107 protein-coding genes and 1 tRNA gene (1 of these 108 running past the window's edge) are annotated in these 115,343 nt (G+C 46.1%); 39 read left to right on the forward strand and 69 right to left on the reverse strand.

Annotated features, from left to right (window positions below; translation table 11 throughout):
* Positions 1-177: 177 nt before the first annotated feature.
* Both bamE and yejK read right to left on the reverse strand, forming a co-directional pair.
* Positions 178-597: an outer membrane protein assembly factor BamE gene (bamE, locus tag EDC16_RS09375; protein WP_132967601.1), complete on the reverse strand. Its 420-nt coding sequence runs from the start codon at positions 595-597 to the stop codon at positions 178-180.
* Between the two features lie 76 nt (positions 598-673).
* Entirely contained in the window at positions 674-1,726 is a 1,053-nt protein-coding gene (yejK, locus tag EDC16_RS09380; protein WP_132967602.1) for a nucleoid-associated protein YejK, read from the reverse strand.
* Positions 1,727-1,873: 147 nt separating this feature from the next.
* On the opposite strand from yejK, the gene EDC16_RS09385 reads away from it, so the two are divergent.
* Positions 1,874-2,095: a DUF1414 domain-containing protein gene (locus EDC16_RS09385; protein ID WP_132967603.1), complete on the forward strand. Its 222-nt coding sequence runs from the start codon at positions 1,874-1,876 to the stop codon at positions 2,093-2,095.
* 34 nt (positions 2,096-2,129) lie between these two features.
* Positions 2,130-3,908: a DUF3413 domain-containing protein gene (locus EDC16_RS09390; RefSeq protein ID WP_132967604.1), complete on the forward strand. Its 1,779-nt coding sequence runs from the start codon at positions 2,130-2,132 to the stop codon at positions 3,906-3,908.
* Positions 3,909-3,983: 75 nt separating this feature from the next.
* Here EDC16_RS09390 and EDC16_RS09395 read toward each other — a convergent pair whose 3' ends face one another.
* The 18 genes from EDC16_RS09395 to rhlB all read right to left on the reverse strand — a co-directional run bounded on the left by EDC16_RS09395 (position 3,984) and on the right by rhlB (position 22,454).
* Positions 3,984-5,195, reverse strand: coding sequence for a BaiN/RdsA family NAD(P)/FAD-dependent oxidoreductase (locus EDC16_RS09395; protein ID WP_132967605.1), 1,212 nt, complete (start codon positions 5,193-5,195; stop codon positions 3,984-3,986).
* A gap of 44 nt (positions 5,196-5,239) precedes the next feature.
* The gene (gene nrfF, locus EDC16_RS09400; RefSeq protein ID WP_132967606.1) at positions 5,240-6,295 is read right to left on the reverse strand and encodes a heme lyase NrfEFG subunit NrfF; all 1,056 of its coding nucleotides are present in this window, start codon (positions 6,293-6,295) and stop codon (positions 5,240-5,242) included.
* Between the two features lies 1 nt (position 6,296).
* Positions 6,297-6,866 carry a DsbE family thiol:disulfide interchange protein gene (locus EDC16_RS09405; RefSeq protein WP_132967697.1) on the reverse strand — a complete coding sequence of 190 codons (570 nt, stop codon included), beginning with the start codon at positions 6,864-6,866 and terminating at the stop codon, positions 6,297-6,299.
* A complete protein-coding gene (locus tag EDC16_RS09410; RefSeq protein ID WP_132967607.1) occupies positions 6,866-8,752 on the reverse strand; it encodes a heme lyase CcmF/NrfE family subunit in 1,887 nt (628 codons plus the stop codon). The genes EDC16_RS09405 and EDC16_RS09410 overlap by 1 nt, the downstream gene beginning before the upstream one ends.
* A gap of 64 nt (positions 8,753-8,816) precedes the next feature.
* Positions 8,817-9,779 (reverse strand): cytochrome c nitrite reductase subunit NrfD, encoded by a 963-nt coding sequence (nrfD, locus tag EDC16_RS09415; RefSeq protein ID WP_132967608.1) that lies wholly within the window; start codon positions 9,777-9,779, stop codon positions 8,817-8,819.
* Positions 9,776-10,453: a cytochrome c nitrite reductase Fe-S protein gene (gene nrfC, locus EDC16_RS09420; protein ID WP_132967609.1), complete on the reverse strand. Its 678-nt coding sequence runs from the start codon at positions 10,451-10,453 to the stop codon at positions 9,776-9,778. Before nrfC ends, nrfD begins: the two co-directional genes overlap by 4 nt.
* On the reverse strand, positions 10,450-11,070 hold the full coding sequence (gene nrfB / locus EDC16_RS09425; RefSeq protein ID WP_132967610.1) for a cytochrome c nitrite reductase pentaheme subunit: 621 nt from the start codon (positions 11,068-11,070) through the stop codon (positions 10,450-10,452). The genes nrfC and nrfB overlap by 4 nt, the downstream gene beginning before the upstream one ends.
* A gap of 91 nt (positions 11,071-11,161) precedes the next feature.
* The gene (gene nrfA / locus EDC16_RS09430) at positions 11,162-12,613 is read right to left on the reverse strand and encodes an ammonia-forming nitrite reductase cytochrome c552 subunit (RefSeq protein WP_416069098.1); all 1,452 of its coding nucleotides are present in this window, start codon (positions 12,611-12,613) and stop codon (positions 11,162-11,164) included.
* Between the two features lie 309 nt (positions 12,614-12,922).
* Positions 12,923-13,885 (reverse strand): lipoyl synthase, encoded by a 963-nt coding sequence (gene lipA, locus EDC16_RS09435; RefSeq protein WP_132967612.1) that lies wholly within the window; start codon positions 13,883-13,885, stop codon positions 12,923-12,925.
* Positions 13,886-13,924: 39 nt separating this feature from the next.
* Entirely contained in the window at positions 13,925-14,650 is a 726-nt protein-coding gene (gene lipB, locus EDC16_RS09440) for a lipoyl(octanoyl) transferase LipB (protein ID WP_132967613.1), read from the reverse strand.
* 45 nt (positions 14,651-14,695) lie between these two features.
* Positions 14,696-14,962: a DUF493 family protein YbeD gene (gene ybeD, locus EDC16_RS09445; protein WP_132967614.1), complete on the reverse strand. Its 267-nt coding sequence runs from the start codon at positions 14,960-14,962 to the stop codon at positions 14,696-14,698.
* Positions 14,963-15,062: 100 nt separating this feature from the next.
* Entirely contained in the window at positions 15,063-16,247 is a 1,185-nt protein-coding gene (locus EDC16_RS09450; protein WP_132967615.1) for a D-alanyl-D-alanine carboxypeptidase family protein, read from the reverse strand.
* A gap of 41 nt (positions 16,248-16,288) precedes the next feature.
* Positions 16,289-17,227 (reverse strand): septal ring lytic transglycosylase RlpA family protein, encoded by a 939-nt coding sequence (locus EDC16_RS09455; RefSeq protein ID WP_132967616.1) that lies wholly within the window; start codon positions 17,225-17,227, stop codon positions 16,289-16,291.
* 32 nt (positions 17,228-17,259) lie between these two features.
* A complete protein-coding gene (gene rodA, locus EDC16_RS09460) occupies positions 17,260-18,375 on the reverse strand; it encodes a rod shape-determining protein RodA (RefSeq protein ID WP_132967617.1) in 1,116 nt (371 codons plus the stop codon).
* Positions 18,368-20,266 (reverse strand): penicillin-binding protein 2, encoded by a 1,899-nt coding sequence (gene mrdA, locus EDC16_RS09465; protein WP_132967618.1) that lies wholly within the window; start codon positions 20,264-20,266, stop codon positions 18,368-18,370. The genes rodA and mrdA overlap by 8 nt, the downstream gene beginning before the upstream one ends.
* A gap of 29 nt (positions 20,267-20,295) precedes the next feature.
* Positions 20,296-20,766 (reverse strand): 23S rRNA (pseudouridine(1915)-N(3))-methyltransferase RlmH, encoded by a 471-nt coding sequence (gene rlmH / locus EDC16_RS09470; protein ID WP_132967619.1) that lies wholly within the window; start codon positions 20,764-20,766, stop codon positions 20,296-20,298.
* Positions 20,767-20,775: 9 nt separating this feature from the next.
* Positions 20,776-21,090 (reverse strand): ribosome silencing factor, encoded by a 315-nt coding sequence (gene rsfS / locus EDC16_RS09475; RefSeq protein WP_232517309.1) that lies wholly within the window; start codon positions 21,088-21,090, stop codon positions 20,776-20,778.
* A gap of 95 nt (positions 21,091-21,185) precedes the next feature.
* Positions 21,186-22,454: an ATP-dependent RNA helicase RhlB gene (gene rhlB, locus EDC16_RS09480; RefSeq protein WP_132967621.1), complete on the reverse strand. Its 1,269-nt coding sequence runs from the start codon at positions 22,452-22,454 to the stop codon at positions 21,186-21,188.
* Between the two features lie 352 nt (positions 22,455-22,806).
* On the opposite strand from rhlB, the gene rho reads away from it, so the two are divergent.
* On the forward strand, positions 22,807-24,069 hold the full coding sequence (rho, locus tag EDC16_RS09485) for a transcription termination factor Rho (protein WP_132967622.1): 1,263 nt from the start codon (positions 22,807-22,809) through the stop codon (positions 24,067-24,069).
* A gap of 73 nt (positions 24,070-24,142) precedes the next feature.
* Here rho and EDC16_RS09490 read toward each other — a convergent pair whose 3' ends face one another.
* Entirely contained in the window at positions 24,143-25,495 is a 1,353-nt protein-coding gene (locus tag EDC16_RS09490; protein ID WP_157330553.1) for a TolC family outer membrane protein, read from the reverse strand.
* A 130-nt stretch (positions 25,496-25,625) separates the two neighbouring features.
* On the opposite strand from EDC16_RS09490, the gene nudF reads away from it, so the two are divergent.
* Together nudF and cpdA are read left to right on the forward strand one after the other, a co-directional pair.
* A complete protein-coding gene (gene nudF, locus EDC16_RS09495; protein ID WP_132967624.1) occupies positions 25,626-26,246 on the forward strand; it encodes an ADP-ribose diphosphatase in 621 nt (206 codons plus the stop codon).
* A gap of 157 nt (positions 26,247-26,403) precedes the next feature.
* Positions 26,404-27,234, forward strand: a complete 831-nt coding sequence (gene cpdA, locus EDC16_RS09500) for a 3',5'-cyclic-AMP phosphodiesterase (protein WP_132967625.1) — start codon at positions 26,404-26,406, stop codon at positions 27,232-27,234.
* A 37-nt stretch (positions 27,235-27,271) separates the two neighbouring features.
* On the opposite strand, the gene dsbB is transcribed toward cpdA, so the two are convergent.
* The 3 genes from dsbB to msrB all read right to left on the reverse strand — a co-directional run bounded on the left by dsbB (position 27,272) and on the right by msrB (position 29,887).
* Positions 27,272-27,805 (reverse strand): disulfide bond formation protein DsbB, encoded by a 534-nt coding sequence (gene dsbB / locus EDC16_RS09505; RefSeq protein WP_132967626.1) that lies wholly within the window; start codon positions 27,803-27,805, stop codon positions 27,272-27,274.
* Between the two features lie 20 nt (positions 27,806-27,825).
* Positions 27,826-29,361: a sodium/proton antiporter NhaB gene (gene nhaB, locus EDC16_RS09510; protein WP_132967627.1), complete on the reverse strand. Its 1,536-nt coding sequence runs from the start codon at positions 29,359-29,361 to the stop codon at positions 27,826-27,828.
* Positions 29,362-29,494: 133 nt separating this feature from the next.
* Positions 29,495-29,887, reverse strand: coding sequence for a peptide-methionine (R)-S-oxide reductase MsrB (msrB, locus tag EDC16_RS09515; RefSeq protein WP_132967628.1), 393 nt, complete (start codon positions 29,885-29,887; stop codon positions 29,495-29,497).
* A gap of 283 nt (positions 29,888-30,170) precedes the next feature.
* On the opposite strand from msrB, the gene gap reads away from it, so the two are divergent.
* Entirely contained in the window at positions 30,171-31,166 is a 996-nt protein-coding gene (gene gap / locus EDC16_RS09520; protein WP_132967629.1) for a type I glyceraldehyde-3-phosphate dehydrogenase, read from the forward strand.
* Positions 31,167-31,313: 147 nt separating this feature from the next.
* On the opposite strand, the gene EDC16_RS09525 is transcribed toward gap, so the two are convergent.
* From EDC16_RS09525 to serB, 4 genes are all read right to left on the reverse strand, one after another.
* Positions 31,314-32,831, reverse strand: a complete 1,518-nt coding sequence (locus EDC16_RS09525) for a carbon starvation CstA family protein (protein ID WP_132967630.1) — start codon at positions 32,829-32,831, stop codon at positions 31,314-31,316.
* A gap of 231 nt (positions 32,832-33,062) precedes the next feature.
* On the reverse strand, positions 33,063-33,236 hold the full coding sequence (locus tag EDC16_RS12705; RefSeq protein WP_165894233.1) for a DUF5363 domain-containing protein: 174 nt from the start codon (positions 33,234-33,236) through the stop codon (positions 33,063-33,065).
* 33 nt (positions 33,237-33,269) lie between these two features.
* Complete coding sequence (locus EDC16_RS09530; RefSeq protein ID WP_132967631.1) at positions 33,270-33,761, reverse strand: YajQ family cyclic di-GMP-binding protein; 492 nt, start codon at positions 33,759-33,761, stop codon at positions 33,270-33,272.
* A gap of 3 nt (positions 33,762-33,764) precedes the next feature.
* Positions 33,765-34,772, reverse strand: coding sequence for a phosphoserine phosphatase (gene serB, locus EDC16_RS09535; protein WP_132967632.1), 1,008 nt, complete (start codon positions 34,770-34,772; stop codon positions 33,765-33,767).
* Positions 34,773-34,858: 86 nt separating this feature from the next.
* Between serB and EDC16_RS09540 the strand changes: the two genes are divergently transcribed.
* Positions 34,859-35,542 (forward strand): YtjB family periplasmic protein, encoded by a 684-nt coding sequence (locus EDC16_RS09540; RefSeq protein WP_232517308.1) that lies wholly within the window; start codon positions 34,859-34,861, stop codon positions 35,540-35,542.
* An 88-nt stretch (positions 35,543-35,630) separates the two neighbouring features.
* On the opposite strand, the gene rpsT is transcribed toward EDC16_RS09540, so the two are convergent.
* The gene (gene rpsT, locus EDC16_RS09545; protein ID WP_132967633.1) at positions 35,631-35,897 is read right to left on the reverse strand and encodes a 30S ribosomal protein S20; all 267 of its coding nucleotides are present in this window, start codon (positions 35,895-35,897) and stop codon (positions 35,631-35,633) included.
* 347 nt (positions 35,898-36,244) lie between these two features.
* Between rpsT and murJ the strand changes: the two genes are divergently transcribed.
* The 10 genes from murJ (at position 36,245) to EDC16_RS09595 (ending at position 46,616) form a co-directional block, all read left to right on the forward strand.
* On the forward strand, positions 36,245-37,810 hold the full coding sequence (murJ, locus tag EDC16_RS09550; RefSeq protein WP_132967634.1) for a murein biosynthesis integral membrane protein MurJ: 1,566 nt from the start codon (positions 36,245-36,247) through the stop codon (positions 37,808-37,810).
* Between the two features lie 34 nt (positions 37,811-37,844).
* On the forward strand, positions 37,845-38,780 hold the full coding sequence (ribF, locus tag EDC16_RS09555) for a bifunctional riboflavin kinase/FAD synthetase (protein WP_132967635.1): 936 nt from the start codon (positions 37,845-37,847) through the stop codon (positions 38,778-38,780).
* Positions 38,781-38,797: 17 nt separating this feature from the next.
* Positions 38,798-39,499: a tetratricopeptide repeat protein gene (locus EDC16_RS09560; RefSeq protein ID WP_132967636.1), complete on the forward strand. Its 702-nt coding sequence runs from the start codon at positions 38,798-38,800 to the stop codon at positions 39,497-39,499.
* Between the two features lie 103 nt (positions 39,500-39,602).
* Positions 39,603-40,295 (forward strand): tetratricopeptide repeat protein, encoded by a 693-nt coding sequence (locus EDC16_RS09565; RefSeq protein WP_132967637.1) that lies wholly within the window; start codon positions 39,603-39,605, stop codon positions 40,293-40,295.
* A gap of 103 nt (positions 40,296-40,398) precedes the next feature.
* Positions 40,399-40,821 carry a tetratricopeptide repeat protein gene (locus tag EDC16_RS09570; protein WP_132967638.1) on the forward strand — a complete coding sequence of 141 codons (423 nt, stop codon included), beginning with the start codon at positions 40,399-40,401 and terminating at the stop codon, positions 40,819-40,821.
* Positions 40,791-41,522 carry a tetratricopeptide repeat protein gene (locus tag EDC16_RS09575; RefSeq protein ID WP_132967639.1) on the forward strand — a complete coding sequence of 244 codons (732 nt, stop codon included), beginning with the start codon at positions 40,791-40,793 and terminating at the stop codon, positions 41,520-41,522. Before EDC16_RS09570 ends, EDC16_RS09575 begins: the two co-directional genes overlap by 31 nt.
* A 139-nt stretch (positions 41,523-41,661) precedes the next feature.
* A complete protein-coding gene (gene ileS / locus EDC16_RS09580; protein ID WP_132967699.1) occupies positions 41,662-44,484 on the forward strand; it encodes an isoleucine--tRNA ligase in 2,823 nt (940 codons plus the stop codon).
* A 113-nt stretch (positions 44,485-44,597) separates the two neighbouring features.
* A complete protein-coding gene (lspA, locus tag EDC16_RS09585) occupies positions 44,598-45,089 on the forward strand; it encodes a signal peptidase II (RefSeq protein WP_132967640.1) in 492 nt (163 codons plus the stop codon).
* Positions 45,090-45,094: 5 nt separating this feature from the next.
* Complete coding sequence (ispH, locus tag EDC16_RS09590) at positions 45,095-46,039, forward strand: 4-hydroxy-3-methylbut-2-enyl diphosphate reductase (RefSeq protein ID WP_132967641.1); 945 nt, start codon at positions 45,095-45,097, stop codon at positions 46,037-46,039.
* A gap of 217 nt (positions 46,040-46,256) precedes the next feature.
* Positions 46,257-46,616: a ComEA family DNA-binding protein gene (locus tag EDC16_RS09595; RefSeq protein ID WP_132967642.1), complete on the forward strand. Its 360-nt coding sequence runs from the start codon at positions 46,257-46,259 to the stop codon at positions 46,614-46,616.
* A 73-nt stretch (positions 46,617-46,689) separates the two neighbouring features.
* Here the strand turns inward: EDC16_RS09595 and EDC16_RS12710 are convergent, their stop codons facing one another.
* A complete protein-coding gene (locus EDC16_RS12710; RefSeq protein WP_157330551.1) occupies positions 46,690-46,839 on the reverse strand; it encodes a hypothetical protein in 150 nt (49 codons plus the stop codon).
* A 54-nt stretch (positions 46,840-46,893) separates the two neighbouring features.
* Entirely contained in the window at positions 46,894-48,348 is a 1,455-nt protein-coding gene (gene mltF / locus EDC16_RS09600) for a membrane-bound lytic murein transglycosylase MltF (protein ID WP_132967700.1), read from the reverse strand.
* Positions 48,349-48,554: 206 nt separating this feature from the next.
* On the opposite strand from mltF, the gene purL reads away from it, so the two are divergent.
* The 3 genes from purL to EDC16_RS09615 all read left to right on the forward strand — a co-directional run bounded on the left by purL (position 48,555) and on the right by EDC16_RS09615 (position 54,147).
* Positions 48,555-52,508, forward strand: a complete 3,954-nt coding sequence (gene purL, locus EDC16_RS09605) for a phosphoribosylformylglycinamidine synthase (protein WP_132967701.1) — start codon at positions 48,555-48,557, stop codon at positions 52,506-52,508.
* Positions 52,509-52,580: 72 nt separating this feature from the next.
* Entirely contained in the window at positions 52,581-53,333 is a 753-nt protein-coding gene (locus tag EDC16_RS09610) for a hypothetical protein (RefSeq protein WP_132967643.1), read from the forward strand.
* A gap of 241 nt (positions 53,334-53,574) precedes the next feature.
* On the forward strand, positions 53,575-54,147 hold the full coding sequence (locus tag EDC16_RS09615; RefSeq protein ID WP_132967644.1) for a UPF0149 family protein: 573 nt from the start codon (positions 53,575-53,577) through the stop codon (positions 54,145-54,147).
* 529 nt (positions 54,148-54,676) lie between these two features.
* On the opposite strand, the gene EDC16_RS09625 is transcribed toward EDC16_RS09615, so the two are convergent.
* Complete coding sequence (locus EDC16_RS09625) at positions 54,677-57,241, reverse strand: penicillin-binding protein 1A (RefSeq protein WP_132967645.1); 2,565 nt, start codon at positions 57,239-57,241, stop codon at positions 54,677-54,679.
* A 164-nt stretch (positions 57,242-57,405) separates the two neighbouring features.
* Between EDC16_RS09625 and EDC16_RS09630 the strand changes: the two genes are divergently transcribed.
* The 8 genes from EDC16_RS09630 to EDC16_RS09665 all read left to right on the forward strand — a co-directional run bounded on the left by EDC16_RS09630 (position 57,406) and on the right by EDC16_RS09665 (position 64,027).
* Positions 57,406-58,293, forward strand: coding sequence for a type IV pilus biogenesis protein PilM (locus EDC16_RS09630; protein ID WP_132967646.1), 888 nt, complete (start codon positions 57,406-57,408; stop codon positions 58,291-58,293).
* Positions 58,277-58,885 (forward strand): hypothetical protein, encoded by a 609-nt coding sequence (locus EDC16_RS09635; protein WP_132967647.1) that lies wholly within the window; start codon positions 58,277-58,279, stop codon positions 58,883-58,885. The genes EDC16_RS09630 and EDC16_RS09635 overlap by 17 nt, the downstream gene beginning before the upstream one ends.
* On the forward strand, positions 58,872-59,429 hold the full coding sequence (locus EDC16_RS09640) for a hypothetical protein (RefSeq protein WP_132967648.1): 558 nt from the start codon (positions 58,872-58,874) through the stop codon (positions 59,427-59,429). Before EDC16_RS09635 ends, EDC16_RS09640 begins: the two co-directional genes overlap by 14 nt.
* Positions 59,422-59,823 carry a hypothetical protein gene (locus tag EDC16_RS09645; RefSeq protein ID WP_132967649.1) on the forward strand — a complete coding sequence of 134 codons (402 nt, stop codon included), beginning with the start codon at positions 59,422-59,424 and terminating at the stop codon, positions 59,821-59,823. The genes EDC16_RS09640 and EDC16_RS09645 overlap by 8 nt, the downstream gene beginning before the upstream one ends.
* A gap of 23 nt (positions 59,824-59,846) precedes the next feature.
* A complete protein-coding gene (locus EDC16_RS09650; RefSeq protein ID WP_132967650.1) occupies positions 59,847-61,199 on the forward strand; it encodes a type IV pilus secretin PilQ in 1,353 nt (450 codons plus the stop codon).
* Positions 61,200-61,484: 285 nt separating this feature from the next.
* Complete coding sequence (gene aroK / locus EDC16_RS09655) at positions 61,485-62,018, forward strand: shikimate kinase AroK (protein WP_132967651.1); 534 nt, start codon at positions 61,485-61,487, stop codon at positions 62,016-62,018.
* 34 nt (positions 62,019-62,052) lie between these two features.
* Complete coding sequence (gene aroB, locus EDC16_RS09660; RefSeq protein WP_132967652.1) at positions 62,053-63,144, forward strand: 3-dehydroquinate synthase; 1,092 nt, start codon at positions 62,053-62,055, stop codon at positions 63,142-63,144.
* Positions 63,145-63,148: 4 nt separating this feature from the next.
* Positions 63,149-64,027 (forward strand): Dam family site-specific DNA-(adenine-N6)-methyltransferase, encoded by an 879-nt coding sequence (locus tag EDC16_RS09665; protein ID WP_132967653.1) that lies wholly within the window; start codon positions 63,149-63,151, stop codon positions 64,025-64,027.
* On the opposite strand, the gene EDC16_RS09670 is transcribed toward EDC16_RS09665, so the two are convergent.
* A complete protein-coding gene (locus EDC16_RS09670) occupies positions 64,002-64,310 on the reverse strand; it encodes a DciA family protein (protein WP_132967654.1) in 309 nt (102 codons plus the stop codon). The genes EDC16_RS09665 and EDC16_RS09670 overlap by 26 nt on opposite strands.
* 142 nt (positions 64,311-64,452) lie before the next feature.
* Here EDC16_RS09670 and secM point away from each other — a divergent pair, with 142 nt between their 5' ends.
* The 3 genes from secM (at position 64,453) to mutT (ending at position 68,069) form a co-directional block, all read left to right on the forward strand.
* Positions 64,453-64,779, forward strand: a complete 327-nt coding sequence (gene secM / locus EDC16_RS09675) for a secA translation cis-regulator SecM (RefSeq protein ID WP_132967655.1) — start codon at positions 64,453-64,455, stop codon at positions 64,777-64,779.
* 100 nt (positions 64,780-64,879) lie between these two features.
* On the forward strand, positions 64,880-67,579 hold the full coding sequence (gene secA, locus EDC16_RS09680) for a preprotein translocase subunit SecA (RefSeq protein WP_132967656.1): 2,700 nt from the start codon (positions 64,880-64,882) through the stop codon (positions 67,577-67,579).
* A gap of 58 nt (positions 67,580-67,637) precedes the next feature.
* Positions 67,638-68,069, forward strand: a complete 432-nt coding sequence (gene mutT / locus EDC16_RS09685) for an 8-oxo-dGTP diphosphatase MutT (RefSeq protein WP_132967657.1) — start codon at positions 67,638-67,640, stop codon at positions 68,067-68,069.
* Between the two features lie 87 nt (positions 68,070-68,156).
* Here the strand turns inward: mutT and EDC16_RS09690 are convergent, their stop codons facing one another.
* The 10 genes from EDC16_RS09690 to EDC16_RS09740 form a co-directional block, all read right to left on the reverse strand.
* The gene (locus tag EDC16_RS09690; RefSeq protein WP_132967658.1) at positions 68,157-69,359 is read right to left on the reverse strand and encodes an aspartate aminotransferase family protein; all 1,203 of its coding nucleotides are present in this window, start codon (positions 69,357-69,359) and stop codon (positions 68,157-68,159) included.
* A gap of 314 nt (positions 69,360-69,673) precedes the next feature.
* On the reverse strand, positions 69,674-71,119 hold the full coding sequence (tldD, locus tag EDC16_RS09700) for a metalloprotease TldD (protein ID WP_132967659.1): 1,446 nt from the start codon (positions 71,117-71,119) through the stop codon (positions 69,674-69,676).
* Between the two features lie 39 nt (positions 71,120-71,158).
* The gene (rng, locus tag EDC16_RS09705) at positions 71,159-72,637 is read right to left on the reverse strand and encodes a ribonuclease G (RefSeq protein WP_132967660.1); all 1,479 of its coding nucleotides are present in this window, start codon (positions 72,635-72,637) and stop codon (positions 71,159-71,161) included.
* A 190-nt stretch (positions 72,638-72,827) separates the two neighbouring features.
* Positions 72,828-74,105 carry a UDP-N-acetylglucosamine 1-carboxyvinyltransferase gene (gene murA, locus EDC16_RS09710; RefSeq protein ID WP_132967661.1) on the reverse strand — a complete coding sequence of 426 codons (1,278 nt, stop codon included), beginning with the start codon at positions 74,103-74,105 and terminating at the stop codon, positions 72,828-72,830.
* A 65-nt stretch (positions 74,106-74,170) separates the two neighbouring features.
* Positions 74,171-74,425, reverse strand: a complete 255-nt coding sequence (locus tag EDC16_RS09715; protein ID WP_132967662.1) for a BolA family protein — start codon at positions 74,423-74,425, stop codon at positions 74,171-74,173.
* 28 nt (positions 74,426-74,453) lie between these two features.
* Positions 74,454-74,768 (reverse strand): STAS domain-containing protein, encoded by a 315-nt coding sequence (locus tag EDC16_RS09720; protein ID WP_132967663.1) that lies wholly within the window; start codon positions 74,766-74,768, stop codon positions 74,454-74,456.
* A gap of 10 nt (positions 74,769-74,778) precedes the next feature.
* On the reverse strand, positions 74,779-75,420 hold the full coding sequence (gene mlaC, locus EDC16_RS09725; RefSeq protein WP_132967664.1) for a phospholipid-binding protein MlaC: 642 nt from the start codon (positions 75,418-75,420) through the stop codon (positions 74,779-74,781).
* A gap of 29 nt (positions 75,421-75,449) precedes the next feature.
* The gene (mlaD, locus tag EDC16_RS09730) at positions 75,450-75,953 is read right to left on the reverse strand and encodes an outer membrane lipid asymmetry maintenance protein MlaD (RefSeq protein WP_132967665.1); all 504 of its coding nucleotides are present in this window, start codon (positions 75,951-75,953) and stop codon (positions 75,450-75,452) included.
* A 48-nt stretch (positions 75,954-76,001) separates the two neighbouring features.
* Complete coding sequence (gene mlaE / locus EDC16_RS09735) at positions 76,002-76,787, reverse strand: lipid asymmetry maintenance ABC transporter permease subunit MlaE (protein ID WP_132967666.1); 786 nt, start codon at positions 76,785-76,787, stop codon at positions 76,002-76,004.
* Positions 76,784-77,578 carry an ATP-binding cassette domain-containing protein gene (locus EDC16_RS09740; RefSeq protein ID WP_132967667.1) on the reverse strand — a complete coding sequence of 265 codons (795 nt, stop codon included), beginning with the start codon at positions 77,576-77,578 and terminating at the stop codon, positions 76,784-76,786. The genes mlaE and EDC16_RS09740 overlap by 4 nt, the downstream gene beginning before the upstream one ends.
* Before the next feature lie 204 nt (positions 77,579-77,782).
* On the opposite strand from EDC16_RS09740, the gene lptC reads away from it, so the two are divergent.
* From lptC to EDC16_RS09770, 6 genes are all read left to right on the forward strand, one after another.
* Positions 77,783-78,379: an LPS export ABC transporter periplasmic protein LptC gene (gene lptC, locus EDC16_RS09745; protein ID WP_132967668.1), complete on the forward strand. Its 597-nt coding sequence runs from the start codon at positions 77,783-77,785 to the stop codon at positions 78,377-78,379.
* A complete protein-coding gene (gene lptA, locus EDC16_RS09750; protein WP_132967669.1) occupies positions 78,360-78,869 on the forward strand; it encodes a lipopolysaccharide transport periplasmic protein LptA in 510 nt (169 codons plus the stop codon). Before lptC ends, lptA begins: the two co-directional genes overlap by 20 nt.
* Before the next feature lie 14 nt (positions 78,870-78,883).
* The gene (gene lptB, locus EDC16_RS09755; RefSeq protein WP_132967670.1) at positions 78,884-79,609 is read left to right on the forward strand and encodes an LPS export ABC transporter ATP-binding protein; all 726 of its coding nucleotides are present in this window, start codon (positions 78,884-78,886) and stop codon (positions 79,607-79,609) included.
* Positions 79,610-79,642: 33 nt separating this feature from the next.
* Entirely contained in the window at positions 79,643-80,131 is a 489-nt protein-coding gene (ptsN, locus tag EDC16_RS09760; RefSeq protein WP_132967671.1) for a PTS IIA-like nitrogen regulatory protein PtsN, read from the forward strand.
* 43 nt (positions 80,132-80,174) lie between these two features.
* Positions 80,175-81,032 (forward strand): RNase adapter RapZ, encoded by an 858-nt coding sequence (gene rapZ, locus EDC16_RS09765; protein WP_132967672.1) that lies wholly within the window; start codon positions 80,175-80,177, stop codon positions 81,030-81,032.
* A gap of 9 nt (positions 81,033-81,041) precedes the next feature.
* Positions 81,042-81,118, forward strand: a tRNA-Arg gene (locus tag EDC16_RS09770).
* 10 nt (positions 81,119-81,128) lie between these two features.
* Here EDC16_RS09770 and EDC16_RS09775 read toward each other — a convergent pair.
* Positions 81,129-81,563 (reverse strand): DUF29 domain-containing protein, encoded by a 435-nt coding sequence (locus tag EDC16_RS09775; RefSeq protein WP_132967673.1) that lies wholly within the window; start codon positions 81,561-81,563, stop codon positions 81,129-81,131.
* Positions 81,564-81,874: 311 nt separating this feature from the next.
* Between EDC16_RS09775 and EDC16_RS09780 the strand changes: the two genes are divergently transcribed.
* Complete coding sequence (locus EDC16_RS09780; RefSeq protein ID WP_132967674.1) at positions 81,875-83,191, forward strand: anaerobic C4-dicarboxylate transporter; 1,317 nt, start codon at positions 81,875-81,877, stop codon at positions 83,189-83,191.
* Between the two features lie 94 nt (positions 83,192-83,285).
* On the opposite strand, the gene arcB is transcribed toward EDC16_RS09780, so the two are convergent.
* The 23 genes from arcB to miaB form a co-directional block, all read right to left on the reverse strand.
* The gene (gene arcB, locus EDC16_RS09785) at positions 83,286-85,661 is read right to left on the reverse strand and encodes an aerobic respiration two-component sensor histidine kinase ArcB (protein WP_132967675.1); all 2,376 of its coding nucleotides are present in this window, start codon (positions 85,659-85,661) and stop codon (positions 83,286-83,288) included.
* A gap of 127 nt (positions 85,662-85,788) precedes the next feature.
* Entirely contained in the window at positions 85,789-86,649 is an 861-nt protein-coding gene (locus EDC16_RS09790; RefSeq protein ID WP_132967676.1) for a phosphoribosylaminoimidazolesuccinocarboxamide synthase, read from the reverse strand.
* A gap of 145 nt (positions 86,650-86,794) precedes the next feature.
* Complete coding sequence (gene lpxC / locus EDC16_RS09795) at positions 86,795-87,712, reverse strand: UDP-3-O-acyl-N-acetylglucosamine deacetylase (RefSeq protein WP_132967677.1); 918 nt, start codon at positions 87,710-87,712, stop codon at positions 86,795-86,797.
* Between the two features lie 60 nt (positions 87,713-87,772).
* Positions 87,773-88,993, reverse strand: coding sequence for a cell division protein FtsZ (gene ftsZ / locus EDC16_RS09800; protein ID WP_132967678.1), 1,221 nt, complete (start codon positions 88,991-88,993; stop codon positions 87,773-87,775).
* 77 nt (positions 88,994-89,070) lie between these two features.
* Positions 89,071-90,348, reverse strand: coding sequence for a cell division protein FtsA (gene ftsA, locus EDC16_RS09805; protein ID WP_132967679.1), 1,278 nt, complete (start codon positions 90,346-90,348; stop codon positions 89,071-89,073).
* A 25-nt stretch (positions 90,349-90,373) separates the two neighbouring features.
* Entirely contained in the window at positions 90,374-91,162 is a 789-nt protein-coding gene (locus tag EDC16_RS09810) for a cell division protein FtsQ/DivIB (protein ID WP_132967680.1), read from the reverse strand.
* Between the two features lie 2 nt (positions 91,163-91,164).
* Positions 91,165-92,088 carry a D-alanine--D-alanine ligase gene (locus EDC16_RS09815; protein ID WP_132967681.1) on the reverse strand — a complete coding sequence of 308 codons (924 nt, stop codon included), beginning with the start codon at positions 92,086-92,088 and terminating at the stop codon, positions 91,165-91,167.
* An 18-nt stretch (positions 92,089-92,106) separates the two neighbouring features.
* Positions 92,107-93,549 (reverse strand): UDP-N-acetylmuramate--L-alanine ligase, encoded by a 1,443-nt coding sequence (gene murC, locus EDC16_RS09820; protein ID WP_132967682.1) that lies wholly within the window; start codon positions 93,547-93,549, stop codon positions 92,107-92,109.
* A gap of 61 nt (positions 93,550-93,610) precedes the next feature.
* The gene (gene murG, locus EDC16_RS09825) at positions 93,611-94,666 is read right to left on the reverse strand and encodes an undecaprenyldiphospho-muramoylpentapeptide beta-N-acetylglucosaminyltransferase (RefSeq protein WP_132967683.1); all 1,056 of its coding nucleotides are present in this window, start codon (positions 94,664-94,666) and stop codon (positions 93,611-93,613) included.
* Complete coding sequence (gene ftsW, locus EDC16_RS09830; RefSeq protein ID WP_132967684.1) at positions 94,667-95,854, reverse strand: putative lipid II flippase FtsW; 1,188 nt, start codon at positions 95,852-95,854, stop codon at positions 94,667-94,669.
* Between the two features lies 1 nt (position 95,855).
* Positions 95,856-97,163 carry a UDP-N-acetylmuramoyl-L-alanine--D-glutamate ligase gene (gene murD / locus EDC16_RS09835; RefSeq protein WP_132967685.1) on the reverse strand — a complete coding sequence of 436 codons (1,308 nt, stop codon included), beginning with the start codon at positions 97,161-97,163 and terminating at the stop codon, positions 95,856-95,858.
* A 33-nt stretch (positions 97,164-97,196) separates the two neighbouring features.
* Positions 97,197-98,279, reverse strand: a complete 1,083-nt coding sequence (gene mraY, locus EDC16_RS09840; protein ID WP_132967686.1) for a phospho-N-acetylmuramoyl-pentapeptide-transferase — start codon at positions 98,277-98,279, stop codon at positions 97,197-97,199.
* The gene (gene murF, locus EDC16_RS09845) at positions 98,273-99,646 is read right to left on the reverse strand and encodes a UDP-N-acetylmuramoyl-tripeptide--D-alanyl-D-alanine ligase (RefSeq protein ID WP_132967687.1); all 1,374 of its coding nucleotides are present in this window, start codon (positions 99,644-99,646) and stop codon (positions 98,273-98,275) included. Before murF ends, mraY begins: the two co-directional genes overlap by 7 nt.
* A gap of 17 nt (positions 99,647-99,663) precedes the next feature.
* Entirely contained in the window at positions 99,664-101,130 is a 1,467-nt protein-coding gene (gene murE / locus EDC16_RS09850) for a UDP-N-acetylmuramoyl-L-alanyl-D-glutamate--2,6-diaminopimelate ligase (protein WP_132967688.1), read from the reverse strand.
* 9 nt (positions 101,131-101,139) lie between these two features.
* Complete coding sequence (gene ftsI, locus EDC16_RS09855; RefSeq protein ID WP_132967689.1) at positions 101,140-102,981, reverse strand: peptidoglycan glycosyltransferase FtsI; 1,842 nt, start codon at positions 102,979-102,981, stop codon at positions 101,140-101,142.
* 10 nt (positions 102,982-102,991) lie between these two features.
* Entirely contained in the window at positions 102,992-103,312 is a 321-nt protein-coding gene (gene ftsL, locus EDC16_RS09860) for a cell division protein FtsL (protein ID WP_416069097.1), read from the reverse strand.
* Positions 103,309-104,280, reverse strand: a complete 972-nt coding sequence (gene rsmH / locus EDC16_RS09865) for a 16S rRNA (cytosine(1402)-N(4))-methyltransferase RsmH (RefSeq protein ID WP_132967703.1) — start codon at positions 104,278-104,280, stop codon at positions 103,309-103,311. Before rsmH ends, ftsL begins: the two co-directional genes overlap by 4 nt.
* A 131-nt stretch (positions 104,281-104,411) precedes the next feature.
* Positions 104,412-104,870 (reverse strand): division/cell wall cluster transcriptional repressor MraZ, encoded by a 459-nt coding sequence (gene mraZ, locus EDC16_RS09870; protein WP_132967690.1) that lies wholly within the window; start codon positions 104,868-104,870, stop codon positions 104,412-104,414.
* Between the two features lie 341 nt (positions 104,871-105,211).
* On the reverse strand, positions 105,212-107,164 hold the full coding sequence (locus tag EDC16_RS09875; RefSeq protein WP_132967691.1) for a tRNA(Met) cytidine acetyltransferase TmcA: 1,953 nt from the start codon (positions 107,162-107,164) through the stop codon (positions 105,212-105,214).
* A gap of 12 nt (positions 107,165-107,176) precedes the next feature.
* The gene (gene ybeY, locus EDC16_RS09880) at positions 107,177-107,644 is read right to left on the reverse strand and encodes an rRNA maturation RNase YbeY (protein ID WP_132967692.1); all 468 of its coding nucleotides are present in this window, start codon (positions 107,642-107,644) and stop codon (positions 107,177-107,179) included.
* 2 nt (positions 107,645-107,646) lie between these two features.
* A complete protein-coding gene (locus tag EDC16_RS09885; RefSeq protein ID WP_176551959.1) occupies positions 107,647-108,717 on the reverse strand; it encodes a PhoH family protein in 1,071 nt (356 codons plus the stop codon).
* 112 nt (positions 108,718-108,829) lie between these two features.
* Positions 108,830-110,596 carry a gamma-glutamyltransferase gene (gene ggt / locus EDC16_RS09890; RefSeq protein WP_132967693.1) on the reverse strand — a complete coding sequence of 589 codons (1,767 nt, stop codon included), beginning with the start codon at positions 110,594-110,596 and terminating at the stop codon, positions 108,830-108,832.
* A gap of 207 nt (positions 110,597-110,803) precedes the next feature.
* The gene (gene miaB / locus EDC16_RS09895; protein ID WP_132967694.1) at positions 110,804-112,231 is read right to left on the reverse strand and encodes a tRNA (N6-isopentenyl adenosine(37)-C2)-methylthiotransferase MiaB; all 1,428 of its coding nucleotides are present in this window, start codon (positions 112,229-112,231) and stop codon (positions 110,804-110,806) included.
* Between the two features lie 210 nt (positions 112,232-112,441).
* On the opposite strand from miaB, the gene EDC16_RS09900 reads away from it, so the two are divergent.
* Entirely contained in the window at positions 112,442-113,614 is a 1,173-nt protein-coding gene (locus EDC16_RS09900) for an FAD-dependent oxidoreductase (RefSeq protein ID WP_132967695.1), read from the forward strand.
* 19 nt (positions 113,615-113,633) lie between these two features.
* On the opposite strand, the gene EDC16_RS09905 is transcribed toward EDC16_RS09900, so the two are convergent.
* Both EDC16_RS09905 and EDC16_RS09910 read right to left on the reverse strand, forming a co-directional pair.
* Positions 113,634-115,040 (reverse strand): multicopper oxidase domain-containing protein, encoded by a 1,407-nt coding sequence (locus tag EDC16_RS09905; protein WP_416069096.1) that lies wholly within the window; start codon positions 115,038-115,040, stop codon positions 113,634-113,636.
* A 3-nt stretch (positions 115,041-115,043) separates the two neighbouring features.
* Positions 115,044-115,343, reverse strand: the 3' end of a protein-coding gene (locus EDC16_RS09910; protein ID WP_132967696.1) for a 1-acylglycerol-3-phosphate O-acyltransferase. It continues 429 nt past the right edge of the window; 300 of the gene's 729 nt are visible here — the last part of the coding sequence; its start codon lies off the right edge, out of view — the gene reads right to left on this strand; its stop codon occupies positions 115,044-115,046.

A 115,343-nucleotide genomic window follows, 5' to 3' on the forward strand; every position in this document is an offset into this window, starting at 1 on the left:
AAACGTAATGAGAAATGGGACGCTACACGCCATTTATCCACAGTATCTGTGGGTTAAAAATGTGTTTCCAAAAAAACAGGAAACACAGTTGCTACTTTGCCTAATTAAAGATCTTTATCGATAAACTAAGGGCGGATATAAAATCCGCCCTGAATATAATATTAATAAAAAATTTTATTATGAAAAACTAAAAAAATCTTTCATCGATTGCCACCAGCTTTTATTATTTTCCAACTCAAGCGGTTTGATGTCTGCGTCTTGTTGCTGTGGCAGTGGTCTGTCGAGGTTGAAGTCGCTGACAGTGCCTTTTTGGTTAAAGTTAACCGTTAAGGTGTATTGCTCCGGATCTTCGTAGCCTTTTTGTTGCAGGTAAACATAGTACCATGTGTAGCTGCTGTACGGGTCGGTCAACATCGGCGTACCCAGCAGATATTGTACCTGTTCCGGAGTCATGCCGTTTTGTAACTGCGCCACTTGCTCGGCCTGCAGATAGTTGCCTTGCGGTACGTCAATGCGATAAACCAGTTTGTTGTATAACGAACAGGAGGTTGCACTGATACTGATTAAAAGAATCGCTAAAACTGATTTCAATCTCATCTTTTTTCTACCTTATTATTCTCGATTTTGTTACGGATAATACCTAAACTTGGCAAAAATGCCAACTGATTTAACATCAAGCGTCCGATTTGGCAAAGCGCTGCAATTGATCGCGCAGATTCGCCGGCAAACCTTTAATCGTTAAGCTGTCGCTTTGTTCGTCCCATACGATTCGCTCGTTTAATAATGCAGCATCAAAACTCAAGGTCACGCCTTTGCCGGAGCCAGAATATTTGGTCAGCGATTTTAACGCGCCGGAAAGCGGCGGAAAGCTGTCCGCCAGCTCATACTGCTGTTGTTGGCTGAATTGGCTGAAATTCTGCTGGTTTAGACTCGGTAAAGTATCAGAAAGTTCCTCTAACACAACCTCCTCGCCGACTTTTAATTGCCCTTTGCAATAATCAAACGCCTGTTTTTTCACTTCCTGAATTTGTTTGCTGCTCAATTCACCTTGTTGACAAAAATCGTCTACCGCTTGCAACAAGGTTAAATTCTGCTGTTTTGGATCAAAACCGCCGTCTGCCCCCAGAAAGTCCATAAAGAAATCGGAGATTTTGCGCCCAACCCGCCCTTTGATAAAACTTAAATAGCGGTTGGATGCCGCTAACAGTTTCAATTCGGTCAAATTCAAACGGGCGGCAATGTCATATTGCTGAATATTCAAATACGATGTGTGCCGAATATCCAGCTCTTCGTCCACCAACATGCTGTGACGGCTATCGAGCAGTGCAAGGAACAGGTAATCGATCGCCAAAAAAGTATATTGGCACAGGATAAAAGTGCCGCTGTCGGCAAACACATATTTTGCCAATTCCGCCGCCAGACTCTGCGCACTTTGTTGACTGAATGTAATAAAGTCCAGCTCATTTTCCATCAATCGATTTAATTGACGGGCAAATTGCGATTCACCTTTAAACACGCCGTACGCCAAGGCTTTGCTTTGGTAATTCTGATGCAGTTGCAACATCATCTGCTCGATCTCATCATTCACCGGCAGCAATTGCGAACGCAAGCGGGTGGTTAATGTGGGGTTTTCCGCCTGATTTTCCGTTTTTTCAGCCGCTTTTTCTGCTATATTTCCGCTTAAATAAAGCTGATGGAGAATGATCTGTTTAACTTCTATACTCATTTATTGATCCATTTAATTTTCTTTTGCAAAACAAACGCCATTATACCCAATCGGCAACGGCTTTTTTAGCGGTAACGTAAAAAATATGCTAACATTCTGCCAGATCACCGAATAATCAGCGCATGCTATCTTAAGAGGACTCAATTTATGGCAACCCAATCAAAATACAGCGATCACCAAATGCAAGTCCTGCTTAGCGATTTGGCAGCGGTGCTGGAAAAACATCAGGCGTCGGTCGATCTGTCATTGATGGCATTGGGCAACACCGTAACCAATCTATTGCAATCCAGCGTCGGGCGCAATCAGCAGCAGGCGTTGGCAGCGGCATTCTGTGATGCCTTAAAAAATTCCTTAAAACCACGCGAATAACCGCACTTTCAGTTCGCAAAACAGGCAAAAGAATATGCTGAAGATTCCAAGACAATATTGGGAAGCCACCTCGCAAAAAATTGCGTGGGGACACTGGTTTGCTTTCTTCAATATTGTCTGTGCGATTTTGATCGGCTCGCGCTATGCGTTTATTGCCGACTGGCCGAATACACTGATCGGCAAAATCTACTTTTTTCTGAATATCCTCGGTCATTTCAGCTTTATCGTGTTTGCGCTGTATTTGCTGATTCTATTTCCGCTCAGTTTTTTGATCAAAAACCCTTATAGCTTGCGTGCGGTCGGCGTGGTGCTGTCCACCCTCGGTTTAACCCTGCTGTTGCTGGACACCGAAATCTTTAACCGCTTCCACCTACATTTATCTTTTCTGGTATGGGATATTCTGATCAATCCCGATAACGGCGATCTTGCCCGTAATTGGGAGCGTTTTTTTGTGCCGATGCCGCTGATTTTCTTGATTGTGATGCTGTTTTCACGCTGGTCATGGGATAAATTACGCAGTCTGGAACGGAAAAAATGGATTCGCAAAGTGGCTTACGGACTGATGTTCTGCTTTATCGCCTCGCACTTGCTGTACGCTTGGGCGGACGCCTATTTCTATCGTCCGATTACGGTGCAAAAAGCCAACCTACCGCTTTCGTATCCGATGACCGCCCGAACCTTTTTGGAAAAAAACCAACTGCTGAACCGCGATACCTATCTTGACCGAATCGCCAACAGTGGTCGGGCGGATGCTCCTTATCTGGATTATCCGAAACAGCCGCTGCGCTATGCGGATAGAGCAGATAGAGCAGATAAAGCAGCAATGCAGAATATTTTGTTAATCAATATTTCCGGTTTGCGTCATGATGCAATCACGCCAGCCGATATGCCGTCACTGACAGCCTTTGCCGCAAATTCACTTGATTTCAAAAATAATTACAGTGGCGGCAACAATCCGAATATGGCATTGGTCAGTCTGTTTTACGGCTTGAATGCCAACTATTTCGACAGCTTGCTGAATCAACGTGAACAGTCGGTCTGGATTGAACGCATGCAACAGTTGGATTACCAATTCGGGCTGTTTGTTACCGCACCGTTCAAATCGCCACTGTATAACCGCGCTTTATTCCAACAACAAGCGCTGAATTTCAATGGGTTAAATCAACAAAGCACCCAACAATGGCTGGCTTGGCACCGGCAGCAAAACCAACAAACTTGGTTCAGTTATCTGCAATATGATCTGCTCGGTGCAATGGCGGCTTTTGCCAAACAAGATCCCGAAGCGCAACAGCAGTATTACCGCTTGCAGCTGCAAGAGATTGATCGCCAGCTGCGCCAGATTTTGGCAGAACTCTCGCCAGACGAATTGGCCAAAACGGTGGTGGTGATCACCGCTGATCAGGGCTATTCCTATCAGCCGCAGAATAATCGCGATAACAACTATTTCGGGCGAGATCGGATTCAAGTGCCACTGCTAATTGCCTTACCGAACCAAGCGCCACGGCAGATCGAGCAAATTTCGTCACAAATGGATATTGTGCCGACCCTGATGCAGCAGCTGTTCCAAGTGCAAAATCCACAACGGGATTATAGCCAAGGACATGATCTACTGAATTCAACGAGTGATGATTGGGTATTCGTTGCCAACCAGCGTTGGAACGTGGTGGTTGCCGATGACGGCACGCAATACCAGATTGATTCTCAAGGGGAATACCGAGAATATAATGCCCAATATCAACAGGTGAATTCTGAAAAACCACCACTGGCGCTGTTCTTGCAGATGTTTAACCGCGATCGCAATTTCTTGGATTAAGACATTATAACAATGCCTGCCACTGAAAAAGTGCGGTCAACCGCACTTTAGGCTCTCCTTATACTACCGCCATGATTACGCCGCAATCGCTTCGGCGCACACATAGGCTGAACTCCACGCCCATTGGAAGTTGTAGCCGCCGAGCCAACCGGTGACATCCAGCACTTCACCGATAAAATATAAGCCCGGAATGTCATGCGCCTGCATGGTTTTAGAGGAAATCACCGCAGTGTCGACACCGCCCATGGTCACTTCGGCAGTGCGGTAGCCTTCGGTGCCGTTGGGGTCGAATTGCCAGTGGTGAATAAGCTGTTCCAATTGCTGCAACCGCACTTTGGAGAGTTGTGCAATGGCTTGATCGTCGAACAGTTTCAGTTCAAGCCATAATTCCACCAAACGTTTCGGCAAAATGCGCCCAAGTGCGGTTTTTAGCTGCATTTTTGGCGAAGTTTGGCGCAGTTCGTGTAGATAATCGCTGATATTTTGCTGTGGCAATAAATCAATTGCTAGGGTTTGGTTCGGCTGCCAATAGTTGGAAATCTGTAGCATTGCCGGGCCGGAAAGTCCGCGATGAGTGAACAGCATTTGGTTGTAAAACTGTTTGCCAGATTTCGCTTCGACATTGACCGCCAGCGAAACACCGGCTAACTGCGCATAAACTTTATCCTGTTCGCGCCAGGTGAACGGTACTAACGAGGCTCGAGGCGCAACCACGTTCAAACCAAACTGCTCTGCCAGCTTATAACCGAATGCGCTTGCGCCCAACGCCGGCATTGAAAGCCCGCCAGTCGCAATCACCAGATGATGACACAACAATTTGTTGCCGTTGCTTTGCAGCCGAAACCGCACTTTGCCGCCATCGGCATTTTCCAAGCGTTCAACTGTATCGACTTGTTGGCGTAATTGAATTTCAACCTGCCCCTTTTGACACTCTTTTAGCAATAAATCGACAATCTGCTGCGAGCTGTGGTCACAGAACAGCTGCCCCAACTCTTTTTCATGGTAGCCAATACCATGTTCGCTAACCAACGAGATGAAATCCCATTGCGTATAGCGGGCAAGTGCGGATTTGACAAAATGCGGATTTTGGCTAAGGTAGTGCTGCGGAGTCACGTCTAGATTAGTAAAATTGCAGAAACCGCCGCCCGCCATTAAAATTTTGCGTCCGATTTTTTTACCGTTATCCAGCACTAACACCGACTTACCAGCCTGCCCCAAACGGGCAGCACAGAATAAACCTGCCGCACCAGCGCCGATAATCACCACGTCATACTTTGTTTGTTGCATTGTTTTGCCCGCTACCTGAATTGAAAAGGCGATTATAGCGCAATTTAACGCTGTATTCCGCCTAACATTTCCGCCGCTTGCAGATTTTGGATCAGGTTACGCCGATCCAGATCAGGGTGATTGCTGTCTAAAATCTGCTTCCAGTAGCGGCTAGCTTGGGCATAATCGCCACGCCCGAACGCATCAGCCGCCAGTAATGACAATGCTCGCAGTTGTTTGGGATCTTGTTGCAGTGATAAATCAAGCAACGACTTCGCTTTATCGCTTAATTTTTTGTCGGCTTGATAGTAAAGTGCGGTTGCGGCGGCGGCGAGCAGTTCGCTGTTTGTGCCGAGCAGATATTCAGCGCGGTTAAAAGACTCCAGCGCATTGGCGTACTCTTCTGCTTGCAGGTAATTCAACCCCAACTGAAACCAATTTTCGCCGTTGTTATAATCGGCACGCAACGCATTTTGCAGCTCCTGCCGATACTGTTGCCGCTGTTCGCTGCCGCTTTGCACCACTTCCGCTTTAAGCTTGCTGCCTTGCTGCCAAGCGGGATAGCGACCGCTCAAGCCGTAGAGTAACATCGCACTGAGCCCGATGACGACAATCAATCCGCCACCGAAGGCAACATTAAAGCCGGTTGGCTTAACTGTCGCCGCCGCAAATTCTGTGCTAACCGCACTTTGTTGTTCAGCTAACCGATCGGACTCAGATTGCGTTTTGCCTTTGCTTTTACGCCATAATAATACACCGGACAACAGCAACAGCACGAAAGGGGCACTCCACAGCAGCCAGGTGGTGGTTTTAAACGGTGGGTCATAACGCACAAAATCGCCAAAACGTGCCGTCATCTGTTCGACAATCTGTTGATCGCTTACGCCGGCGTCTGCCAATTGATATACTTCAAGCCGTAAATCGTAGGCAATCGGCGAATTAGATTCGACCAAATTTTGGTTTTGGCATTGTGGACAACGTAACGATTTTGCCAGATTAACCGCTCTGATGCGGGTTTCCGGCGATTGGAATTGATAGGTATCGACAATTTCGGCATAACTAATGCCACTGATCGTCAACACAAACAGCAATAAACTGCATAATTTCCATTTATGCCACATCTTATTGCTCCTTTATTGTAGAAACTGAAGGTGTGGCAACTGACGTTGAAAAGTCTTTCAGCAACGGCATAAACTGCTGTTGCCACACGGCTTGCTCCAACTCACCGACATAGCGAAAACGGATAATCCCGTCACCGTCAATCAGATAGGTTTCCGGCGCACCGTAAACCCCTAAAGCCAATGCCAGCTTGCCGTCATGATCGTTCAGCACCTGCACAAACGGATTGCCTTTGGTGACTAACATTTGCCGTGCCGACTGTGGATTATCACGATAATTCAAGCCGTAAATCAGGTAGCCCTGCTGTTTCAGCTGCATCAAAAACGGGTGCTCAACAATGCAGCTCGGGCACCAACTGCCCCACACATTCAACAAAAACGGCTGTTTTGGTAAAGTGCGGTTGTCGATCCGTTGTGTCGGTTGCAGCAGATCCGTCAGCTGAAACTCCGGCAGGGGTTTGCCTTGTTGCGCCAATGCCAGCTGCGACGGATCGCGTTGTAAACCAAGCAGCAGCACCAAGCCCAACGCCAGCAGGGCGAGCAAGGGTAAAAACAGCGCAAGGCGTTTTTTCATCACAATGCCCTCCACTTTGGCAACATAATCGACAAAAATGCGCCCAATGCCATCAGTAAGCCGCCAAGCCAAAGCCACTGAATCAGCGGCTTATAGTGGAAACCAAAGGAATAACGCTGTTGCGCCGATTTATCACCCAGCACCACATACAGATCACCGAATACACCGTTTTGAATCGCCACTTCGCTCATCATGCTGTTGCGAATATCGTAAAAACGCTTTTCCGGATAGAGGGCAAACTGCGTACCGTTATGCGTGACGTTCAAGTGGGCGGTATCGGTGGTGTAATTCGAGGCGAGACGATATTCATTGCCTTTAAAATCAAATTGATAACCGTGCAACTGTGCTTGCTCCCCGGCTGCCAGTTTGACACCGAGATCGGAGGCGTAGTAACCGCTCATCATCGCCGCAATCACCACCAATCCCAAGCCGGCATGACCGAACAACATCGGCAGTGCGGTTTTTAGTCGTTGTTGCCGATAAGTCAACCAAGCCGAATGCAACAGGCTGAATAGCAACCAAAACCCGAGCAGTACAAACGTGAACGCCAAGCCTTGCCAGCCTTTGAGCGGATCGAGCCGGATATTCCAGTCGATCACAAGGTAAGTACAAACTAACGCCGGCAGCATATTCAGCAGATAGCGTTGCCAATGTCGCGCACGCCCATTTAGCCACAGCAGCATCATCAACAAACAGCACAGCACTAATGGGGTAAAAATAGTATTAAAATAGGGTGCACCAACCGAAATTGAGCCAAAACCGAAGGTGCTGAACAGCAACGGATAGAAAGTGCCGAGCAGGACGCTAAATGCAGCAATGGCGGTGAGAATATTGAGTAGTAATAGTGCGGTCGGCTGTGAAAACCAGCCCGTCGCAGACCGCACTTCGCTGATTTTAGCTTTCAGCGCAAAAATGGCTAAACCCATGCCGCTAAACAGAAAAAACATCGCCAGCAGCGCATAACCGCGCGACGGATCGATAGAAAAAGCATGCACCGAGGTGATTACGCCCGAGCGCACAATAAACGTGCCGAGCAATGAAGCGGAAAACGCCAGCAGCGACAACAATAAGCTCCAGTAGGGATATAAACCGTGTCGTTGCGTGCCGATTAAGCTGTGGATTAGCCCCAAACCGAGCAACCACGGCATCAGCGAGGCATTTTCGACCGGATCCCAGAACCACCAACCGCCCCAGCCCAGTTCGTAGTACGCCCACCATGCACCGAGTAAAATACCACAAGTCAACCAGCCCCAACTCAGCAGCGCCCAACTGCGGCTGTAAGCGGCAAACGTTTGTTGATCGGTTTTACACAGTAAGGTCACAATCGACAGGGCAAAATTCAGCGCAAAGCCGACATAGCCCAGATACAGCAACGGCGGGTGAAACACCAACGCAATATCCTGCAACATCGGGTTGAGATCGCGTCCCTGAAACGGTGCAGGGAACAAACGCTCAAACGGATCGGATAAAATCAAGGTATAGAGGCAAAGTGCGGTATAAATCAAGGCAAGCACAGCCACCACCCGCGCCGTGAACAGGCGATCACTCGAGCGGTTGAACAGCGCAAACAGCATTGTCCACAATGATAGCGTCACCAACCAGAACAACATCGAGCCTTCGTGTCCGCCCCAAGTCGCTGCAATTTTAAACAGTAGCGGTAACTCAGTATTGGAATGCGAAGCCACATACAACACCGAAAAATCGTCTTGGACGAAACAATAAGCCAAAATCGTAATCGCCGCCAGCGCAGATAAAAACAGCCATACGCAAAGCAGTGGCGTAGCCGACACCCAGCCCAATCGCTGCGGCAAAAACGGGATCAGCAACAACACAAGTGCGGTCATGAAACTGCAAATTAATGCGAAATAGCCGAATTCTGGTAGCATTTTTGTTTCACTCAAATAAAAATGACGAGATTACTCAAAATAATCCCGTCATTCTAACAACTTATCACGCTAACGTCATTTGTCCGGTGTAAAGGATAAAGAAACGTAGGCAGAATACACCGAACAGGGTACAAAGTGCGGTGAAGATAATAAAGCCTTTGCGGTGTTTCAGATCTGCGCTGCTGATGGCATTCAACACCAGCGGTAGCAACAGCCCAATCAACACCACACCGATCCAGAAAACCCAAGACCAGAAACCACCACCGATTGCCGTCACCATCGACACGGTTTTTTGTCCGCCACCGAAATACAAGCCGACGAAGAAGGCGAACAATAAAAACAGTTCGATCAATACCACCGGGGTTTCAAACTTATGCAAGAACGAAACCGAAGCGGAATGGGTCGGTTCACGGCAGCACCAGACGATAGCCAGTAACAATGCCGCAATCCCTGATGAGGTGCCTGAAGCCAAAAATAGAATTGGCAATACCGGGTTATTCAACATCGGATAACTGACCAGCGCTGATAATAGGAAGCCGGTGTAAGCGCCGAGTAAGACCGATAATAGAATCAGAATCAACTCAATCGGGTTAGTGACTTTTTCGGCAAGGGTAATGATTTTCTTCACAAAGCCCAATGCCGGAATATAGCGGTCAATCCATTCGGCAAGCAGCTGTTTAAACACAATCGCCAGCCACAGGAATAAGAACAGCATATAGACTTGGAACAGCATAACCCCCATTGACATCACGGATTGCGGTTGATAATTAAACATCAACATCCAGAATGTCCATGGTTTGGTAAGGTGGAAAATCAAAATGGTCAAACCGACAATCAAACTAACCGGCGCAATGATTGCCGCACTGCGAATCACGTTATTACGACTAGCATCGCTGCTCGCCAAAATTGAACTGCGTTTTAACAACACCGCCAACAAGGTTGCCCCGGCAGAAATCCCCAACAGGAAGAGATAAATCGCAATGATTTCGTCCCATACTAATGATGGGAAGTGGAATGGACTACTCATCGTCTGATCTCCCCTGCTTTAGCCGGAACATGGTACAAGTTCGGTTTGGTACCCAACTCAACTTTAGTTTGATACACCTGTTTTTCACGGATTTGGCGTGAAATTTCGCTATTCGGATCATCCAAATCACCAAAGGTCAATGCTTTGGTCGGGCAAGCCTCAACACAGGCAGGCAAGCGACCTTTTGCCAAATTGGTATCACGGCAGAAATTACACTTATCCGCTGCTTTGGTTTTCGGATGGATAAAACGCACCCGATACGGACAAACCGCAATGCAGTATTGACAGCCGACACACAGATCCGGATGCACATCGACAATCCCGGTTGCCTCATCAATAAATGAGGCGCCGGTCGGGCAAACGTGCACACAAGGCGCATTGCTGCAATGTTGACAAGAATGGCGATAAAACTCATAGGTTACGTCAGGAAATTCCCCTTGCGGTTCTCCCCGAATGATTTCCAGACGTGATACCCCTTCCGGTACGTTATTCACTTCACGACAGGCATCCATGCAGGCAGTACAGCCGATACAAAGCTTTTCGTCGTGCAGCATGCCATACCGCACTTCATTAATCGTCAAAGTCTGAGCCAGACTTTGTGCGGGTTTTCCGGTCATCAGGATAAGAGCCCCAGCCCCCATGCCGGAAACAAAGTTTCGGCGTGAGCAACTCATTTTTTATCCTTATCCTGAATCACAGGTTGCGGGTTGGTTTTGGCTTCCAACAACTCTTGTTGTTTACCATGACAATCGACGCACAATTTCACTTGATCTTTATGTGCAATGCCCTGCATTGCATCCGCTTTCGGGTGCAAAGTATGGCAGCTGGCACACGGCAGTTTCATCGCATGCACATCATGCGCCCATAAGCTTTCGCGCAATTTTTCCGGTTGATGACAAGAGAAACAAACTTGATTTTGTTCCTGTACACTGTACATCGGCGTCTTGCCATCAAAAATATCACCATGAAAACGCATCACATCTTTCACACCACGACGGTGATCTTCCGAAATATTGCCGTGGCAACTGACACAGTTGATCGGCTTGTCGGTTGCCGGATTCTTTTTGGTCAAATGAATGCCATGAAATTGCTCGTCATTAAATTTATGGCATTGTGCGCAATATTTATTCGGATCGCGCTGATTTTCCAACTCTGGTTGGTACGTCAGTTCATTGCCCACTTTGGCGCCTTGGGTATTGGCGTTTGCAGACGAAACGGTGGTCGTCAGCAAACCTGCGCCTAATACAGCTATCAATTTGACAGCCTTTAACAGAAGATTTCCCCTCATCATCTTTTCCCTCAATATTCGCTAGTTAGTCTGTTTGATACCGCACTTTTGCCTTTTTGATCTCAGCAATACTCAAGTGCGGTTTAATCAGCTATTATTCACCCAGTAAGCCTTTTTCTTTGGCCTCTTTATCCCATTGAGGTACAAGGGTTTTCAAGAATTCATCTTTTGCTTTTTTCTCTTTTTCATAATCGATGCCCATCACCGCCTGTGCTTTTTCTTTGGTGGAGATATCAGGAATCGCAATTGGCTGGCTGACATTATGCGCGCTCAACACCCGTGCCAGTTTGACCCGTGAATCACCGGCTTTATCCAGACCTGTACCCAACACCCGCAGCATGACATCCGGCGCATGCATATAACCGCCGTGGCTGGCTGCCGCATAGTCCCAGCGCCATTGTGCATGACGAATATCTTGCAATGCCGCTTTCATTTCATCTTCGGTTGCACCGGCATCCCAAGCGGCTTTGGCTTCAAAGTGCGCTTTCACCAGTTGATCTTCCAAACGAATCATCACACCTTTCACTTCGTGTTTACGCGAAGCGACGATGTCTTGCAACTTCTCTTTGCTTTGATCATGGCAGTTGGCACAGGTATTTTCAAACGCATCAAACGGATTGCCGATTTTGTGGTCGGTAAAAACTTTGCCGTCAGCGGTTTGTGTTTTCGGCATATGGCAGTCGATACAGGTTACCCCGTTTTTACCGTGCATCCCCGCAGACCAGATTTCAAAGTCCGGGTGTTGCGCTTTCAACATCGGCGCTTTAGACAGAGAGTGAGTCCAATCTTTAAAGTCGATTTCATCATAATATGCTTCGATTTGATCAACACTGGTACCTTTATCCCATGGGAAAGTGACCGCTTTGGTATCACCGGCAAAATAGTACTCTACGTGACAGTTAGCACAAACCGCGGCTCTTTGATCAGTTTTATCCGAGGAAGCGAAGTTTTTATCAATTTTATCCAAAGCACGCAACACGTGTGGACGCGCGATACGCAACGCCGGTTTGCCTTCGGCAAAATCAGCAGAGGTGGTGTCGTGGCAGTCGGCACAACCGATGGCATTCACCACTTCCGGCCCGCCTTTTGCCCATTTCCCGCTGAAATAACCGTCCTCACCCCATTCTGCAATTAAACGTGGTACATCAGGGCCTTTACAGGTCCAGCACGCCATCGGTTGTGGACCGTCATTAGGCCCGGTCGGTGCACCGGTACGCAAAATTTCACGCACATCTTTAATAGCATAAAAGTGCCCGCGTGGTTTGTTATAATCGTGTGAAAACAAATAGCCGCCCCATAATACAATCATGCGCGGATCTTCACCGATTGCCGAGGCTAACTCATCAGATTCAGACGTTGCCGACCAAGTATTAAATTGCAACGGGTATTTTTCTGCAAATTTTTGGTTATTCGATTGGATAACAACTTTTGCATCGGCTTCTGTTTTTTGTTCCTCTGCCAGTGCATTTTGCGCTGACAGCCAACCAGCGCCGATTAGAGCGACCAGACTGAATAACGAGGTCAGTTTTTGTTTTGCGATATTCACGATAATTTCCTCCGTAGAGACATTCCCACAAGGTAGATTTAAAAAGCAATGCACATTTATACTAAAAGCCATGTTATTGATAAAGAATAGCATTGCACAATCAGGTTCAGCTTTTTCAAGGCTAAATTAGCAAATGCCCTTAGTTTTTGCATAGATATATCTTGAATAGTTGTTTTTGATCAAATTTCTCACTCAAAATACCTCTAAAGTAGTATTCTCAAAGTATAAAAAAACCGCACTTTTGCTTTAAAAAACAACAAGTGCGGTCTATTATTATGAATATGATCAATCAGCTATCGCCGACACAATTTATTTGACCTCCATGCCCTGCGCCTGTAAATCGGCATGGTAGGAAGAACGTACAAATGGTCCACAAGCAGCGTGTTCAAAACCCATCGCATCGGCTTTTTCACGCATCATCTCAAACTCACTTGGCGGTACATAACGTGCCACCGGCAAATGATGACGGCTTGGTTGTAGATATTGCCCTAAGGTCAGCATGGTGACACCGTTGCGGCGTAAATCTTGCATCACTTCCAAAATTTCCTCATTGGTTTCGCCCAAGCCGACCATTAAGCCGGATTTGGTCGGAATGTGTGGGAACATCTGTTTGAAATCATGCAGCAGTTTTAGTGACCATTGATAATCAGCGCCGGGACGAATCTCACGGTATAGACGTGGCACATTCTCCAAATTGTGGTTAAACACATCCGGCGGGTTATCTTTTAATTTATCCAACGCTTGTTCGATTCTGCCGCGAAAATCCGGCACTAAAATTTCAATTTTGATATTCGGATTGAGTTTGCGAATTTCGCGTACACAATCGGCAAAATGCCCTGCGCCACGATCCGGCAAATCATCACGATCGACAGACGTGATCACCACATAGCGCAATTTCATGTCTTGAATGGTTTCCGCCAGTTTTTTCGGCTCATCCGGATCGGGCGGTAACGGTTTGCCGTGTGCCACATCGCAGAATGGGCAACGGCGGGTACAAATTGCCCCCAGAATCATAAAGGTTGCCGTACCGTGATTGAAACATTCATGCAAATTCGGGCAGCTGGCTTCTTCACACACCGAGTGCAAACCATGGCGGCGCATACCGTTTTTAATACTGTCGATTTTTGCGGAACTTGCCGGCAGTTTAATCTTCATCCACGCCGGTTTCGGCAACAGCTCCTGATCAGGATTAATATTGGTGACCGGAATAATTGAGGTTTTGGCGGCGTCGCGATATTTCACGCCACGTTCCATTTTGAAAGGTTTACCCATTATAGCTCTCGATTTGTTTTGATTCGGATTAAGGCTCGATTAATTTTCAACGTATTGGATCTGTTGATAACCCATTAGGTTAATAAAATGTTGCAGTAATTGTGGGGCAACCTGCTCACAAAGTAAAGTCTGATCACCGATTAATTCACTCAACTGACACATTTCCAGACCGGCATAACCGCACGGATTAATATAATTAAACGGCGTTAAATCCATATTGATATTCAATGCTAAACCGTGAAACGAGCAACCACGGCGAATGCGTAAACCAAGCGAACAAATTTTACGCCCATCAACGTAAACACCCGGTGCGTCTGCTTTTGGATACGCCTGAATGCCATAATCCGCTAACGTCGCCACCACACAATCTTCCAACGCAGAGACTAAATGGCGTACATTGAAGTCGCTGCTATGGGCTAAGTTATTGCCTTGTGTTTTTTTACGCTTGATATCCAATAGCACATACATCACCAACTGTCCGGGCGCATGATAAGTAATTTGTCCGCCGCGATCGGATTGTACCACCGGAATCGAAGATTGCTGCAACAGATGCTCCGCTTTACCTGCCTGCCCTTGAGTAAACACCGCCGCATGTTGCACCAGCCAGATTTCATCTAAAGTGCGGTCATCACGGTTATCGGTAAACTGCTGCATCTGCTGCCACACCGTTTCATAAGGCTGAACGCCCAATTGGCGTACAATGAGACGATTTGCTATCGGTTGTTCTGTTGATTGCGCTATTATTTGTTGTTGTGAAAATGGCATAGATGGCTTCTTCATTGGATTCAAACCGCACTTTGAGTTTTGCTGTTACAACACCATTCTGACAATGTCGATCTCTGCCAATTCTTTATATAGGGTTTCAATCTGTTCGATATTGTCGGCTCTCACGGTAATCGATACCGAATGATAGTTGCCTTTGCTGCTGGGTTTGATGGTCGGAGCGTAATCACCCGGGATGTGTTTCTGCACCACTTGCAACACTTTATCCTGTAAATCCGGCTGCGCTAAGCCCATCACCTTATAGGGGAAATCACATGGGAATTCAAGTAGTTCATGTAATTTGGTTTTTTCCATTTTATGTCCTTAATCTGTTTCTTTGTTAATTAAAAATCCCTGACTGGCAGGGATTTTATGATCGCTAATAAATAGGACTTGCCATGCCAATTTTCAAGCCTTAACTAAACAGGCTTTTGACTGTCAGAATAATCCAGTCGATAATTTTGCCGAAGAATCCCGCTTCTTCCACCGGTTCCAACACTTGCAAATTAATGGTTGCCACATCTTTGCCGTCTAATTGATAAATCACTTGTCCGACCACATCGCCTTTTTGCAGCGGTGCTTCCAAATATTTTTTACTCAGTTCATAACGGGCTTTCAACTCTGCCTGTTTGCCTTTTGGAATAGTAATATAGCCATTTTCAATAGTACCCAATTTGACTTTATTCTCTTTACCGTAGTAGATCGTCTGTTCGGAAACCACCGTACCGGCGTTCAGCGGTTTTAAGGTTTCAAAGTTATTAAAGCCCCATTGCAACAGTTTTTTGGTCTCGACTTCACGCCCTTTGATTGTCGGCACGCCCATTACCACCGTGATAAAACGGGTGTCACCGTCCACCGCAGAAGCAACCAAGTTATAACCGGCTTGATCAGTATGCCCGGTTTTAACACCGTCCACGGTCAACGTTTTATCCCACAATAAACCATTGCGGTTCTGCTGTTTAATTTTGTTAAAAGTAAACTCTTTTTGGGAATGGATAGCATACTCTTCCGGTAAATCGCGGATCATATGCGATGCCATAATGGCCATATCGCGCGAAGAAGAGTACTGATTTTCTGCATCCAAACCGTGCACCGTGGCAAAGTGGGTATTTTTTAGCCCAAATTTCTGCACATATTGGTTCATAATATCAATAAAATTCTTTTCCGTGCCGGCAATATGCTCGGCAATCGCAACACAGGCATCATTACCGGAAGCAATGATAATGCCGTGATTTAAATCACTGACACTAACCTGCTGATTCACATTCAAGAACATTTTCGAGGAACCGGGGAAATTGCGCCCCCAAGCATTCTCACTTACGGTAACCATGTCGTCATTGCGGATTTTACCTTGCTTGATCGCATCACCGACCACATAACTGGTCATAATCTTGGTCAGACTTGCTGGCGCTTGGCGTTGATCCGGCTCTTTTGCAGCCAACACCGCACCGGTATGATAATCCATTAAGATAAACGTTTGAGCGTTTAATTGTGGCGGTGCGATATTAAACTGAACAGCCTCATCGGCAGCAAAACCTGAAGTGGCAAACAGCAGCCCCGTTGCTAACAACGTCGTTTTTACTTTACTTCTATAAAACATAGCAAACAAAATCCTTTCTTGACAAACAGTGGTTAAAATCATTATTTAGCGTTATAAGAGTACAAAATATTATCGTGCTGCCCGTTCTGCACCAACTCGGTTTTTAACTGATTAACACTTTCGCGTGAAGCGATGGGTCCAAATTTAACCTTAAAACGGCTACCATCTTGAATAATTTCACTGTTGACATTTTTCATCGACAGCTGAGCGATCAAGGCTTTGGCTTCTGCATTACTATCAAGATTCACGCTTTGTAGTTCATACTCTAATTTCGTTTCATTACTCAACCGCACTTTATTGCCATTGCTGGCGACTACCGCAGCGCTTGAAGTGCGGTCTTGGGATTGAGATGTCGCATTGACTGGCTTATTGTCTGCCAACTGTATCGACATTGGTTGATTTGTTTGCGGCAATGGCAAATTTTTATTTTTTGCCAGCTCAGTCAGTTTTTCTCCGCCCGGCCCGCTGATTTTGCCGTTTTTATCCACATGCACCACTTCCATTTTCACCTGTGCCGTGCCTTTAGCTAACATGCCTAACTCTCGAGCTGCTGCTTTGGATAAGTCGATTTTACGGTCACCGACAAAGGGGCCGCGATCATTGATGCGTACCACGACTTGACGACCGTTTTTAACGTTGGTCACCAACACATAAGAAGGAATCGGCAAACGTTTATGTGCTGCCGTCATCAAATTTTCGTTATAAATTTCCCCGTTAGAGGTTTTACGTCCATGAAATTTACTGGCATAAAAACTTGCTGTGCCAGTCATTGAATACTCTTTTGACGTATCACGGTTCAGGGTTTGATAGGTTTTTCCTTTAACCTTATAAGTTTGGCTCTGCGCAGTTTGCGCAGTCGCCGTTAATTTTTTGGGCCCGCTTACACCAAACAAGTTCTGTGTCGATGTCGCAGCTTGTACATTGATGGCGATTGCAAACATCATTAAACAGCCATAGATGGTTGATTTTAAAAATGTCATAAAAATTTCCTATTTTGACGTTAAGATTGTATTTATCTAAAATGCGTCAGGCTACGTTTGTGACTATAAATCGACATCATCAGACCAAAACCTGCCATCAAGGTCACAAACGAAGTTCCGCCATAACTCACTAGCGGTAAAGGAACACCGACCACCGGTAAAATTCCACTTACCATTCCGATATTAACGAAAATATATACAAAAAAGATTAAGGTGATTGCACCTGCTAAAATTCTGCCCGACGCCGTTTGCGCTTTGGCAGCGATGATCAATCCCCGAATAATAATAAACATATAAATGGCCAGCAAGACTAAGACGCCGACCATACCGTGTTCCTCGCTTAACACCGCAAAAATAAAATCCGTATGCGGTTCCGGTAAAAATTCCAATTGAGACTGTGTCCCTTGCATCCAGCCTTTGCCAAACAACCCGCCGGAGCCGATGGCAATCTTAGACTGAATAATATGATAGCCCGCCCCTAGTGGATCTGATTCAGGGTCCAACAACGTCATTACCCGTGTCCGTTGGTAGTCATACATCAGGAAATACCACATCACTGGTATAAATCCTGCCAATCCGACAACAGCGGCTGCGATCAAGCGCCAGCTCATACCGGCTAAGAATACAACAAATATGCCGGAGGCGCTAACTAAAATCGATGTTCCCAAATCGGGTTGAATCGCAACCAATATGGTCGGCACAAACACCAACACCAGCGCAATCAAAGTATCCATGAAGGTCGGCGGTAGTTTTTTCCGCCCTAAATACACTGCCACCATCAACGGCACTGACAGTTTCACGATCTCTGAAGGCTGGAACCGAAATAATCCTAAATCCAACCAACGCTGTGCGCCTTTGCTGGTAATACCAATCAGATCAACCAACAACAACATCACCACTGCCACCACATACAGATAAGGGGCAATTTTTTCGTAAAAACGCAACGGCAACTGCGCCATCACCAACATCACACCAAATCCTAATGCAATTTGGATAATCCGGCTACGGAACATCACTTCGCTGCCGCCAGAAGCGCTATACAGTACCATCAAACCATAACCGCTGATCGCCAATAGCCCGACAAACAGCAAAAAATCCAAATGAAAGCGCTGCCAAAGCGCACTAAAAAAATTCTTTTCGTCACTCATTGCTTTGCCCGCTCTCGGTTACCACCGCACTTTGCTTCAAATATCCCATATCCAATAAATAATGGTCCATAATCGCACGCGCCAATGGCGCCGCCTGACTGGAACCACCGCCGGCATTTTCCAAAAAGATCGACAACGCAATCGTCGGGTTGTTATAAGGTGCATAAGCGATAAACCACGCGTGGTCATGCAGATGCGAAGCCAGACTGGAAGCGTCATATTTTTGATTCTCTTTCAACCCAAACACCTGTGCGGTTCCCGATTTGCCTGCTGCCAGATAAGGCATATTCGTAAACACTTTTCTGGCTGTGCCGCTGCTGCCGTATAACACACTGTACATACCGGTTTTCGCCGCATTCCAATAGGCTTGGGGAACCCCGTCGATATCTTCATACAACTTCGGATCGCGGTACGGTTCAATCTCGTTGCCGATCACTTCCTGCATAAAGTGCGGTGTCATCACTTTGCCGTTGTTAATCAAAACGCTTAGCGCTTTGGTCAACTGCAACGGTGTTGAAGTCCAATAACCTTGGCCGATACCGACCGGAATCGTATCACCGATTACCCACGGTTTTTTATACCGTTGCTGCTTCCACTCACGGGTCGGCATCACGCCACTGGTCTCTTCACGAATATCAATCCCGGTGGGCATACCAAAACCAAACCGCTTCATCCACTCAGAAAAACGGTTGATCCCCATATCGTAAATCAATTGATAAAAATAGGTATCGGCCGATTCCATAATCGCTTTATTCAAATTCAGACGCCCGTGACCGCTCTTTAGCCAATCGCGATAACGTCGTTCTGTTCCCGGTAAAATCCAATAACCCGGATCAAAAATCGTACTATTGGTGGTGATGATACCGTCTTGTAGCGCCGCCACTGCGATAAATGGCTTAACCGTGGAAGCCGGCGGAAATGCACCTTGTGTGGTGCGACTGTACAACGGACGATCAGGATCGTTTAGTAAGCCGTTATAATCGGCAGAAGAGATGCCGCCGACAAACAAATTATTGTCATAACTCGGGCTCGACACCATCGCCAGAACACTGTTGTCACGCGGATCCAACACCACCACCGCACCACGCCGTCCTTCCAATTGTTGACGAATGTAGCGTTGCAGATCCAAATCAATCGTCAATTTGATACTTTTACCGGATACGGCCGGTTGCTGGCGCAATGTGCGGATCACTTTGCCGCGGTTATTGACTTCCACCTCTTCAAAACCGACCTCGCCGTGCAGCTGGGGTTCGTAGTAACGCTCAATTCCCAGCTTCCCGATATCATTGGTTCCGGCATAATTTGCCAGCGCATCTTCGTCTCTCAAACGCTCAATATCTTTATCGTTAATTTTTGCTACATAGCCCAAAATATGGGTCAAATCTTCACCATAAGGATAGTGTCGTTTAAAATAGGGTCGAATTTCCAAACTAGGAAAATTGTGCTGATCAACTGAAAAACGCGCAATTTGCTCTTCGGTCAGATCGGATTTTAATAAAATCGGTGTATAGCGCGAATTTCTGCGCCGTTCTTTGGCAAAGGCTTCAATATCTTCATCGGTCAAACCGACCACTTGCCGCAGTGCATCGTAGGTCTGTTGTAAATTCTCGGTTTTTTCCGGCACGATATATAACCCGAAAAAGGTCAAATTCTCTGCCAACACTTTATTATTACGATCGTAAATCAAGCCTCTGGTTGGCGCCACCGGCAATAATTTGATCCGATTACCGTTGGAACGGGTTTGGTAATTTTCATAGTCTCTGATTTGCAGATGATAAACATTCAGCAATAACAATGAAAGTAGTCCTAAAACGCCGATAAACGCCACCAGCACCCGGCGTAAAAACAGGTTTTGTTCTGCTTTATTATCTCGAATAATTTCTCTTGCCATGCTACTACTGTCAGCTCTGCTGTTTAATACTATTCACGATGATACGGATGGTTAGTGGTCAAGCTCCAAGCGCGGTACAAGCTTTCCGCCACCACGACCCGAACCAACGGATGCGGTAAAGTTAAGGGCGAAAGCGACCAACTGCGCTCCGCAGCCTGTTTACATTGCGGCGACAGCCCTTCTGGTCCACCAATCAATAAACACACATCTCTACCGTCATTTTTCCAACTTTCCAACTGCTCTGCCAATTGCTCGGTGGTCCACGGTTTTCCGGGAATATCTAAGCTGACAATCATGCTATTTTTGCCACAAACTGCCAGCATTTGCTCGCCTTCTTTCTCTAAAATTCGTTTGATATCGGCATTCTTACCACGCTTTCCGGCGGCAATTTCCACCAGTTCAAACGGCATGTCTTTTGGAAAACGGCGCTGATACTCTTCAAAACCGTTGGTTACCCAAGCCGGCATTTTGGTGCCGACCGCAATAAGCTGAATTTTCATCTGCTGTGGCTAGCCCCAGAGTTTTTCCAACTGATACAGATCACGGCTTTCTTGCTGCATCACATGCACAATCACCTGCCCAAAGTCCACCACAATCCAATCAGCAGTTGCAACACCTTCGCTACCAAAAGACTCTATTCCCTGCTGTTTGCAGCTCTCGGTCAGATTTTGGGCAATCGAGCCGACATGACGGCTGGATGTACCGGTGCAAATCACCATATTATCCGTGATACCATTGTTGGCTCGTACATCGAAAATACTAATATCGCTTGCTTTTAAGTCATCTAAAATATCAATGACTGCTTTGACTAATGAATTTTGCAAAAGTTTCCTCATTCAACTAACTTGTTCAAATCCGCTTGAGCCATATCAGTTATACCGACTCAAGCTTAAAAAATGCTTAATTTAATAATAGTGAATTAACGCATACCGGGCTTTTTGTGTCCCCGTTTTTGATTCACTCGATTGACTGAGCTGCTGCGTCGCAGACGAAACGGCTTTGGCAGATCCTGCAATAACGAGTCAGCGTCATATTGGCTGACCGGAATAGTATGATCAATATAGGTTTCGATTGCCGGTAAATTCATAGCGTAGGCTTCACAGGCAAAACTGATCGATTTACCACTTTCACCGGCCCGTCCGGTACGCCCGATACGGTGCACATAGTCTTCACAGTCATCCGGCAAATCATAGTTGAACACATGGGTCACCGCCGGAATATGTAAACCGCGTGCCGCCACATCGGTTGCCACCAGAATATCCAACTCACCGCGCGTAAACTTATCCAACAGCGCCAAGCGTTTCTTCTGCGCCACATCGCCGGTCAACAACCCGACCCGATGCCCGTCTGCCGCCAAATAACCCCAAATTGCTTCACACTGGTGTTTGGTGTTGGCAAAAATAATACAACGTTCCGGCCACTCCTCTTCCAACAAGGTTTGCAGCAATGGCATTTTATCCTGGTTAGACGGATAAAATAGCTCTTCGGTGATGCGGTGTCCGGTTTTTTGCAACGGTTCAACTTCAATGTACTCCGCTTGATTCATGTCTTCAAATGCCAATTCTCGCACTCGGAAAGAGAGCGTGGCGGAGAACAGTAGCGTCAACCGCTGTTGCACCGATGGACATTTTCGCATCAGATAACGGATGTCACGAATAAAGCCCAAATCGAACATCCGATCGGCTTCGTCCAACACCACCACCTGCACTTTATCCAAATTGATAATACCCTGTTTAACGTAGTCAATAACCCGTCCGGTAGTGCCGATTAAAATATCCACCCCGTTTTCAATCGCTTTCAACTGTTTGTCATAACCGTCCCCGCCATAGGCAAGTGCGGTTTTCAGCCCGGTTCGCCCCACCAGTTTTGCGGCATCACTGTCAATTTGCACCGCCAACTCTCTCGTTGGTGCTAAAATCAATGCTCTGGGTTGATTATGCTGATACTGTGCTCCGTCAGCTTGCCGGCTCAGCAAATGATGAAACGTTGCGATCAAAAACGCAATGGTTTTGCCGGTTCCGGTTTGCGCCTGTCCGGCAACGTCTTTGCCCGCCAAGGTTAACGGCAATGTCAATGCCTGAATCGGGGTGCAATATTCAAAACCACTGTCCTCCAAGGCGGCAAGCACCTGAGGGTTGATCGGGAAATCGCTGAAACGTGTCCGGCTTAAATGTTTATTTGTTTGCATATTCTCTATCGATATGTTTTCCGGCTGCATAGGGCTTGCCCTAATAATCCGAGATTAAGGTTCAGATTGATGACGATGTCGAAATTTCACATCGCTAAAATTTGCTAAGGATAGCATGAAGCAGCGCTGAGGTATAAAATAAATCATCGTTTAACCCAGAATTTCGACCTTTTTATCGCCATTTTTATTTTTTGTCGGCGGAAATACGGGATTAATTCGAATTCAGTCTGGACAGACCGCACTTTTAGTGGTAATTTTATCGCCACTCAAAAAGTCTGAGTCACACTTTTCAGTGACAACACTCACATATTCATTTATCTAATCTTAATCTAACGTTAATTTTCTCCATATTATGAATCTTACAGAACTCAAAAATACTCCGGTTTCCGAGCTTGTCCGCATTGGCGAAGAACAAATGGGCTTGGAAAACCTGGCGCGTTTACGCAAACAAGATATTATTTTCTCAATTTTAAAACAGCATTCAAAGAGCGGTGAAGACATCTTCGGTAACGGCGTTTTGGAAATTCTGCAAGACGGCTTCGGCTTCTTGCGTTCTGCCGACAGCTCCTATCTAGCAGGGCCGGATGATATTTACGTTTCACCAAGCCAAATTCGCCGCTTTAACTTACGCACCGGTGATATGATCGAAGGCAAAATCAGACCGCCAAAAGAGGGCGAACGCTATTTTGCCTTGTTGAAAATCAAAGAAGTCAACGCCGATCGTCCTGAAATTTCCCGCAATAAAATCCTGTTTGAGAATCTGACCCCACTGCATGCTAATTCTCGTATGCGCATGGAACGGGGCAATGGCTCAACCGAAGATTTAACCGCACGCGTATTGGATTTAGCCGCGCCAATCGGCAAAGGACAACGTGGCTTAATCGTAGCACCACCGAAAGCCGGTAAAACCATGTTGCTGCAAAATATTGCACAAAGCATCACCTACAACTACCCTGAATGTATTTTAATGGTGTTGCTGATCGACGAACGCCCGGAAGAAGTGACCGAGATGCAACGCTTGGTCAAAGGTGAAGTAGTGGCTTCAACTTTCGATGAACCGGCGGCACGCCATGTGCAAGTGGCTGAAATGGTGATTGAAAAAGCCAAACGTTTGGTTGAGCATAAAAAAGACGTAGTGATTTTATTGGACTCGATCACTCGCTTAGCACGCGCTTACAACACCGTCACCCCGGCATCAGGCAAAATCCTGTCCGGTGGGGTCGATGCCAACGCCCTACACCGTCCGAAGCGCTTTTTTGGTGCCGCGCGTAACGTAGAAGAAGGCGGCAGCCTGACTATTATTGCGACCGCACTTGTCGATACCGGCTCTAAAATGGACGAAGTGATCTACGAAGAGTTTAAAGGAACCGGTAATATGGAGCTGCACTTATCGCGTAAAATTGCCGAAAAACGCGTCTTCCCTGCGATCGACTTCAACCGTTCCGGCACGCGTAAAGAAGAGCTGCTCACCACCCCTGATGAACTACAAAAAATGTGGATTCTGCGTAAAATCGTTCACCCGATGGGCGAAACTGAAGCGATGGAATTCCTGATTGATAAATTGTCAATGGCAAAAACCAACGAAGAGTTTTTTGAAATTATGAAGCGTTCATAATCAACGCTTGATTGATAAAACGGTATTTGCAACCAGCGCTAGTCTAGACTAGCGCTTTTTAGTTTTTACGTTATTAAAGCTTACTCTTAATCGTCAACAAACTGTTAAGACGAGTTAAATCGCTTTCATTTAAAGTGCCTGACAGCTGGCGCAATTGTAATTCCAGTAACAAGTAATTATAACGAGCCGAAGCTAACTGGCGTTGTGCTTCATGGCGAGCTCGAGTTGCCGTCAAGACATCCAAAATCGTTCTGGTGCCGGTTTGATAGCCGGATAAAGTGGCGTTATAAGCGCTTTCCGAGGATTTAACATACTGTTGGTAGGCTTTAATCGAACTAGCAGAAGCATTTAAACTATTGACTGTGGAGCGAATATTACGCACTAAATCACGATAGGTCGATTCCAAATTTTCCGAATTGCTGACAAAAGCATGCTGCTGTTGCCGAACTTTAGAACTGGTTTGCCCCCCGGTATACAATGGCATCGACACTTCCAAACCGATTGAGGCACGATCCAGATTGCGATCCGTAATACCGTAGGTGCTGGCACTTGGTATCTGCGAATTGGTATGAGCCAAACCTGCGACCAGATTTACTGTCGGTAGATAAGCACTTTGCGCCACTTTAATCCCCTCTTTTGCCAACTCTTTCCCCATTTTATAGTAGGTCAGGGTTAAATTTTGCTCTTCCCCTTGAGCAATATACTGATTCGGGTTGGCATAATTTTGGGTTTTGAATTTTTTGGTGTCCAGCTTACGAATATCTGACGGATACTGCCCGGTAATTTCGTACAACGCTTCAATACTGTTATCAACATCGTTTTTGGCGCCGATTTCATTGGCAACCACACTGTCGTATTGTGCTTGCGCTTCATCAACATCGGTCACCGCAACCAAACCCACTTGATATTGTTGGTTAGTGTTAGTTAACTGCTTGTAAACCGCACTTTTTTCCGCTTGTACTGAAGTTAACGTATCAATACTGTTTAATACGTTAATATAGGCTGCCGCCACCCGATACAATAAATTCTGTTGCGTCGCTTGATAAGACACTTCTGCCTGCTGCGCCGTTTTTTCCTGCAGTGACAAATTACGCCACAGGCTCATATTAAACAGTGACTGGCTGAGGGTAAGCCCGGCGCTGAAAACACGATTTTGCCCAAAGCTGTTGTTCAAACTGCTATTATGGTTGCTTCCATGATCAATATAACGGCTACTGCTATAACCGGCATTGGCGCTTAATTGAGGCAGTAACGCTCCTTTTGCCTGATTTTTGCCTTCCATAATTTGCTGGCTGTCAGCATAGGCTTTCTTGACGATTGGGTCACTGATTTTCGCCTGTTCATAAGCGTCAAGCAGGGATGTCGCCATCACTTGTTGCGCGAAGCCTAAGCTTAAAACCGACAGCAACAATGCTGCTTTTTTCATATTTACTCTCTCCACTAAATGATCGTTCATTCGCACATTTTACCGAAAAGTATTTATAAATGTAAGTGAAAAAAATGCTTAATTTGATACACTAACAACCATACTTCATAAGTAATCAAGGAAATAATGTATGTCAATTGAACAATTTTCCAGCACTGATTTAACGGTTGAACAGCAAGATCTGGTCTATGATGGTTTTTTTAAATTGTACAAAATCCAATTCCGCCACAAACTATTTGCCGGTGGTTACAGCGGCACAGTCACCCGCGAATTACTCTACAAAGGTGCGGCTTCTGCGGTTATCGCCTATGATCCAAAGCGCGATCAAGTGGTTTTAGTCGAACAAGTGCGGATCGGTGCTTATGTTGCCGGCAGCCCACAATCTCCTTGGCTGCTGGAATTGATCGCCGGCATGGTAGAACAAGGCGAACAGGCACAACAAGTGGCACTGCGTGAGGCACAAGAAGAAGCCGGGGTCACAATTGAGCAGATTATTCCGGCACTGAGCGTTTGGGACAGCCCCGGCGGCGTGTTTGAACGCATTCACCTGTTTGCCGGCAAAGTTGATGCGGCTAAAGCCGATGGTTTACATGGTTTGGCAGAAGAACATGAAGACATCAAAGTGCACGTCGTCAGCCGCGAACAGGCTTATCAGTGGGTTGAAAGCGGTAAAATCGACAACAGTATTGCAGTGATCGGCTTACAGTGGCTACAGTTAAATTATCCACGTTTGAAAAAATTATGGGTATAGCCTAAAAAAGTGATGTAACTCTAATTTTTCAAGATTATTTAACACAAAATGTGCGCCTACTAGCATTTTTAATATAAAACTACTGACATTTTTATAAAAAACAGTATCTTATCAGTTATAACTTATTTTTATTTTTTATCAATTTTGTTGGTATATTTTGAGAACGACTTTTCTACACCATTCTGACAAGCTGCCGGTTCGGTTTATTCAAGTAACCGACCCGCATCTGTTTGCCGATAAAAAAGCGGAGTTGTTGGGAATTAACACTTTCGACAGCTTCAAGGCAGTTCTATCCGAGATTCAACAAACGCCGTTCACTTTTGAATTTGTATTAGCGACCGGAGATTTGACCCAAGACAATAATCCGGAAGGATATCGCTATTTCAGTGAAGAAATTTCACAGTTGCAAAAACCGGTTTTTTGGATTCCTGGCAACCATGATTATCAGCCACACATGGTTGAAACCTTAAACCGTTATCCTGAATTTATCTCTCCGCTAAAACACATTATCGTCAACAATAACTGGCAGATTTTGATGTTGGACAGCCAAGTGCTGAATGTGCCGCACGGCTATCTGAATCAATATCAATTAGACTGGTTGATCGCAAAAATAGAACAATATCCTGATTTATATACGCTGGTGGTACTGCACCACCATATTGCGCCAACCCGCTCCGCTTGGCTGGATCAACATAATCTACGTAATACCTCAGAATTTTTAAGCTGTCTGCAACAACATTGTCATATTAAAGCGATTATTAGCGGACACATCCATCAGGAAATGGATACCCTGTGGAATAACTATCGAATCCTGACTACCCCATCAACCTGCATTCAGTTTAAATCCGACAGTTACCACTTCAACTTGGATATTTTGCCACCGGGTTGGCGCGAGTTTGAATTGTATCCGGACGGCAGCTTGATAACACAGGTGAAGCGGCTCAAACATAATCTGTTTGTTCCGGATTTTAATATTTCAGGTTATTAGGGGCTGTCGGGTAAAATAGGTTGTTATCTAACACCTGTTACTTAAATAGCGTTCGCTGGCGGCGACTCGGCTTAATTTGGCTGATCAATACCAAACCCAACACCAAAATATAGCCGATAAAAATCGCTATTAACCACTGCGGCATTGCAAAACCCAGTAATGACCACTGAATTTCGCTGCAAGAACCGTAAGCCTCAAACATTTGTGGCAACCACTTATTTAGCGGTAAAGTAGAGGGAAATTCCACCATCAGCGGGCACTGATTCCACGGCACCGGATTCAGTTGGTAATCAGTATGTTGCAGTGCTAATAACAGCCCTTTCACCGCACTTGCCAAGCCAACCGCTAACGCTAATAAACGGATCAGCAACAATCGCGGTGCAACCATTCCAATCAATGCTGCCAATGCCACGCCGGCAATGGCAACACGTTCATAAATACACATCACACAGGGTTCTAATTTCATGACGTGTTGAAAATACAGCCCAGTGGCTTCAAACGCCAAACAGGACAGCAGCAGCAGCAGCCAACTGCCACGACTAAGGGAAACTTGCTTTAAGTAATATAACATTCGCTTTCCTTATTATGTTGTCAAAATACACCGATACTTTGGAACCAGAGGGTGAATTTAGGTAAAAACAGTTCTACCGATACTAACCCAACTAGCGCTAAAACGATAGTATAAGGTAAAGCCATATAAACCATTCGTCCATAAGATAAGCGAATTAATGGTGCAAATGATGATGTTAATAAAAACAGAAAAGCCGCCTGTCCATTTGGTGTCGCCACCGACGGCAGGTTGGTTCCGGTATTGATTGCCACCGCAATCAGTTCAAACTGTTGCTGTGTAATCGTTCCAGCTGTCAATGCCGCTTTGGCTTCATTAATATATACTGTGCCGACAAACACATTATCGGAAATGGCAGACAGTAAACCATTAAAAATATAGAACAGCGCTAATTGTGTCTCATCTGAGGCGTGTAGCACAAAATTAATAATCGGCTGGAACAGTCCTTGATCGATGATCACCGACACCACCGCAAAAAATACCACTAAAAGTGCAGTAAACGGCAGCGCGTCTTGAAAGGCTTTGCCTAAGGCATGTTCTTCAGTGATACCACAAAGTGCGGTCGCCAAAATAATCACACTCAGACCAACCAGCCCTACTGCCGCCAAATGAAACGCTAAACCACAGATCAACCAAATACCAACCAACGCTTGCACATAAAGGCGCATGCGATCCTGATCTGTCATTTTACGGCTCTGCTCGCGCTCATAACGCGCCAACACCACCCAGACTTTTTGTGGCAAACGCTGCCCGTAGCCGAATACTTTAAAACGCTCTAGTGCCAAACAGGTTAACGTTCCGCAAATCAACACCGGCAAAGTCACCGGCAACATGCGTAAGAAAAATTCGCTAAATCCCCAACCCGCCTGTGCTGCAATAATTAAATTTTGCGGCTCACCAACCATTGTCATCACCCCACCAAGTGCGGTACCGACCCCGGCGTGCATCATTAAACTGCGCAGGAAACTGCGAAATTGCTCTAACGTATTGCGTGACATATCAATTTTTTGATCATTAAAAATATCGTCAGAGTTATCGTCAAAGGTGTAACCGGAAGCGACTTTATGATATACCGCATAAAAGCCGGTTCCGACACTGATAATCACCGCAACAACAGTCAAGGCATCTAAAAAAGCAGACAAAAAAGCCGCACTGAGACAAAACGCCAATGACAGACGCAATTTTGAGCGGATCCCCAACAGTAATTTGGTAAAAATAAACAGTAGCAGCTGCTTCATAAAGAAAATCCCTGCTACCATAAACACCAGTAGCAGGAGAACTTCGATATTCGCCATAATTTCATGCATCACGTGATCCGGTGAAGTCATGCCGATGAAAACCGCTTCAATCACCAACAAACCACCAGCTTGCAACGGATAGCATTTCAGTGCCATTGCCAAGGTAAAAATAAATTCTGCAACCAGCAGCCAACCCGCCCAGAACGGGCTGATGGTAAAATAAATAATCGGATTAACAATTAAAAACCCTAAAATACAAGCCTTGTACCAATCCGGTGTTTTACCCAAAAAATTACGTAAAATCGCACTGCTGTAATTCATTTTTCTACCCTGAATCTCGTTTTTCTAACGTATGATTTGTCAATAATGAAGTATTGTAATCAAGTTCTATAAAAAGAATAACCATTTATGATCTTATATAAAAAAATGCTAACCAAATCACATTTTTAAACCATTAACCTTCTATTATTTCGCCACTTTCCTGATTTTCAAAAATAAGTGAAACCGAGTTAACACAAAACCGTAAGCCGGTCGGCGGCGGACCATCATCGAAAACATGCCCTAAATGAGAATCACAGTGGCCGCAACGAATTTCAGTACGGTGGCGTGACAAGCTGTAATCGTCCAAATAGCGTATCGCCTGCTCGGATACCGGTTGATAAAAACTCGGCCAACCGCAACCGGCATCAAATTTAGTGTCCGAGACAAATAACCGCGAATTGCACAATAAACAGCGGTATAACCCAAGCCCCTGCTGTTGCAATAATTTTCCGCTGAACGGCAATTCGGTGCCTTGCTCAAGACAAATTCGCTGCTGTTCTGGTGTAAGTTGTTCTTTTGTTTTCATTGTTCCTCCCAAGATTCTACATTGGCCTTATTCTAAAACAAAACGCACCACGCTATCGATTTTTTCTGCTATAAAGCCACCTTATTATCTGCTATATTTTTGGAGCTATCTTGACTTGACGCAATAATTTGTTGTTTCGAACGAATACAAATCTGTGATATACTTCACACAGTTACATGGCGCTGCGACAACACGTTAAAATAGCATCAAATCAGTTATTTTTATGTGAAAATAACGGCAAAATGTAGTAATTTTGTTAAACATTAATGAAGGGTAAAATCTCATGGCAATTAAAATTGGTATTAATGGTTTTGGCCGTATCGGTCGTTTCGTATTTCGTGCTTCTATCAACCGTTCTGATATCGAAGTTGTCGGTATCAACGACTTGATCGATGCTGATTACATGGCATACATGTTAAAATACGATTCAACTCACGGCCGCTTCGACGGTACAGTTGAAGTGAAAGACGGCAACCTGGTTGTTAACGGCAAAACCATTCGTGTTACAGCAGAACGTGATCCTGCAAACTTAAAATGGGATGAAATCGGGGTTGACGTTGCTGTTGAAGCAACAGGTTTGTTCTTAACCGACGAAACTGCACGCAAACACATTACCGCCGGTGCGAAAAAAGTGGTATTAACAGGTCCTTCTAAAGACAAAACACCAATGTTCGTTAACGGTGTTAACTTTGATACTTATGCAGGTCAAGACATCGTTTCTAACGCCTCTTGCACCACAAACTGCTTAGCGCCAATCGCGAAAGTATTGAACGACAAATGGGGCATCAAAGACGGTTTAATGACCACTGTTCATGCTACCACCGCTACTCAGAAAACCGTTGACGGTCCATCTGCCAAAGACTGGCGTGGTGGTCGCGGTGCGGCACAAAACATCATTCCTTCATCAACAGGCGCTGCAAAAGCAGTTGGTGTGGTCATTCCTGAATTGAACGGCAAATTGACCGGTATGGCGTTCCGTGTTCCTACCACTAACGTTTCTGTGGTTGACCTGACCGTTAATCTGGCAAAACCAGCAACTTATGCAGAAATCTGTGCTGAAATGAAACGTGCTTCTGAAAACGAATTGAAAGGCGTGTTAGGTTACACCGAAGATGAAGTGGTTTCTACCGACTTCAACGGCTGCCCATTAACATCGACTTTCGATGCTAAAGCCGGTATCGCATTAACTGACACCTTCGTTAAAGTCGTTTCTTGGTACGATAACGAAATCGGTTATTCAAACAAAGTATTAGACTTAGTTGCTCACATTTCTAAATAATGAAATCTTAAGCAAAAATAATATTGAATACCGCACTTTAGTGCGGTATTTTTTTGCATTGAAAATAGGGGCCATTAATCGTTTTTTAATTTAGACATAAAAAAAAGGGCAGATTAGCCTGCCCGCTTTTTATCATTAGGTTGAATACTAACTTTGTGTTTCTGAGTCCGGATCGCCGATGGCAATCGGCTTGATTAAGCCAAAGAAAGCGACAACAGCAATTGCAGATGATGCCAAACCTAAATAGACCGATAATTCATAATCCAAGCCAAAGCCAATTTGCGCATTAAACAAGAACGTAGCACAAACCGCTGTCATAAAGACTGCGGGGATTGTGGCAACCCAGTGGAATTTGGCATAGCGGTACAGATAAGCCGCTGCGACCCACAACATCACCGTTGCCGTCGTTTGGTTTGCCCAACCGAAATAACGCCACAAAATTTGGAAATCAATTTTAGAGACCACAAAACCAATTGCAAACAACGGAATCGCAATCAACAACCGTTTTGGCAAGCTACGTTGTTCTAACTTGAAGAAATCAGCAATCAGCAAACGTGCTGCACGGAATGCAGTGTCGCCAGAAGTGATTGGCAACACGACTACACCCAATACTGCCAAAATCCCACCAAATACGCCCAACATACCAATAGCCGAGTCATACACCACTTTCGATGGCGTACCCGCAGCAATTGCCGCATTCATTGCTTCGGAAGATTCATAGAAACTCAAACCGACCATACACCAAATTAAGGCAATGACCCCTTCACCGATCATCGCACCATAGAAAATAAAGCGTCCTTCGCTCTCATTTTGGGTACAACGTGCCATCAATGGCGTTTGAGTTGCATGGAAACCGGAAATCGCACCACAGGCAATAGTGATGAACAACAACGGCCAAATCGGCAGATCTTTCGGATGTAAATTCTGTAAGAAAGTGCCAAAATCAACGTCCATCCCCACACTGCGGAACAACGGAATGCCTTCGAAGAATAAACCGAACAACATGCCAACGGTCATAAACAACAGCAACGCCCCGAATAGCGGATAAATCCGTCCGATGATTTTGTCAATCGGTACTAGGGTTGCCAGTAAATAGTAGATAAAGATAACACTAGTCCAGATGACTAAAATAGTGCCGCTGCTGACACCTGATTCCTCATTTACCGCACCTGCCCCCACAGAACCGGAGCTCATTACTTCGGTTGTAATATTGGTCAGCAATGATGCCGGGCTGGCAACAAAGACCACACCGACCAGTAATAGCAGCAAAATCGCCAATATATTCATAAAATGCTTGGCTGGTGCACCTAAATATTTGCCCGCCAAAAACGGAATATTGGCACCTTTATTACGAATACTCAGCATACCACAAAAATAATCGTGCACCGCTCCGGCAAAAATACAACCGAACACAATCCACAACATCGCCACAGGACCATACAATGCCCCTAAAATCGGACCAAAAATCGGGCCGGTTCCGGCAATATTCAATAGCTGAATCAACCAGATTTTTTTCTTCGACATCGGCACATAGTCAACGCCATCAGCCATATGGTGGGCTGGTGTGGCTCGTGCCGGGTTAATTTTGAAAATCTTTTCAATAATCTTGCCATACACGAAATAACCGGCCAGCAATAAGCCTACGCAAATGAGAAACCATAACATAATTAATACTCCAAAAAAGGAAGACATAAAGACGCTGGCATTCTAACAGAATTCGCAATAGGTGAAAGAATTGTAAATAGATAGTACGTTTTTTTGCACAAAAATGTGACAAATCGCACATTTTTAATACATAAAATAAGATAGGCAAAGTGCGGTTGTGCTATCTGCTTATTCAATAAAACCGCACTTTGATAATTTGGAGGTTAACGCTAAATAAAAAACGGCTCCGGATCAATCCTCTTTTTTTGTTGGTTTTTCCGGTTCCGGATCTTGTTTGATAATCGGCACACAGCGCCGGCAACCACCGCCTTGATCAACCCCCATCTCTTTGCACAGTTGGTTGTATTTCTCCAATACGGTTTTGAACAGTCCTTTTTTAGCGGGTGTTTGCTTATTACTTACCATTTTCCTTCCCTCCGACTTCAGTATTAACGCTGGTTAATCCCTGAAATTATTGAACTGGAACGGCTGTCCCAACTCTGCACCTTTCACCAGTTGAATCACCGCTTGCAAATCATCACGCGATTTGCCGGTCACCCGCACTTGATCGCCTTGAATCTGGGTTTGCACTTTGATTTTGGCGTCTTTCACCAACTTGGTGATTTTCTTCGCCATCTCGCTTTCAATCCCTTGTTTGATCTTCACTTCTTTACTGTAAATCTTGCCGCTATGCTCAAACTGCTCGTCAATGTCCAGTGAATTATGCTCAATGCCACGCTTAATCATCGCACTACGCAAAATATCCAGCAATTGTTCCACCTGAAAATCCGATTCGCTGCTGACTTTGATTTTGACATCTTTTTCATTCAGCTCAATTGCGGCTTGTACGTTTTTGAAATCCCAGCGGTTAGTCAAATCACGATTGGCATTTTCTACTGCATTGCGTACTTCGTGCACGGTTACTTCGGATACAATATCAAAAGAAGGCATAATTTATTTCTCCTCAATCTCAAATTTATGTTCAAATTTATGTTTTTTACTAGAATCTGTTGATGTTTGCAAACGTTGATTGGCTTCCAATAATAACAAAAGTGCGGTCAAATCGCTGTGATTAATCACAATCTGCGCCTGTTGTTGCACTTTCGGTTTGGCATGAAAGGCAATACCCAAGCCCGCTTGTGCCAACATCGGCAAGTCATTCGCGCCGTCGCCAATCGCAATCGTCTGTTGTTTGTTTAAGCCGAATTGTTCACGCAAATCGTTGAGGGTTTGCGCTTTAAAGTTAGCATCAACCACCTGCCCAATCACTTGTCCGGTCAGCACGCCGTCGATAATTTCCAGTTGATTCGACACAGCAGCATCGAGTTTTAACGTTTGCTTTAAATAATCGGCAAAATAAGTGAAGCCACCGGAAGCAATCGCAGTGCGCCAACCCTGCTGCTGCAATACTTGCAACAACCGCTCTAAACCGGGCATTAACGGTAACTTTGACCGCACTTGCTGCAAAATCGCCTCTGGCGCACCTTGCAGCGTACCCACGCGACGGCGTAGGCTTTGTTCAAAATCTAATTCACCGCGCATCGCCTGCTCAGTGATTTCAGACACCAATTCACCACAGCCTGCCAATTTAGCAATTTCGTCAATACATTCAATTTGAATCGCAGTGGAATCCATGTCCATCACCAGCAATCCCGCCGTCTGCAACCGCACTTCGCTGTTTAACGGCGCAAGATCCAAGCCGAATTGCTTGGCAACATTCAACCATTCGCGTTGATAATGCCCGCGCAAAATCACTGCCACCATTTGTTCGCTTGACCAAGCATCACACAGCCACAACGGCTGCCGGATTTGCTCCGCAAAAGCGAGCAACGTGGTTTTATCTAAACGTTTACCGTACAAAACAAACGGTTGCACTGCACTTGATGTGGTTGGTTTTCCATTCAATTCAGCCGGTAACGTTGTCCAAAAATCAGTGATCGTATTCAGATTGTGTTGTGACATACTCGTTCCAAGTTATTTTACTGTGCTATAATCCGTCGCTATTAATAGCACAATTTCACGCATTTGAACATTTATAAGAGGCAACGTTGGTCTATTTGAATAAAGAAAAAGTCATCAAATCAGTACTGTTACTGACGATCATTTTAGCCTGCGGCGCCATTCTCAGTGTGATTTTGTATGGCGTAAACCAGTTTAAGGTCGGCTCGCAGCTCGCCAGTGTCAATCAGGTCTCCTATCTGTCGCACACTTTGGTTCGACAACAGGCAAATCTGATGTCGGTGCTGTTGGCAAATAATGCCAAACCGGAAAGTTTAAGTGACAGCTTAGATCAATTCCAATTGCAGGAATTTGTGCTGGACGCTACCGTGTATTCGCCGCAAGGCGCTATTTTGGCACAAAGCAGCAATCCGTTTAATTTTCGCGCCCGCATTGGCTTGGATGCCATCAACGATAGTGAAATCAGTAGCACCCAACAAATTGTCGAGCCGATTTATTCCGCCCGCGGCTTGCTCGGCTATCTGCGCGTGACCTTTGACACCCAATACGGGCAAACTACCCAAGAAAAAATCAACTCACTGTTTCACCATCTCTACGGCGAACTGATTATCGTATTTCTCTGTGGCATATTGTTTGCCAGCAGCGTTCACTATTTTTTGCGCAAACGACGCAAAACCGTCGTCACACATAAAGTCGAGCCAAGTGCTGTCACTAAAGCCAGCAGCCATGCTGCACAAGCGTTCCATTCCAAACGGCGGCGCTTTCGGGTGTAATCGTCCATAAATACGCTTTTTGGGCAGCAAAAAACCGCACTTGAAAAGTGCGGTTTCCAATTTAAACCGTTTTAAACGACAAATAGAATTAGGCTGCTAATTTTTTGATATGAGCAGATAATTTAGATTTGTGGTTAGCCGCTTTATTTGCGTGGATCAGGCCTTTAGAAGCCATTCTGTCCACCACTTTTTGCATTTCGACAAATGCGGTTTCGGCTGCGGATTTGTCACCGGTTGCTACGGCTGCGTAGGCTTTTTTGATGTAAGTACGCATCATAGAACGTTGACTTGCATTGTGCTGACGGCGTTTTTCAGATTGAATCGCACGTTTTTTCGCTGACTTGATATTAGCCAAGGTCAAACTCCCAAGAATTTCTGTAAAAAATGGACATAAAAATAAAGGCGTAAAATATGCCTGCTTTCTATGCGTTTGTCAAATAGTAATATGCACTTTGTTCGTTATCGCCGTGTATTGCCGCAACAAGACACGATTTAGGGTTGTAGCCACAGCGAAAACAGGGTTCGGACAAAAGAGCCACTTTCGCCATTTCTTCCCCACTTCACATGCTCTACCTTACACATAGGGGCGCAATTTTAGCAGTTTTTTTATGTGGAATATAGCTAAAAAACAAATTTTCTATACAATTAGCCCAATCATTCAACTTAAGTCGTTCAACTTATTCTGCCATCAGAGATCCTGTTTTGAGTAAACCGTTATTGAAATCCGGCATTATCGTCAGCAGCATGACCTTGCTGTCACGCGTGCTTGGGCTAATCCGCGACGTGGTGATCGCCAATCTGCTCGGTGCCGGTGCCGCAGCCGATATTTTCTTATTTGCCAACCGTATTCCAAATTTTTTGCGCCGTTTGTTCGCCGAAGGCGCTTTTTCGCAAGCGTTTATTCCGGTGTTGGCAGAATATCGCAAAGAAGGCGATCTCAGCCAAACCCAGGAATTTGTCGCCAAAGTGAACGGCACGCTCGGCGGCTTGGTGGCGATTGTCACCGTCGTCGCCATGGTCGGCTCGCCGGTGATCGCGGCGATTTTCGGCACCGGTTGGTTTATGGATTGGCTCAATGACGGGGCGAACGGCTATAAATATGAGCAAGCCTCACTGTTGCTGAAAATCACGTTTCCTTATTTATGGTTTATCACCTTAGTTGCGCTGTCGGGCGCGATTCTTAACACGCTCGGCAAATTCGGCGTGATGGCGTTTTCGCCGGTGTTGCTGAATATTGCGATGATCGCCACCGCACTTTTCCTTGCGCCTCGGATGGAAAGCCCGGATCTGGCGCTAGCAATCGGGATTTTCCTCGGCGGCTTACTCCAATTTCTATTCCAAATTCCGTTTTTAAAACAAGCCAAAATGCTGGTGAAGCCGAAATGGGCGTGGCACGATCCGGGTGTGAAAAAGATCCGCACCTTGATGATTCCGGCACTATTCGGGGTCTCAGTCAGCCAAATCAACCTGCTGCTGGACACCTTTATCGCCAGTTTCTTGATGACCGGCTCAATCAGTTGGCTGTATTATTCTGACCGCCTGCTCGAATTTCCGCTCGGGCTGTTCGGCATTGCGATTTCCACTGTGATTTTGCCGACCCTCGCGCGCCACCACGTTCACAAGCAAGGAAATGAGGTGGTTAGTCAAGAATTTCGCAACACCATGGATTGGGGCGTGCGCATGATTTTACTGCTCGGCATTCCGGCCGCGATCGGGATCGCAATTTTGGCACAGCCGATGTTGATGGCACTGTTTATGCGCGGTAGCTTTTTACTCAGCGATGTGATCGCCGCGTCCTATTCTTTGTGGGCGTTCACCAGTGCCCTGCTCAGTTATATGTTGATTAAAATTCTCGCCAACGGTTACTACGCACGGCAAAACACCAAAACACCGGTGCGCTACGGCATTATCGCCATGGTGAGTAATATGGGCTTTAACCTGTTGGCAATTCCGTTCGGCTACGTCGGTTTGGCGATTGCCTCTGCCATGTCCTCCACCTTGAACGCCTATCTGTTGTATCACGGGCTTGCCAAAGCCGGCGTCTATCGCTTAAGCAAAACAACACTGATTTTTGCCCTGCGCCTGCTCGCCTCAGCGCTCGGCATGGGCGCGTTTCTGTTCTACTATTCTCCAACGCTCAACACTTGGGCAGCAATGGGATTATTCAGCCGTATTCATTGGTTGATCTGGTTGATTTGTGGCGCCGGTTTGGTCTATTTTATCTTGCTGGCACTGTTCGGCGTGCGCAAACAGCATTTTCGCCATTAATTTTAATTGGGCTATCTTTTGATTGGAACACCGTATGCAATTCATTCGTGGGATTTATAATTTACCTTTGCTGCCACAAGGCTGCGCGCTGACAATTGGCAATTTCGACGGCTGCCATTTGGGGCATCAACAAATTCTGGCGCACCTGAAACAAAAGGCACAGCAACTGGGTTTGCCGACGGTGGTGATGTTATTTGAACCGCAGCCAAACGAATTTTTTTCCGCCGCAAATGCCCCAGCGCGCCTGATGCGTCTGCGTGATAAATTAATGTTTTTACAGCAAGCCGGGATTGATTATGTGCTGTGCGTTCGCTTCAACCGCACTTTTGCTAATTTGAGTGCCGATCAGTTTATCCAACGGTATTTGGTCGAAAAACTACAGGTGAAATTCCTCAGTATCGGCGACGATTTCCAATTCGGCGCACAACGGCAGGGCAATTTTCAGACGCTATTAAATGCCGGCGCAAAGTGCGGTTTTGAAGTGGAAAACAACGACAGTTTTGCGCTGAATAACCAGCGTATCAGCAGCACGTTAATCCGCAAAGCCCTTGCCGAAGATGATTTGGCGCTCGCCAAAGCGATGTTAGGCAAGCCATATAGCATTCGCGGACGGGTGGCACACGGCAATAAATTAGGACGCACCATCGGCTTCCCCACCGCCAATATCCAACTGCACCGCCAAGTCAACCCGATTCAAGGCGTGTATGCGGTCGAAATTCTCTACAAGTGCGCTCAACGCTATCAAGGGGTTGCCAATATCGGCAACCGTCCCACCGTCGATGGCGGCACGCACCCATTACTGGAAGTGCATATCTTTGATTTTAAACAAAATTTATACGGACAACCGTTGGAAATTATTCTCCGCAAAAAAATCCGCAACGAAATCAAATTCGCCGATTTTGCCCAGTTGAAACAACAGATCGCCAGTGATGTACAAACTGCGAAAGATTTTTTCAAATTAAACGTTTAACCTAGGATGAGGAATTTATGCTGAAATACTTTTATACCGCACTTTTGACTTTAGTATTAAGTTTACCGTTAAACGCGCAAGTAGAATCATTTGAACAACAGGCTCAAAGACTAGCAGAGCAAAGTGATCCGGAAACTCAAATGAATTTGGGATATATGTATTATCTAGGCGAGGAGGGATTAAAACAAGACTATCAAAAAGCTAGGCAATGGTTTCAAAAAGCCGCAAATAGTGGTTATGCCCGTGCGCAATTTAATTTAGGTGTACTGTATGCTAATGGACATGGGGTTAAACAGGATTATCACCAAGCCGCACAATGGTATCAAAAAGCCGCAAATATTGGTTATGCCCGTGCACAATTTAATTTAGCTTTACTGTATGCTGATGGACAAGGAGTTAAGCAGGACTATCACCAAGCTGTACAATGGTATCAAAAAGCAGCAGGGCAAGGTCATTCTTCAGCCCAATATAATTTGGGTATGATGTATGAGGATGGGCAGGGAGTAAAACAAGATTACCAACAAGCCATGCAGTGGTATCAAAAAGCAGCGGAACAAGGCAATCCTCAGGCACAAAATAATCTGGGTGTTCTCTATAGTAATGGGCGAGGCGCAAGACAAGATTTTATTAAAGCAAAACAATGGTTTAGTAAAGCTTGCGACAACGGTGTGCAGAGCGGTTGTGATAATTACCGTACACTCCATGAACACGGTTATTAAAGATCAAAGTGCGGTCAATGCCATCAAGTTGCCAACATCCGCAACCGTTCCACGCTAGACCGCGCATCTTCAAATTAAACGTTTAACCTAGGATGAGAAATTTATGCTGAAATACTTTTATGCCACACTTTTGACTTTATGCTTCAGTTTACCGTTAAGCGCGCAAACGGAATCGTTTGAACAATTGCAAGTCCGAGCAGAACAAGGCGATGTCGATGCACAATATAATTTAGGCGTGATATATAATACCGGTGAAGGCGTTGAACAAAATTACCAACAAGCCGCAATATGGTATCAAAAAGCAGCTGAACAAGGTCATGCTTATGCACAAAATAATTTAGGTTTTATGTATGACCACGGACAAGGGGTAGCACGAGATGAGTTACAAGCCATTGAATTGTATCAAAAAGCGGCGGAACAAGGCGATATTGTAGCACAATATAATTTAGGCGTTATCTATGAGCAATCGGAAATAATACAGGATTATCAGAAAGCCACTAAATGGTATCAAGAAGCAGCAGGACAAGGTCATTCTTCAGCCCAATATAATTTGGGTATGATGTATGATGATGGACGAGGAGTAAAACAAGATTACCAACAAGCCATGCAGTGGTATCAAAAAGCAGCAGAACAAGGCAATCCTCAGGCACAAAATAATCTGGGCGTTCTCTATAGTAATGGGCAAGGGGTAACACAAGATTTTCTTAAAGCAAAACAATGGTATGCTAAAGCTTGTGATAACGGCGAGCAACTTGGTTGTGATAATTATCGTAAACTCAATAAGCAAGGTTATTAAAGGTCAAAGTGCGGTCGGCGCCATCAAGTTGCCAACATCCGCAACCGTCCCACGCTAGACCGCGCATCTTCAAATTAAACGCTTAATCTAGGATGAGGAATTTATGCTGAAATACTTTTATACCGCACTTTTGACTTTAGTATTAAGTTTACCGTTAAACACACAAGCGGAATCATTGGCACAGCTGCAAACCCGCGCAGCGCAAGGCGATGCGCAAGCCCAATTTGAGCTGGGCGATCACTATTTTCTGTCTGACGGTGGCAAAGAGAGTGATCAGCAAGCGGTCATGTGGTTTAAAAAAGCTGCCGAGCAAAACTTCGCCGAGGCGCAATATGCGCTTGGGCAGCTATCACGTGACGGTATTGGTGTTCCACAAGATTATTCTCAGGCGCTGTATTGGTTGCAACAAGCAGCTGAGCAAAACCATGCCAAAGCACAATTTGACCTTGCCTACCTGTATCTGAAAGTTAAACAAGATTATGCACTCGCCGCACAGTGGCTGCAAAAGCCGCCGAACAAAATCTAGCTGAAGCGCAATATGCGCTCGCCGTGTTATACCGCGAAGGCGAAGGCGTCAAACAGGACTACCCACTTGCGCTGCACTGGCTGCAAAAAGCGGCAAAACAAGGCGATGCCAAATCACAGTATAATCTCGCATCGCTGTACAGCGATGCACAAGCAATGACCCCGAATTATCCGCAAGCGTTGTACTGGTATCACAAAGCCGCTGCGCAAGATTTCACCCTGGCACAATATAACCTCGGCGTGTTGTACCGTGACGGGAAAGCAGGGAATCCGGATTATCAGCAAGCGCAGCAATGGTTTCAAAAAGCCGCAGATAAGGAATTTACCTTGGCGCAATTTAATCTTGGTTTGCTGTACTATGACGGGCAAGGGGTCACACAAGATTATGCGCAAGCGCTACGTTGGTTTCAAAAAGCGGCGGATCAAGGCTACCCGGCGGCACAATATAATCTCGGGCTGATGTACCGTGCCGGACAAGGCGTGAAAGCCGACTATGCACAAGCCGTACACTGGTTTCGAAAAGCCGCCGAGCAAAATAATTCGCCGGCACAAAACAGCCTGGGTGTGATGTACAGCGAAGGACTCGGTGTGGCACAGAATTTCAAACAAGCTGAAATTTGGTACTGCAAAGCCTGCGATAACCAAAACCAACCCGGCTGCAATAATTACCGTAAGCTCATGCAAATGATGGATAAAGAGTGAGTTCAAGTGCGGTTGCAAAACCGCACTTTTGCTTTCCAGTCCTGCTTTTTTCTATAACGACTTATCCAAAAACTATCGAAAATTAACCGCACTTTGCGTATAATGTGGCGATTATTTGCTTAAAAACATGGAATGAATGATGTCTAACGAAAATACTGACTACAAAAACACGCTGAATCTGCCGGAGACCGGCTTTCCAATGCGTGGCGATCTGGCGAAGCGCGAGCCGAAAATGCTGGAAAACTGGTATCAGAAATCGCTGTACCAAAAAATTCGCCAAGCGGCAAAAGGCAAAAAAAGTTTTATCCTGCATGACGGTCCTCCCTACGCCAATGGCACATTGCATATCGGACACGCGGTCAACAAAATTTTAAAAGATGTGATCATCAAATCTAAAACCGCACTTGGCTACGATTCGCCGTATGTTCCGGGTTGGGACTGCCACGGCTTGCCGATTGAACTGAAAGTGGAAGGCTTGGTCGGCAAACCGAACCAAAAAATCAGCGCCGCCGAATTCCGTGAAGAGTGCCGCAAATACGCTGCCAGCCAAGTGGAAGGACAGAAAGCTGATTTTATCCGTTTCGGGGTTTTAGGCGATTGGGATAATCCATATCTGACCATGAATTTTGATACTGAAGCCAATATTATCCGCACGTTGGGCAAGGTGATCAAAAACGGGCATTTGTACAAAGGCTACAAACCGGTGCACTGGTGCCTGGACTGCGCTTCCTCCTTGGCGGAAGCAGAAGTGGAATACGAAGAACACAAATCACCGTCGATTTATGTGCGTTTTGCCGCTGACGATCAAAGTGCGGTCGCGGCTAAATTTAATGCCGCTGGTCATGGTGCAATTTCAGCGGTGATCTGGACCACGACACCGTGGACTTTGCCGTCAAATAAAGCCATCTCAATCAATCCTGAACTTAATTATCAACTGGTTCAACTCAACGGTGAACAACCGGAGCGGTTGATTTTGGTGAAAGAGCTGGTTGCCGCCACAATGCAGGCGTTGGCGATCAGCGACTATACCGTGTTGGGCGAAGCCAAAGGCAGCGATTTAGAGCTACTGAGCTTTAAGCACCCGTTCTATGACTACAGCGTGCCGTTTATCTTAGGCGACCACGTCACCACCGAAGCCGGTACCGGCTTGGTGCACACGGCGCCGGATCATGGCTTGGACGACTATAACATCGCAAAAAAATACGACATTGCGATGGTCAATTTGGTCAATGACGACGGTACCTTTAACCAACGCACGCCATTTTTCGCCGGATTAAATGTGTTCAAAGCCAATCCGTTGGTGATCGAGAAATTAAAAGAAACCAACAGCCTGCTGAAAGTACAAACCATCGCTCACAGCTACCCGCACTGCTGGCGCCACAAAACCCCGATTATTTTCCGAGCCACGCCACAATGGTTTATCGGCATGGAAACCCAAGGGTTGCGCCAACAAGCATTAAAAGAGATTCAAGGGGTGCAATGGATCCCGGATTGGGGACAAGCGCGGATCGAAACCATGGTGGCAAACCGCCCCGACTGGTGTATTTCGCGTCAGCGTACTTGGGGCGTGCCGATGACCCTGTTTATCCACAAGCAGACCGAAGAACTGCACCCACGCAGTTTGGAACTGCTGGAACAAGTGGCACAACGCGTAGAAAAGCGCGGTATTCAAGCTTGGTGGGATCTGGATCCGAAAGAGTTGTTGGGTGATGATGCCGAACAGTACAGCAAAGTGCCTGATACACTGGATGTCTGGTTCGATTCCGGTTCCACCTATTCAACCGTGGTCGCCACCCGTCCGGAATTTGCCGGCAAAGCCGCTGATATGTATCTGGAAGGTTCCGATCAACATCGTGGCTGGTTTATGTCGTCATTGATGTTGTCTACCGCCACCGATAACAAAGCGCCATACCGTCAAGTCTTAACCCATGGTTTTACCGTAGATGCGCAAGGGCGCAAAATGTCGAAATCGATCGGCAATATCGTTGAGCCACAAAAAGTGATGAACAGCTATGGCGCCGATATTCTGCGTTTATGGGTCGCATCCACCGATTATACCGGCGAAATTGCGGTGTCCGATGACAACTTTAAACGCACCGCCGATATGTATCGCCGGATCCGTAACACCATGCGTTTCCTGTTGGCAAACCTGAACGGCTTCGACCCGAAAACCGATATGGTGAAACGTGAAGAGATGATCACGCTCGATCGTTGGGCGGTGGATTGTGCCTTGCAAGCGCAACAAGATATTGCCAACAACTACGACAATTATCAATTCCACTTGGTGGTGCAGCGCTTGATGCGTTTCTTCTCAATTGAGATGGGTTCGTTCTATCTGGATATTATCAAAGACCGCCAATACACGACCAAAGCCGACAGCGTGGCACGCCGCAGCTGCCAAACTGCACTTTACCATATCGCGGAAGCGGCAGTACGTTGGATTGCACCAATTTTATCGTTCACCGCCGACGAAGTTTGGTCCTACCTGCCCGGCGAACACAGTGAATTCGTGTTTACTGAAGAGTTGTATGACGGCCTGTTCGCATTGGACAGCCATGAAAGCATGAACGACAACTATTGGCAGCAGATCCTCAAAGTGCGGTCAGAAGTCAACCGAGTATTGGAACAAGCCCGTGCCGACAAAGTGATCGGCTCCGGATTGGAAGCGGAAGTTACGCTATACGCCGATGAACAGCTTTTACCGCAGTTGCAACAGCTCGGTGCAGAGTTGCGTTTTGTGTTAATCACTTCAAAAGCTGAAGTCAAACCGTTAAGCACAGCGGATGTCGCAGTAGGCGAGCTCAACGGCTTAGCGGTCAAAGTGATCCGCTCGCCGCACGAAAAATGCCCACGCTGCTGGCACTATTCCGACACCATCGGTTTAAACCCGGCTCATCCGCACTTATGCAGCCGCTGCGTGGAAAATGTGGATGGTGAAGGCGAAGTGCGTGAGTTTGCGTAATGTACATTTTTGTTAAATTGTAGGGGCGGATTGCATCCGCCCTTTACTCGTACTCAAGACGCTCGTTCGCTTTATGCCGTAAAAGCGTCTTTGCTATTTTAGAGACATCATCAATGAAAAAAAATGGTCTATCTTTTCTTTGGCTAAGTGCGATCGCCTTTATTCTCGATCTACTGAGCAAATGGATTGTGGTAAACAACTTTCAACTGTATGAAAGCATTAATATTCTGCCGGTTTTTAATTTTACTTATGTGCGTAACTATGGTGCGGCATTCAGTTTTTTGGCGGATCATGGCGGTTGGCAGAAATACTTTTTTATCGTTTTAGCCCTTGGTATTTCAGCCTTGCTCATCTATTGGCTATACCGTAACAGTGTCAGCAAAAAACTGATGAATTGTGGCTATGCGTTGATTATCGGCGGCGCTTTAGCCAATATGGTTGACCGCACTTATCATGGGTTTGTGGTGGATTTTTTACATGTTTACTGGGAAAATTACCATTTTCCGGTATTTAACATCGCCGATGTCAGTATTTCAATTGGTGCCGGTTTACTGATTCTGGATTACTTTGTCAATCCGGAAAAGAAAAACAGTCAGAGTGAGTGATTAAGATGAAAATTATTTTAGCCAATCCACGCGGCTTCTGTGCCGGGGTTGATCGTGCGATCAGCATTGTCGAACTGGCATTGGAAATTCACGGTGCACCGATCTATGTGCGGCACGAAGTGGTGCATAACCGTTTTGTGGTCAACGGCTTGCGCGAACGTGGCGCAGTGTTTGTGGAAGAGCTGGACGAAGTGCCGAACGGGGCGATTGTGATTTTCTCGGCGCATGGGGTCTCGCAACAAGTGCGGCAGGAAGCCAAAAGCCGTGATTTGAAGGTGTTTGATGCCACTTGTCCATTGGTAACTAAAGTACATATGCAAGTGGCGCGCGCCAGCCGCAAAGGCACTAAAGCGATTTTAATCGGACATCAAGGGCACCCGGAAGTGGAAGGTACGATGGGGCAATATGATAATCAGGATGGTGGCATTTATTTGGTCGAATCGGTGGAAGATATTGCCAATTTGCCACTCAGCCAAGCTGATGATTTGACCTTTATGACCCAAACAACATTATCCATTAATGATACCAGTTCCATTATTGAAAACTTAAAAGAGAAATATCCGGCAATTCAGGGACCACGCAAAAACGATATTTGCTATGCCACCACTAACCGGCAAAATGCGGTTGCCGAGCTGGCGAAACAATCAGATTTAGTGATTGTGGTTGGTTCTAAAAACTCCTCTAATTCCAATCGCTTGGCAGAATTGGCATCACGCATGGGAGTTGTTGCTAAGCTAATTGACGATGCTGACGACATTGATGCCAATTGGCTACACAACGTCAATGTGATCGGCATTACCGCTGGCGCTTCTGCGCCGGAAGTGTTGGTGCAATCGGTGGTCAGCCGTTTACGCGAATTGGGCGCAACCAGTGTCGAGGATTTAGAGGGTTGTGAGGAAAATACGGTATTTGAAGTGCCACGCGAATTGCGGATTAAGGCGGTGAGCTGACCGCACTTTGTTTTTATGGTCATTTAACTATAGTTAGTTAAGTATAGTCATTTAAGTTTCAGGCGTATTTTTTACCTATTTTGCGATCCGGATCGAGAGATTTAAGGCTCGGATTCGAATCGCAAGCAAAATATGGGCATAGTGGCGCTGTCGATTTGATTCGGCAGCGTTTTTTTATTTCATTTATCTCAAGCAAAAACTGTATAAAGGAAACACTATGTTTAAGTTAAAATCAAACTTTCGCAAATGGTCTGCTCTGGCATTTTTAGGCGCTTTTACTGCCCTGCCGCTGTCTGCTCAACAAACTGTGGCAATCCCAGCGACTGAAACTGCCACCGAACAAGCCCAAGCCCAAGCCCAAGCCCAAGCCCAAATAGTAACAGAACGTATCAATTTAAACAGCGCCAGCGCTCAAGAATTGGAAAAAGGTCTGCTCGGTATCGGGGCGAAAAAAGCGCAAGCGATCGTGGAATACCGTGAGAAAAACGGCAATTTTATCAGTATTGATCAACTATCCGATGTTTCCGGCATTGGCAAAGCGACATTGGAAAAAAATCGCGATTTGTTAAGCTTATAAATTATCACAAACAAAACCCGGCAGTTTCAGCTGCCGGGTAAAATCAACAATAGATCTGCCAAAAGTGCGGTTTTCACTGTTGTTCGACTAAAAACTGAAACCAGTGTCGCTCTTCAATTCGCGCTTTGATTCTTTTACGTTGACGCAGGCGCAACAGGCGGCGGTGATTATTTTGTAATGAAAGGGATTTCTTCGGTTTAAAAAATACACGGGATCTTCTCATTCTGCTCTCCTGTTACACTCTGTTCTATTCTTCTGTTATCGATTTTATTGCTAATTAGCCATGTTGGATTAAATATTGATCCGCTGCATTGCTGCCGGTTTCAGCCGGTGTCAGTTTGCGGTCGATGGCTTTTTCAATCTCTTTTAAGCGGTAATGTTTGCTGATGCTGTTCATATAGCGGCGGATATTTTCTACATAGGCATGGGCTTCATAGCCGCGCGCATAACCATATTTCAATTTGGAATAGTAGCGTTTTTCTGCCAACAGCGGTAAATTATTTTTTACATCCAACCAGTTGTCCGGATTGCCGCCCAGTTCTTTGGTCAAACGGCGCGCATCCAATAAATGCCCCAATCCCATATTATACGCCGCCAGTGCATACCAGATTTTATCGTCCTGATGAACGGTATTTGGAATCTGCCGCATCAGCAAATGCAGATATTCGGCGCCGCCGCGAATGCTTTGCTCCGGATCAGTTCTGTCCTGTACTTTCATTCGTTCTGCGGTATCTTTAGTCAGCATCATGATGCCGCGCACGCCGGTCGGTGAAGTTGCAGCTTCATTCCAATGGGACTCTTGATAAGCAATCGCCGCCAAAGTGTGCCACTCCAACTCGCCACTATAGCGCTTGAAATAGTCGATGTATTTCGGCAATACATTTTCAATTGCATCTAAATAAGTGCGGGCATCAACATAATCAAAGTTGTGCATATGGTTAAAATATTTCTCTTCCAAACGCGCGACTAAACCGGTTTCCAGCGCACTGTGCATAAATTCCAGTGACGCTGCCTGCAATTCATTATAGGTATTTTTTGAAAAATACCAATGTACACTGGACTCTTCGCTGACATCAAAAGCAACGTTCAACTGTGGCTTAATCTGCTGCGCCGAGGCAATATCAATCGAACTGGCAATGGCATAATCCTGCCTCCCCTCTGCCACCATCAACAAAATCTCTTCCTGCGTCAAATTTTGCTCTACTTGCCAATGCAGGTTGGGAAACGTCTGTTTGGCTTGTGTCAACAGATTAATCAGCTCTAGATTAAACGGAATAAGGATTGTGCTGTCAGCATCAGTGAAAGTTTTCGGGCGCTTTTCACCCATACGATACACCAACTGCCACGAGGCGGATGTGTAGCCCGGCCCGGTCTGAAATTGCTCGTTTTTTTCATTTTCGTAACGCAAGCCGGCCGCCGCCATATCAATTTGACCGCGCTTTAAGGCGTCAAACAATTGGCTGCTGTTATCAAGGCTGACCACTTTCAATCGCACGCCCAAATACTCGGCAAATGCAGTGCTCAATTCATATTCCAAGCCTTGCGCTTCATCGTTACCGATAAAATAATAAACCGGATTATTGACTGTGCCGACCACCAACTCGCCTTTTTCCAATACGGTTACATAATGATTTTTCTCTTCCGACATCATTTTCTGCCACGGAAAAATCATATCTATTGCCCATAACAATAGACCGATTGCAAAAACCGCCCGTAATAGTAGTCCTTTCAACTCAACGCCCTGTTCACTATTTTTGAAGATAGCGCATTCTAACCGCTCTTTCAGCAAAAACCAACTGACCTCGCGATGAAAAGGACGCAAAAGTTTCCGTTACACCGCAGTTTACTTTATAATGTCCCTGTTGCTGACAATTGTTGTTTTTTTCAACGATTGTTATCCTCCCACAACTTTTTCTCAACAATTTACGGTAAAAGATGATGATGCAAATTTTCCGCGGCTCCCCCGCTCTTTCTGATTTCCGCTTAAACCAATTAATGACCCAATTTCGCCAAGCTGAACTGCCCGTCAGCGAGTGCTATGCCGAATATCTGCACTTTGCCGATTTAACGCAGGCACTGACGCCGACGGAAACCGAGCAGTTAGGGCAGTTGCTGCATTACGGTCCGACCTTGGCGGAACATGAACCGAGCGGCAGTTGTTTTATCGTGATCCCACGTATCGGCACTATCTCCTCTTGGTCATCGAAAGCCAGTGATATTGCGCATAACTCCGGATTAGCCAAAGTCAAACGCATCGAACGCGGTCTAGCCTATTATCTTCAAACCACTTCCCCACTCACCGAACAACAAACCCAAACCCTGACCGCACTTTTACACGACCGTATGCTCGAAACGGTAATCGAAACCGCACAAGACGCCCAAGCCCTGTTCAGCCACGCTCAACCAAAACCCTTCACCACCGTAGATATTCTGCAACACGGCAGAACTGCGCTGGAGCAAGCCAACCTCAATTTAGGCTTGGCACTGGCGGAAGATGAAATCGACTATCTGTTAACACAATTTACCCAGCTCAAGCGTAATCCGGTTGATATTGAGCTGTACATGTTCGCCCAAGCCAACTCCGAGCACTGCCGACATAAAATTTTTAACGCCGCTTGGGTGATCGACGGCAAGAAACAGCCGAAATCGCTGTTTAAAATGATCAAAAATACCTTTGAGCAAACCCCTGATTTTGTGTTGTCAGCCTATAAAGACAATGCGGCGGTGATGGAAGGCTCGAAGGTCGGACGTTTCTTTGCCGATAGCGACGGCAAATACCGTTATCATCAAGAAGATGCACATATTTTAATGAAAGTGGAAACCCACAACCACCCGACGGCGATTTCTCCGTTCCCGGGGGCGGCAACCGGTTCCGGCGGTGAAATCCGTGACGAAGGCGCAACCGGTCGTGGTGCAAAACCGAAAGCCGGTTTGGTCGGTTTCTCGGTTTCCAACTTGCTGGTACCCAACTTCGAGCAACCCTGGGAGAATCCGTTAAGCAAACCGAATCGTATCGCCTCAGCGTTGAATATTATGCTGGAAGCGCCACTCGGTGGTGCAGCGTTTAATAACGAATTCGGTCGTCCGGCATTGTTGGGCTATTTCCGTACCTACGAAGAGAAAGTCAACAGCTTCAACGGGGTGGAAGTGCGTGGTTATCATAAACCGATTATGCTGGCGGGCGGGATCGGTAATATCCGTGGCGAACATGTACAAAAAGGTGAGATTCCGGTCGGGGCAAAACTGATCGTACTTGGCGGCCCGGCAATGAATATCGGCTTAGGCGGCGGTGCGGCTTCTTCAATGACCTCCGGCAAATCGAAAGAAGATTTGGATTTTGCTTCGGTGCAGCGCGACAATCCGGAAATGGAACGCCGCTGTCAGGAAGTGATCGACCGCTGCTGGCAGTTGGGCGATGACAACCCGATTCTGTTTATCCACGATGTCGGCGCCGGTGGTCTCTCCAATGCGATGCCGGAATTGGTCAATGACGGTGGACGTGGCGGCAACTTTGAGCTGCGCAACATCCTGAGCGACGAGCCGGGCATGAGTCCGTTGGAAATTTGGTGTAACGAATCGCAAGAGCGCTATGTATTGGCGGTGGCGGCAGATCAACTGCCGCTGTTTGAACAACTGTGTCAACGTGAACGCACACCTTATGCGGTGATCGGCGAAGCGGTGGCAGAACCGCACTTGACCCTGAACGATAGCCATTTCAACAACAAACCGATTGATATGCCGCTAAATGTGCTGCTTGGCAAACCACCGAAAATGACTCGTGACGTGCAAAGTGCGGTGGTGAATAATCCGCCGTTAAACACCGAAACAATTGATGTCAAACAAGCCTTGCACCGTGTGTTACGCTTGCCGGTGGTTGCGGAAAAAACCTTCTTAATCACCATCGGTGACCGCTCAGTCACCGGTATGGTAGCGCGCGATCAGATGGTCGGGCCGTGGCAGATTCCGGTTGCCGATTGTGCTGTTACCACCGCCAGCTTCGACAGTTATTACGGCGAAGCGATGTCTATCGGCGAACGTGCACCGATTGCATTGTTAGACTTCGCCGCTTCCGCACGCATGGCAGTTGCTGAATCGATCACCAATATCGCCGCCACCCAAATCGGCGAGATCAAACGGATTAAACTCTCCGCCAACTGGATGTCAGCTGCCGGTCACAAAGGGGAAGATGCCGGTTTATATGCGGCGGTGAAAGCGGTCGGGGAAGAACTTTGCCCTGCATTGGGCTTAACCATTCCGGTCGGCAAAGATTCAATGTCGATGAAAACCACTTGGCAGGAAAACGGCGAAAATAAACAGGTGACTGCGCCGTTATCATTAGTCATCAGCGCCTTTGCGCGGGTGGAAGACGTGCGCAAAACCGTCACGCCGCAACTGCGCACTGACAAAGGTGACAGTCGCCTGTTGCTGATCGACTTAGGCGAAGGCAACAACCGCTTGGGCGCAACCGCACTGGCACAAGTGTATAAACAACTGGGCGACAAGCCGGCAGATGTAGTCGATGTCAACAAACTGAAAGGCTTCTATGATGCAATTCAACAATTGGTTGCCGATGATAAACTTCTGGCTTACCACGACCGTTCCGACGGCGGTTTAATCACAACGCTTGCTGAAATGGCATTTGCCGGTCATTGTGGGATCAACGCTGATATCACCGGTTTATTTGATAGCAGCAAAGGCTGGGCTGTCGAATTGGGTGCTTTAGATGCCGATCTTGAAAGACAAATCAGCGATTTCGGTATTTTATTCAATGAGGAACTGGGCGCTGTCATTCAAGTTGCCGAAAGCGATCTCAATGCGGTAAGAGCGGTGCTTGCAGCACATAATTTAGCTGAGTTAACTCACGACATCGGCACAGTCACGCCAAATGATGAATTTATTATCCGCTTTGCCGGTACAGAAAAATTAAATGAAAAACGTTCTGAACTGCGTGGTATCTGGGCGGAACTGACCCATCAAATGCAACGCCTGCGTGACAACCCGACTTGCGCCGATCAAGAGTTTGCCGCCAAGAAAGATCCGAGCAATAAAGGTTTATCGGCAAAATTAAGTTACGATCCAAGTGACGACATCGCCACACCGTATATCGCCACCGGCGTAAAACCTCGTATTGCGGTGCTGCGTGAACAAGGTGTCAACAGCCATGTGGAAATGGCGGCGGCGTTTGACCGTGCCGGATTTGATGCGATTGACGTCCATATGAGCGACCTGATCAACGGACGCATCACACTGGATACATTCAACGCCTTAGTCGCTTGCGGCGGCTTCTCCTACGGCGACGTGCTAGGCGCAGGTGGCGGTTGGGCGAAATCCATTCTGTTCAATACCGCACTTCGTGATCAATTCGCCGCGTTCTTCCAACGTGAAGACACCTTGAGCTTGGGCGTGTGCAACGGTTGCCAGATGATCTCCAACCTTGCCGAAATCATTCCCGGCACCGAGGCCTGGCCACGCTTTGTACGCAACACCTCCGAACGTTTTGAAGCCCGTGCAGCGTTGGTGCGAATCAACGACAGCAATTCGTTGTGGTTCAACGGCATGGCAGGCTCACATATGCCAATCGCCGTTTCCCACGGCGAAGGTCGGGTTGAATTCAAAAACAATCAGCAATTGGCGCAGTTGCGTGAACAAAACCTGATTATCGCACAATATATCGACAACAACCTGCAACCAACCGAAACCTACCCGGCCAACCCGAACGGCTCAGTAGACGGCATCACCGCACTTAGCAACCGTGATGGACGTGTCGCCATCATGATGCCACACCCGGAACGTGTGTTCAGAGCGGTGAGCAACTCTTGGTATCCAGAGGATTGGAGCGAAGACGGGGCTTGGATGAGATTGTTTAGGAATGCGAGGGTTGTGTTGGGGTAGTAATAGAACTTATAGGGCTTAGTATTTAAGCCCTATGCTTTATCTCTTTCTTTTTAATATAGGATATTTATTATGATTAAAACATTTTTTATAGGAGCCATTTGTTTATCTTTGTCTGCATGTTCAATACTAAAATCAGACCCGATAAAAGAACAACAAGAAAAAGCTCAAAAAGATAAAATTATTGAAACGCAATGGGTTACCTTATCATCAGGGCAGAAAATTGAAGTACGCTATGTGCATAATCCAGATTACAATGAACAGCCTAATGAGGTGTTGTATATTATCAAGCCAGACCATTCAACAAAAGAAACTACAACAAGGGTTTTAGGATTTGCTGCACAATTATTACTGACAGGCAGTGCACAAGGTGATGGATTTAAAAAAGAAGATCTGACTGGTTCACCTACTGAATTACGCGCAATTCATCAAAACTATGCTTTTAAACAATATATTAAGCAATTAGAAAAAGATCTTGTACTAGATAGAAAAGATAATAAAGTCTATTCGAATGCCCCTATCCGCTTTTATCCTAAAAAATTTAGGCTGATTTATGATGAATACAATGGCAATACTTATTCTTTGAAATATCAATTTACAGCTATTCCGACACTAAATGAACAGTTGGCTAAAAAAGGAGAAATTTTTTCCTCATACTACTGTTTCGGAACCGATAATAATAAATATACCTTGGAAAAGTGGCGGGAAAATAGCTATGCCAACGTCGTCGAAAAAGCAAAATCTATGGTGGATCAATGTTTCTCTGGTAGCTATCAAAGAATATGGGATGAACATTTGGAAACATTGAAAATGTCTTTTCTGTAAAATATTATAATGATCCAATAAAAAAGCCCCCCGATGGCGCAAGTTTACAACTTGCACCTTTTTTGCCTTTGATTTATAAACAAAATCTAATAATCGTTATTATTTTTTAGCACAAGTTACAAACTTGTGCTATCAGTAGTATTATATTACCGAACAGATGATTAAAAATATTAAAGAGCAAATACCTTGCAAAATGACAGCTTGTACATGATAACTCGATAATGAAACGGAGAAAAACCTTATGCAACAATTAGATGAATCTTTAGAAGATGAAGAATTAGCATTATTAGATGATTTACTGTTGGAATATGGAGCGGAGCGTGAGAATGGTTATAATATTTTAAGCTTAAGCGAATTAGACGGCTTGCTTACTGCTATCCTTTCCAGCCCCGAGCTGGTTGCACCAAACCAATGGCTGCCTGCTATTTTTGATGAAAATGCGCAAGAAAGCATACCCGATGAAAATACATTTAATCTGTTATTGTCTTTAATTTTCCGTCATTATAATGATGTGATACAACGCTTAAACAGTCCGTTATTTTATGCTTATTTTGATGAAGGCATTGATGATTTCGTAATTTTGGATTCGTGGTGTTCGGGCTATATTATTGGTGCTAAAGTCTCCGGTTGGGGGAATTTACCCGATAAAATCCAAGGGCAATATGATTTAATTCGTTCATTCGCTTATTTTGAAGGCGACGATCTCAATTTAGATGATCATCCGTCTGCCAAAGAGACACAAGAGCGTGCCGCAAAAGTCGAACAGGCTGTGATGGCAATTTATCAATATTTTCTTACCTTGAGGAATAGATAAAAATATGCATTATCTTCTTCAGTCTGCACCACACTTCAAGTTGTTTGGTGTTAATCATTGGCTAGCACCTCTGCAATACTCTTCGGCATTGGCTTCGCCGCTGGTTTGGTTAGATCATGAAACGGTTCTAAATCCGCTACAATTTGCCAAATCATCAGTAGCTGACGCAGGGAGATTTGCCCGGTGGTTTCAAATTTTTTGATGGTTGCTTCCGGAACAAGGCAACGTTCGGCAAGGGCTTTCCGTGAATGTTTTTTTCCTTACGTTTTTGGCGCAGATAGGTCGTAACTGATTGTTGAACATCGTAAGCGGATAAAAGGGATAGCTTATTCATAAAACTCCAAATAAGACATAATAATATCCAATTATACTCTTTTGGGGCAATAAAAGACACTATAGTATCTTTTATAATTACCGCTTTCACGCTAAATATATTGATTTTGGCATAATTTGCATGCTTCTGATTTGAAAGTTTCATTGATGGCGCAAGCGATAAACTTGCGCCATTATTTCCTCTTTTAAGCAAAAATTAAAATAACTCTTCTACCTGAGGGGGTTTGCCGTCACCCGGGTTGACCATAATTTGGTAGCCTTGTTCTCGGATATAACGGCGAGTTGGTTCGGTGCCTTTGATAAAATATTCCACCCGTCCACCGCTGCTAAGTAAGCCTGTGGATTTATCGATCCGTTTTTCAATGATATTGGGTGGTGGTGGATCGGCACGCTCCGGTACGTTTGCCAACGCTTGTTTCATATATTCCTGCCATGCCGGCATCGCAGTGCTGGCGCCGGCTTCGCCACGTCCCAATTCATATTTGTTATCATCAAAACCAACATACACCGCTGTCGCAAAATTGGCACCGTAACCAGCATACCAAGCCACTTTCGAGTTATTGGTAGTACCGGTTTTTCCGCCTAGATCCTTGCGTTTGATTTGACTTGCCATACGCCAGCCTGTACCGTTCCAACTGCTACCGGCTTCACCATAAACTCCAGACTGTAAGGCGCTACGGATTAGAAATGCCAATTCACCGCTAATCACCCTTGGAGCGTATTGTTTTTCTTGATTTTGTGTCATTGATTGCGCCAGCAACTGTGGACCATCTTGTAGCTGGGTATTGGCAATTTGCAATTCAGGAATATCCGGCACGGTTTCCGGCTGCTGATCCGGATCACCTTCCAGATTTGAATTATCTGCTGTGTTCGATTGCACATTATTCTGCAGCGAGTCATCTAATATCTCCAACTTTTGCTGCTCACCGTAGATCACCGGAATATCATTACAACTGAAACAAGCCAGTTTCGGGTTGGCAAGATAGATCTCTTTGCCTTCGTTATCCAAAATCTTTTCGATAAGATAAGGATCAATCAAAAATCCGCCGTTATCAAACACGGCATAACCACGCGCCATTTCTAGTGGTGTGAAAGATGCGGCGCCTAACGCCAGCGCTTCCGTTGCTTGGTATTGATCGCGTTTAAAGCCAAAGCGCGGTAAGAAATCAGCAACATAATCGATTCCGACCATTTGCACCGCGCGCACCATCATCACGTTTTTCGATTGTGCCAGTCCTTGGCGTAAACGCAGTTGCCCGTCGTAACGGTTCGGGGAATTCTTCGGTGACCATGGTTTTTGCCCCGGCAGCCGAATCGTAATCGGGCTATCGTTCAAAATGGTCGCCAAGCTCAAACCTTTATCCATTGCCGCAGCATAGATAAACGGTTTAATCGACGAGCCAACTTGTACCATCGATTGGGTGGCACGATTAAATTTACTCTGACCAAAACTGAATCCCCCAACAATCGCTTCAATTGCCCCATTATCGCTGTTGAGTGACACCAAAGCGGAATTGGCCAATGGTAACTGTCCTAACATCCACTCCTGCTTACTGTTCTGGCGGATCCAAATTTGTTCGCCTACGTTAATCTTTAAGTTAGAGGCTGTAGCACCCGCCCATTTCATCGCAGATAACGGCAACTGCATTCGTTCACCGGATGCCAGCAATAGTTCAGCCCCACTACGATCGGTTTTCATCACCGCTGCCGGAATCAATGGCTCGCTGTTCGGTATTTTTTTCAAAAAGCCGATAATCCGATCTTCTTCCCAAGGGCTTTCGCCACTTTTCCATAACGGAGCACCGCCACGATAGCCGTGGCGCATATCATAATTAATCAAATTATTGCGCAACGCAATTTGTGCATTCAATTGATCGCTCGAATCCACGGTGGTGTAAACTTTATAGCCTTTGGCATACGCATTTTCTTCACCGTAGAGTTTCACCATCTCTTGACGCACCATTTCGGTCACATAATCTGCTTGAAAATCCAGCTGACTACCGTGATAACTTGCCACCAGCGGCTCGTCTTTTGCTTGTTGATACTGTTGCTGCGAAATATAATTTTCATCCAACATCCGTGCCAACACCACATTGCGCCGCTCGGTCGCACGCTGTAAAGAGTAAAGCGGGTTCATGGTTGACGGTGCTTTCGGCAAGCCGGCGATCATTGCCATTTCACTTAATGTCAGCTGGTTTAGATCTTTACCAAAATAGGTTTTGGCGGCGGCAGCAACACCGTAAGAGCGGTATCCCAAATAAATTTTATTCAAATACAGGCTTAAAATTTCATCTTTGCTGAGATTTCTTTCGATTTCGATGGCTAAAATGGCTTCTTTTACTTTTCTGACCAGCGTTCTTTCCGGGGTCAAAAAGAAGTTACGCGCCAATTGTTGCGTAATGGTGCTGGCGCCTTGCGATGCCCCACCGTCACTGATGGCTACTTTTAATGCACGCGCAATCCCGATCGGATCCAGACCATAATGGGTATAAAAACGGCTGTCTTCCGTCGCCAAAACGGCATCGATCAACGGTTTTGGAATCTGTTCCAAGGTAACCGGAATCCGGCGTTGCTCACCGACTTCACCGATTAATTTCCCGTCAGCGGTATAAATCTGCATCGGTTGCTGCAACTCGACGGTGCGTAGTGCTTTAACATCCGGCAAATCCGATTTAATCTGAAAATAGGCTACCGCCAACACCACACAACCCAAAATAACCAATGTTAATAGGGTACTTAATATTAATTTTGCGATCTTCACCGAAAATTTCTCTCTAAAAAGTCAATAATTCAATATTTTTACGCCACACTTGCTGCCGTAAAAAAGTTGCCATAAAACGCAAAGTGCGGTTTACCCGCCCACAATTAAACACAACGATACTATTTTACCCACATTATGGCAAATAATGAGGATATTTTTATACGATGAAACCCTTTTTTCAACGCTCAAGCTATGCGGTAGGGCTCCATAAGAATCGAGAACACATTGAAATTGCATTTTTCAATGATGAGCAGCAGCCCTGTTTCGAGCGGTTGTCTAGTGAACAGCTGTCGCAACTGCCGCTATTATTGAAATCGCAATTTACAGCTACACTGCGCCGTCAAACCAGATTTATTTATATCTCCAGTCTGGAGCCACGTTTATTGTGGCAAAAACACCTGCTGTTGCCACACATTAAACAGCCGCACGAGTTATATCGCCAAGTGCGGTTGATTCTACAACAGCATTTACCGATTGAAGAACAATTGCTGCAATTTGATTTTAGTGTTAGCCCGTTGCAACATATTGGCACTGAACGGCAAATTGATTATGTCCAGATTTATGCCGCGAAAAAACAGAATATTCAGCAACAGTGTGAACAATTTTTACCTCTGCACTTGGATATATTGGATTTTCATGCCCATGCCCTGCTACGGGCATTTCACTATTGCGCTAAAATTCAAGGTGAGATTATCCGCAATGAAAACACGCTGTTTATTTACCAAGACGATCAGCACAGCATTTTTCTGCAACAGCGGCAGGATAACTTAGTACAATTTTACCGCCCTTCACAGCCGCTGACCGCACTTTTACAGGCATTCTGGCAACAACAGCCGCCAAGTGAAATCTCTAACCAAGAGAATATATGCCATGTGGTGTATGCTGACCCGAATTCGCTGGCGGCACTGCAACAAGATTACCAGCCAACCCGGCTGATTGCGATCGATCCACAGCAATATCCCTATTTTGTCGCATTGGGCTGTGCACTACGACAGCAACATAACCTCAAACACTTCAGCAAGGTGAATCGCTACGATGCAAGCCGAAATTAACCTGCTCGATTGGCGCAGCAAGCAGCTACATCGCCAAATGTACACTTTTATTATCGCACTGTTTGCTGTGTTGTGCCTTGCAGCACTGGTGCTGTGGCAACTGTTTGACTATCAACAGCAGCTACAACAGCGCTTGTCACAACAGAGCCAAGCCCAAACCGCACTTCGTGCGGAGAACCAACGGTTGCAACAACAAATCAATCAACTGCAACAAGCTAATAGCAGTGAAAGTGCGGTGCTTATTGTTCCTGATCAAATGATTTTTAACCGATTTAGTGATTTTTTAAGCCGTCTGCCACTGTCACAAGGGCGCTTATCCAGTGCCTCGATCAATGTGCAATCTCGTGTGCAATCCCCGTTCGATTACCAAATTTTGCTGCACGGCTCAACGCCCTCCGAACAAGAGTTTGAACAGTTACGCCATAGTTTCGAACCTTATTTTGCCGAATATCCGCTGCTTATCAGCCATCCACGGCATCAGTTAACGATTGAATTGGAGCAGTTCGATTTAAACCATCAGCAGCTGGAATTTCATTTTGCCTTGCGTTGGCAGCCTGCAAAAACGGAGGAAAAAACCGATGACACGCCTTAAACTATCACCCTATTCGCCACTTGCCCGCTTGGTCACAGCACCATTGTGGCTGAAATCGTTATTTGCTATTGCGTTAGTATTGCTGCTCTGCACTTATCCGCTGTCAGAAATTGTCCGCCTACAGCAGCAATTGCATGACACCTCACTTAGTTCCGCCGAGTTACAACATCAACAGCAACAAAAACAGCAAATTGTTGCGCTATTAACCCGCAAAGCTGAAAAGATCAACACCCAACTGGCGCCACAAACCGCAGCTAAAATTGCCGCTTTGAACCAGCGCTTACAAAGTGCGGTTACGAGTTTCAGTGCACTCAACATCGAACAACAGCACTGGCAATTTTCTCGTTCTCCGTTGTTGCAATTGGAACTACAGGGCAGTTTTTATGATATTTCACACTTTGTAGCCGCGCTACAGCAGCAATTCACAGAATTAAAACTATTAAACCTGACGCTACAGCGCACAGAACAACAGCCTGCCACTCACGCTATTCTCAATTTACTTTTTTCTGAGGACACGATTGATAAGGAGATTGCCGATGACTAAATCTTGCCTGACCGCACTTTTACTCGCCTGCACCTGCTTTGTCGGCGCCAAGGAGCGCTTTAACGACCCGTTTTCCCCAACGTCTCAGCCATCGAACCGTCAGCTTGCCAACCCGATAGCCGCTGAAAGTCCGTTGTCTCAAGCTACCGGCTGTGATGTGAATAACCTGCGACTAATCGATAATCTTCCATTAGCGCAACTAAACGTTATTGGCTTGATTCACTATGCGGATCATAGTGTGGTGCTGTGGACTACCCCCGATGAGGTTATCATCGACAGCCGTTTAAATGACGTGATATCACAAGATCAATGGCAAATTATAGCCATCGAAACACAACGTATCGTACTGCAACATTGTCAAACCCCGTCGCTGCAACGCAGCATCCCATTGTGAATCTGTTATGGAGAGAGATTTTGATGTTTATTTTACACCGACTAGCCCTCTTTTTGTTATTTTACTCCAGTGTAATCGCTGCAACAGAACACAGTCCAAACCGCACGTTTGCCCTGAGCTTAAAACAAGCACCACTGATCAGCACCTTGCAGACATTAGCCCAACAGCAGGACGTCAACTTGGTGCTGGACGATAGCCTGAAGGGACATATCAACTTACATCTAAAACAAACCTCGTTTGAACAAGTACTGCAAGCTGTTGGCAAGATTCATCAATTGGAGATCGAAAACGTCAACGGTGACTATTTTGTCAGCCCACGCCAAAACTCATCAAGCAGCTCGGTCAGTACTGTTGAAACCGCACTTGAGTCAATACTTAAACTGCAAACCGTCAATATTCCGTTGCGCCACGCAAAAGCGGCTGAACTGATACAATCACTCACCGGCGGCAATGGTTCGTTTTTATCATCGCACGGCAGCATTAGTTTTGATGAACGTAGCAATAGTTTGATTATTCAAGAAAAATCAGAAAACATAGCGTCTCTGCGCAAAGTTATCACGAGTTTGGATCAACCTGCCCGACAAGTGTTGATCGAAGCACGGATCGTTACCATCAGCGACGAAAGTTTGCGCGAATTGGGCGTGCGTTGGGGATTGTTCGAACCTAGCGGACAAAGCCACCGCATCGCCGGCAGTTTGAATACCAACGGTTTTGCCGAGATTGATAATAATTTGAACATTAATTTTGGCAGCGAACACAGCAACGCCGCCAGCGTTTCGCTACAAATCGCCAAGATCAACAGTCGCTTGCTGGATTTAGAATTGACCGCTCTGGAACGAGAAAATAATGTTAATATCATCGCCAGTCCACGTCTTCTGACCACCAACAAAAGAAGCGCCAGCATCAAACAAGGCACTGAAATCCCCTATGTGGTGAATAACAGCCGCAACGAAACCCAAAGTGTCGAATTTCGTGATGCCGTGCTCGGCTTAGACGTCACCCCGCATATTTCGCACGACAACACTATTTTGTTGGATTTGATGATCAGCCAAAATTCGCCCGGCAGCAGTGTGGCTTACGGCAACCAGCAGATGACCACCATTGATAAGCAGGAGATCCAAACCCAAGTGTTCGCACGGCACGGTGAAACCATCGTGCTCGGCGGTGTCTTTCACGACACCTTGGTTAACGGGGAAAACAAGGTGCCGCTGCTGGGCGATATTCCGGGTGCCAAACGGTTGTTCGGCAACGAAAGCAAACGCTACGCCAAACGTGAATTGGTGATTTTTGTTACACCACATATTGTTGATCAACAACAAAATCACCCCCATGCCGTGACCGGCCACCCGACACGCCCATTTCGCTACGGCTTTTAAAGCGGCAAACCGCACTTTTGTGTCAACTTGGTTATTTTTGTGAATTAAAAAGGCAAATATCAAGATAGAAGGTTGAAAACTGGGTCGATTTCTTGCGATAATTACTCCCTTAAATTAAAAGTTGAAGCTCATGGAGTATTTTTACCGTTTAAGCTGCCACGATTCTCTAATGAATGTTCTGCGATGAATCCGGCGAAGAAATCTCCCTTTCTTGAAATTCCTTCAACAACGTGTTTGCATCGGCAAATCTCATTAACCATTTAATTAACAAGAATATAAAATAACATGGCTGAAAAACGTAATATCTTTTTAATCGGTCCGATGGGTGCGGGCAAAAGCACCATCGGTCGCCAATTGGCACAAATACTCGGAATGGATTTTATCGACTCTGACAACGAGATCGAACAACGTGCCGGCGCTGACATCAGTTGGATTTTTGACGTGGAAGGCGAAAACGGCTTCCGCAAACGGGAAGAGCGGATTATTAACGAATTGACCCAACTGCAAGGGGTAGTGCTTTCTACCGGCGGCGGCGCAGTGCTATCAAAAGACACACGCAACCATTTATCGGCTCGTGGCATCGTGGTCTATTTGGAAACCACGGTCGATAAACAGCATCAGCGCACCCTGCGCGATAAAAAACGTCCGCTGTTGCAAGATGTGGACGATCCACGCCAAGTGCTGGAAGATCTGGCCAAAGTGCGCAATCCGTTGTACCAAGAGATCGCCGATATTACCATGAGTACCGACGAACAAAACGCTAAAACCATGGCAAACCAGTTAATCGACCGCTTGGAAGCTTTTTCCTCCGTTAATTAGCTGATCATTCTCACCACCAACCTGAGAGCGCAACATGATTGAAGTCAATGTCGAACTGAAAGATCGCCGTTATCCGATTAGAATCGGCAGCCATATTTTGGCGGAAAGCAGCAGCTACGCCCCGTTAAAGTGCGGTGATAAGGTGATGATTGTCTCCAATCCGACCGTTGCGAAACACTATTTGACAACGGTTAGCGACAGCTTAAACCGTTTGGGCTGCAAAGTCTCCTCAGTGTTGATTCCTGACGGCGAGCAATATAAAACGCTGGACTCACTCAATCTGATTTTTACCGCACTTTTACAAGCCAATCACGGCCGTGACACCACCATCATCGCCTTGGGTGGCGGCGTGGTCGGTGATGTGGCCGGATTTGCTGCCGCCAGTTACCAACGTGGCGTGCGTTTGCTGCAGATTCCAACTACGCTGCTGTCGCAAGTGGATTCCTCCGTCGGCGGAAAAACCGGTGTCAATCATGCGCTCGGTAAAAATATGATCGGCGCATTTTATCAACCTTGTGCAGTGATTATCGACAGTGCTAGCTTAGACACCCTGCCAAAACGTGAAGTGTTTGCCGGCTTGGCGGAAGTGATTAAATACGGTGCGATTCTGGATCTGGCGTTTTTCGACTGGTTGGAACAACATATTGATGATCTGGTGAGCTTACAGCCGCAACAATTGCAATATTGCATCCAACGTTGCTGTCAGTTAAAAGCCGACGTGGTTGCCCGTGATGAAACCGAACAGGGTGATCGTGCCCTGCTGAATCTGGGGCACACTTTCGGGCATGCGATCGAAACCCATTTAGGCTACGGCAGTTGGTTGCACGGCGAAGCTGTAGCTGTCGGTATGTTAATGGCAGCCGATCTTTCGCATTTGTTAGGCAATTTAAGCCGCCAAGATGTGTTCCGTCTGGAAAAATTACTGGCACGCGCCAATCTGCCGACGGTTTCGCCGGACGGTATGAGTGCCGATGATTATCTGCCGTTGATGATGCGCGACAAAAAAGTCTTGGCTGGCAAATTACGCTTGGTATTGTTGCAACGTTTGGGGCAAGCCTACGTCACGACCAACAGCGATTCGGAATTAGTCAGACAAGCCATCAACCATTGCAGTCAGTTCGACTAAAACAATGTCGTCCGTTGCTAACCCTCTGTTGAAACATCGCCCTTTTTTAAAATGGGCGGGCGGAAAATTCCGCCTGACCGATGAGATCAACAAGTTATTACCAAAAAATAAAAAGGTGCTGATTGAACCTTTTGTCGGTGCCGGTTCGGTTTTTCTGAATACCCACTTTCAGCACTATATTTTGGCAGATTTAAATGCCGATTTAATCAATCTGTTCAATACGGTGAAACAGGATCCGCAGCACTTTATTGCGGAAAGCCGCAAACTGTTTCAGCACCCCGATGCCAACAGCGCTGATTTTTATTATGCCAAACGCGCCGAGTTCAACCGCACTTTGGATATTTTCCAGCGCTCGGTGCTATTCCTGTATTTAAACCGTTTCGGTTATAACGGGCTTTGCCGCTATAACAGCAAGCAGCAGTTTAATGTGCCGTTCGGGGCTTACCTGAAACCGTATTTTCCGGAGCAAGAGATTCGTTATTTTAGCCAAAAAGCGCAAAAAGCCGAATTTATCTGTGTCGGTTTTCACGACAGTTTCGAATATACCGACCGCAACAGCGTGGTGTATTGCGATCCGCCTTATGCTCCGCTGTCGCAAAACTCGAATTTCACCCACTATTCCGGCAATGGTTTTAGCTTGGAACAGCAGCAACAGCTAGCCAATCTGGCTAAACATCATGCGGAGCATCGCCGCACAACGGTACTGATTTCTAACCACGATACCCCGTTTACCCGGCAAATTTATCACGGCGCCGACATAACGCCGTTGATGGTACAACGCCACATCAGCCAAAACGGCGAAAATCGGATAAAAGTGAATGAACTGATTGCGATTTTTCGTGCTAGTCGGCGCAAAATCAAAGTGTCGCCAATTCAGGATTAATATTAAATACCAGTCTTTTGACCGCAGGAAATGCTTGCTGCACCAAAGCCAGTAACTCTGCCTGACGAAACAGAATCCCTTGTCGCAACGTTGCATTTTGCACTTCACAATACAACACCTCATCGCGAATGTTCGCCACCCGAAACCGCCCTTTGAACTCTGCTGGAAAGCATTGTTGCAAAGTGCGGTTCAGATCGCCCAACACCAGACTGCGCCGTGCAATTTCCGCCAATGGGCTTTTCTCGACAATGTCGGTGATATTTTTCATTTTATTGTAACGCATGGCTTGTTTTGCGAAGATTCGCCCCTATTTATTTGTGAATGAACAGTATCCGCCGGATTTGATGTATGACATTCTGCCGACGATGCTCTATAATAGCACAGCATTTTAAATAACCGCATGTTGCCGAAGGCATTAATCACTGATGAACTTGTTGCACGCATACCGTCACCGCAAACCGCACTTTTGGTCGCAATTCCTGTTGGGAATTATTGCGATTTTAGCCGTGCCGGTCAGTGCTGTCGGCAACCCAACACAGCAAAACGATAATCAAGCCTACCAACAAATTCAGCAGACAACACAAACTCGGCAGATTCAAAGCGCTTTTTATCAACAAGCACAATATCAGCCAGAACCGCAACAAGCCGTTCCGACAGCCACAGTAGCGCCACAAACCGCACTTTTTGTTGTCATCGCTTCTCTTTCCGAATCTTTACCGCCGATTCGAGCCGGTCCGTTTGCCACTGTTTAATCCGCAACAAACCGCACTTTAACCTGAGTAACGGCGGTGAAATAAGATTCTCGTTTGCAACTGCAAACCGATTAATGACTCCTTTGATGAAGATAAAAATATGTTAAGAACTATTGCAACCAAATTATTTGGCAGCCGTAACGATCGCGTGTTACGTCGCCTGAACAAACGTGTCCACCAAATCAACCAATTGGAAGCCGAATACCAAGCACTGACCGACGAACAATTAAAAGGCAAAACTGCCGAATTCAAAGCACGCTTGGAAAAAGGCGAAAGCCTAGAAAAAATTCTGCCGGAAGCCTTCGCTACCGTGCGTGAAGCTTGCCAACGCACCTTGGGTATGCGCCCATTTGATGTACAGTTGCTCGGTGGCATGATCTTAAATGATCGCTCAATTGCCGAAATGCGCACCGGTGAAGGTAAAACCCTAACCGCCACACTTCCTTGTTACCTCAACGCTCTGACCGGTCGGGGCGTGCATGTGGTGACGGTCAATGACTACTTAGCGCGCCGCGATGCGGAAACCAACCGCCCGTTATTTGAATTTTTAGGCATGACGGTCGGTGTCAATATTCCCGGCTTATCCCATGAACAAAAACGTGCTGCCTATGCCGCCGATGTCACCTATGCCACCAACAGCGAACTGGGTTTTGATTACCTGCGTGATAATCTGGCGCATTCACCGGAAGATCGTTTTCAACGCCCACTGTATTATGCGTTGGTCGATGAGGTGGATTCGATTTTAATCGATGAAGCCCGTACCCCGCTGATTATTTCCGGTCAGGCAGAAGACAGCTCCGAACTGTATATTGCGATTGATAAGCTGATTCCTAAATTAGTATTCCAAGAAAAAGAGGACAGCGAGGAATATCAAGGCACTGGTGACTACACCCTGGATCTGAAAAACAAGCAGGCATTTTTAACCGAGCGCGGACAAGAGAAGATCGAAAATTTGTTAACCGAAGCCGGATTGATGAAAGAAGGCGATTCTCTCTATTCGCCATCAAGGGTTACTTTGCTGCACCACGTTTATGCGGCGTTGCGCGCGCATACCCTGTTTGAACGCAATGTTGATTATATTGTTAAAGACGGCGAAATCGTGATTGTTGACGAACATACCGGACGTACGATGCAGGGACGCCGTTGGTCTGAAGGTTTGCACCAAGCGATTGAAGCCAAAGAAAACGTTAAAATTCAGAGTGAAAATCAGACGACTGCATCGATTACTTACCAAAACTATTTCCGTTTATACGAAAAATTAGCGGGCATGACCGGTACGGCAGATACCGAAGCCTTTGAATTTCAACAAATTTATGGCTTAGAAACTATTGTGGTGCCAACCAATCAACCGATGATCCGTGATGACCGTACCGATTTGATGTATAAAAACGAAGAAGACAAATTCAATGCGATTGTCCACGACATCAAAGAAGCCATCGCCCGGCAGCAGCCGGTATTGGTCGGCACAATCTCGATTGAAAAATCTGAATTGCTGTCGAACACCTTAACTAAAGCCGGGATTAAACATAACGTATTGAACGCCAAATTCCATGCACAGGAAGCGGAAATCGTCGCCGATGCAGGCGTACCGGGCGCAGTCACCATTGCGACCAATATGGCCGGTCGCGGTACCGACATTGTGTTGGGCGGTAACTGGCGTGCTGAAATCGCTAAATTGGATAATCCGAGCGAAGAACAGATCGCCAAAATCAAAGCTGATTGGAAAGAACGAAATAAAATTGTGATGGAGGCCGGTGGCCTGCACATTATCGGTACCGAACGTCATGAATCACGCCGCATCGACAACCAGTTGCGTGGTCGTTCCGGACGTCAAGGCGATCCGGGCTCTTCACGTTTCTATTTATCGTTAGACGATGCCTTAATGCGGATTTACCTCAACGAAGGCAAGTTAAATATGATGCGCAAAGCCTTCAGCGAACCGGGTGAAGCAATGGAATCCAAATTGTTGGCAAAAGTAATTGCCAGCGCACAAGCAAAAGTAGAAGCGCACAACTTTGACGGGCGTAAAAACCTGTTGCAATTCGATGATGTTGCCAATGATCAGCGCCATGCTATTTATGCACAGCGTAATGATTTGCTCGATCACCAAGATATTTCCGAAACCATCAATGTCATTCGTGAAGACGTGTTCAACAGCGTTATCGATCAATACATTCCGCCACAATCGTTGGAAGAGCAATGGAATGTAGAGGGTTTGGAAACCCGTCTGCAAAACGACTTTGCCCTGAGTTTACCGCTCAGCAAATGGCTGGAAGAAGACAACCATCTGCATGAAGAGAACCTGCGTGAACGTATTCTGGAAGCGGCCGTCAACGAACACAAACGCAAGGAAGAGATGGTCGGTACTGAGAATATGCGCTCATTTGAAAAAGGCTTGATGCTGCAGATTCTGGACGAATTGTGGAAAGAGCATCTGGCGGCAATGGATCACCTGCGCCGTGGGATTCACCTGCGTGGCTATGCGCAAAAAGATCCGAAGCAAGAATACAAAAAAGAGTCATTCCAGATGTTTACCGAAATGCTGGACACCTTGAAATTGAGCGTGATCAGCACCTTGAGCAAAGTGCAAGTGCGCACGCAAGAAGAGGTGGAAGAAGCCGAACGCTTGCGCCGTGAAGCTGCCGAACGGCAAGCGGCTGCGTTGCAATACCACCAAAACGGGGAACAGCAGGGCGAAACTGCGGACGGAACGGACGAGATGCCGAAAGTCAGCCGTAATGCACCTTGCCCTTGTGGTTCGGGTAAGAAATATAAATATTGCCACGGTAAAATTAAGTAACTCGAATAACGCCCGACCACTCTGCTAATAGCCTTGGTCGGGCTAACATAGGAAAAACATGACCGCACTTACTCAAAAAGCCGTTAGCAAAAAACCGCTGATCAAAGTTGCTGTCGGCATTATTCGTAACGAATTCCAGCAAATCTTTCTGACGCGACGCTTAGAAGGCAAAGACTTTGCCCAAAGCTGGGAGTTCCCCGGTGGCAAAGTCGAAGCCAACGAAAGCCCGGAGCAAGCGCTGCGACGTGAATTGGAAGAAGAGATCGGGATTATGGTGATCAAAGCCGAACTCTACGAACGTTTTCAATTCGAATATCCGAAAAAAGTGATCGAACTCAGTTTTTACTTAATCGAAGAGTGGCTAAACCAACCTTTTGGTCGTGAAGGACAAGACGGTTTTTGGATTGAACAACACGCCTTGGACAGCGGGCAATTCCCACCGGCGAATAAGAAAATTATTGAACGGCTATTAAGCGAGAAGCTGGATTGATTATCCTGCCATAGACAGAGAGATCATAACAAAGTGCGGTTTTTTCACACCACAAAACCGCACTTTGCTTATTCTACACTACGTTCACTATGCTAAAGAATCGACCATTTGCTCAAAACGCTGAATGCCCAACGCAAACTCCTCGTTACTGATATTTAGCGACGGCGCAAAACGCAGCACATTCGGGCCGGCAACCAGCAGCATCACCCCAAACTGATTGGCTTTATTACGCAATTCCGCCGCTTTATCCTGATACTCTGCTGCCAATTCCGCCCCGATTAACAGCCCTAAGCCACGTACAGTAGTAAACAGTTTGGCTTTTTGGTTAATTTTTTCCAGCGCTTCAATCAACTGTTTTGAACGCTGTTGTACTTGCTGTAAAAAGTGCGGTTGACTGATGATGTCCACGACTTTCACCGCCACCGCACAAGCCAACGGATTACCGCCAAATGTGGTGCCATGCACGCCCGGCGAGAAACTTTTTGAGATTTTATCGCTGGTCAACATCGCACTGATCGGAAAGCCATTAGCAAGCGCTTTGGCGGAGGTCAAAATGTCCGGCACAACCCCGTAATGCATATAGGCAAAAAATTCCCCGCTGCGCCCGATACCGGTCTGGACTTCATCAAAAATCAGCAGCGCTTGATATTGATCACACAACTGGCGTAACCCTTGTAAAAATGCCTGCGTCGCCGGCAATACCCCACTTTCGCCCTGAATCGGTTCGATAATCACGGCACAAGTGTGATCGTCGATCACCGCTTTTACGGCGTCTAAATCATTAAACGGTACATGGACGATATCTGCCGGTTTCGGTCCGAAGCCATCGGAATATTTAGGTTGCCCACCAACGCTGACCGTAAACAGCGTTCTGCCGTGAAAGCTCTGTTTGAAAGAGATAATTTTACTTTTTTGATAGCCAAAATGATCGACCGCATAGCGACGTGCCAATTTCAGTGCCGCTTCATTGGCTTCCGCCCCAGAGTTGGCAAACATCACACGCTCCGCAAAAGTGAGCTCTATTAATTTTGATGCCAGCTCCAGTGCCGGTTCACTGGTAAACCAGTTGCTTGAGTGCCATAGCGTTTCCCCTTGCCGTTTCAACACCTCCACCACCTCATCCGGGCAGTGTCCTAATGAATTGACCGCCACACCGCTGGTAAAGTCGATATAGTCCTTGCCGTCTTGATCCCAAACCGTGCTGCCTTTGCCTCTGACCGGAATAAAATCTGCCGGGGTATAATTCTGAATTAAAACCTGATCAAACGTTGCTCTGGTATATTGTGTCATACTGCTTCCTTTTGCTTACTACTGTTAATTAGGGTCTAAAATAAAACGATTTGTGTCGGCAAGCAACTGTTATCTCGACAAATCGCTACGCTTGCTTTGTACGGCAAATTGACGGATGATAAAAAAGGAGTGGGTTTTACCGTTATCCAACGCTTGGAGCAGCTTGGGATCGATTCATTTGAATAGCTTGCCAAAGAGCGGTCTGAAGAAATTTGCCGCCAAGTTGCCGAAGCCCTTGGCAGCCGTTGTTGGAAAAACAGTCCTCAGGCAAAAGCGGCGATTGAAGCCGCAATTGCTTTAGCAAAGCACAAAAGTTAATTAGTGCCGCCGACCGTGATTTGTTCGATTTTTAACGCCGGTTGCCCAACACCGACCGGCACGCTTTGCCCCTCTTTGCCACAAACACCGATGCCCGGATCAAGCTCAGATTCGTCGGCAACCATCGACACATTTTGCATCACTTCAATTCCACTGCCGATCAGGGTTGCACCAACCACCGGTTTGGTGATTTTGCCTTTTTCAATCAAATAGGCTTCCGCAGCAGAAAAGACGAACTTGCCGGAGGTGATATCCACTTGTCCACCGCCAAAGTGCGGTGCGTAGATGCCTTGCTCCACTGATGCGATCAAATCTTCAAATTTACTTTGCCCTGCCAGCATATAGGTGTTGGTCATGCGTGGCATCGGCAAATGGGCGTAAGATTCGCGCCGTCCGTTACCGGTTGGTGCCACGCCCATCAAACGAGCGTTCATTTTATCCTGCATATAGTTGCGCAAAATACCATTTTCGATTAATACGTTACGCTGAGTCGGCACCCCTTCGTCATCAATAGTCAAAGAACCACGACGATCCGCCAATGTGCCGTCATCAACAATCGTACACAGCGGCGAAGTCACTAATTCACCGATTTTCCCACTGAACAGTGAGGATTTTTTGCGATTGAAATCGCCTTCCAAACCATGCCCCACGGCTTCATGCAACAATACGCCCGGCCAGCCTGCACCCAGCACCACCGGCATCATTCCTGCTGGTGCTTGCACCGCATTGAGCTTCACCAGCGCCTGACGAACCGCTTCTTTGGTAAACCATACTGCTCGGCTAACGCCTTGATGGTCTTGTAAAAACCATTCTAGTGAAAAACGACCGCCACCGCCGGCACTGCCACTTTCACGTTTGCCCTGCTGCTCAACCAAGACCGACACCGAAAGCCGCACCAAAGGGCGGATATCTGCCGCCAACGTACCGTCTGTCGCCGCCACTAAAACTTCTTCATAGATCGCATTTAAGCTGGCAGAAACTTGAATAACACGCGAATCTTCAGCGCGTGCGGTTTGATTGACCAAATGCAGCAGCTCGATCTTTTTTTCACGGCTTAAACTGTGCAGCGGGTCAAGTGCGGTATAGCGCATCGGTGCGCTGACCGAATGCAGGGCAATCGGCTTGATCAGCGAACTGCTAGCCTGTGCGATGCCTTTTGTCGCCTCGATACATTGCACCACTTGTGGCGCACTGATCTGATCGGCATAAGCAAAACCGGTTTTCTCACCGCTGACCGCTCTGACACCAACGCCTCGATCAATATGAAAACCGCCCTCTTTGATAATGCCGTCTTCCAATGACCAGCTTTCCTCAATCGAAGACTGAAAATAGAGATCCGCATAATCAATTTGCCGACTGGAAAAATGATCCAATAAATTCGCCAACTGAGTAATAGAAAGTTGACTTGGTTCTAATAGGGACGCTGAAACTTTACTTAGCATAATTTCTCTTTATTTTTATTAGGGTCGGTTGATGTTTGTCTACATGATGACAACATCAAATTGTTCTTGATTGTAAAACACTTCGGTTTTCACCTGCACCTGTTTACCGATAAACACTTCCAGCTCAGCCAAAATCCCGTGCGCCTCTTCGTTGATCAAGTAATCCGCCACCGCTCTTGAGGCATACACCAAAAATTGCTCACTGTCGTATTGATGGTGGATTCGCACAATTTCACGCACAATTTCATAACTGACGGTTTCCACCGTTTTCAGACTGCCACGCCCTTTGCAAGCCGGACATTCGGTGCACAGCACATGCTCCAAACTTTCACGGGTGCGTTTGCGGGTCATCTCCACCAAGCCCAGTTGGGTGAAACCGTTGACGCTGGTCTTAACTCGATCTCGCGACAGTGCTTCGTTCAACGACTGCAACACCCGCTCGCGGTGCTCTTCGCTTTGCATATCAATAAAATCAATAATGATGATGCCGCCCAGATTGCGCAGTTGCAACTGTTGTGCAATGGTTTGGGTCGCTTCAACATTGGTATTAAAAATTGTCTCTTCCAAATTACGATGGCCGACAAAACCACCGGTATTGATATCAATCGTGGTCATGGCTTCGGTTTGTTCGATAATCAAATAGCCGCCGGATTTTAAATTCACACGCTTTTCCAGCGCACGCTGAATCGCATTTTCTACGCCGTACAAATCAAACAACGGCGGATTACCGGTATACAGCGACAGACGCCCGGTGAGTTCCGGCATAAACTCTTGGCTAAACGTTTCCACTTCTTGAAAGGTCAATTTCGAGTCAATTCGAATCAAATCAATTTGCGTACCGACAAAATCACGCAGCACGCGCTGTGCCAGTGCCAGTTCGCCGTAAAGCATTGAGCGAGTAGGATATTTCCCTTTGCGCTCCATCACTTTACGCCATAGCCGTTTCAAAAATTGCGCATCCTGTTTCAACTCCTCTTCCGAACAACCTTCGGAAGCGGTTCGCACGATGAAACCGCCCAATTCATCGCAATAATCAGTGACCAACTGTTTTAAGCGCAACCGCTCTTCTTCACTTTCAATCCGTTGCGATACGCCAACATGACTATTTTCCGGCATAAATACCAAATAGCGTGACGGCAAAGTAATATCTGTGGTTAAGCGTGCACCTTTGGTTCCAAGCGGATCTTTCACCACTTGCACGATAATATCCTGGCCTTCACGCACCAACTCACCAATATCTTTGACTACAAACTGCTTCTTTTCGGATTCATCCACACATTCGGTGTGCGAAACAATATCGGAAGCGTGCAAAAATGCTGCCTTTTCCAAACCAATATCAACAAAAGCCGATTGCATACCGGGCAATACCCGCATCACTCGCCCTTTATAAATATTGCCGACCAATCCTCGCTTGGCTTCGCGCTCAATGTGCACTTCTTTCAGTACACCGGTGTCGAGCAACGCAATTCGAGTTTCGTTCGGCGTTACATTCACCAATAGCTCTACACTTGATGTCATACAATTCATACTTCTTCTTAAAATGAGTGGCTTATATTCTAGCTTAAAACCGCACTTGGCAAAAATGAGATTTCGATTATTTTAGAGTCTGTTGCTTTTTGTTTATAATTTGAGCTACAACCCTAGCAAACACAAAAAACCCGGACTTAAGCCGGGTTGTCATCTGTTTCAAATCGCTCGGGAACTGCCATCAGGCTTCAGTTTCGCTGTCAGAAAAACGCTCGATTCTGGCACCCAGTCCACGCAATTTCTCTTCAATGTGTTCATAGCCGCGATCAATATGATAAATGCGATCAACGATAGTTTCGCCGTTGGCAATACAGCCCGCCAACACCAAGCTGGCAGAAGCGCGTAAATCAGTTGCCATTACTTCGGTACCGTTTAAATTGCGCACACCGTAACAAATAGCGGTATTACCTTCAATATCGGCTTTTGCCCCCATGCGTATCAGTTCAGGAATGTGCATAAAACGATTTTCAAAAATAGTTTCGGTGATAATTCCCGTACCTTCAGCCACCATGTTTAACAGGGTAAATTGTGCCTGCATATCCGTCGGAAAGCCCGGATGTGGTGCAGTACGTACGTTGACCGAGCGTGGGCGATAGCCCAACATGTCCAAGGTGATGGTGTCTTCAGTGATATCAATCTGGGCCCCGGCTTCGCGTAGTTTTTCAATCACCGCATCTAAAGTAGAAGCACGAGTACCACGACAAACAATACGCCCGCCAGAAATTGCTGCAGCAACCAAGAACGTGCCGGTCTCAATCCGATCCGGAATGACATGGTGCTCGCCACCGCCCAAATGTTCAACGCCTTCTACGGTAATCATATCAGTCCCTGCACCGGTGATTTTCGCGCCTAATTTATTCAAGAAATAAGCCGTGTCAGAAATTTCCGGTTCGCGTGCGGCATTTTCAATAATCGTTGTGCCTTTTGCCAAAGTCGCCGCCATCATCACAGACAAGGTTGCACCGACACTGATTTTATCCATCACGATGTTGGCACCTTTCAAACGTCCATCAACAAAAGCTTTAACATAGCCGTCTTCCAATTTAATTTTCGCCCCCAGTTTTTCCAAACCGGAAATATGCAGATCAACCGGACGAGCGCCGATGGAACAACCACCCGGCAACGAAACCTGCCCTTGGCAGAAACGTGCCACGAGCGGCGCCAACGCCCAAATAGAAGCACGCATGGTTTTTACCAACTCATAAGGAGTGACAAAATTATCAATATTGGAAGCATCCAGATAAACCGTATTTTTGTCTTTTCGCTCAACCGTCACCCCTAATTGGCTTAAAATTTTCAGGGTGGTAGTAACATCTTTCAAATCGGGGACGTTGGTCAGTGTAACCGGTTCCTCTGCTAAAATTGCGGCGAACAGAATCGGCAAGGCCGCGTTTTTAGCGCCTGAAATATCAACACTGCCTTTTAAACAGGTTTTCCCGTAGATTCGAAACTTTTCCATTTTTTTTCCTTTATAATTGGATTCACAATTTGGCTTGATATTTGGCTTAGCAATAGGCTGGTCGATTAAAGACCATTTAATAAACGGGCTTTACGCCATTTTTCGACCGTAAAGGTTTTAATCGATAACGCATGAATTTCATTGGTCGCAATATACTGCATTAGCGGCGCATAAATCAATTGTTGCTGTTTGACTTTGCTCATCAAAGCAAATTCATCACTGACGGCGGTCACGCTGAAATGTGCATTTTCGCCATTGACATAAACCTCAGTCAAATCCAATTGTTCACGCAAAATATCTTCGATTGCTGCTGCATCCATGATGTTGTTATCCCTTGTATCCCTTTGATTACGGTTGTATAAACGCTTTTAACCACTGATCTAAATCGTATAGCTCGGCAAAATCCAGTACCAAGTGCGGTACATCAACCAATTTTACCTCGCCAAGCTTAGAATAGCGGTGAAGAATTTCACATATTAACACAAAACCGGCAGAATCCACTGTCCCAAGTTGATTTAACTTAATCTCAAGACAAGATTTTTGAGTCTGAAACAAGGAAGCGCGCTGCTGCCACAACGGCAACAGCGTGCTTCGCGTCAAATCTCCCGCCAGTTGCAAACAGTACGCGTTTTCGCTACTGTTTATCTGCCACTTGAACGTCAATCAACCCACCTTATTTTTCAAGTTTAATCGGAATAGCCGCACTTTTTTGGATTTGAGCGGTTAGTTCATCAATCCCTTTTTGGCGCAGAATATTGCTCCACTCGTTTTTCTTGGTTTCAACCATGCTGACGCCTTCCGCCGCCATGTCATAGGCTTGCCATGCACCGGTACGGGTATTTTTACGCCATTTAAAATCCAATTTAATCGGCGCTGCGCCATTGGTTTGGATAATATTCACCCGAATGCTGACAATATTTTGATCACCAATCGGTTTCTCTCTTTCAATCTCAATATTTTGATTGTTATACATGGTCAACACTTGAGCGTAGGATTGCTCAATAAAGTTAGAAAATGCACTAAAAAACTGCTCTCGCTGCGCCGGTGTCGTGCTTTTGAAATACTGTCCCAATACCAAAGACCCGGCATAATTCACATGCACATACGGCATTAATTCTAGTTTGACAATCGTGCGCATATAGTCTGGATTTTGCTTAATTTTGCTTTGATTGGCACTGATTGAGGCAAACAGTTTATCCGATGCCTGCTGCATCAATTGATACGGGTTATCGGCAGCTACCGCTTGCATTGCGCCAAACAGCGACATCACGGCAACCATCACAACCGCACATTTTTTAAACATTTTCTTCAACATGACTTTCTCCTGTTCAATTAATCCGAAAACTATTCTGTTTTATCGGTTTTCTCTGTTTTTTCACCGTCTTTCTTGTCACCATACAAGAATTGACCGATTAAATCTTCTAATACCATGGCTGAGGTCGTATCATGAATCGTATCTCCCTCTTTCAGCATGGCAATTTCACCATCATCAAAACCAATATTCAGCGCGATATATTGCTCCCCTAGAAGTCCTGAGGTTTTTATCGACAGCGAGCTGGTTTCCGGAATATGGTTATATTCCTGATCAATACTCAAACTGACTTTAGGCAAATAACTGGTCGGATCTAAGCTGATTGCATTGACGCGTCCGATTACTACACCGCCGGTTTTGACTGGCGCCCGCACTTTAAGACCGCCGATATTATTAAAAGTTGCGTGCAGATTATAACTTTTACTTTGATGAAATCCCTGCACATTTGCCACTTTCAAGCCTAAAAAAACCAGTGCGGCGATTGCCAATAGCAGGAACAACCCGACCCAGAACTCATATTTAATGGTTTGACGCATTCTTTTTTCCTTTATTACTTTTATCTCTTACGATGACGTATCGCACGGTTAATTGCCGCCGAACATCATTGCGGTTAAAACAAAATCCAGTGCCAGCACAGCTAATGAGGCGTGCACCACGGTTTTGGTGGTAGCACGGCTGATCCCTTCTGAAGTCGGGCGCGCATCGTAACCGTTAAACAGCGCAATCCACACCACTGCAACCGCAAAAACCGCACTTTTGATCATGCCGTTTAAAATATCGGTTTGCCAACTGACCGAATTTTGCATCACCGACCAGAAACTACCGCCATCAACCCCTTTCCAGTCCACCCCGACCAGTGAGCCGCCCCAAATGCCGATGGCTACAAAAATAATCGTTAGCAGCGGCATCGAGATAATCCCCGCCCAAAAACGGGGTGAAATCACTCGCCGTAGCGGATCGACCGCCATCATTTCCAAACTGGAAAGCTGCTCTGTCGCTTTCATCAAGCCAATTTCAGCGGTCAACGCTGAGCCTGCGCGCCCGGCAAATAAAAGTGCGGTCACCACCGGGCCCAATTCACGCAACAATGAAAGTGCCACCAATTGTCCCAAACTACTTTCTGCCGCAAATCCCACCAACACCACATAGCCTTGCAAGCCTAACACCATGCCGATAAACAGCCCGGACAGCAAAATAATCAACAGTGACTGCACTCCAAGCACATACAGTTGCTTAACCAACAGTGGAAAATATTTTTTTGGCTGTGGCACGCCGACCAACGCGCCATAAAGCATAAAACCGGCGCGCCCAAGCGTTCTGAAAAAACCAATAGTACCGGCGCCTAATCTGGAAATAGCGGAAATGATCATACAAATAACTCATCAATATAGTGTTGTGCCGGATAATGGAATTGCACCGGCCCATCTTCGTTACCGGACAGAAATTGAATCACGCGCGGATCCGCACTTTGTTGCAATTGCGCTGCGGTTCCTTCGGCAATCACGGTTTGATCAGCCACAATATAAGCATAATCAGCTATGCTCAACACCTCTTTCACATCGTGCGACACCACAATGGAGGTAAGATGCAGGGTTTTATTCAAGCGTTTGATCAAACTCACGATTACCCCCATGCTGATAGGATCTTGCCCGGTGAAAGGCTCGTCATACATCACCAAATCCGGATCGAGCGCCACCGCTCTTGCCAACGCCACACGCCGCGCCATACCACCGGAAAGTTCGGACGGCATCAAATCAGCCGCACCGCGCAATCCGACCGCTTCTAATTTCATCAGCGTTAATTGACGGATCATCTCTTCCGGCAGATTACTATGCTCGCGCAGCGGAAAAGCCACGTTATCAAAGGTAGAAATATCCGTAAACAGTGCGCCGGATTGAAACAGCATTCCCATTCTTTTACGAATTTGATACAACTTGGCATTCGACAGGCGAGTGATATCGCTGCCGTCAAATAAAATTTCGCCGGAATCAGGAAACAATTGACCACCGATCAGTTTCAACAGCGTCGTCTTACCGATTCCCGAAGGCCCCATAATCGCGGTAATTTTACCGGTTTCGACTTTTAAATTCAGCCCTTGATAGATTGTGCGCGAACCTCGTTTGAACACCAGATCCTTCACTTCAACCAAATATTTATTCATTTTATGCCTTGCTTTTATCACGGATACCTAACGGTAATTAGGCGAAATCTTGTATGAAATTAATAACAATGTCAAATATTCCCCCGATTTTTGGTTAGGATTAGGGTCTGTTGACCTTTATCTTCAGACGCTTTTCAATCTGAGAAGAATTTATGTTAGAATCCAAAATTATTAATCTTTTTAAACTATACGCTAGGAAAACCGATGACTTCTCGTTGGAATATCGTTTTAGTGGTGATCGCACTGGCGTTGCTTGCTTGGTATTATTCGTTAAACCAGCAAGATAACGTCGATTTGGCTGCCCGTATTCAAAACAGCGGCAGCCCTGATTATATCGCCAATCAGATGGAAACCACCCTTTATTCACTGGACGGGCGCAAACAATATGTTGCAACTGCCGATGAAGTGGAATATTTCCAAACTCAAGGGGATACACTGTTCAAAGCACCGGTCGTTTATTTATTCGAGGCCTCCAAAAATAGCGATAATCTGGTGCGTAGCTGGCGTTTGAGTGCGGATCAAGCCAAGATCAGCAAAGACAAGATACTCTATTTAAACGACAATGTTTCAATTCAAAGCTTGTTGCCGGAAAGCAAAATTCACAGTTTGCAAACCTCAAGTGCGGTCGTCAATTTAACGACACAAGATATAACATCTGATACAATGGTCAGCGTGGTCGGTCAAAGTTTTACCACCACCGGCAAAAGCCTGAGCGGGAATCTTCGTCAGCAGATCGCAACGTTAAAAGAACAGGTGCAAACTCACTATGAGATTCAACAAAATGAAAACAAAAATAATTAAATCACTAACATTAGTCAGCGCGCTGTTACTCTCTTTTTCAGCTTCGGCATTGAAAGATGACAGCCAGCAACCTATTAATATAACGTCTGATAACCAATCATTAGATTTGGAAAATAATATTGTAACCTTTACCGATAATGTGGTGATCACCCAAGGCTCGATTTTGATCAACGCCCGTCAAGTGACCATCACCCGCCCGAACAATGGCGGAGGTGGTAAAGAGAAAATCGAGGCAAACGGCAGTCCTGTGACTTTCCAGCAACAACTGGATAACGGCAAAATGATCAACGGGCGAGCCAACAAAGTCAATTACGATCTTGGCAGCCAATATTTAGTGTTGACCGGCAATGCCCAATTAAAACAATTAGACAGCCAAATTGATGCCGAAGTGATCACCTATGATGTGCAACAGCAAAAAATGATCGCCAAAAACAGCGGCAAAGGCCGAGTGAAAACGATTTTATATCCGTCACAATTACAACAAAAATAATAGGTTAACTTTTTATGTCTATTCTTTCGGCACAAAATCTGGCGAAATCCTATAAGGGACGCCAAGTTGTCCATGATGTCAGCTTGACCGTCAATTCCGGCGAAATCGTCGGCTTGCTCGGCCCGAATGGCGCCGGCAAAACCACCACCTTTTATATGGTCGTCGGCTTAGTCAAAAACGACCACGGATCGATTAAGATCGACGATTTGGATATTACCCTATTGCCGATGCATAACCGCGCACAACAAGGCATTGGCTATCTGCCGCAAGAAGCCTCAATTTTCCGTCGTTTAAGTGTTTATGACAATTTAATGGCGGTGTTGGAAATTCGCAAAGATTTAACCCAAAAACAACGCAAACAACGGGCGGAAGAGCTGATCGATGAATTTCATATCGATCATATCCGCAATAACTCAGGACAATCATTGTCTGGTGGCGAACGTCGTCGGGTCGAAATTGCCCGTGCGCTGGCAGTCAATCCGAAATTTATTCTGTTAGACGAACCTTTTGCCGGTGTTGACCCAATTTCGGTGATTGACATCAAAAAAATTATTTTACATCTTAAAGAGCGGGGCTTGGGTGTGTTGATCACCGATCATAACGTGCGCGAAACACTGGATGTTTGCGAACGGGCATATATCGTCAGTGCCGGCAACATGATTGCCACTGGCAGCCCACAGGATATTTTGCAAAATGAAGATGTAAAACGCGTTTACTTGGGCGATCAATTCAAACTATAGCCTCGGTTAACCTCAACCAAGAGAGATTGTAAGATGAAATTTACCCATTTGCTCAGCCCTGACAATATTCGTCATGGTGTTATGGCATCAAGTAAAAAACGTATCCTCGAAATACTCAGCGAAATCATTGGTGCTGAAACCGAAGAAGATACCCAAATCTGCTTTGAGCATTTATGCGAACGGGAAAAAGTCGGTTGCACCGCACTTGGTGGTGGAATTGCGCTGCCGCGCGCCAAATTGTCGCAAGGAGAAAAACCGATTGCAGTTTTTCTACAACTCACCACACCTATTGACTACAAAGCACCGGATAATCGTGAGGTCGATCTGCTACTGGCGCTGTTTATTCCCATCGGTTTATGTCAACAGTTTGCCCCATGTTTGCCGGAAATTGCCAAAAAATTAACGAATAAAACATTGGCAAAACAGCTGCGTGCCGCTAAAAGCAAAGAGGAGATCTGGGACATTTTCTGCAAGTTGGATCAGCATAGTGAAGATGAATCTGTCGCCGTCAGCGCCAGTTGATCACAACATTACTGATCACCCGGATTATAGGAGACTAGGCAACATGGAACTTATTATTATCAGCGGACGCTCTGGCTCCGGCAAATCAGTTGCCCTGCGTGCACTGGAAGACATCGGTTATTATTGTATTGATAACCTTCCGTTGGCGCTATTCAGCCAGTCGATTGATATTCTGAAAAATAACCAAGAATCCGTTGCTATCAGTCTGGATATTCGTAATATTCCCGAGTCGCCGATGCTATTAGAGCAAGTATTGCAGCAACTGCCGTCTGATATCAAGGTCAAAACTATTTTCTTAGATTGTGAACCCAGTACTCTGATTCGGCGTTACAGCGACAGCCGCCGCCTACACCCGCTTTCGGTAAAAAATATCACCCTTGAAGCAGCAATAGAGATCGAGCGCGAAATGTTGGAGCCGCTGTTTCAACACGCCGATTTAATTCTGGATACCACGCAGATTTCTACCCATGAGCTGGCGGAAAAACTGCGCCAATTTCTACGTGGTAAATCCAATAAAGAGCTGAACATCGTATTTGAATCATTTGGATTCAAATATGGCATTCCTCTGGATGCCGATTATGTGTTCGATGTACGTTTTTTGCCAAACCCACACTGGGAGCCGCAACTGCGCCCGATGACTGGGCTGGAAGAGCCGGTGATCGACTTTTTAAATCGGCAAAACGATGTGCATAATTTTATTTATACTACCCGCAACTATATTGAAACGTGGCTACCGCTGTTGGAAAAAAACAACCGCAGCTACCTGACGATTGCTATCGGTTGTACTGGCGGCAAGCACCGCTCAGTCTACATCGCTCAACAGCTAGGGGAGTATTTTCTAGGACGCGGCAAAAAAGTTCAGATTCAACATTCCTCACTCAGCAAACATAAATCTCAGTGATTTCTCCGCGAATGTGTAGCTCAGCCGGATAGAGCAATCCCCTCCTAAGGGATAGGTCGGCGGTTCGAATCCGCCCACGTTCGCCATGTTTTTTAGTTATGGAAAAAAATCCGAACTTAGAATCTCTTCTAATGTCCAGATTGGCTTACTTGGAAAATCTGAATCTGACATTGACGTTTCACGTGCGGCATCAAATATAGCAGACTCCCACGCCCACTCTAAGAACTCTTCTTTATTCATTGGATTTTTTAATGATGGAGAGTTTTTTATCAAACGTTCAATCGCTTTTCGCTGTTCTTTGATGGTCAATTCCCAACTTTTTCCGCGATGGCTCGGCTGATAGCCCCATTTGAGCAAATGGGCAATCAATATTCGAAATCGATTATTCAGCTGCGACAGTTCACTTCTCCCCATGCTTTCCATCTCCTCAATAAGATTTTCGATATCTAATTGATTGAGTGCCCCAGCTCTCAGTAATTCAGTCTGCTCTGTCACCCAGCCATAGAAATCTTCATTGTATACTTTACTCATATCTACCTCTCCTCTAGTAGTTATGCCAATATAATGCCCTTATTGTAGGACTTTGGTCAAGTAGCTAGCCAACACCAATCTATCACTTGCTGATCCCATTTTTAGTTTTTAGCAAAAATTAACTGGCAATTTGATTTAGAGCGGTTTTTAGCAGAATTGCACTCTCTTTTTTATAACACTCCTGATAAAATACGCGCCATCTAGTTTGGTGGTTTATCATTGTGTAAACCATCGGAATCTGATGACAGAACGATTCCCTTTTTAACAGGGAATAATTATTTCTTATTTATAATTAAAGTAATGGAGCAGTTATGTTTCTATTTCAATTTGCTATAGTTTTACTATGTATTTTGATTGGTGCCCGACTTGGCGGCATCGGCTTGGGAGTTATGGGGGGTTTAGGACTTGCCATTTTAGCATTTGGATTCAATTTACAACCAACCAGCCCGCCGATCGACGTGATGTTGATGATTATGGCAGTGGTGTCTGCCGCTGCTGCCATGCAGGCAGCTGGTGGTTTGAACTATATGATTCAAATTGCAACTCGTATCTTGCGTAAAAATCCAAAATACATCACCTTTATTGCCCCGGCAGTAACTTACACCTTTACCGTATTAGCGGGAACCGGTCATGTTGCCTATTCGGTGCTGCCAGTGATTGCGGAAGTCAGTCGTTACAACGGTGTACGCCCTTCACGTCCACTTTCAATGGCGGTTATCGCCTCACAATTTGCTATTGTTGCCAGCCCGATTGCGGCAGCGGTAGTTGCTTGTGTCGCCTATCTTGAGCCACAGGGGATAACACTGACTAATGTCCTAAGTGTCACCGTTCCATCGACTATTTTAGGGATTGGGCTGGCATGTCTGTTTGTCAACAAAATGGGCAAAGAGCTGAAAGATGATCCGCACTATCAACGCTTACTACAAGATCCTGAATATGCTGAAAAAAATGCAACCAGCTTAGATGTTGAGCATATGCCAATCAGCAAAAATGCGGTTCGTTCAGTCGGCTTGTTCCTGTTTGGTGCCTTGTTAGTTGTTGTTATGGGCGCATTCCCGGATTTGCGACCGCACTTTGACGGCAAAGCGATGGGTATGGCGCACACCATTGAAATTATCATGCTGACCATTGCGGCTTTGATTATTTTGATCTGTAAACCGGACGGCAACCAAATCACGCAAGGCTCGGTGTTCCATGCCGGTATGCGGGCAATCGTTGCGATTTTCGGGATTGCTTGGTTAGGCGACACCTTGATGGGCGCTCACATGACCGAAGTAAAAGAGATGGTTTCCGGTTTGGTGGAATTTGCTCCGTGGACCTTTGCGTTTGCGCTGTTTGCGTTGTCGGTGTTGGTCAACAGCCAAGGTGCGACAACCGCAGTATTAGTACCGCTAGGGATCTCATTAGGCTTGCCTGCGCCAGTGATTATCGCCACATTCGTTGCGGTAAACGGTTATTTCTTTATTCCTAACTACGGCCCGATTATTGCCTCAATCGACTTCGATACCACGGGTACTACTCGAATCGGTAAATACATTTTTAACCATAGTTTTATGATTCCGGGCTTACTCAGTTTGATTTTCAGTTTGATCTTCGGCTTTATTTTCGCCGGTATTTTCTTGGGTTAATCTGAACAGTTGAGATAAAAATAAAGAGATAGACCGCACTTTGCGCTATCTCTTTTATTTTTTCATTATTCAAGTATCTTTTGTGCAATGGCAATCAACGGTTTGCAATCCATTTTTTCAACGCCGTCACACTACTACGCCACTCTTCTTGTATCACCTCAATCCAAACGGCAATCTCCTCTTCCCATTGGGGCGAATCCTGATGTTGTGCCAGCTCGGCAATATCACGAATACGGTTTATGCCCAATGAAGCGGCAGCGCCTTTGATTTTATGTGCATCTTCCGCAACCGCAGTTTTCAAAGTGCGGTCTTGCTGATAAGCTTGGTAGTGTTGAGTCAGTTCTTCAATATAACCAGGCATCAATTGCTCAAACAATAGCGCACTTTTCATCACATTCTCTTTTCCCATCAGCTCGATCAACTCATCTAACATCGGATAGTCAAACGCCATCACCGCACTTTGCTGTTGCGTTTTAACCTCGGCTGGCAACGCCTCTTCAATATCCTCCCCAATACTGACTGACTCCAGCGGTTGCTCCTCGCCAAACAGCTGTTTTAGTGTTAAATTCAGCGCTTCCAGCGATAGCGGTTTTGATAATACATCGTCCATTCCTTGCTGCAAATAGTGACGCTTGTTATTCAGCACATTCGCCGTCAGCGCCACCAGCGGCGGTAAATAATCAATTTCATCATTTTCGTACTGCTGACGCAGTGTCATCGCAATATCAAAACCGGACATATCCGGCAATTGGATGTCTAGTAATAATAAATCATATTGATTTTGATAGAATTTTTTCAGCGCTTCTGCGCCAGTCATCGCAATATCAACATGATAGCCCAATTTTTCCAGAATCGATTTGGCAACGATGATATTCACTTCAATATCTTCTACTAATAAAATATTCAACGCACCGATGCTCGGCGCCATGCTGATATCCACTGCTTTTTCAATTTCCGGTGCGGCAATGTCGAGCGTAAATGTTGTACCGATATTCTCCTCACTTTCGACCGATAAGTTACCGTGCATCAACGAGGCAATTTTTTTGGATACCGACAAACCAATGCCACTACCCAGCGCCCGCATATTGTCCTTCGATTTCACCTGATAATACATCGTGAAAATATTATTCAATTCGGCTTGCGGAATGCCAATGCCGCTGTCACTGATTTGAAACACCAGCCGATCCTGTCCGGACTTTGCCACCGTCAATCTGACCCAACCTTTCGGGGTAAATTTGACCGCATTACTAATCAAATTCCACAGCACTTGATTTAATCGAATCGGGTCAACCTGAATCCAGTCCGGTAATCTATTTTTGAGCAACATCTCAAATTTAAGATTTTTCTGTGCTGCCATCACCGAGGCAATATTGTTAATGTCATTCAATAAATTATTAAAATCACAAGCTTTATTAAACAGTTCTATGCGATGGGTTTCAATTTTCTCTAAATCAACCAAATCATTAAAAATATGCCCGAGTGATACCGCACTGACTTTAATCGTTTGCAGGTAATTGCGTTGTTGTTCATCCAAATTGCCATCCAAGAGAATACGGCTCAAACCGATGATACCATTAAGTGGGGTTTTCAGTTCATGACTGATGGTTGTCATCATATTGGTTTTATCGCGACTGCTTTTCTCAATCATCTCTTGATAGCTGGTGCGCTCAGTAATATCGCGCCCAAAACCGATGATAATATTTTGCTTACTGACTTTATCGTAATACGGAACTTTCAAAATTTCAAAACAGGCAGCTCGCCCATCCGGATAATATAACCATTGTTCATAACTGAGCCCTTTTTTTTCTTTGCTCACCTGTATATCGGATTCAATTGCTTTTTTAGCCGAACGTTCGCTATATACATCAAAAGGGGTCAATAATTTCAGCTCTTCTGATTTTTTACCGGTCAATTTTTCCACCGCTTTATTCGCGCCAAGAAAACGGTGATCTTCGCCACGATAGAACACTAGATCCGGTGACGCATCAAAAAATGAACGTAATAAATGGGCACTTTGTTCCAATTCCAATTGAATCCGCCGCCGTTCTCGTACTTCTTGTTCAAGATGTAACAACGCCGAAGTCAGCTCCTGCTCCGCCTTTGCCCTTTCATCAATTTCACGGCTCAGCAACAGGTTTTTTTTATTCATTTCTTGGTTAAGTTGGTAATCTTGCATACGCAGTGTTTTCAACTGCGCTAAGGTTTTTTCTGATCCTTGCCGCGCTAATTCCAGTTTTTCGATCACTACAGAAAAAAAATAAATCACAAACGGTGCCGAGCATAAGCCAAAGATAACCGAACGCCAGATGTCGCCCCACTTTAAATCACCAGTAAACAACAGGGTGCTGCCGGCCTGAATAATCAGGGCATATACCCCTAAAATCAATAATCCCAGCAAAGAAAACCGAATCTTGCCAATCCGGATAATCCAATCAATATAATTCTGTAGGTAGGTTTTAACATTTTTCATGATATTTGATTAAGTTTTTCCTCAACAATAGAAGCGATATCAAGATAAAATAAATCCCTTAAATAAGGGATTAAAGATTGTTGACAACGATATTTGAGCAGGCAGGTATTCCGCACAGCTAATTAGCTCACCGCGTTAATAAAGTCAACGCTTCTTGATATTTATCCACCGTTTTTTGAATAATCTCTGCTGGAACGCTCGGCGCCGGTGCTTGTTTATTCCACCCACTTTGCTCCAGCCAATCACGAATAAATTGTTTATCAAATGACGGCGGATTAGTGCCTTCTTGATAGTTTTCTACCGCCCAAAAGCGACTGGAATCCGGCGTCAGCACTTCGTCCATCAAAGTCAAAACACCCTCTTTATCCAAGCCAAATTCAAATTTGGTATCACAGATAATAATGCCTTTACTCAGCGCATATTCTGCCGCCTGTTGATATAGAGTAATCGCTTTTTGTTTTACTTCTGCCGCCAAATCCACACCGATGAGTTGTTCGCACTCTTGATAACTGATATTGATATCGTGATCGCCCACCTCAGCTTTGCTTGATGGGGTGAAAATCGGTTCTGGTAACTTGCTGGCTTCCTGCAAGCCCGGAGGTAATACCAAACCACAAATGGTGCCAGTTTGGCGGTAATCTTTTAAGCCGCTACCGGTTAAATAGCCACGCACAATCGACTCAATTTTGATTGGGGTCAGCCGTTTGCAAACCACTGCACGGTCTTTAATTAAGTCAGCTTCCGCTTTTGGTAACACATCATAAACCGTTTCTCCGGTAAAATGATTCGGCATAATATTTGCCAACTGTTTAAACCAAAAGTTAGAAATTTGTGTCAGAATTTCCCCTTTGCCGGGGATAGGATCGTCCAGAATGACATCGAACGCTGATAAGCGATCGGTCGCCACCATCAACATTCTATCGTTATCAATTGCATAAAGATCACGCACTTTGCCTGAATAAATTTTATTTAAACTGATTTGTTGCATTGCCTTGTCCCGTTTAAGTTAACACCCGAATAGAATAGCCGTTTTATTGTAACGCACTTTAAACCGCACTTTGCATTTTTTAAACCATCAATATAAAAAAAGCCATATTTCCTAAAAAATATGGCTTTTAATACATCATTAAGGCTTAAATCATAATTTGAGCAGGAACCAAATACCCTTGCGGCACTTTTGCTTCCTGTTCAAAGGTGACAAATTCCCATGCGGTTTGGTCAGCCAACACCGCTCTCAGCAATTTATTGTTAAGCCCGTGCCCCGATTTATAGGCTTTGAAAGCACCGATGATATTATGGCTCGCCATATACAGATCGCCAATCGCATCCAACAACTTATGTCGAACCAATTCATCTTTAAAGCGCAGCCCATCTTCGTTCAAAATCCGGTAATCATCCAACACGATCGCATTATCTAGACTACCGCCTAGCGCTAAACCTTGGGCTTGCAGATATTCAATATCTTTCATAAAACCAAATGTCCGCGCCCGGCTGATTTGCTGGATAAACGCTTGGGTCGAAAAATCTAATTTATAGTTAGTGACATTGTTATCAATTGCCGGATGTTTAAAATCAATAGTGAAATCCAAATGAAAACCATGATAAGGTTTGAATTCAGCCCATTTATCGCCATCTTCGACCCGCACTGATTTTTTGATGCGGATAAATTTCTTGGCTGCAGCCTGCTCTTCAATACCGGTATCCAGCAACAAGTAGATAAACGGTGCCGCACTGCCGTCCATAATCGGAATTTCCGGCGCATCGACTTCAATAATAATGTTGTCAATTCCCAATGCCGCCAGCGCCGAGTTGATATGCTCGACCGTTGAAACACGCACACCGTCATCGTTCACCAAACAAGTACACAACATCGTGTCACGAATCGCATCGGCTTTTGCAACAAAGCTGACCGGTGGATTCAAGTCGGTACGACAATAGATCACGCCGGTATTCACTTCTGCCGGACGCATGGTCAACGTCACTTTTTTACCGCTGTGCAAGCCGATACCCGTGACTTTGACACTTTGTTTTAATGTTCTTTGTTTAATCATAAACTCTCTTTAGTACCCTTATCCGGGTACAACAAACCGCACTTTTAAATTTGTTAAAAGCTAGTCGGCTTGGTTACGCAAAAACGATGGAATATCAAATAAGTTATTCTCATCAAACTCTTTTGGTTTAGCAGTTTCTGCACCCACGGCGGTTTTACTGCCGTAACTGCTGCTGCCATACCCTTGATTAGACTGTGATTGTGGATTTAAGTTCGACTGTGAAGTCGCAAAACCGGATTGAACCGGATTCACGCTCGCTTGCGAACTACTATTATTGGCTTTTGGTGTAATCACTCTCAATTCATTCTCTTCTTTATTGCCAATACCGGTTGCCACAATTGTCACGCGAATCTCTTCGCTCATTTCCGGCACCAAGCTGGTACCAATAACCACGGTCGCCTCTTCCGAAGCAAAAGCACGAATAGTGTCGCCGACAGTTTGGAACTCTTCCAAACCTAAATCCATACCGGCAGTGATGTTCACCAACACGCCACGAGCACCAGACAGGTCGATATCTTCTAACAATGGACTGGCAACAGCATCTTGTGCGGCTTTGTCTGCACGACCATCACCAACCTCACCGCTTGCAATACCGGTACCCATCATTGCATGCCCCATCTCTTGCATCACGGTACGCACATCGGCAAAGTCAACGTTGATTAAGCCCGGAGAAGTAATCATATCAGAGATTCCGCGTACGGCATTGCGCAAAATTTCGTTGGCGGTGGCAAAAGCATTAACTAGGGAGATATTTTTGCCCAGCACCTTCAACAATTTTTCATTTGGAATAACAATTAAAGAGTCAACAAATTTGGATAACTCACGAATACCGATTTCTGCCAACTGCATCCGTTTTTTACCCTCAAAACCAAACGGTTTAGTCACCACGGCAACGGTTAAAATACCTAATTCTTTGGCAATTTGTGCCACAACAGGCGCCGCACCGGTACCTGTACCGCCCCCCATTCCGGCGGCGATAAACACCATATCCGCGCCTTCCAAAATATTGCGAATCGCATCTTTATCATCTTCAGCCGCTTGACGACCGACATTCGGATTAGCACCTGCACCCAAACCTTTCGTGGTGTTGCCACCGATCTGTACCGTTTGCTTCACCAAACTCTTACGCAATGCCTGAGCATCAGTATTGATTGAAAAAAATTCAACCCCGTGAATCTCTTCTTGCACCATTTGATTAACTGCGTTTCCGCCGCCGCCGCCAACACCGACGACTTTAATCACCGCATCGGTAATGTCGTCAAACTCGATAGGCTCAAACATATATTCTCCCCGTTATGTTTGTTTTATTTTGCAAAATGATAATGATAGCTGCTATTCTATTCGATAACCGCTGATTATCAAAACTGATTTTTTATCATTGTAAAAAATTTAACGATATAATCCTTGGTTCTTGATAACAAGCCCAACGAACTGCCGCCGCTATCCCGTTGCCGCACTTCATCTGCATTATTATAATTATGATGAAGCAGACCCAACACGGTTGCATATTGTGGCTTGCTGACATAATCGGTTAAACCCGCCAAATTGAGCGGTGTTCCAACCCGCACTTGTGGACCAAAAATCTCTGCTGCACACTCGGTAATATCTTCAATCTGCGAACCACCGCCGGTTAATACAATTCCGGCAATTAAATCGGATTTAATCTGTTTGTCGTCCAATTCACGTTTCAATATCAAGAGTTCTTTTTCAACAAATTTTAATAGTTCTTGATAACGAGCTGAGGTCACAACCGACAGCATCTCTTTTGCCAGACTGCGTGGTGCGCGCCCGCCTACACTCGGTACTTCAATTTTCTTATCTGGGTTATTCTGTGGTGGTGTGATCGCACTGCCATAGGCGACTTTAATTTTTTCCGCTTCCATTCTGGAAGTGCTGAACGCATAGGCGACATCGTCAGTGACGCGATTGCCGGCATAAGGAATCACCTTACTGAAACGTAGCGAGCCGTTGGTATAGACAATAATATCAATCGTACCGCCACCAATATCAATCAAACAAACACCCAGTTCCTTTTCATCTTCGGTCAACACCGAATAGCTGGAAGCTAAACCGGAAAATACCACTTCATCCACTTTTAAACCGGCGCGGGCGACCGCTTTTTTCAGATTGTTCAACCAGCTTTGATGACAAGCAATCAAGTGCGCCTGCGCCTGCAAACGCACGCCTTGCAGTCCTAACGGGTTTTTGATATTCAATTGCTTATCCACAGCAAACTCTTGTGGAATAACATGTAAAATGCTTAATCCTTCGCCCATTTTGACTGATTGAGCGATATTCATTGCCCCTTCAATCTCCTCCGCCGTCACTTCGCCACTGGCGATCGGCACTAAACCGCTTTCATTCAAACTTTGAATATGTTCACCCGTAATCGCCAACGATACACTGACAATTTGGCAATCGGCAATCGATTCTGCACCTTCGATTGCCCGTTGGATAGAGTTCACTACCGCATCCAAATCGGTAATACTGCCGCGATCAATCCCTTTGGATGGGCTACTGCCGACACCGAGCACATTGACTACTCCGTCCGGCAACACCTCTCCGACCACAGCCACAACTTTGGAAGTACCCACTTCCAAGCCAACTTTTATTTTCGACTCAACAATCTTTGCCATATTCGTGTACTTCTTTGCCAATTAATTAATCTTCATCAGTTTCCGTCTGAACCGGAAGCGCTTTAAACCCAACGGCAGCACCGCTGTTATATCGTAAATCAACATAGTCGATTTGTTGGTTATCCGGCACTTCTATCTGTGGGTAAATCGTTGCAAACCGCTCAATTTTCTGTTTCCATTCACCACGCCCGAGCTTTAATTCGATACCGTTGCTTAAGCTAACCTGCCAAGCACCACGGCTGTCGATCTGCATCGACTGCAAGGTCATATTTTTGGCTTTCAACGCATTGCTTATCTGGTACCAAGCCGACAGAACCTCACGGCTTTGGAAATCATTGCCCTGCAAATTCGGCAGCTGCAAGCCTTCTCGCTTCTCTGGCGGCAAGCTGAAAATCGTGCCGTCGGCTGCCAATAATTGCCGTTCATTCCAAAAAGCGACCGGACTGTATTCCGCCACCGCAATACTCAATTTATTCGGCCAAATCTTGCGTACCAACGCCCCTTTGACCCAAGGCATCAGTTCGATTTGCTGTTGAATCGACTCCACATCTTGTGAAAAATAACCTTGCAACTCACCAAATTGAAGTAGACTGTCACGAATATCATTATAGCTGGTATACCTCGGCTGCCCGATAACCGCAAATGAATTCAATGGTTGTTGATCCAAATAAAGCAAAAAATTCTGCCAATGACTGTAGCAATAATAACCAAATCCTAAGCATAATATCACAAATAGTGATTTCAACGGCACAAAAAACTTAAAACCGCTCTGTTCTGCCGTTGTCGGATGGATACGATTAGGTTTTACCGCCATGCCTATACACTCAATTCTAAAATTTTAACCACCAATTGTTCAAAATCATAACCTCTGGCTTTTGCCGCCATTGGGAACAAACTATGGCTAGTCATACCCGGTGCAGTGTTGATTTCAACCAAATTAAAGCGCCCTTCACTATCGGTCATCACATCAACCCGGCTCCAACCACGGCAACCGGTACTCTCGTAAGCCTGCTTAACCAACTGTTTTAACTCTTGTTCGCGGGCTTCGCTCAATCCGGACGGACAAAAATATTGGGTGTCATCGGAAATATATTTTGCATCATAATCATAGAACTCTCCTTTCGGTACAATCCTAATCGACGGCAACACTTCCCCGTCTAATACCGGAACAGAATACTCATCGCCAGCTAACCAAGCCTCAACCAACACAGTTTCATCATACTGAAATGCCAACTCAACCGCACTTTGCAATGCTTCAAGCCGTTTGACTTTGGTCAGCCCGACACTAGAGCCTTCTAAAGAGGGTTTGACCATCAACGGCAAACCCAATTTTTCCACAATTTTTGTCGCATCAAATGCAGCAAAATCGGCTTTGTTGACGACTTCCATCTCGGCAACCGGCAAACCAAAACCTTTCCATAACATTTTGGTACGCATTTTGTCCATGGTTAACGAAGATGCCAACACGCCACAACCGGTATACGGAATCCCTAAAAACTCCAATACGCCCTGTACTGTGCCGTCTTCACCGCCACGTCCGTGCAAAATATTGAACACGCGCTCGAACCCCTGCACTTTTAACTGCTCCAAGCCGACCTGTTGCGGATCCACACCATGCACATCAAAACCCTGATTTTTTAACGCTTGCAATACCGCTCTTCCGGAATTTAACGACACTTCACGCTCTGCCGACGTACCGCCGTACAAAACGGCAATTTTTTGTTGTTTTAACGGTTTCATTTTGCGCTCTACCTACTGTTATTTCTTATTATTATTCCATAAATCAACCAGATTGCGTGATAATTTACTCACGCTGCCAGCCCCTTGCGCCAACACTAAATCACCGTTTTGCAGCACTTGATCCATAATTTCCGGTAATTTTTCCACATCAGACAATAAAATCGGATCGACTTTGCCCAAGTTACGAATCGAACGACACAGGGCACGGCTATCGGCACCGGCAATCGGCTCCTCGCCGGCTGCGTACACTTCCAACATAATCAACGCATCGACTTTCGACAACACTTGCACGAAATCATCGAATAAATCACGGGTGCGTGAATAACGGTGAGGTTGGAACACCATCACAACGCGTTTATCCTGCCAACCGGAACGTGCCGCCTCAATAGTGACATCCACTTCCGTCGGGTGATGACCATAATCATCCACCAACATGACTTTTCCGCACGGTCGTTCGAATACGCCGAGTTGATCAAAACGTCGTCCCGCCCCTTGAAAATCAGCAAGTGCGGTTAAAATCGCCTCGTCGCCGATTCCCTCTTCCTTTGCCACCGCCAGTGCTGCCGTCGCATTCAAGGCATTGTGTTTTCCCGGCACATTCAGCACCACTGAAATGCGTTTGCCGGACGGATAAACCACGTCGTACAGCCCTTGGAAAGCCGTTTGACAATAATTTTCGATCCGATAGTCCGCCTGCTTGCTGAAACCGTACGTAATCACTTGCCGACCGACGCTGGGAATAATCTCCTCTAATTCTTTATCATCGGCACACATCACCGCCAAACCGTAGAACGGCAAGTTGTGCAAGAAATCAATGTAGGTCTGCTTCATTTTGGCAAAACTACCTTGATAGGTTTCCATATGATCCGGTTCGATATTGGTTACCACTGACACCATTGGCTGCAAATGCAAAAACGAGGCATCACTTTCGTCTGCTTCGGCGATCAGATAACGACTCAAGCCTAAATGCGCATTGGTACCGGCCGATTTCACCAAGCCGCCGTTGACAAAGGTTGGATCCAGACCGGCTTGGGCATAAATCATGGCGATCATAGCGGTCGTGGTGGTTTTCCCATGTGTACCGGCAACTGCGATGCCATGTCGGAACCGCATGATTTCTGCCAACATTTGCGCCCGTTGAATCACCGGAATCCGCGCTTCGCGTGCGGCAACCACTTCCGGATTATCGGCTTTAATCGCACTGGAGACCACCACCACGCTTGCCTCTTTAATATTTTTGGCTTCGTGTTTGAAAAAGATCTTCGCCCCTAAATTGGTTAAACGCTGGGTTACTGCGCCGTCGGCAATATCCGAGCCGGTCACCAAATAGCCTTCGTTGACCAACACTTCGGCAATTCCGCCCATGCCTGCACCACCGATGCCGACAAAATGGATCTGTTTGACCCGACGCATACCCGGTACAAAATCCCGCAAGCGTTTTTGAAAATCATGTTGTTCCATTATTCTTCTCTTTCTACTGTTTTTACTGTTATTCTTGCTGTTTTGTCTTTTTATAGCGTTATCATTTAGCCACGCTGACAATCACCTCGGCAACCCGATCCGCAGCAAGCGGTTTAGCCATGGTTTTTGCCGTTTCCGCCATTTCTGCCAATTTTTTTCGATCCCATTGCTGCAAAAGTGCGGTTATCCGCTCGGCGTTCAGTTCGTTTTGCGGCACAATTGTTGCAGCACCAACATCAGCAAGATAACAAGCATTCAAATATTGCTGTTGATCTTTATGTTGAAACGGCACAAAAATTGCTGCACTGCCAACTGCGGCAATTTCTGATACCGTCAAGGCGCCGGAGCGACAGACAATTAAATCAGCCCAAGCATAAGCTTGCGCCATATCATCAATAAATTCAGTGACTTGTACATTGGCGTTGTCGGGGTAACGCGTTTGAATGCTCTCCACATTACCCTGACCGACTTGATGGCGAATCTCCAACGGTTGTTGGTATTGTTTCACCACCTCTGGCATCAATAAATTCAGCACTCTCGCACCTTGGCTGCCACCAACAACCAGCACTTTCAACGCGCCTTGACGTGCTGCATACCGCACTTTGGGTTCCGACTGTTCAAACAACACCTGTCGCACCGGATTGCCGACCGCTTCTGCTTTGGCAAATGCGTTCGGGAACGCCTGCAATACTTTAGTGGCAATTTTTGCTAACCATTTGTTGGTCAAACCGGCAACTGCATTTTGTTCATGCAACACAATCGGTACGCCGCACAGTTTGGCGGCAATACCACCCGGCCCTGAAACATAACCGCCCATGCCTAAAACCGCATGCGGTTGATATTGTTTGATAATTTTACGTGCCTGCCACACCGCACGCGTAATCGCAAACGGCGCTACCAACAATGCCTTCAATCCTTTACCACGCAAGCCCGAAATTTGAATAAATTCAATCGGAATACCGTGTTTCGGTACTAACGTGGCTTCCATGCGATCTTGAGTGCCCAACCAACAAATCTGCCAGCCTTGCTGTTGCAGTTTTTGTGCCACGGCAATCGCCGGAAAAACATGTCCGCCGGTGCCACCCGCCATCACCAATAACCGTTTCTGTTCTGCCATTTAGTCATCCCTCAAGTGAGCATGGCCTCGCATCAGGCGATTTTCATAATCGATACGCAACAAAATCGCCACCACCAGCGCATTAATAATCAAACTTGATCCACCGTAACTGACAAACGGAAATGTGAAACCTTTAGTCGGCAGAATCCCCATCGTCATACCCAAATTAAATGCGCCTTGGAAGAAAAACCACGCAACGACGCCAAACGCAAAATAACCACCGAAACGTTGTTCCAACAACAACGACTCCTTACCAATTTTCAGAATTCGAATCAGCAATAAAGTAAACAGCACTACCACGCAGATAATTCCAACCAGCCCAAATTCTTCCCCGACAATCGCCATAATGAAGTCGGTATGTGCTTCCGGTAAATACTCCAATTTTTGAATGGAATTGCCTAATCCGGTGCCCCAAAATTCGCCCCGTCCGAAAGCGATCAACGAATTACTTAATTGAAAGCCGGAGCCGAAAGGGTCGGCAAACGGATCGGTATAGGAGGTTAAACGTTTCAAACGGTACTCAGAGGTTAAGATCAACAAGTAAATCGCAAAAAACCCCGCCACTGCCAATACGATAAACTGATAAATTTTAGCGCCTACCATAAATAACATCGCAAACACAATAAACGCTAACACCACGCTGCTGCCCAAATCCGGCTGTAACAAGAGGAAAACCGATAATAACATTAAAACCAAGGTCGGTTTGACAACACTGAGATGTTTGATTCGCACCTCTTCATAGCGCCGCACAAAGTAACTGGATAGGTAGCAAATCAAGGCAAATTTCACAAACTCTGCCGGCTGGAAATTAAACAGCACCAATGGAATCCAGCGTCGAGCACCATTAACCGTGCGCCCGATGCCGGGAATCAACACCAAAATCAGCAACAATAACGCCAACATCAGCAGATATGGACTCCACTTCTGCCATTTTTCCACCGGTACAAAAATAAAAATATAAGCTGTCAAGCACGCCAGCACCACATACATCAAATCCCGTACTGCGAAATGGAACGGATCATCATACAAGCGATTGCCTTCAGCAACCGAGGCTGAGGTGATGATGATAAAACCCAACGTCATCAACGACAAAAACAGCCAAAATAGTGTGCGATCATACAATAAGTTATTCGGCGTAACCCGAAACCAACGATCCGTAGCAGATTTGAAGGTATCCCAAATCGACATTCTACGCCTCCGCCAGCCGTACAAATTCATTGCCACGTTGTTCAAAATTGGCAAACTGATCCAAACTGGCGCACGCCGGTGACAACAGCACCATATCACCATTCTTCAAGTGCGGTTTTAGTGCAGCAACCGCACTTTGCATGCTGTCAAACAACTGACTTTGCGCCGAAAGTTGCGCCAATTGCGCACCGTCACGCCCGAAGCAGTACAGCTGAATATTCGGTTTATTCACCGCCAGCGCTAATTCGGTAAAATCTGCGCCTTTGCCGTCGCCGCCTAACAACAGATACAGTGTGCCGGTGACTTCTAAACCGTGCAGTGCCGCCAAAGTACTGCCGACATTGGTCGCTTTGGAATCGTTAATCCAAGTCACGCCGTCTTGACGCTGCACCAACTGGAAACGGTGTGCTAAACCTTGAAATTCACGCAATCCCCGACAAGCTGCTGCGCGGGGAATTGCGGCGGCATCTGCCAGCGCCAGCGCCGCCAGCGCATTCATATAGTTGTGACGTCCGACCAACTGCATTTCGTCTGTCGCCAAAATCGCTTGGCTCTTAAATGCAAGCAAAGTGCGGTTGTCTTGCTCCAACAGGTGATAGTCCGCTACCGTGCCAAAGCTGAGTTGCGTGACCGCACTTTGAGGCTCTGGATAACTCAAGGCATCGTCGCTGTTCACCACGGCGGTTTCCGCACCGGTATAAATTCTCAATTTGGCTTGGCGATAGGCGGCTAAATCCGCATAACGATCCATATGATCCTCGGTGACATTTAGCACCGTTGCCGCTTTGGCTTTGAGGGAATACGTTGTTTCCAGCTGGAAACTGGAGAGTTCCAACACATATAAATCGCAATCCTGCTCGAGCAGCGACAAGGCAGGAATCCCGATATTGCCGCCCATCCCGACTTTCAGCCCGGCTGCTTTTGCCATTTCGTTGACCAGCGAGGTGACGGTGCTTTTGCCGTTTGAGCCGGTGATGGCAATAATCGGTTTGTCGGTTTCACGGCAAAACAGTTCAATATCACCAACGACTTCCACCCCGGCCTGAAGCGCTCTTTGCACCTCCGGCGTTGCCAATGCCAAGCCCGGACTAATCACAACCAGATCCGACTCCAACAACCATTGCTGAGGAATGCTGCCGAAATGACTTTGTGTGACAAAGTGCGGTAGCGCTTGCGGTTTGTTACGGGTATCGATCACGCGCAATTCCACCTGCTTATCCGCAAAAAAATCAATACAGGACAGACCGCTCTTGCCTAGCCCTAAAATCGTGACTTTTTTACCGTAATAATCGGTGGAATGACTGCTCATCGTGTTTTTGCCCCAAAATAAAAAATAAAAAAATTAACGCAGTTTCAACGTAATTAAACCGAGTAACACTAAAACTAACGAAATAATCCAAAAACGGATAATCACGCGCGGTTCCGGCCAGCCTTTTAATTCAAAATGGTGGTGAATCGGCGCCATGCGAAAAATACGCTGTTTGCGGATTTTATAAGAGCCAACTTGCAAAATCACCGAAACAGTTTCCATCACAAACACACCGCCCATAATCAACAGCAAAAATTCTTGCCGCACCAGCACCGCAATCGCACCCAGTGCGCCACCTAATGCCAATGATCCGACATCTCCCATAAACACTTGCGCCGGGTAGGTGTTGAACCATAAAAAGCCCAAGCCTGCACCAACAATCGCGGTACAGACAATCACCAGTTCAGCACTCAATTTGATATATGGAATATGCAGATAACCGGCAAAGTTCACGTTACCCGTCGCCCAAGCGACAAAAGCAAATGCCCCGGCAACCAATACCGTCGGCATAATCGCCAATCCGTCCAAACCATCGGTCAAATTGACCGCGTTGCTGGTGCCGACAATCACAAAATAGGCCAACACAATATAAAACAAGCCTAACTGCGGCATAATTTCTTTGAAAAACGGCACCACTAATCGGGTTGCATTGGTATCTTTGCCAATCGCGTACATGGCAAAAACCGCAATTAACGCCACCACCGACAGCCAAAAATATTTCCAACGGGCAATCAGCCCGTCACTATTTTTGTGTACCACTTTGCGGTAATCATCGACAAAGCCAATCGCGCCATAACCGAACAGCACAAACAGTACACACCAAACATAGCTGTTGCTCAGATCCGCCCATAACAACGTACTGATTCCAATCGAAAACAGAATCATCACGCCCCCCATGGTCGGCGTGCCACGTTTGCTGAAATGACTTTCCGGGCCGTCATGACGCACCACTTGCCCGATTTGCAGCATCTGCAAACGGCGAATCACTTTCGGTCCGATCCACAATGACAGCAAAAGTGCGGTCAACAAGGCAATAATCGATCGAAATGTTAAATACGACACCACGTTAAAAATCGAGTGGTATTGGACTAAATAATCTGCCAACCAAACTAGCATAGTTTATCCTTCAATAAATCAATGATCTCTTCCATCTTCATGCTGCGAGATCCTTTTGCCAACAACACTACTTTTTTATTATTCTGCCGCTGTTGTGCAATCTGTTGCTGTAAAAATAAGACCAAATCCGCCTTATCACTGTAATGTTTTCCCTGTGATAAGCGACTGATCACCTCACTCTGCGTACCAAAACTGATCACTAAATCCAGCCCGGCATGCTGTGTAAAATCCGCCACCTGCTGATGGCAAAGCTGACTATTTTCGCCTAATTCCGCCATATCTCCAACAACAAAAATACGAAATCCGGAATAATTTTTTAACACATTCACCGCAGACTGCATTGAATCGACATTCGCATTGTAAGTGTCGTCCAAGAACAAAAGATCAGGATTCACTTGAATCGGAAACAGGCGGCCTTTAACCGCTTGTTTTTGCTCCAGACCGCACTTGACCTGTGGCAGCGTAGCACCCGCTAACATTGAAAGTGCGGTTGCCGCCAGTGCATTGGCTACATTGTGAATGCCTAAATACGGCAGATTGACTGTTACTTCGCCTTGCGGCGTTTGCAACTGAAAATTTGCCCCTTGTTCATGTAAATCAATATTCGTAGCATGAAAATCCGCTTGCGGCTGCGACACCGAAAAGGAGTAAGTGCGGTGTGCACCGATTTCCGCTTGCCAATAGGTATCTAAATAATGGCAGTCGAGATTGATCACTGCGCAACCCTGTTGTGCCAAGCCACGGTAAATTTCGCCTTTTGCCTGCGCTACGCCGTCCAGCGAGCCGAAGCCTTCCAAATGCGCCGGCGCTACATTATTTACCAACGCCACATCCGGCTGCACCAATGCCGTGGTGTAGGCAATTTCACCCGCATGATTAGCCCCCAGCTCGATCACCGCAAATTGGTGCTGCGGTTGCAAACGTAGCAACGTCAACGGCACACCGATATCATTGTTAAAATTGCCTTGAGTGAATAACACTTCACCGCAATTTGCCAAAATCGAAGCCGTCATCTCTTTCACCGTGGTTTTGCCGGAAGAGCCGGTCATCGCCACGGTTTTTGGCGCCAGTTTTGCTTTCCACCATTTTGCCAATTGCCCCAGCGCTAAGCGAGTATCCGCCACCACCAGCTGCGGCACCGAAACATCTGTACTGACATGTTCAACCACCAACGCCACAGCACCTTGTGCTACTGCTTGTGTTAAGTAATTATGCGCATCAAAATTAGCGCCTTTCAACGCAAAAAACAGCGCTTGTTCGCTGGGCTTACGGGTGTCGGTGGTAATATTTTGCACCGTCACCGAAGCGTCACCAAGACAATCCGCTGATAAAATTTCTGCCAAAGTTTTAACGTCTATCTTCATCATAGTTATTCTATTTAAAGTCACGATTGCAGCAACTGTTGCACAATTTCCCGGTCGGAAAAATGCAGCTTGGTTGTGCCGATAATTTGATAATCCTCATGGCCTTTGCCTGCAATCAAAACTACATCATCGGCGACCGCCTGCTGCAAGCAGTATTGCAGCGCCAGTTCACGCCCGTGGATCACCGTCGCATTTTGTGGCTGGCGCAAGCCGGTTTGAATATCTTGCAAAATCAAATACGGATCTTCAGTGCGCGGATTGTCATCGGTCAGCACCACCACATCGGCAAATTGCTCGACAATGCCCCCCATCAATGGACGTTTGCCGCGATCTCTGTCTCCGCCGCAACCAAATACACACCACAATCGCCCTTTGCAATGCAACCTTGCTGCTTGCAACGCTTTTTGCAACGCATCCGGCGTATGCGCATAATCCACGATTGCCATTGGTCGATTCGGCGCACTAAACATTTCCATTCGACCACAAACACCGTTCAGCTGGTTGGCTGTCAGGCACAATTTTGCCAACGAATAACCCAACTGCAACATCGCCGCAGTCACCAACAGCAGATTGCTGACATTAAATGAGCCGATCAGGCGGCTGTTGAGTTCGCCTTCGCCCCAACTGGAGCCAAACCTAATGGTGGCGCCACCGTCATGATATTCAATCGCGGTTGCCTGCAAATATTGCACTTGGGTTAAAACCGCACTTGGGTCGGCACTCACCGCAACTGCGTCAGGCAGTTGTCGCAACCACTCTGCGCCGATGGCATCGTCGGCATTAATCACTCGATTTTCACAATCTAATTCATTGAACAAACGAAATTTAGCTGCCGCATACGCTTGCATAGTGTGGTGATAATCGAGGTGATCACGGCTTAAATTACTGAAAAGTGCGGTTTTGAATTGCAGCGCCTCAACACGATGTTGCACTAAGCCATGTGAAGAGACTTCCATCACTGCAAATTCAGCGCCTTGTCGCAAAAAATCGGCCAGATTTTGCTGCACCTCGACTGCCGATCCCGTGGTATTGACCGCTTCTACCGTCTTGCCGTACAGGCCATTGCCAATCGTGCCCATCACAGCAGACGTTTTACCTAACAATTGCACCCATTGCGCCAACAGTTGTGCGATCGTGGTTTTGCCGTTGGTGCCGGTGACACCGACTAAGGTTAAATGATGTGATGGATAATCATAGAATTGATCGGCGATAGCGGAGAGATGTTGTTCCAGCTGATAATAATGGATAATCGGCACCTGACTTTCTAGGGTCATTGTTGCGTGTTGTTGCCGATCCTCAGTTTGCGCCAATACCACACTGGCACCGTTGGCAATCGCCTGCGGAATAAACGCTCGCCCGTCTTGCTGGTGTCCGATTAACGCAACAAACAGATCGCCGAACCGCACTTTGCGACTGTCCAGTTCGATCTGTTGTAGCTTAAGATCGGGGAGTCCTTGCAGAGAAAAAAGTGCTGCCAATCTTTGCATAACATCCCCTTAATTGATGTGATTGGATTGGTTAGAAACCGCTGATTGTTGTTGATCCAAGCGAATAATCCTCGCTGCCGTTTCTTCACTACTCAGCGCATCCGGTTTGATATTCTGCGAACGTAGGGTGTGTTCCATAATTTTTGAAAACACCGGCGCCGAAATCGCACCACCGTAGTATTTGCCGGCTTTCGGTTCGTTAATCAACACCACCAAGGCATAACGCGGATTGCTCGCCGGCGCCACGCCAGCGGTGTAAGCAATATATTTGTCCACATATTTGCCGTTTTCAATTTTTTTTGCGGTTCCGGTTTTGATCGCCACTCGATAGCCTTTCACCGCAGCGGCAATGCCACCACCTCCCGGCAATGCCACCGTCTCCATCATCTCGACCACATCACGCGTGGTTTTTTCCGAAAAAACGCGTGTGCCCAACACCGGCGGATCCACTTTGGTGATCGACAACGGACGATACACCCCAAAACTGCCCAAGGTGACATAGGCTCTAGCCAGCTGCAATGGCGTCACCGTCAAACCGTAACCATAAGAGATCGTCGCCCGCTCAATATCCGCCCAACGCTTGCGATCTTGCAACTGTCCACGCTGTTCGCCAATCAGTCCCAAATTGGTTGGTTGCCCGAAACCGGCTTTGGAATAGGTGTCGATCAAGGCATTTGGCGGCATCGCCAGTGCTAAGTGGCTGACCCCGACGTTACTGGATTTTTGCAAGATACCGGCAATCGATAATTTGTCATAGCGCGCCACATCGCGAATCGTATGCCCGTTGACTTTAAACGGTACGGTATTCAGCACTGAATTTTTGTTGACGATTCCACGTTGAAGTGCGGTCAGCACCACAAACGGTTTCACCGTCGAACCCGGTTCAAAGGTATCAGTAATCGCGCGATTACGCATTAAATCAGCTTTCACATTCGTGCGGTTATTCGGATTGTATGACGGCGCATTTGCCATCGCCAACACTTCACCGGTGCGAATATCCACCAACACCGCCGTGCCGGATTCGGCTTTATTTTCTGCTACCGCTTCTTTGATTTGGCGATACACCATCGACTGCAACTGTTCATCAATACTCAAGGTAACGTTGTGCGCATCGTATTTTTTGGTATCGTCTACCGCTTCCACCATATTGCCGTAGCGATCTTTACGATAAGTACGTGAACCGTCTTGCCCGATCAATAACTTATCAAAACTTTTTTCAATTCCTTCAATGCCTTCGCCATCAATATTGGTGTAACCGATCAAATGAGCAGTCTCTTCCACTTTCGGATAAAAACGGCGAAATTCAGTTTGCAGCGTAACACCTGGAATTTTCAGTTCGCGCGCATAATTGGCGACACTCGGTGTCACTTGGCGCGCCAAGTAGAGAAAACGGCTGTTTGGATTTTTGCTGATTTTGTCTTTCAGGCTTTTGTTCGACACGCCCAAAGCATCAGAAAGTGCCTTCCAGCGCTCTTGATCTTGCAACGATCCCTTTTCAAAAACCACTTTCGGATCGGCAACCACCGAAAACATTTGTACACTCACGGATAACCATTGCCCGTTACGATCCAAGATCATGCCGCGCGAGGAGTGAATCGCTTGCGTTCGCAGCGAGCGTTTGTCGGCTTCTTGGTTCATTTTATCGGCACTGCTGATTTGGACATCTACCGCCGTCGCTACCAACGACGCCATGCTGATCAAAATAACCGCAATCACCGTCCAATAACGCCAGCTGACAAAGGTGTCAATCACGGCTACATTTTTAACAGCGTTTTTGGTACCGCTTTTTGCCACCGTTTTACTGTTTAATTGTGCTGCTTGCCGATCGTTCTTTTTGTTAAATATCGCCATAGACCGCACCCTAATGGTTGTTTTCAATAATAATCACTTGTTGATCACTGGTGATATACCCCATCTTCAAGCGATTTGCGATGGAAGTAATCCGAACATTGTCGTCCAGTGCCCGTTCTTCCAGTTTCAAATTAATATATTCGTTTTCGAGCGCCTGCTTCGCTAAAATCAACTCCCCGTTTTCGGTGTTTAACTGGCGCGTTTGGTGAATAATCCAAATTGTTGCCACTGCACTGCCGATCATCACAAACCACAGCAGAAAAGCGATCTTGTTGGCAGCAAACAGATCATCTAAAATCAATTTCCGTAACGGATAACGGTCTAACATCATAATGGCCCGATCCTTTCTGCAACGCGCAATACTGCACTTCTTGAGCGTGGGTTTTGTTGTTGTTCTTGCTCACTCGGCATAATCGCTTTGCCGACGGTGTTTAAGGTCTGGTTGCGTTCAATTTGATCTTCACGCAACGGCAGCCCTTTGGGAATTTCTACGCCCTTGCTCTGTTTACGGATAAAACGTTTCACCATGCGATCTTCCAACGAATGAAAGCTGATGATAGATAAGCGTCCCTGTGGTGCAAGCACGGTTAATGCCGATTGCAACGCACGTTCCAATTCGTCCAGTTCACTGTTGATAAAAATCCGAATCGCCTGAAAACTGCGGGTTGCCGGATGCTTATGTTTATCTTTAAACGGCACGGCTTGACTGATCAGCTCCGCCAATTGCAAAGTGCGGTTGAGCCCCCGCTCGCCCTGCTCTAACGCCGTTTTATTAAAATCCACGATCGCAGTCGCAATTCGTTTGGCGAAACGTTCTTCACCAAAGGTTTTTAACACCCAAGCTAAATCATCGATTGAAACCTGTTGCAGCCATTCTGCCGCCGACATACCTTGCGTAGTATCCATCCGCATATCCAGCGGGCCATCGTTCATAAAACTAAAACCACGCTCGGCTTCATCCAATTGTGGTGAAGAAACGCCTAAATCGAGCAAAATGCCATCGATCTTGCCGACTAAATTCTGTTGTTGACAGATTTCTTCGATCTGCGAAAAAGTACTGTGCACAATGCTAAAGCGAGAATCATCAATTGTTTCCGCCTCAGCGATTGCGCGCGGATCGCGATCCACTGCAATCAAACGTCCATTTTCTCCCAACCGGGATAAAATCAAACGGGAATGTCCACCACGCCCAAAAGTGCCGTCGATATATACACCATTTGGCTTAAGCGCCAGGCCGGCGACCGCTTCATGAAGCAGTACCGTAATGTGAGAACCGACTGATGGCATAATTGGTCGCATTGGGGGAAACGTCATATTTTTCGCTAATATTTAAATAGTATTCAATCATAAAATGGGGTCGCGGTGCACTCCAGCACACCGCTTGCCCTGCTAGTGCTACTGCCACTGACGGAAAGATGATTCTTTCTCTTTTACAGTGACAGCGTTTTTAATGCTTCCGAATCGACAAAAGCACCGCTGCTGCCGATTTCAATATCCTCTGCGATTTGAGCAAGCCAAGCTTCCTCACTCCAGATCTCAAATTTATTTAATTGTCCAACCAACATAATGTTCTTATCCAGTTTGACATGCTCACGCAACGCAGGGCTGAGCAGAATACGTCCACTTTTATCAAGCCCGCATTCGGCGGCGTAGCCCAGCATCACGCGCTGCAAACGGCGTTGTTGCGGATCAAAATTGGACAATGCCGCCAATTTTTGTTCAATAATTTCCCATTCATTCAACGGATAAAGCAGTAAACAGGGCTGGCGAATATCGACGGTACACACCATCTGTCCGTCATTTTGTTCAAGGATTTCAGTGCGATAGCGAGTAGGAACGGCAAGCCGTCCTTTACTGTCTAAACTGACTGAAGTCGCACCACGAAACATAGCAATCCCATTTACTCAATTATTTTTGCTGATTATCGCCACTCTTTACCACAGAACTAAGATTTTGATCATTCTATCCCACAAAACCCCACAATTCACCACTTTAGTCTAAGTTTATTATCTGAACACTGTTGTTGCAAGTTTTTTGTCAACTATTTCTGTGGGATAGATCACATTTAGCTGGTTGCTTTTTGTGCAAAAAAAGGAATTGTCAAGAAAATAGCCGACTAATCTCGCATATCGAAATGCTAAAAATAAGGATAAATGGTGGATAAATCGCAATAATCAGCGGATTTTTCTCCAATACTCATTGTAAGATTTGTATGTCAAAACCGATAGCTTTACGATATATTGAAATGCGTGTAAATCTGCTTTGCTACACTGAGTCGCCATTGTCGCAAGCGCTGCTTTTTACCGTCTTGCGATTGCTGCAACGTTTGCCAATCAAATTGCGGGGTTGTTTTGATTAAACGGCATAGCGCCGGAGAAGTCGCAGCCAAAGTGCGGTTGGCATAAGCAAAACCGTGTAACTGGCGTAGATCATCGGCGTTGAGTTGCCAATCGGTTTCAGGAAAGGCAATTTTCTGCTGCAAGGTTGAATATAATGGGTGCTTAGTCAGCGGAAAATTACGCAAAAATTGGCGACATGCTTGCTGACAGAACTGCTTTCCATCAGATGAAAGCGGATAAATCATCATGGCACTGTAACAACCGCTGCTGGCCTCTTTGCCGCTGCTGAGATGGATAAGCTGAAAACCGCACTTTTGCCAAAAGCGTGCCAAACCATCACTGTAGCCAAAACTGACGGAAACAAAATCCAATTCAGCCCTGCAATCTTCAAGCAACTGCCGCACCAGTTGCTGACCGAAGCCTTTACGTTGCAGCTGCGGCAGCAGTGCAATGCGTGAGATCCGTAATGAGCGCAACGCACAAGCTTGCGGCAAATCCGCCTGAAAACACAGCGCTTGCGCCACTAAATTCCCGGCTGGACGCCGTTCACCGCGCCAGATTTTCTCGATCAAATCGGCATCGGCAATACCGCCCTCCGCCAACGCCCAAATCCCTCCGCCAATCTCTGCTTGCCGGCGTAACAACCAAAACCGTTGCCCTTGCGCATCAAGCAAACGGCGCAGATCCAACGGCGAGGTGCGGTAGTGCGCCAGCGCCAACAAGTGGTAAAAGCAGCGGATTTGTTGCGGATCAGCCACCAGCTCTGTTGGCGAAATTTGCGCTAGCGTTAGATTATTCGTCTCGTTGCTGCTGGCAGGCATCCGATTGTTGAGTAATAACAAATCATCAATCCAGGTTTCCAACGGATCATTTTCTGCATAACGCAACGGTTGCTGCAAATGCAGAAGCTGGCAAGTGCGGTCTGTCAGTTGTTTGAGTTTCAATTCGAAACCACGTCCGGTGCCTTCATAGCCGTCAATGGTGGTGGTCAGCAGGATATGGGCAAAATGGCGGCAGAGCGTCGCCAACATATCCAGCGGAATCATCGCCGCTTCATCAATAATCAACCAACTATCTGCAAACGGCTGCGGATTTTCATTCAAGCGAGCAATCAAATCATCAGGCGCCATAAAGTGCGGTTTGTGTCGGCAATGCCGATACAATGCCTGTACCGCACGTTGGTTGGGTGCTGTTAGCAAAACCGCACTTTTCGCACTCAGTTTGTCAGCAAGCATGCCGGCAAGCGCCGATTTGCCCCGTCCACGCTTGGCGGTGAGCAGATACAACTCCGCTTGTGCAGCTAACACCTGCTGTAATACCTGTTGTTGTTGCACAAGTGCGCTCGGCGGCAGTTGCCATAAATCCGTTGCAATATGCGGCAATGATCGATTGATTGCTGTTTGCTGGTAAATCGGGATTTGGTGCCGCTCAACCGCACTTTGCCACCATTGATAAAAATGGCTTGGTGTAATCGCTTGCGCCGTGCCGTTCCAACGCAGGCTATCCAAATCTACTTTCGTTTGCCAATCTTGCGCTAACAAAACCAACAATACGCCGCCGGCTTTAATTGCCGCCGCGACAATTGCCAATGCCTCCAAATTAAAATTTACCCCGGATGGTTGTCGCGTGTCATACACCGCACAATCCCACTCTTGTCCCAACAGATTTTTGGCATGGGCAAAGGGGTAAAAAGTACAATTTGACGGCAAGATTTCAGGTGGCTGTGACGCACAATAAACCGCACTTTTGTTGTGATTTGATGAGAAAAATGCAGCGAGTTGGCGGTTTAACCAAACAGCATCACCGTATAAAATCAAAGGTTGGCGAAAAAAGGGATTTTTCATCAGAGAAAAAGGCTATGCTTTCTCACTCAAATACGGATCGGCAAAGCCAAGCGCCTGCATAATCTCGCTTTCCAAGCTTTCCATCTCTTCCGCTTCGGCGTCCTCAATGTGGTCGTAGCCGAGCAAATGCAAACTGCCGTGCACCACCATATGCGCCCAATGTGCCAACAGCGGTTTTTGCTGCTCTGCCGCCTCCCGTTCCACTACTTGACGGCAAATCACCAAATCGCCCAGTAAGGGTAATTCCACTTCCGCCGGCGATTCAAACGGAAACGAGAGCACATTGGTTGGGTAATCCTTACCGCGATAAGTGCGGTTCAAATCCTGACTCTCCGCCTCATCGACAATCCGCACCGTCATTTCCAAATCATCAAGACTCGGCTTGACCGCACTTTGCGCCCACAACGCAATTTGCGTTTGGCTCGGCAGGCTATCCGTATTTTCACAGGCGAGTTGCAGATCGATAATCAGATTTTTCATGCTCAGCTTCCTTGTAGTAACCGCGCTTGACGCCGTTCTTCGGCTAGTGCCTGGTGACGGATTTCATCTTCCCGTTCCCACACTTCATAGGCTTGCACCACTTTGGCAACAACCGGATGACGCACCACATCGCTGCTTTCAAAAAAGTTGAAACTCAATTCCGGCACGGCTTGCAACACTTCCATCGCATGGCGCAAACCTGATTTCTGACTGCGCGGCAAATCCACTTGGGTAATATCACCGGTGATCACCGCTTTGGAGTTAAAGCCGATTCGAGTGAGGAACATTTTCATCTGCTCGACGGTGGTGTTTTGACTCTCGTCCAAAATAATAAAGGCATCGTTCAAAGTGCGACCACGCATATACGCCAACGGTGCGATTTCAATCACCTTGCGTTCAATCAACTTTTCCACCCGCTCGAAGCCCAACATCTCGAACAGCGCATCGTATAACGGACGCAAATACGGCTCGATTTTCTGCCCCAAATCGCCGGGCAAAAAACCCAATTTTTCCCCGGCTTCCACCGCCGGACGGGTCAGCAGAATCCGACGGATTTCCTGTTTTTCCAACGCCTCGACCGCCGCCGCCACCGCAAGATAAGTTTTCCCCGTTCCCGCAGGGCCGATACCGAAGCTGATGTCGTGGCGTAAAATATTGTGCAGATATTGAATCTGATTGGTACCGCGCGGCTTGATCACGCCACGCTTGGTTTTCACCGTGGTGCTATACACCTTAGACGCCGACCGCACTTCGCTGTTTTCTTCCTCCTGGGCTAAAATCCGGCTTTCCTGAATTGCAATATGCACATCTTCCAAATCCAGCTCTTTGATTTTGCCCTTCAGCGGTGCGGTATCGGCATACAACTGCTGAATCAGCCTCGCCACCGCCTTCAACAATTTCTCCGAATGCGGCTGCTCGGATTTCAGGGTGAAACTAAAATCACGCCGAAGAATTTGCAGCTTAAACGTGCTTTCAATCCGTTGCAGATGCTCGTCAAACGCCCCGCACAACGATTGCAAACGTGCATTGTCTTGCGGTTCTAGAGTAAAAGAGTCGATAAGTTGATCGGTCAAGGGAGCCTCTCATGCTAAATGAAATGAATAACGTTAGTATAAAGGTTTTTCCGATAATAGGGAAAAAGAAAAGCCAAGTGCGATACTTGGCTTTTGGTTTACATAAAACAACTTAATATCCGAGTGTTAACCCATCCGGATTGCGTGGATCGGAGGCACCGTAAAAACCATCTTCACGGGCTTGAATAATCTGAACTTTACCCATTGTCGCTTTAGGGACGACTTTATAGCCCTCTTGCTGCAAGATGTTAATCGTATCAGTGCTGATTCCTTCTTCAATCCGAATTTCATCCGGCAACCATTGGTGATGAACACGCGGTACCATAATCGCTTCTGCCGGATTCATACCGTAATCAATGGTATTGACGATGCTTTGTAGTACTGTGGTAATAATCCGTGCGCCACCAGGACTACCGGTCACCAGCCATGGTTTACCGTCCTTCATAACAATCGTCGGGGTCATTGATGACAGCGGACGTTTTTTCGCTGCAACTGCATTGGCATCACCACCAATCAAACCAAAAGCGTTCGGTACACCCGGTTTAGCAGAAAAGTCATCCATTTCATTATTTAATAAAATTCCTGTACCTTCGGCGACAATTCCGCTGCCAAAATTCAGGTTCAAGGTATAAGTTACAGCAACTGCATTACCCTCTTTATCCATAATCGAGTAATGCGTAGTTTGATCACTTTCGTAAGGATGCGGCTTACCAGGCTTGATTTGTGATGATGGACGAATGGTATCGGCGGTAATTGTCGTCGCTAATTCATCGGCATATTTTTTTGAGGTCAGCCCTGTTACTGGAATTTGTACAAAATCCGGATCGCCTAAATATTCGGACCGATCGGCATAGGCTAATTTCATGGCTTCGGCATAGTGGCGAATCGCTTTGGCGCTGTTCTGTCCGAATTCTTGTAATGGATAGCGTTCCAAAATATTCAGAATTTGCACCAAGTGGATTCCGCCGGAACTTGGTGGTGGCATCGTTACAATTTTATAGCCGCGATATTCCCCTTCAATCGGTTTGCGCTCAACCGCTCGATAGTTTTTCATATCTTCCAATGTGATTAAGCCACCATGTTTTTCCATTTCTGCCACGATTTTCTGCGTAATTTCACCTTCATAAAAAGCTTTTCCACCCTGTTGAGCAATGAGTTGCAGCGATTTTGCCAAATCTTTCTGCACTAACAAATCTCCAACAGTGAACGGCTCATCATTTTTGAAAAAGATCTTTTTACTATCTTGCCATTTGGCTAAATTGGCTTTTTCTGTCTCAAGCGTTTTACCCAGCGTTTCACTCACCACAAACCCTTTATCTGCCAATTCAATTGACGGGGCGATAACTTGAGCCAGCGACATCGTTCCCCACTTTTTTAAAGCATGCTCCATGCCGGCGACTGTCCCAGGAACGCCAACCGCAAAATGGGTAAACAGCGATTTTCCATCGACCACCTTGCCGTCTTGATCCAAATACATGTCTCTAGTGGCTTTAAGCGGTGCCATTTCGCGGAAATCAAGTGCAACGCTTTGTTTGGTCCTGGCATCATAAACCACCATAAAACCACCACCGCCAATATTACCGGCATTTGGCAACACTACCGCTAAAGCAAAACCAACAGCAACGGCAGCATCAACTGCATTACCACCTTGTTTCAATATATCCAGCCCAACTTGGGTCGCCAGTGCTTGTTCGGTTGCGACCATACCGTTTTTAGCATAAATCGGATGGAAAATATCCATACTTTGATCATAACGAATGGAAGCTTGTTGAGTTTGTGTTGGGATAACATTGGCAGCCACTGCGGTGGTCATTGTCGAGACACCCAATATTGAAAGTGCCAGAGAAGTGATTACAAATGATTTTTTAAATTTCATCATAAAGCCCCTTATTTTGCAGATTAAATGCCAGATTTAAAAATTTAACATTAAATCAACAATAACATCGAAATCTAAAAAAACAAACCAACAATGAATATTTTATAAACAAAAATAATTATTCTTAATATTTTTCTAAAAATTTTAACCATAATCAAAAAAGCCTCTCATCAAATGAAAAGAGGCTTGGTTTGTCATCAATGAGAATGATCAATTCACCACATACTGCCCAACGCCCAATTCGTCTTCTTGACGGGTGCGTTGGATCACGCTTTGCGGGCTTTGCTGCACGCGTAAGCCCATTTGGTCTTCGGTGCGAATGACCTCGCCGCGCAGGGAGTTGGTCCAGACGTCGGTGATTTTAATATCCACAAATTTACCGATCATGTCCGGTGTGCCGGCGAAATTGACGATGCGGTTGGTTTCGGTGCGTCCGGTCAGTTCCATCACATCTTTTTTCGACGGTCCTTCTACCAACACACGCTGTTCTGTGCCGAGCATTTTGCGGCTGAACTGCATCGCTTGTTGCGTGATGCGTTGTTGCAGCAAGTATAAGCGCTCCTTTTTCTCCGCTTCGCTGACATCGTCCGGCATGTCCGCTGCCGGTGTGCCGGGACGTGCCGAGTAAATGAAGCTGAAGCTCATATCAAAATTCACTTGCGCAATCAGATCCATCGTTTGCTGGAAGTCTTCTTTGCTCTCGCCCGGGAAGCCGACGATAAAATCGGAGCTGATTTGAATCTCCGGTCGCACTTGGCGCAGTTTACGGATAATCGATTTGTACTCAAGTGCGGTATGGTTACGTTTCATCATAGTCAACACCCGATCCGAGCCGCTTTGCACCGGCAGGTGCAAAAAGCTGACCAGTTCCGGCGTGTCGCGATAGACTTCGACAATATCATCAGTGAATTCAATCGGGTGGCTGGTGGTGAACCGCAGGCGATCGATGCCGTCAATCGCTGCCACTAAGCGTAATAATTCAGCAAAGGTGCAGATGCCATCATCAAAGGTCGCACCACGATAGGCATTGACATTTTGCCCCAACAAGTTCACTTCACGCACGCCTTGCGCCGCCAATTGGGCGATTTCAAACAACACATCGTCCACCGGGCGGCTGACTTCTTCGCCACGGGTATAAGGCACCACACAGAACGAGCAGTATTTATTGCAGCCTTCCATAATCGAGACAAATGCTGTCGGGCCTTCGGCTTTCGGCTCCGGCAGGCGATCAAACTTTTCAATTTCCGGGAAGCTGACATCGACTACCGCACTTTTGCCGCCGCGAATTTGGTTCAGCATTTCCGGCAGGCGGTGTAGGGTTTGCGGACCAAAAATAATGTCCACATAGGGCGCACGATCACGAATGTGGGCGCCTTCTTGTGAGGCAACACAGCCGCCCACACCGATCACCAATTTCGGATTGGATTTTTTCAAATCTTTCCAGCGTCCCAATTGGTGAAACACTTTCTCTTGTGCTTTTTCACGAATCGAGCAGGTGTTGAGCAACAGCACATCGGCTTCTTCCGCATTTTCGGTCAATTCGAAACCGTGCGTACTGTTCAATAAATCCGCCATTTTTGATGAATCGTATTCGTTCATCTGGCAGCCCCAAGTTTTAATGTGTAATTTTTGTGTCATGGTTTTTCTTCGTTAGGACGCGGTTATCGACCGCACTAATTTATAAGTTAAAGGATACAGCGCTAAAAACTAATGGAATTTAAATCGGGCTATTCTACCGATTTGCAGGATTGCTGACCAGTAAAAACCGATTTTATTTGTGATTTGCTTTAGAAAATCGGCGGCTGCGAGTAGAATAAAGCCTAATAAAAGCAGGCATTAGGGGGAAAAATGTTGAATCGCAAAGATGTGATTGTGGTTGGCGGTGGCATGGTCGGCTCGGCAGCCGCATTAGGCTTGGCAAAATTGGGATTGAACGTGCAGCTGATTGAACAGGGCAGCCTACCGCACTTTAGTGCCGATCAACCTTACGATATCCGGATTTCCGCCATCAGTGCCGCTTCGGTGAAACTATTGCAAAAGTTGCAAGCGTGGCAAACGATTCATGCGATGCGCACCTGCCCTTACCGCCAATTGGAAACCTGGGAAATTGATGGCTTCTCCACCTGTTTCAGGGCGCAAGATCTGGATTTGCCGGAACTGGGTTATATGGTGGAAAATAATCTGATTCAACTGGGCTTGTGGCAAACTTTTCCCGCTTACCCCAATTTAAGCAGTCAACTGAATGCTGAGATTCAGCAGCTAGAAAAGAGCGGTCACGATTGGCAGCTGCGCCTGGCCAGCGGTGAATGTTATCATGCGCCGCTGGTGCTGGCTTGCGACGGCGCCAACTCCAAACTGCGGCAAATTGCCGGCATTGGGCTGACCGGGTGGCAATATCGCCAAAGCTGTATGCTGATTGTGGTTGAAACCGCACTTGCACAGCAGGATATCACTTGGCAGCAATTTTTCCCAAGCGGCCCACGAGCATTTCTGCCTTTATTAGGCAATCAAGGCTGTTTGGTGTGGTACGACAGCCCAGAGCGAATTCGTGAACTGCAAAAAATGCCATTAGAAAAATTGGATAACGAAATTACACAGGCATTTCCAGCACGTTTAGGCGCGGTGAAAAGTCAACAAGCGGCTTCATTTCCACTGACCCGTCGCCATGCACAAAATTATTATAAAAACGGTATTGTATTATTAGGCGACTCGGCGCACACCATCAACCCGCTTGCCGGACAAGGGGTAAATTTAGGCTTTAAAGATGTGAGCGTATTTTTAACGGTGATTGCAGCAGCACAAAAGTGCGGTCAGGCGATTAATGATGAAACCGTCCTCGCACGCTACCAACGCTTGCGTCAAAAGGACAATCTGTTAATGCAAAGCGGTATGGATCTGTTCTACAAAGGGTTCAAAGAAAATTTGTTACCGTTGAAAGTGTTACGTAATCTTGCTTTGGTTGCCGTAGACAAAGCCACACTGCTCAAAAAACAGGCGCTAAAATATGCCTTGGGGCTGTAGATTATAGATAGAGGTGATTCTATTGAACCACCAACATCCCCATACAGCCTTTATCTGCCAACATTAAATCGCTGCTGCCAAAGGTAAATGGGTAGTTGTTGGAAGAGGTTTGATCAAACTTTACTAAAATCGATATATTGCCATTCACCCATACTGTATCACGCCAAGTTAATTGCGAAGCGTCTATTGCCTGCCCATTAAAAGATTCAAGCAGAAATTTAGCACCTTGTAGACTAAACCCAATCGGCGCAGTGGCGCTTAAATGCCAGCGTTCATAACTGCCCAACGCAGCATTCACATCCACTCGACGAGGATCAAATTTCTGTTGATTGATCAATGCGTTCTCAACGTCCAGCATAAAGCTCCGCTGCTGCGTCACAACAACATCGGTTGAAATCTGTTCTTGACGTTGAAAATCGATTTTTTGCTCAAAGGCAGAGAGCAAGCCATCGGGGCGCAACGCTAACACGGTGTTGTCAATTAATTCATTCTCATCAGCGAACCATGAGGTCATTTTGTCAAAAAAGCCCCGTTTTTCCCCACTGATTAGCGCAACATTACCACCTTCATTCAAATCAATTAAAATTTCTGCACGCTCACCTGGTGCTAAAAATAATGACCGCACTTCGCGTGGCTGCGGCAGAAAGCCCAACCCACCGGCTAGCACCCAGATGCTGCGCCCATCATCTAAGTTAAGGTTATACCCGCGCGACAGCGATGCGTTCAACAAGCGTAACCTTACCCAACCACGCGCCACATTTAAATAAGGCGCTTCGGCACCATTCACCAACAAACGGTTACCGAGAAATTGGCGCTGATTTGGATTAAACAGTTGCTCTCCCTGACTGTTCAGGCGCACATCTTGCAAAATCAGCGGAATATCATTAACGCCGTATTTATTCGGCAGTTTTGCCTTACGGCTCTCTTCATCATCAATCCACCACATACCGGACAAGCCACGGTAAACCTGATAAGCCGAGTGTGCCAAGGTATCTGCGTGATACCAACATGTAGCTGCTGATTGAGTAATTGGTACAATCGGCGACCAGCCTGTACTACTATCAAACTGACGCCCTACGCCGCCCAACAGCTCAGCGTTGACCTGCAATCCCTGCAAACTGATGGATACTCGCTGTGAAAGTTGATTACTATAATTTAAACGAACAAAATCCCCTTGCTTACAGCGAATCGTGGGTCCCAAATAAAGCCCGTTAAAGCCCCATACCTCCACTTTTTTGGCATCGATAAATGCTTTCTTGCTGCTCCCCATTGAAAGTAAAATTGGGCGCCCGCGTCCGACATCTAACAGTGGCGGAATCGGCAGCAGCTGTGTGCCTGACGCATAGGCCGTCGGCAACACCGCACTTACACCAAGTAGAGTTGTATTTTTGAGTAACCTGCGACGAGATAAGTCGGATTGCATCATTGACTAGCCTAAGTGCTGCTGTGCCAGCTCTTGATCAAGCTGGTCAATTTTTTGTTTCATCACTGCATGGCAGTGATTCATTAATTCCCGCACATTTTCACGGCTATAATTTGAAGTATCAATTGGTGCTAACATTTCACAAATCACCTTGCCATTGTCCCAACGGTTAAGATCAATTTTATGGTGCAAATTGCTGCAACAGACCGGTACAATTGGTACACCAGCGGCAATCGCCGCATGAAACGCCCCGGTTTTAAACGGCAGCAACCCACGCCCACGACTACGTGTACCTTCCGGAAACAT

The organism is Testudinibacter aquarius, from assembly GCF_004342725.1.
In the GTDB taxonomy this organism is placed as follows: domain Bacteria; phylum Pseudomonadota; class Gammaproteobacteria; order Enterobacterales; family Pasteurellaceae; genus Chelonobacter; species Chelonobacter aquarius.

Bases quoted from the DNA above. Each gene is read 5' to 3' on its own strand.
- bamE (WP_132967601.1), bottom strand. From the start codon at position 597: ATGAGATTGAAATCAGTTTTAGCGATTCTTTTAATCAGTATCAGTGCA.
- yejK (WP_132967602.1), bottom strand. From the start codon at position 1,726: ATGAGTATAGAAGTTAAACAGATCATTCTCCATCAGCTTTATTTAAGC.
- EDC16_RS09385 (WP_132967603.1), top strand. From the start codon at position 1,874: ATGGCAACCCAATCAAAATACAGCGATCACCAAATGCAAGTCCTGCTT.
- EDC16_RS09390 (WP_132967604.1), top strand. From the start codon at position 2,130: ATGCTGAAGATTCCAAGACAATATTGGGAAGCCACCTCGCAAAAAATT.
- EDC16_RS09395 (WP_132967605.1), bottom strand. From the start codon at position 5,195: ATGCAACAAACAAAGTATGACGTGGTGATTATCGGCGCTGGTGCGGCA.
- nrfF (WP_132967606.1), bottom strand. From the start codon at position 6,295: ATGTGGCATAAATGGAAATTATGCAGTTTATTGCTGTTTGTGTTGACG.
- EDC16_RS09405 (WP_132967697.1), bottom strand. From the start codon at position 6,866: ATGAAAAAACGCCTTGCGCTGTTTTTACCCTTGCTCGCCCTGCTGGCG.
- EDC16_RS09410 (WP_132967607.1), bottom strand. From the start codon at position 8,752: ATGCTACCAGAATTCGGCTATTTCGCATTAATTTGCAGTTTCATGACC.
- nrfD (WP_132967608.1), bottom strand. From the start codon at position 9,779: ATGAGTAGTCCATTCCACTTCCCATCATTAGTATGGGACGAAATCATT.
- nrfC (WP_132967609.1), bottom strand. From the start codon at position 10,453: ATGAGTTGCTCACGCCGAAACTTTGTTTCCGGCATGGGGGCTGGGGCT.
- nrfB (WP_132967610.1), bottom strand. From the start codon at position 11,070: ATGATGAGGGGAAATCTTCTGTTAAAGGCTGTCAAATTGATAGCTGTA.
- lipA (WP_132967612.1), bottom strand. From the start codon at position 13,885: ATGGGTAAACCTTTCAAAATGGAACGTGGCGTGAAATATCGCGACGCC.
- lipB (WP_132967613.1), bottom strand. From the start codon at position 14,650: ATGCCATTTTCACAACAACAAATAATAGCGCAATCAACAGAACAACCG.
- ybeD (WP_132967614.1), bottom strand. From the start codon at position 14,962: ATGGAAAAAACCAAATTACATGAACTACTTGAATTCCCATGTGATTTC.
- EDC16_RS09450 (WP_132967615.1), bottom strand. From the start codon at position 16,247: ATGTTTTATAGAAGTAAAGTAAAAACGACGTTGTTAGCAACGGGGCTG.
- EDC16_RS09455 (WP_132967616.1), bottom strand. From the start codon at position 17,227: ATGACATTTTTAAAATCAACCATCTATGGCTGTTTAATGATGTTTGCA.
- rodA (WP_132967617.1), bottom strand. From the start codon at position 18,375: ATGAGTGACGAAAAGAATTTTTTTAGTGCGCTTTGGCAGCGCTTTCAT.
- mrdA (WP_132967618.1), bottom strand. From the start codon at position 20,266: ATGGCAAGAGAAATTATTCGAGATAATAAAGCAGAACAAAACCTGTTT.
- rlmH (WP_132967619.1), bottom strand. From the start codon at position 20,766: ATGAAAATTCAGCTTATTGCGGTCGGCACCAAAATGCCGGCTTGGGTA.
- rhlB (WP_132967621.1), bottom strand. From the start codon at position 22,454: ATGCAAACAAATAAACATTTAAGCCGGACACGTTTCAGCGATTTCCCG.
- rho (WP_132967622.1), top strand. From the start codon at position 22,807: ATGAATCTTACAGAACTCAAAAATACTCCGGTTTCCGAGCTTGTCCGC.
- EDC16_RS09490 (WP_157330553.1), bottom strand. From the start codon at position 25,495: ATGAAAAAAGCAGCATTGTTGCTGTCGGTTTTAAGCTTAGGCTTCGCG.
- nudF (WP_132967624.1), top strand. From the start codon at position 25,626: ATGTCAATTGAACAATTTTCCAGCACTGATTTAACGGTTGAACAGCAA.
- dsbB (WP_132967626.1), bottom strand. From the start codon at position 27,805: ATGTTATATTACTTAAAGCAAGTTTCCCTTAGTCGTGGCAGTTGGCTG.
- nhaB (WP_132967627.1), bottom strand. From the start codon at position 29,361: ATGAATTACAGCAGTGCGATTTTACGTAATTTTTTGGGTAAAACACCG.
- msrB (WP_132967628.1), bottom strand. From the start codon at position 29,887: ATGAAAACAAAAGAACAACTTACACCAGAACAGCAGCGAATTTGTCTT.
- gap (WP_132967629.1), top strand. From the start codon at position 30,171: ATGGCAATTAAAATTGGTATTAATGGTTTTGGCCGTATCGGTCGTTTC.
- EDC16_RS09525 (WP_132967630.1), bottom strand. From the start codon at position 32,831: ATGTTATGGTTTCTCATTTGCGTAGGCTTATTGCTGGCCGGTTATTTC.
- EDC16_RS12705 (WP_165894233.1), bottom strand. From the start codon at position 33,236: ATGGTAAGTAATAAGCAAACACCCGCTAAAAAAGGACTGTTCAAAACC.
- EDC16_RS09530 (WP_132967631.1), bottom strand. From the start codon at position 33,761: ATGCCTTCTTTTGATATTGTATCCGAAGTAACCGTGCACGAAGTACGC.
- serB (WP_132967632.1), bottom strand. From the start codon at position 34,772: ATGTCACAACACAATCTGAATACGATCACTGATTTTTGGACAACGTTA.
- ribF (WP_132967635.1), top strand. From the start codon at position 37,845: ATGCAATTCATTCGTGGGATTTATAATTTACCTTTGCTGCCACAAGGC.
- EDC16_RS09560 (WP_132967636.1), top strand. From the start codon at position 38,798: ATGCTGAAATACTTTTATACCGCACTTTTGACTTTAGTATTAAGTTTA.
- EDC16_RS09565 (WP_132967637.1), top strand. From the start codon at position 39,603: ATGCTGAAATACTTTTATGCCACACTTTTGACTTTATGCTTCAGTTTA.
- EDC16_RS09570 (WP_132967638.1), top strand. From the start codon at position 40,399: ATGCTGAAATACTTTTATACCGCACTTTTGACTTTAGTATTAAGTTTA.
- ileS (WP_132967699.1), top strand. From the start codon at position 41,662: ATGTCTAACGAAAATACTGACTACAAAAACACGCTGAATCTGCCGGAG.
- lspA (WP_132967640.1), top strand. From the start codon at position 44,598: ATGAAAAAAAATGGTCTATCTTTTCTTTGGCTAAGTGCGATCGCCTTT.
- ispH (WP_132967641.1), top strand. From the start codon at position 45,095: ATGAAAATTATTTTAGCCAATCCACGCGGCTTCTGTGCCGGGGTTGAT.
- EDC16_RS09595 (WP_132967642.1), top strand. From the start codon at position 46,257: ATGTTTAAGTTAAAATCAAACTTTCGCAAATGGTCTGCTCTGGCATTT.
- EDC16_RS12710 (WP_157330551.1), bottom strand. From the start codon at position 46,839: ATGAGAAGATCCCGTGTATTTTTTAAACCGAAGAAATCCCTTTCATTA.
- purL (WP_132967701.1), top strand. From the start codon at position 48,555: ATGATGCAAATTTTCCGCGGCTCCCCCGCTCTTTCTGATTTCCGCTTA.
- EDC16_RS09610 (WP_132967643.1), top strand. From the start codon at position 52,581: ATGATTAAAACATTTTTTATAGGAGCCATTTGTTTATCTTTGTCTGCA.
- EDC16_RS09615 (WP_132967644.1), top strand. From the start codon at position 53,575: ATGCAACAATTAGATGAATCTTTAGAAGATGAAGAATTAGCATTATTA.
- EDC16_RS09630 (WP_132967646.1), top strand. From the start codon at position 57,406: ATGAAACCCTTTTTTCAACGCTCAAGCTATGCGGTAGGGCTCCATAAG.
- EDC16_RS09635 (WP_132967647.1), top strand. From the start codon at position 58,277: ATGCAAGCCGAAATTAACCTGCTCGATTGGCGCAGCAAGCAGCTACAT.
- EDC16_RS09640 (WP_132967648.1), top strand. From the start codon at position 58,872: ATGACACGCCTTAAACTATCACCCTATTCGCCACTTGCCCGCTTGGTC.
- EDC16_RS09645 (WP_132967649.1), top strand. From the start codon at position 59,422: ATGACTAAATCTTGCCTGACCGCACTTTTACTCGCCTGCACCTGCTTT.
- EDC16_RS09650 (WP_132967650.1), top strand. From the start codon at position 59,847: ATGTTTATTTTACACCGACTAGCCCTCTTTTTGTTATTTTACTCCAGT.
- aroK (WP_132967651.1), top strand. From the start codon at position 61,485: ATGGCTGAAAAACGTAATATCTTTTTAATCGGTCCGATGGGTGCGGGC.
- aroB (WP_132967652.1), top strand. From the start codon at position 62,053: ATGATTGAAGTCAATGTCGAACTGAAAGATCGCCGTTATCCGATTAGA.
- EDC16_RS09665 (WP_132967653.1), top strand. From the start codon at position 63,149: ATGTCGTCCGTTGCTAACCCTCTGTTGAAACATCGCCCTTTTTTAAAA.
- EDC16_RS09670 (WP_132967654.1), bottom strand. From the start codon at position 64,310: ATGCGTTACAATAAAATGAAAAATATCACCGACATTGTCGAGAAAAGC.
- secM (WP_132967655.1), top strand. From the start codon at position 64,453: ATGAACTTGTTGCACGCATACCGTCACCGCAAACCGCACTTTTGGTCG.
- secA (WP_132967656.1), top strand. From the start codon at position 64,880: ATGTTAAGAACTATTGCAACCAAATTATTTGGCAGCCGTAACGATCGC.
- mutT (WP_132967657.1), top strand. From the start codon at position 67,638: ATGACCGCACTTACTCAAAAAGCCGTTAGCAAAAAACCGCTGATCAAA.
- EDC16_RS09690 (WP_132967658.1), bottom strand. From the start codon at position 69,359: ATGACACAATATACCAGAGCAACGTTTGATCAGGTTTTAATTCAGAAT.
- tldD (WP_132967659.1), bottom strand. From the start codon at position 71,119: ATGCTAAGTAAAGTTTCAGCGTCCCTATTAGAACCAAGTCAACTTTCT.
- rng (WP_132967660.1), bottom strand. From the start codon at position 72,637: ATGACATCAAGTGTAGAGCTATTGGTGAATGTAACGCCGAACGAAACT.
- murA (WP_132967661.1), bottom strand. From the start codon at position 74,105: ATGGAAAAGTTTCGAATCTACGGGAAAACCTGTTTAAAAGGCAGTGTT.
- EDC16_RS09715 (WP_132967662.1), bottom strand. From the start codon at position 74,425: ATGGATGCAGCAGCAATCGAAGATATTTTGCGTGAACAATTGGATTTG.
- mlaC (WP_132967664.1), bottom strand. From the start codon at position 75,420: ATGTTGAAGAAAATGTTTAAAAAATGTGCGGTTGTGATGGTTGCCGTG.
- mlaD (WP_132967665.1), bottom strand. From the start codon at position 75,953: ATGCGTCAAACCATTAAATATGAGTTCTGGGTCGGGTTGTTCCTGCTA.
- mlaE (WP_132967666.1), bottom strand. From the start codon at position 76,787: ATGATCATTTCCGCTATTTCCAGATTAGGCGCCGGTACTATTGGTTTT.
- EDC16_RS09740 (WP_132967667.1), bottom strand. From the start codon at position 77,578: ATGAATAAATATTTGGTTGAAGTGAAGGATCTGGTGTTCAAACGAGGT.
- lptC (WP_132967668.1), top strand. From the start codon at position 77,783: ATGACTTCTCGTTGGAATATCGTTTTAGTGGTGATCGCACTGGCGTTG.
- lptA (WP_132967669.1), top strand. From the start codon at position 78,360: ATGAAAACAAAAATAATTAAATCACTAACATTAGTCAGCGCGCTGTTA.
- lptB (WP_132967670.1), top strand. From the start codon at position 78,884: ATGTCTATTCTTTCGGCACAAAATCTGGCGAAATCCTATAAGGGACGC.
- ptsN (WP_132967671.1), top strand. From the start codon at position 79,643: ATGAAATTTACCCATTTGCTCAGCCCTGACAATATTCGTCATGGTGTT.
- rapZ (WP_132967672.1), top strand. From the start codon at position 80,175: ATGGAACTTATTATTATCAGCGGACGCTCTGGCTCCGGCAAATCAGTT.
- EDC16_RS09775 (WP_132967673.1), bottom strand. From the start codon at position 81,563: ATGAGTAAAGTATACAATGAAGATTTCTATGGCTGGGTGACAGAGCAG.
- EDC16_RS09780 (WP_132967674.1), top strand. From the start codon at position 81,875: ATGTTTCTATTTCAATTTGCTATAGTTTTACTATGTATTTTGATTGGT.
- arcB (WP_132967675.1), bottom strand. From the start codon at position 85,661: ATGAAAAATGTTAAAACCTACCTACAGAATTATATTGATTGGATTATC.
- EDC16_RS09790 (WP_132967676.1), bottom strand. From the start codon at position 86,649: ATGCAACAAATCAGTTTAAATAAAATTTATTCAGGCAAAGTGCGTGAT.
- lpxC (WP_132967677.1), bottom strand. From the start codon at position 87,712: ATGATTAAACAAAGAACATTAAAACAAAGTGTCAAAGTCACGGGTATC.
- ftsZ (WP_132967678.1), bottom strand. From the start codon at position 88,993: ATGTTTGAGCCTATCGAGTTTGACGACATTACCGATGCGGTGATTAAA.
- ftsA (WP_132967679.1), bottom strand. From the start codon at position 90,348: ATGGCAAAGATTGTTGAGTCGAAAATAAAAGTTGGCTTGGAAGTGGGT.
- EDC16_RS09810 (WP_132967680.1), bottom strand. From the start codon at position 91,162: ATGGCGGTAAAACCTAATCGTATCCATCCGACAACGGCAGAACAGAGC.
- EDC16_RS09815 (WP_132967681.1), bottom strand. From the start codon at position 92,088: ATGAAACCGTTAAAACAACAAAAAATTGCCGTTTTGTACGGCGGTACG.
- murC (WP_132967682.1), bottom strand. From the start codon at position 93,549: ATGGAACAACATGATTTTCAAAAACGCTTGCGGGATTTTGTACCGGGT.
- murG (WP_132967683.1), bottom strand. From the start codon at position 94,666: ATGGCAGAACAGAAACGGTTATTGGTGATGGCGGGTGGCACCGGCGGA.
- ftsW (WP_132967684.1), bottom strand. From the start codon at position 95,854: ATGTCGATTTGGGATACCTTCAAATCTGCTACGGATCGTTGGTTTCGG.
- murD (WP_132967685.1), bottom strand. From the start codon at position 97,163: ATGAGCAGTCATTCCACCGATTATTACGGTAAAAAAGTCACGATTTTA.
- mraY (WP_132967686.1), bottom strand. From the start codon at position 98,279: ATGCTAGTTTGGTTGGCAGATTATTTAGTCCAATACCACTCGATTTTT.
- murF (WP_132967687.1), bottom strand. From the start codon at position 99,646: ATGATGAAGATAGACGTTAAAACTTTGGCAGAAATTTTATCAGCGGAT.
- murE (WP_132967688.1), bottom strand. From the start codon at position 101,130: ATGCAAAGATTGGCAGCACTTTTTTCTCTGCAAGGACTCCCCGATCTT.
- ftsI (WP_132967689.1), bottom strand. From the start codon at position 102,981: ATGGCGATATTTAACAAAAAGAACGATCGGCAAGCAGCACAATTAAAC.
- ftsL (WP_416069097.1), bottom strand. From the start codon at position 103,312: ATGATGTTAGACCGTTATCCGTTACGGAAATTGATTTTAGATGATCTG.
- rsmH (WP_132967703.1), bottom strand. From the start codon at position 104,280: ATGCGACCAATTATGCCATCAGTCGGTTCTCACATTACGGTACTGCTT.
- mraZ (WP_132967690.1), bottom strand. From the start codon at position 104,870: ATGTTTCGTGGTGCGACTTCAGTCAGTTTAGACAGTAAAGGACGGCTT.
- EDC16_RS09875 (WP_132967691.1), bottom strand. From the start codon at position 107,164: ATGAAAAATCCCTTTTTTCGCCAACCTTTGATTTTATACGGTGATGCT.
- ybeY (WP_132967692.1), bottom strand. From the start codon at position 107,644: ATGAAAAATCTGATTATCGATCTGCAACTCGCCTGTGAAAATACGGAT.
- ggt (WP_132967693.1), bottom strand. From the start codon at position 110,596: ATGATGAAATTTAAAAAATCATTTGTAATCACTTCTCTGGCACTTTCA.
- miaB (WP_132967694.1), bottom strand. From the start codon at position 112,231: ATGACACAAAAATTACACATTAAAACTTGGGGCTGCCAGATGAACGAA.
- EDC16_RS09900 (WP_132967695.1), top strand. From the start codon at position 112,442: ATGTTGAATCGCAAAGATGTGATTGTGGTTGGCGGTGGCATGGTCGGC.
- EDC16_RS09905 (WP_416069096.1), bottom strand. From the start codon at position 115,040: ATGATGCAATCCGACTTATCTCGTCGCAGGTTACTCAAAAATACAACT.